Below are 113,361 nucleotides of genomic sequence, written 5' to 3'. Positions count from 1 at the left end.
CTCCGTCGACACGGCCCTGCTCGACTACCTGCACGAGACAGGGCGCCTGTAGTCATGCCCGCACCCCTGGAGCGGCTCTGCGCCGGCGCACTCGGCTGGCTGGGCGGGAATCTGGACCACTTCGACCCGTTCTCGGCGAGCGCCCGGCCGGCGACCCACGGCAGGGCGAAGGCGGCGCTGGAGCTGGCGCTGCTCTGCCACTGCGCGGCGCGCCTGGCCGACCCTCCGGAGGCGCTGGGCGGGGCGGGGGCGCTGGTCCGCAAGCTGTGGCAGGACCCGGATCTCCCGCGGCTGTTCGCCGACGTCCCGGCGTACACGTCCACGTACCGGTTGGTCTACGCCGCACTGGCCCCCGACGCGATCGACGACACCCAGGTCCGGGCGACGCTCGCGCGACTCGACCCCGGCTTCCTCGCGCCGCGGGGGAAGTCCCCGTACCAGCGCATCGAGATCCGCCACTACGCGGACAAGGCCGGGGTCCGCCACAGCATCGAACCGTACGCCGAACTCCTGCCGCACAGCCCGCTCGTCGCGTTCCGCGCGGCCGGGCCGGGGGACGCGAGGGCGCAGGACGGGGCGCCGCTCACCGCCCCGCAGGCGTACGCCGTGACGCACACCGCCTTCTATCTCGGCGACTTCGGCCGGGCCGCCCCCCGGCTGGACCCGGACGCCCTGGCGCACGCCGGGGACCTGGTCGACCGGTTGCTGCGGCACAGCGTCGGGCACGAGCAGTGGGACCTGGCCGCGGAGCTGGTCCTCACCCAGTTCATCCTGGGGAGCGAGCCGCTGGAGACGCCCTCGGGCACCGCGGCCGTGGAGTGCCTGGTGCGGGCCCAGCGGCCCGACGGGGCGATCCCGGGCCGGTCGGCGGCGCTCACGGCCGATCCGTCGGCCCCGGACGGGGAGTTCTTCGCGAAGGCGTACCACACGACCCTGGTCACGGCCCTCATGGCACTGATCGTCTCGTCGCCGAGGCCGTCATGACACGGCGCCCGGTCCTGATCAACCGTGACTTCACCCGGCTCTGGTTCGGCCAGGCCGTCTCGTCCGTCGGGGACGCCGTCTTCAGCACGACGCTGGTGCTGTGGGTGGCCACCGTGCTGGCGAAGGACGAGTCGTGGGCGCCGCTGGCGGTCAGCGGCATCGTGATCGCGTCGAGCGTCGCCGTGCTGGGCATCGGTCCGCTCGCGGGCGTCTTCGTCGACCGCTGGGACAAGCGCGCCACGATGCTGCGCACCGAGGTGCTCCGCGGCGGTCTGGTGGCCGCGCTGACGGCCGTCACGTTCCTGCCGGCCGGCGCCCTCCCGGCCGGTGCCTGGCTCGCCCTGGTCTACGCGACCGTGCTCCTGCTCCACGCGGCCGGCCAGTTCTTCTCCCCGGCGCGTTTCGCGGTCCTCGCGGACCTGGTGACCGGGGACGCCGACCGCGCCCGGGCGGCCGGCATCGGGCAGGCGACCGCCGAGACGGCCTGGATCATCGGGCCGCCGCTCGCCGCGCCGCTGCTGTTCACCGCCGGGCTGCAGTGGGCCCTGGTCTTCAACGGCCTCTCGTACGCCGTGTCCTACGTCGCGATCCGTTCGATCAGGGTAGGCGCGCCCGGTGCGGGCTCCGCCGGACCTGCGGGCTCCGCCGGACCGGGCGCCGCGCGGCGGTCCGCCGGGCGGCGAGGCAGCGAGCGGCAAGGCGGCGGCGGGCTGCGCGCGGAGTTCGTCGACGGACTGCGCTTCTTCGCGGGCAGCAGGTTCCTGGTGGCGCTGCTCCTGCTCGCCGTCATAGGCCAGTTCGGGGTCGGGACGCTGAGCACCCTCAACGTCTTCTTCGCCACCGACAACCTGCACGCGGACGCCCGCCTCTACGGATACCTGGGCATGGCCATGGGTGCGGGCGGGATCGCGGGGGCGCTGTGCGGGGGCCGGGTGGTGCAGTGGCTCGGGGCGCGCAGGACCACCTGGATCGGTTTGCTGGTCAGCGGTGTGCTGCTGGTCGCCTACTCCCGGCAGACCGGCTTCCTGGGCGGGCTCGCCCTGCTCTTCGTCTTCACCGTTCCGCTCACCATGCTGAACACCGCGATGTCACCGCTGCTGCTCGCGGCGGCGCCCCCGGACTACCGGGGCCGGGTGATGGCCGTGTTCTATCCGGTGACGAAGCTGGCGTCGATGCTCTCCGCGGCCCTGTCAGGCTGGCTCGCCGGATCCGTGCTGCGGGACGTCGGGGGCTCGTTCGGCGGGCTCCGGTTCGGGCCCGTCGACACGATCATCGCCGCGTCGGGGCTGATCGTCCTCCTGGCCGGCTTCTTCGCGATGGCCGCGCTGCCCGGCGTACGGGGCGCCGAGAAGGCCGCCGGGGATTCCGGCGAGGACACGGCCGGGACCGGGACGGCGCCCCCGGTGCCGGCGGGGAGACGGGACATCGAGGTCGTCGCCCACCACGAGGACGAGGAACGCCCCGCCCGCGCCGGCAACCGGCCCGACGACCCCCGGCCCACCGACGGATGAGGGAGCACCGAGTGACCCCGGAACCGCACCGCTACCCGCTCGCGGAGCGGCAGGACCTCGTCGAGGAACTGCACGGTCTGCGCGTCCCCGACCCGTACCGCCCGCTGGAGGACGCCGAGTCCCCCGCCACCCTGCGCTGGGGCGCGGAGCAGGCAACGCTCTACGAGGCGGAACGGGCCTCCTGGGCGGACCTGGAGCGCTGGAAGGCGGAAGTGGCGGCGATCGACGCCGTGGACCGCGCCCGGCCGCCCGAGGTCCGCGGCGGCCGGGTCTTCTGGCTGCGGCGGGACGCCGGTCAGGAGCATGCCGTGCTCATGGTGGCGGAGGCCGGGGCGGACCCGACGGAGCGGGTGCTGCTGGACCCCGCTGGCCTCGACCCGTCCGGACGTACCGTGCTCGATGCCTGGGAGCCCTCCGTGGAGGGCGATCTGCTGGCCTTCCAGGTGTCCCGGAACGGCACGGAAGACTCGCTGCTCCGGGTGCTCGACGTGGCCACCGGAAAGATCGTCGACGGGCCGGTGGACCGGGTGCGGAAGTCGTCGATCGGCTGGCTGCCCGGCGGCGAGGCGTACTACTACGTCAGGAACCTCGACCCTGTGCTGCACCCCGGCGAGGACCGCTACCACCGCCGGGTGTACCTGCACCGGGTCGGCACCGACCCCGGGTCGGACGCTCTGGTCTTCGGCGAGGGACGGGACAGGACGCAGTTCTACAGCGTCTCCGTGACCGCGGACGGCCGCTGGCTCGCCGTCACCGCCACGCTCGGCACCGGCCGCGGCACCGACCTCTACCTGGCCGACCTGTCGGCGGGGCCGCTCGAGCGCCCGGAGCTGCGTCCCGTCCAGGAGGGCAGGGACGCCGCCACCCGCCTGTACGCGGTGCCCGGCACCGGTCCGCGGGACCTGGTGTGGCTGCGCACCGACCGCGGCGCCGCGCGCGGACGCGTCGTCGCGTGCCGGCCCGCCGACCTGCGCCTGGGCCCCGCCGCCTGGCGCGAGGTGGTCCCTGAGCGGCCCGACGCGGTGCTCACCCACCTCGTCGTGCTGTCCGGTCCGGAGCTGAAGCACCCGCTCGGCCTGGCCGCCTGGACCCGCAACACGGTGGCCGAGATGACCGTGCACGACCTGGTCGAGGGCCGGCAGGTCGCCACGGTACCGCTGCCCGGCGCCGGAGCGGTCGGCGACTTCTCGGCCGGACCGCCCGGCGGTCACGAGGCCTACTTCGTCTACACCGACTTCGTCACCCCGCCGCGGGTGCTCCGCTTCGACGCCCGGACGGGCCGTGCGACGCGCTGGGAGCGCGACGCCCCGGATGCCCCGGGCGTCGGCGGCGCGGTCACCCGCCAGGTCGCCTTCCCCTCACGGGACGGCACGACGGTGCGCATGTTCGTGATCTCCCCCACCGGCCGTCCGGACGTGGCGCGCCCGGCGCTGCTCACCGGCTACGGCGGCTTCGGCCGGACGATGTCGCCCCGGTACCGCGCCCAGGTCCTCGCCTGGGTCAGGGCGGGCGGGGTGTTCGCCTGGGCGGGCGTGCGCGGCGGCGGCGAGGAGGGCGAGGCCTGGCACCTGGCGGGCAGCGGGCGGAACAAGCAGAACTCCTTCGACGACTTCGCCGCGGCCGGCGACCGCCTGATCGCGGAGGGCTGGACCGAGCCCGGCCGCCTCGCGATCATGGGCGGTTCCAACGGCGGGCTGCTGGTGGGCGCCGCCCTCACCCAGCAGCCGGGGAAGTACGCCGCCGTGGTGTGCATGGCCCCCCTGCTGGACATGGTCCGCTACGAACGGTCCGGCCTCGGGCCCAGCTGGACACCCGAGTACGGCAGCGCGCAGGACCCCGCGGTGCTGCCGACGCTGTTCGGCTACTCCCCCTATCACCGGGTCGTACCCGGGACGGCCTACCCGGCGGTGCTGCTGGTCGCCGCGGACGGCGACACCCGGACCGATCCGCTGCACGCCCGCAAGATGTGCGCCGCGCTCCAGCACGCCTCGTCCGGCACCGGTCCGGTGCTGCTGCGGCTGGAGCGCGGCGTCGGGCACGGCGACCGGTCCGCGTCCCGCGCGGTCGCCCTGCAGGCCGAGTGCCTCGCCTTCCTCGCGCGGCACGTGGGGCTCCCGGCCCCGGAAGGCCCCGGTCCGGCGACCCCGTGACACGCGGGCTCCGGCCGCCCGACGGGGGCGGCCGGAGCCCGCGGCGGGCACCGCGCTCAGCGGCCGCACGGGTGCGCAGCGGAGGTGGAGGCGGCCGGCGGGACCTCCCACCCGCGGCACGGCTCAGCCCGAGGCCGGCACGGGGGTCGCGAGCCCTGAGCCGCGCACGTACAGCCGTATCAGGTGCGGCAGTTCGTACTGGGCCGCGTGCGCGGTGACCTCGCCGCAGGGCGACGTCACCATGCCGGCGTCGATGAGCGCCTCCACCACCCGTACGGCGTGCCGCTCGTCGCATCCGAGGGCCTCGGCCGCCTCGGTCAGGCCGAAGGGGCCCTCCCCCGTGCCCGCGGCGAGCCGTCCGGTGTCGCGGCCCCACTCCTTCGGCAGCGCCTCCCAGCCGTGGGCGAGCCACCGCCGGACGGACACGTCCCCGGAGGTCAGTTCGTCCAGCGCCCCCGCGGGGTCGGTGAGCCGGTCCGCGAACTCCCGCAGCGGTACGTGGCGGAGCACCGCGAGCCGCATCCCGCTCACCCGGACCGCCAGCGGTGACCCGCCGCAGGCGCGCACGATCCGCAGGGCGGCCTCCCGGTCGGCCCGCACCCGGCCCTGGCCGACGAGTCCCGCGAGCAGTTGCAGCGACTCGGCGGCACCGAGCGGCGGGACGCAGACCCGGTGCACGGGCGCCAGACCGCCCAGCTGTCCGCGCGCGGTGAGCAGCACGCTGCCCCGCCCGCCGCACGGGAGCAGCGGTCGTACGGCGCGTTCGTCGGGCACGTCGTCCAGGATCACCAGGACGCGGTGCCGCGCCAGCCAATCCCGCCACGCCTCGGGCCCGGACAGCCCGACCTGGCCGGTCCGTTCACCGAGCTCCGCGAGCACCGCCGGCAGCGGGCGGGTACGGCCGTCCGCGTCGCGCAGGCGGACCCACAGCCGCCCGTCGGCGAACCGGTCGCCGAGCCGGTGGGCGGCCCGCACCGCCAGCGTGGTCTTCCCGGCTCCGGCGGGGCCCGACAGCAGCACGGTGCGGCCGGCCCCGTCCTCCTCCAAGTGGTCGAGGAGGGAGCGCAGTTCCTCGCCGTGTCCGGTGAAGTCGACGAGGTCGGGCGGCAGAACGGTGGGCGGCCGGACGACCACGGCCGCCGCCCCGGCCCGGTCGTCGCCCGCGAGGACCGTCCGGTACCGGGCCGCCATGGCGGCGCTCGGCTCCAGGCCCAGTTCCCGGGCGAGGAGCTGCCGGTAGTCGTCGTACGCCGCGAGCGCCTCGGCCTGGCGGCCGGACCCGCTCAGCGCGCACATCCAGGCGGACCGGAGCCGCTCCCGCAGCGGATGCCGCTCCACCAGGTCCCGCAGCCCCTCCACCACGGCCGGCGCGCCGCCCAGCTCCAGCTCCGCCTCCGCCCAGCTCTCGTACGCCGTCAGATGGCGCAGCTCCAGCCGCTCGGCCTCCTCGGCGAGCCGGGGCGACTGCCGCAGATCGTCGCCCAGCGGGGGCCCCTGCCACAGATCGAGGGCCTGGCGCAGCAGTCGGGCGGCCGGGCGGGAGCCCTGCCCCTCGGCGGCCCGCACCAGGGAGCGGAACCGCAGGAGGTCGAGCTCGTCCTCCGCCACGCGCAGCACGTATCCGCCACCGGTGTGGGTGAGCCGCGGCCGGTCCCGGTCGTCGTCCCCGAGCAGCCCGCGCAAGGCGCTGACGTACACCTGGAGGTTCTTGCGGGCGGTGCGCGGGGGCTCCTGCGGCCAGACCGCGTCGGTCAACGCGTCGACGGACAGCGGGCTGTTGGCGGAGCCGAGCAGGGCCGCCAGCACGATGCGCTGCTTCAACGGGCCCAGCGGCAGGGCCCGGTCGTCCCGGTGGACGGTGAGCGGGCCGAGGACGGAGAACCTGAGCGTGCCGGATGGCGCTGCGGGCTGCGCGAACGGACGCGGCATCGAGCGAACCTCCGTGGTGTGACGGGAGTTGGTCGGTCCACTCGATGATCTGCGGCCCGTACCCGTCCCACATCGGTGCCGGGCCCGCACAGTCGTGCTACCCGTGACCGTGTCATGGGGGACCGGGCCCCCATGGAACCGGGAGCGTCCCCCATGCAGACGGGGGCGACCCCCATCCCGGCCCCCACCGGGCCCCGCGAGCACGGCCGGCGGACCGGGACCGAGCGGATGTCCACCGGTCACGGCACGCGTCCACGTCGGGGGCTAGACGCGGGCTAGACGTCCGCGTGCTCCGCCGACAGGGCGCACAGGGCCGAGCGGTCCGCGGAGCCGGTCTTGGCCATGAGGCTGGCCATGTGCTTCTCCACCGTCCGGGGCGAGATGCACAGGCTCTGGGCGATCTGCTGGTTGCCGGGCCGCTGTGCGAGCAGCACGAACACCTCGTACTCACGCGGCGTGACGCCCGCGGTGCGCAGGCTCGCGGGGATCCGCTCCCGGCCTCCCCGGCGCTGCGGGACACTGAGCCCGGCCTGCCGCAGGGCGGCCCGGCAGGCTCCGGCCACCGGCGGTACGCCCGCCTCGTGGAAGTACTCCTCGGCGGTCCGCAGCCAGGCGACCGGGTCGCCCCAGGAGTCGGCGAGCGCCGCCTCGGCGGTCAGCCGCAGGGCGAGGTGCCACGCCTGCGGGAACACCGTCGCCGCCCGGCCGGCCCGCTCCACGGCGCGCCGCGCACCGGCGGCGTCTCCGTCCCGGCCGCGGAGCACCGCGTCCGCCATGCCGAGGAACATCCGGTTCCAGGCCAGCTGCCCGCCCGGCGAGGCCAGCGCCTCCTGGTACGCGCGGGGGCCGGCGTCCTCGCCGTCGAGGACCCGTAGCAGGGGGCCGAGCCCGTAGCGGCCGCTGAGGTAGAAGAAGCTCGGGTGTTCCCGCTCCCAGGCCAGCGCCGCGTCGAGCTCGGCCTTCGCCCGTTCCCGGTCCTCGCCCATCAGCGCGCCCACGGCCTGGCACAGTCCGCGTTGCAGGGGTACGAGCATGGACTCCTCGCCGCCCGCCCGGCGGAACCGCACCAGGGCTCGTTCCTGCTCGCGGAACCGCCCCTGGTGGGCGGCGAGCGTGGCATCGACGAGGAGCAGGTAGCGGTGCGTCGACAGGTTCTGGAGGCGGGCGCTGGCCTCCACCGACCGCTCGACGATCCCCCGGGCCCGGTCCCATCGTCCGCCCAGCACGCTCTGCATGGCGAGCAGCCCGTCGACGGACTGGAGCAGGGCCAGCGAACCGAGGTCGTGGGCCGCCGTGCGGGCGGACTCCAGACGGGTCGCCTCACCGGTCCGCATGAACGCGTTGGTGCCGAGCCGCACCAGTGCCTCGGCCCGGTACACCGCGAGCCGGTGCTCCTCGGCGACCGCGAGCATGCGTTCCAGGCAGGCGTCGGCCTCGTCGAACCCGCGCTCCCGGGACAGCGTGGCCAGCAGCTGCCACGCCTGGCAGGCCACCACGGGCCGGCCGCGTTGCTCCGCGGTGAGCGCGGCCCACCGGGCGGAACGTTCCGCCTCTGCGAGCCGCTCGCGGCGGTCCTCGCCGCCCCGGTCCACCGGGCCGTGCCCCTCGCCCCGGCCGTCCCGCTCCGGCAGCAGCGCGAGATGGCCCTCGACCACCGCGAGCGCCGCCTCCTGCTCCGGGCGCGGGGCGGCCCCGAGCAGGGCGCGGGCCGCCCGGATCCGGCGGCACGCCTCCTCCTGCTGCTCCGCCATGGTCGCGACCCACGCGACCTGCGTGTGCGCCTGGGCCCGTTCCTCCGCGGCACGTGACCCGGCGGGTGTCGGCGGAAGGTCGTCGAGCAGCGCGGCCGCCTCGTCGAGCCGCCCCGACTCGGCCTGTGCGATCGCCAGTTGCACCGTGACCTCGTCGCGCTCCTCCTCGGCCGCGAGGCTCCGGGCGCGCTCCAGCAGTACGGCGGCCGAGCCCGACGCACCGGCGTCCAGCATCTGCCGGCCGACCTGGGCGAACTGCCGGGACGCCGCCACCTTGTCGCCCGCCGCCAGCCGTAAGGTGGCGACCAACTGCCGCTGGTCATCGCCCAATTCAGCGGCGGACTCCTCGATGGCCGAGGCCGCGCGCCGGGCCAGCGCGGCCTGCTCGGCGGGCGGCAGCGAGGCCTTGAGCGCGTCCGCCGTCAGGACGTGCCGGAAGGTGTAGTGGTCGTGGGCGGCGCCGTCCGGGGCGATGATCCCCACCTCGGAGGCCGACCGGAGGTGGGCGAACAGCGCCCGGTCGTCGAGTCCGGTCACCGCCCTGAGCGCCCCGACGGAGAACCGGCCGCCGAGCGTCGCCGCGACGAGCAGCAACGCGCGCACCGGTTCGTCGAGCCGGTCCAGCCGGCGCGCCCAGCTGCGGACCGCCCCCGTCGGTACCGTCGTCTCGCCGTGCTCGGCGAGCTGCCACCCGCCGTCGGCCCTGCTCAGCCGTCCCGTTTCCAGCAGGTCGGCGAGGAGCACCTCCACCAGGTACGGGTTCCCGCACGCCCACTGCGCCAGGTGCCGGTGCGCGGCCGGCGGCACCTCACCCGGTCCGACGTCCAGACAGGCGGCCGCCATGTCCCGTACGGCGGCCTCGTCCAGCGGCCCCAGCTCCCTCGGCACCGCGGTGTTGCGCAGCTCGGCGGCGAGCGCGACGTCCAGCGCCGGGCCGGGGTCGGGCCGGAGCGTGCCGACCAGGAGGACCGGCAGCTCCGCCACGTTGTCGACGACGTACTCGACGACCGCGATCGTCTCGGTGTCGGAGTCGTGCAGGTCCTCGAGCAGGATCACGCAGCCCCGCTCGCGGCCGAGCACCGCCAGCAGCCTGAGCAGTGCCTCGGCCAGTTCGACGAGCGAGATCGCGTATCCGGGCGCCACCGTGTCGGCCCGCCACTCCGGCACGAGGCCGGCCAACGCGGGCCGGTAGGGGTGGAGTTCCGGGTCGTCCGGAACACCCGCGGCCCGGAACCGTGAGGACAGCGCCTCGGCCAGGGGCCGGAAGGGCACGACGAGCCCGGTGGACGTGGCGCGGCCGCGCAGCACCGGCATGTCCCGGTCGTAGGCGCGCAGGGCGCACTCGCCGGCCAGCCGGGACTTGCCGATCCCCGCCTCGCCGACGAGGAACACCGCCCGTCCGGCGCCCTTCCTGACGCTCTCCAGGGCCTGGTCCAGCAGCCGGATCTCGGCGTCCCGCCCCACGATGACCGACGACGTCGCTCGCATGGGCGCAGGCTACTTGATCCTTTTCACGCACGGCAGAGGGCCGGGGGAACCCCCGGCCTCCGCCCGATCCGTCAAGCGTCATCCCGGACACATCACCGGGAGACGTACCCCGCCTCCCCTCAGAACAGCGTGAGGGAGCCGGTGGTGAAGGGCATGTCCACGGAGGCCGCGAGGTCGGAGTCCGACGTCCTGAGCAGTCTGCTGCGCAGTCCGAGCGTCCCGCCGGTCCCGAAGGTCACCTCGCCGACCGGGTGGTCGTGGGCCGCGGTCTCCGCGGCGGCGCTGCTGTCGACGTACCTGACCGAGTCGTTGATCTGCATGGTCGTCGTCCGTTCGTCGTATCCGCAGGGGTGGTGTTGTGCTGAGCGGTGCGGTGGCGCGGTGGTGCAGGGGTGCGGTGTGCGGTCGGGGTGCTCCTGCTCCGTGCCGGAGCACCGCGGACGGCGGCTGTACGCGGTGCCTAGCCGGACGTCCGCAGGAGGAGCAGGGACGGTACGCGCTCCGGGAACCCCGCCCGCAGGAGTCCGTGCCCGATCCCCGCCAGCCCGGTCAGCAGGCCGGGATGCGCGACGCCGTCCGGGGCGCCGCTGCGGCCGCCGGTCTCCTCGGCGGACGCGAGCAGTGCTCCGGTCCGGCGGATCCAGTGCGGGCGCAGCTCCGGTGCCGTGCTGTGGCCCAGGAGTTCGCACAGTCCGGCCTCGCCGTGGCACAGGCTGTCGTCGGGAGCCCGACCGTCCCGGCCCAGCTCTTCGACGGTCGTGCGGGACCAGGCCGCGAGGTACGGGTCGTCCAGGGCGCCGGGTGCGTCCACAACCGCGAGCGCGATGCCGGCGCGCCCCCGGCACCAGGCCGAGACCCGGGCCCCGTCGTCGGGCCCGCCGGCCGGTGGGTGCACGGAGGCTCCCCCGTGGCCGGCCGGACCCCGGCCGCCGTCCGGTTCCCCGGCCACGGCGGCCCGCAGTGCGGACAGGCCCGCGAGCCGGTACCGCTCGCTGTCCTCGGCGGCCCCGCCCCCGGCCCCCGCGGTGGCGCCGGCCTCGGCGAACCGCAGCAGGGCCCAGCCGACTCCGGCGGCCCCCGTCGTGAAGCCCCGCCCGCCGGCCGTGGGGTCGGCGGCGAGCAACCGGTCCGCGCAGGCCCGCGCGTCCCGCCAGGTCTCCCGCCCCTCGTCCCCGGCACCGGCACCGGCACCGGACCCGGCCCCGGACCTGGCCCCGGACCCGGCCCGGTGGGCGGCCAGCAGGGCGGCGAGCCCGCCCGCGACGCCCGCCCCCACCCCGTACTCCCCCTCGGTGAGTGCCGCAGCCCCCGCCAGCCGCAGCATGGCGGACGCCCAGGTGCCGACCTCCGGATCGTCCAGCAGCCGTGCCGTCTCGGCGAGCGCGTACGCGATGCCGCCGAGGCCGGAAAACGCCCCCGACCCCACCGCACCGAGGTCCGCGGGCCGGCCGCGCAGCGCGTCGAGCAGCCCGGGCACCGGCGCCAGCGCCGTACGGGCCACCTCCGCGTAGTGTCCGGCCCCGGTGAGCGCCGCCAGTTGGGCCAGGAACAGGGCCGGTCCGGTATACCCGCCGGCCAGGTCGGCCGGCATCGGACCGATCCGCCAGTAGCGGTCGGCCAGGAGCTCCAGGCCGATCCAGTTGCTGCGCGGTCCTTCGCGGTACGCGCGGGAGACCAGCCGGTCCCCGACGGACCGGGCCGCCGACAGCAGCCGCTCCGGCTCCGGGGCGCGCTCCGCGGTACGGGTGCGCCGGTCCCCGGCGGGCCGGTGCACGGGCGCGCTGGAGGCCGTCGCCATCGCGGCCCGCACGATCCACTCCTGGTCCTGGCGGTCGACCGGGTCCAGGGCGGCGAGCCGCGCGGCGACCCGGGCGATCCCGGACTGGTCCGTGCGGCCGGCCAAGGGCCGCTCCGCTGTGCCCCACAGGCGGTCCCGGCCCGGACGGGCGGTGAACAGCGGTACGTCCCCCGCCCAGAGCTGGGCGATCTCCTCGTCGACCAGGGCGGGCGCGGGAACCGCCCCGAGCGCGTCGGTCCGCAGGGTCTCCAGGACCCGCTGCCGCTCGCCCGCGTCCTTCAGCAGATCGGGATGCGTCGACTCGTCGAGCAGTGTGCTGTACACCCAGGTGGGACGTACCAGCACCCGGACTTCGTCCTCGGCGAACGCCTTCAGCAAGGGCGTCTCCCGCAACAGTTCCTCCCTGGCCGCGGCGATGGCCGTGTACCCGGCGCGGAATCCGGCGCAGAGCGCCTCGATGTGGGCGGCCGGCTCCACGGGAGCGCCATCCGCGCGGCGCGGCCGGTTGGCGGACTCACCGAACGTCCCGGCCCGGCGCACCAGGCGCATCCGGTCGGTGCCGGCGTCCGCCCAGTCCGCCCGGACGACAGGCGACACCGCTTCGCGGCCGCCGCCGACCGCGGACACGTCCAGGGCGCTGTGGTCGCCCACCAGCAGTTGGGGCAGCAACCCGACGCGGTACACCGAGCCATGGAGTGCGCGGGCGGCGGGGTCCTCCGTGGCGGTGCCCGGCAGCGGCGGGTGGAACAGGGTCTCCACGTCGACCAGCACCGGGTGGGCGCCGACGGCGATCAGGTTCTCGTGGTGCAGGTCGGTCCCGTCGATCAGGTGCAGCAGCGACAGCAGCGCGCCCTGGCGGCGGTAGAACGCCTCGACCTCGGCGGAGGAGGAGCAGGGCCGCGCGGCGACGAACTCCACCCACCCGTAGTCGCCCCGGTCGAGCAGCCGCAGCGTACGGAGGTCCACGGCGCCGGGCAGCCCGTTGAACCAGGCGACGAGGTCGTTGAAGTGGCCGTGCGCGGCGAGCGGCCGTGGCTTGTACACCAGCCGGGTCCCGTCGGCGAAGCGCAGCAGCATCACGCTCCGCCCGCCCCGGTGCCCGTCGCCGGCGCCCGGCTCGACACCCACGAGCCGCCCCGGGTCCCCGCCGGCCCCCTCCAGGAGACCGGTGGCCAGCCGGTCGTGGTCGTCCGCCAGCCGCTCCAGTGCCTCCGCGACGGCGTCCGCCGCGTCGAGCGCCGCCCGCCCCAGGATGCGGGCCAGCACCGGCCGGCCGGCCAGCAGGGCCGCCAGGCCTGGCCGGGACGCGACGCGCCCCAGGAAGTCCCGGAACCGGGCCCGTGTGTCGTCCCCGTCGAGCCGCCCGGCGCACCGCGCCTCGTACAGCTCCAGGACCAGTGTCCGCGCCGCTGCCCGGGCCAGCCTGCCGCCGAGGTGCCGCTCCAGGTCGTCCCGCACGGCGGCCATGTCCACGAGCCGGCGCGCCCGCCCCGACACGCCCCGCTCCAGCCGCTCCCCCGCGCGGACGGTGAACGGCCGCAGCACCCACGCGAATCCGCTCAGCCCCGGATGGTCCCGTTCGGGTGCCACGGCCTCCTCGGGCGCGACGGACAGCGCCTCTTCGGCGAACGCCGCCCAGTCCGGCCGCCCTTCACCCCCGAAGCCCCCGCAGCCGCCGACGAGCCCGGCCCCCCACCACCGCTCGCCCGCCGACAGCGGGACCCCGGCCCGCCCCCGCCCCGCCACCATCGCAGCTCCTCGCCCCCGGCCCACCGCTCCGTGCACGCCCGATCCTGGTACGGGGGGTGCCTCCCCCGCATGGGGGAGAGTCCCCCATGTTTTCTCGAGCCGGCCCGGAGCCGCCCTCGAGCCACGGCCCGGGAGCCACCCGCCCTCGAGTCCCTCGGCACGGCCCCGGGCACGCGCACTCCGGCGAAACCGCGGAATACCGGCCGTATGCCGCCGCCGAACCGATTCCATACCCGCCCGCCCTAGCGTCCGCCACGACCGTTGTGGCCGCCCGCCACCACCCGTGAGGAGATCCCGTGCTCGAAGGCTTCGGTGAGACGCTCGCGGACCGGGACTACTACCTGCCGCTGCCCAGCGTGGCCGACCCCGGCCCACGCTTCGTCCCCCGCGAGGTGCCGCCGGGCGCGCACGGCACCGCGCAGGGCATCTGGACGCTCTGGGCCGGTCCGCGGACCGGGCTCGCCGAACAGGGCTGGAAGATCCACGTGTCGGCGCGGCTGGACCGGGCGCAGCACGTGCTCGACACGGTCGCCGGGATCTGCTTCTCCGCGGGCGTGCCCTTCAAGCACCTGAGCGCCCGGCTCTTCTTCCTGTTCCTCCATCACAAGCACGCCGGGCGGGCCCAGGCGGGCAAGTTCTGCGCCGTCTACCCGCCGGACACGGCGACCGCCCGCCGGCTGCTGGAACGCCTGCGCGACGCGCTCGACGGGGAGGAGGGGCCGTACGTCCTCACCGACCGGCGCTTTCGCGACTCGCGGACGGTCCACTACCGCTACGGCTCCTTCGGCGCCCGCAGCCGGCTGCGGGCCGACGGCACCCGGGAGGGGCTGGTCCGCGACGGCTCCGGCCGCGAGGTCGTGGACCTGCGGCTGCCCGCCTTCCACCTGCCCGCGGGAATCGCGGACCCCTTCGTCGAGCACGAGGAGCGGCCGCACGCGGGTCCGATCCTGATCCGCGACTACGAGGTGACCCGCGCGGTACGCCTGAGCAACGCCGGCGGCGCCTACCTGGCCCGGGACCGGCGGACCGGCCGCACCGTCTTCCTCAAGGAGGCCCGCGCCCACAACGGCCTGGTCTTCGACGGTACCGACGCGCAGGCGCGGCTGCGGCACGAGTACCGCGTGCTGCGCGAGCTGCACGGGGCCGCCCCCGGGGTGGGCCCGGAGCCGCTGGAGCACTTCACGGAGTGGGAGCACGACTTCCTCGTCACCGAGTACGTCGAGGGGCAGCCGCTGGTGGGCTGGCTGAGCCGGTCCTCCCCGCTGGCCCGCGCCGACCGCACGGCCGGGTCCGTCGCCGCGTACTACGAGGCCTGCCGGCGGCTGCTGGCCGCGCTGGACGCCTCGCTCGAGCAGGTGCACGCCGCCGGCTACCGGTTCGGCGACCTCAGCCTGGGCAATGTGCTGGTCACGCCGTCGGGCGGGGTCCGGCTGGTGGACTTCGAGGCGGCCTCGGCGCTGACCTCGCCGCCCAGTGCGATGGGCACCCCGGGGTTCACGCCACCGCCCGGCCGGACCGGGGCCGACACCGATCCGCTGCTTCAGGACCGGTACGGCATGGCGGCGGTCGCGCTCGCCTTCCTGGCGCCGTTCCACGAGATCGCCGAACACGCGCCCGCCAACCTCGCACTGCTGCGCCGCGACCTGGCCGACGTGGCTCCGCCGCAGGACCTGTGGCAGCGGGCGACCGCCTTCCACCTGGTGGCGGACGGGGCGCGGGACCAGGACGGTCCCGGCCGCCTGCCCTCGCCCGCCGAGCTGGACGCCGATCCCCGCGGCTGCCTGACCCGGCTGGCCGAGGACGTGACCGCGGGGCTGCTGGAGATGGCCGACGCCGACCGGCCGGAGTGGGCCTTCCCGCCCTCGCCCGAGGCGTTCCGGACCAACAACGTGTGCCTGGCCCACGGCACGGCCGGGGTGGTGCACGCCCTGCTCCGCGCCGGGGCCGCGGTGCCGGAGGAGATCCGCGCACGGCTGCGCCGCGACACGCTGGCGCTGCGCGGCGCGCTGCCGCCCGGACTGCTCGTCGGCTCGGCCGGCATCGCCCGGGTGCTGGCCGGCCTCGGCCTGCTGGACGAGGCCGTCGACCTGCTGCGGGACGCCGACGGCCACCCGCTCACCGCCTCCTGCGGCACGCTGGCCGGCGGGCGGGCCGGCGTCGGCCTGGGCTGGCTCGCCCTGTACCGGCTGACCGGGGAGAACGGCCACCTGGAGCGGGCCGCCGCGGCGGCGGAAGGCCTGCTGCGCACCCCCGACCTGCCGGCCACCCTCGGCGAGCACGATGCCCGCGGCCTGCTGTACGGCCGCTCGGGACCCGCCCTCCTCCTCCACCGCCTGGCCCGCGAGACCGGGGAGGCCCGCTGGCTGGAGGCGGGCCGCCTGCTGCTCCACCAGGAGCTGGACCGGACCTTCGCGCTGGACGACGGCGCCCTGTCCATCTCCGACGACGCGCGGCTCACCCGCGCCATGCCGTACCTGGCCACGGGCGCGGCCGGGGTCGCGGCGGTGCTCACCCGCTACGTCGCCACCGCCCCCGACGAGCGCTGCGCCGCGGCGCTGCCCAGGCTGGTCGCCGGCATCCGGGTCTCGTGCGCCACGAAGGAGGCGGGCCTGTACCGGGGGCTGGCCGGACTGACGTGGTTCCTGACCGGGCACGCCGAGCTCACCGGTACGGACGCCGCCCGCCGGGACGCCGTACGCGCCGCGACCGGCCTGCTGAAGTACGCCGTCCCCCACCGGCGCGGGGTCCGCTTCCTCGGAGCGGGATCGCAGCGGTTCACCGCCGACCTGTCCAGTGGCGGGGCCGGTGTCCTGCTGGCCCTGCACCGCCTGCTGGCCGGCCCGCTCCTGCCGGAGCCCCGCCCCGCGCCTGCCCTGATCCCGGCCGCCGCCGGACGGGACCGGGCGGGCGTCCCCTGAACGCCTGGGCACGGCGGCGGGCAGCCCTGTGCCGAGGTTCGCAGTCACCGACCGACACCCCGAGAAGAAACCCGAGAAAACGGAGAGCATCCATGAGCCAGATCCTCGCGCTGCAGACACTGGACACCGAGCCGGAGGCCCATTCCGCGCCCCCGTGCTTCAGCGTCGCCTGGAGCATCAGCGACTTCCCCTGGCCCGACCCGATGTAACGAGCCGGTACCCGGAAGGGCCGGGACGGGTGGTCCCACCACCGGTCCCGGCCCGGTGCGTTCGGATCCCGCGGCCCGGCTCGACGAACGCCGGCCCGACCGTCTGATCACCGTGAACGGGGGCAGACGGAGGGGCGGAGGAAGGTTCGACGATGCCGTGGATCCGTGACCTGTTCGAGCGCGCGAAGGCCGGTGCGACCGCGCTCGGTGAGCGGCGTACGCGGGCTCTGGCCCGCCGCGACGCCGAGGAGGCGCGCGACGCCGCGGAGGCGGCCGAGCGGGAGCGGGCGGTGGGGGCCCGCCCGGCCCGGGCCCGGGACCGCGCGGCGGAACCCGCCGGCGCGGTGCCCTGGGGCATGCGGGTCGCGGCCGAGGTCGCCTGGCGGTTCCTGGTGCTCGCCGCGGCCGTATGGGTCGTGATGCGGGTGATCGGCTCCGTCCGGCTGGTCGCGCTGGCCTTCGTCGCCGCGCTGCTGATCACCGCGCTGCTCCAGCCGACGGTCGCCCGCCTGCACCGCCGGGGACTCCCGAGGGGACTGGCCACCGCCGTGACGGCGCTGTGCGGATTCCTCGCGCTCGGGCTGATCGGCTGGTTCGTCGTATGGCAGGTGCTCGACAACCTGGACAGTCTGTCCGAACGGCTCCAGGAAGGCATCGCGGAACTGAAGCGGTGGCTCCTCGACAGCCCGTTCCACGTGACCGAGCAGCAGATCAACGACGTCACCGAGCGTCTGAGCGACGCGATCGGCAGCAGCGCCAGCGAGATCACCTCGACCGGCCTCCAGGGCGTGAGCGTCCTGGTGGAGGTCATCACCGGCCTGCTCCTGGCGATGTTCGTCACGCTCTGCCTGCTGTACGACGGCAGGCGGGTCTGGGAGTGGACGCTGCGGCTGGTGCCGGCCTCCGTACGGCCCCGGGTCTCCGGAGCGGGCACGCCGGCCTGGCGCACGCTCACGGCCTACATCCGCGGGACGATGGTCGTCGCGCTGATCGACGCGGTGTTCATCGGGCTCGGGATCTACTTCCTCGGGGTTCCGCTCGCCGTCCCCCTCGCCGTGGTGATCTTCCTGGCCTCGTTCGTACCGCTGATCGGCGCGATCGCCTCCGGCGCGCTCGCCGTCATCGTCGCGCTGGTCACCCGGGGCGTCTTCACCGCGCTGATGTGCCTGCTGGTGGTGCTCCTCGTCCAGCAGATCGAGGGGCATGTCCTGCAGCCGTTCATCCTGGGGCGGGCGGTCCGGATCCATCCGCTGGCCGTGGCCCTGTCCGTCGCCACGGGCGGGCTCGTCGCCGGTATCGGCGGAGCGGTCGTCGCCGTCCCGCTGGTGGCCGTCGCGAACACGGTGATCGTGCACCTGCGGGCCCACGCGGGCGAGGACGGGGAGCCGCCCCCGGAACCGGAGGAGCCCGCCGAACCGGCCGAACCGGCCGAACCCGCCGAACCCGCCGAGCCGCCGGAGCGGCCGGACGGCGCGGAGTGAACGGCGGGCCGGCGGGCCGGCAGGCCCGCAGCACCGTGCGTCTTCAGTGGCCGAGTGCCCGCTTGAGTTCCGCCTTGTCCATCGTCGAGCGGCCCTCGATGTTGCGCTGTCTGGCTTCGTTGTAGAGCTGTTCCTTGGTGGGGCCCTGGGCGCCGCTGTGCGAGCGCAGGCCGCCGCGCCTGCCGGAGGACATGTCCTGCAGCGACGACCGGCTGGCGGTCTTCGACTCCCCGGCCCGGGCGCGCTCCTTGTTGACCGTACGGGCGGCGATCTCCTTGGCCCGCTCGGTGGACTCGCCGCGCTGCTCGGCGGACTCCTTGATGTGCTCGTACTGCCGTTCCCGCTTGGGTGACGAACCTCTCGGCATCGGAAACCTCTTTCCTTCCCCCCGGTGACTCCGCTGGTCTTTACCGGCCCGCGCCGCCGGCCGCCGTCGCGGCGAGCGGCGGGGTGTCGAGTCCGGCCCCGCGGCGGAGGCCTTCGAGGAAGGCCTCCACCGCTTCCGTGGCCGTGCGCGAGGGGACCCAGCCCAGTTCGTCGCGGGCCCGGCCGGCGTCGAGGAGCGGCAGGCGCAGGACGGCGTCCAGCAGGCCCGGGTCGGCGGGGGCCACGTGCAGGCGCCAGGCCGCGGCCAGGGCGGCGCGGGCCGCTCCGGCAGGCACCGGGACCGTACGGGCGTCGAGCAGGTGGGCCACGGCCGCGGTGTCCAGCACCGGGTCGGCGACCAGGTTGAACGGCCCGCGGACGGGCCGTACCACCGCGGCCCGGTAGGCCGCGGCGGCGTCATCGGTGTGCAGGGCCTGGAACCGGAGTCCCGCGATGTCCGGCAGCGCGGGGATGAGCCCGGGCCGTACGAGTCGCCGGGGCAGCAGCGGTCCGGCGAAGATCCGGTGCTGCTCGGACGCCGAGGCCGCCTTGAACAGGAAGCCCGGCCGCATCCGCACCACCCGCATGTGCGGGTGGGCCAGCTGGTAGCCGTCGAGATACCGCTCCAGGTAGGCCTTCTCCCGGGTGTAGGCGGCACCGGGCCAGCCGTGCGTGGGCCAGGACTCGTCGACGGGACGGCCGTCGGGCGGGCCCGGCGAGTACGCGCCGACCGAGGAGGCGTGCACCAGGGCGTGGACCCCGGCGGCGGCGCAGGCCTCGAAGACGCGGATGCCGCCGAGCACGTTGGTGCGCCAGGTCTCCACGGGATCGTGCGTGGGCTGGAACTTCCAGGCCAGGTGCACGACCGCGTCCGTACCGGCGAACAGCCCGGTCAGGTCGGCCCCGCCGGGGTCGACGTCGGCGGCCGCCCAGCGCACGCCCGGGACGTCCAGCCCGGGCAGGCGGCGCGCGACGCCGAGGACGTCCGTCACCATGGGGTCCGCCGCCAGGGCACGGACCACGCTCGTCCCCGCGTTGCCGGTGGCGCCGGTCACCACGACCCTCATGACGCCCACCCCGCCCTGTGGAACGGATGGCGCATCCGGTCGTGCCGCGTGGCCTCGGCCTTGGCCTCGTGCAGGGCCGCACGGGTGTCCGGTGCGAAGGTCCGGTCCACGGCCGCCAGCCGCATGTCCTCCAGCTGGCGGATCTGGCGCTCGGCGCGGGCCGCCAGCCGGTCGACGGCCGCGGAGTCGATGCGGTCGTCGGTACGGGCGACGTGCGCCAGGGTCCGCCACAGGGCGAGCTTGCCCTCCACCCCGAGGCGGAGCGCCTCCAGCTCCAGGACGTCGCTGAGCGGGGAGCGGGAGATCAGCCGGCCGTTGGGTTTGGCCCTGCCCACCTTCTCGGCGAGCCGGACCGCCACGTTGCGCGCCCTCTTCACGCGCACGTCGAGGGCGACCATGATCTCCACCAGGCTCTCGCGGTCCTCGGCTATCTCGTCCGCCAGCGCCTCCAGACGTGGCCCGGCCGCCGCACCGTGGTGCACCCGGGCCATCCGGCGGACCAGGGCGATCCCGCCCGCGGAGCCGGCGTAGTGGTCGTTGAGGTAGATGCCGAGCAGTCGTCGCGGCCCGGGAGGCAACGACCGGGAACGGCCGGATTCGGAGGACATGTCACCAGCTCCCATCGGAACAGGGTGTGCGAGGTCGGGGTCACCGGGCCCCGGGCCACGGCAGCAGCCGGGCGCGTCGGTGCTCGGGGGCCGCTCTGCCCACGCGGGGCGCGAGGGCCGGCCCCGTCCTTCCGCGCCTTCCCCGATCGGCGGCGGGGAAACGGCGGGGACAGCGAGGGTGGCCCCGCAGGACGGGCAGGACAAGCAGGACGAGGAGCAGTGCGGACGCACGGGGGGGGCCACACGGCCCGGTCCACGCCGACGGACCCGCTACGTCGCGGCGCCCCCGGCCACGCGGGCGAAGGGGCTGCTGTCGAGGTGGTGCAGGAGGTCGGCGGCATGCCGGTACACGGCGACGGCGCCCGCTTCCTCGAGGTCGCCGCGTGGGATCCCGCCGCTGAGGAGGCCCACCGCCAGGACGCCGGCCCGGGCGGCGGCCTTCATGTCCCACACCGTGTCGCCGACGAAGACGGCGTCGTGCGCGGCCGCACCGGCGAGGCCGAGCGCGTGGGTCACCGGGTCCGGCGCGGGTTTGCCCTCCGGGACGTCCTGGGCACTCACGGTCGCGGTGATGGCGTCGTCGGCCGCGACGGCCCGCCGCAGCGCGTCGAGCTCACTGCTCCCGGCGGAGGTCACGAGGACGACCCTCCAGCCCCGTCGGTCGAGCTCGCGCAGCAGGTCGGCGGCCCGGTCCAGGCAGGGCAGCCGGTCGAAGCAGGTGCCGTACAGCGTGTCGTGCGCCGTGCCGAGGGCCTCGTCCTCGCTGGTGTCGCGGCCGTCACCGAGGAGGTGCCGGAGCAGGCTCTCGCTCGGCAGGCCGAGGGCACGGTGGATGTCGTGCATGGCGACGGTGTGGCCGGCCTGCCGCAGCGCCTCCCACCAGCACACAACGTGCAGGTGGTTGGTGTCGGCGAGGGTCCCGTCGACGTCGAAGAGTGCTGCGCGGTTCATCTGCGCCTCCACCATGGGTCGGGGGCGTCACCCGCCGACGATGCTCCGGACGTTCTCGATGCTGCCGCAGCCGGACGCCAGCCGCTCCTTGCGTTCCCGCAGGAACGCGGCGCCCAGCTCGGCCCGGCGCTCGTCGGGGACGCTCTCCCGGGCGCCGTTGAGGATCGTCCGCTCCTCTTCGTCCACGTGGTGGGTCACCGCCTTGACCAGGTCCTCCAGTCGCTCCTCCCACTCGTCGGAGCCGACGTCGTCCACCTCCAGCAGGGCCAGCAACGCCTCGTTGCCCTCGGCGTGTTCCTTCTCCCCGTGCTCCACTTCCTCGTCGTCGACGCCCTTGAACCGTTTGAGCGCGCCGTAGACCTCGGCCTCCTCGGCCTCGCCGTGCGCGATGAGCAGGGCCGAGAACTCCTCCAGCGCCTTCGCACGGTCGGCCTCGACGCTCCGCATGCGGCGGAACAGCTCCTCCATGGTGCGGTGGTCCTCGAGGATCACCTCGACCACGTCCGCCATACCCCTCGCCTCCTCGATCCGATGCGACACGCGCGCCGGCACCGGCACCGGACGCGTCCGCACAGCGACTGCCCCCACCGGGGCCCTTCATGCGGAGCGGATCTGCACGAGCCCCCGTTAAAGCAGAGGAAGGAGGGTAGACGCCGTCCGCGGCATCGCGTCGGAAAACCTCGTTCCGACGGAATGCGCCGCAGGATAGAGGGACATCATGCTCATCCTCGGAGTCATCTTGTTGATCATCGGCTGGCTGACCGGCCTCAGCATCCTCTGGACCATCGGCATCATCCTGATCGTGGTCGGTGCGATCCTGTGGATCCTCGGGTCGGTCGGGCATGCCGTCGGCGGCCGTCGCCACTACTGGTGAGAAGCCGGGTCCTGGTGCTCCGCGCCGCGGACGAGCATGTCGTCAGCCGGTGCCGGGACTTCGCCCGGCGGGCCCTGACCCATTGGACGTGGCTGCCCGCCTCGGAACCCCCTGCCGAGGCGGCCGCCGAGGACGTCCTGCTGCTGGTGTCCGAGCTGGTGACCAACGCCCGTCTGCACGGCGGCGGCCCGAGTTCCCTCCTGCTCCGGCGCACCGGTGACGGCTTGCGCGTCGAGGTGACCGACCGCAGCCGGACCCTCCCCGTGCTCCAGCCCCGTCCGCATCCCGCCCGGCCCGGCGGGCACGGGCTGCTCATCGTCGACCGGCTGGCGCGGCGCTGGGGTGCGGATCCCCTGATCGGCGGCAAGCGGGTCTGGCTGGAGGTTTCCGCACCCCGGAGCGCCACAGCGGCCCGGGGCGAAGCGACCGCGACACCCACCGCGACCGCACGGCCGACGACAACGCCCGCGGCGGCGTGGGGCGGTCCCGGCTCCACGGCTCTCAGGGCTCCACGGGTACGTGGATGTCCAGCACGCAGATGTCGTCGTCGTGACGCGTCCGAGCCGCGGCGAGCGTGCGGGCGAGGGTCTCGGCATGCCCGTCCCGGACGAGGCCGAGGGCGACGGCCGCGAAACGGGTGAGGCCCTCCTCGATGTCCTCACCGGCGTCCTCGACCAGGCCGTCCGTGTAGAGCAGGAGGTGGTCGCCGGGCATCAGATCGATCACCGCCTCCGCGTACGCCGCGTCGAAGGACGCGCCCAGGAGGCAGCCCTCGGGCTGGGAGAGGAACTGCGCCTCGCCGCCACGGATCAGCAGGGGCGGCAGATGCCCGGCGCGGACCCAGCTCAGGCGCCCGTCGTCGGGCCGGTAGCGTGCCATGACCATGGTCGCGGTGGCGCCGTCGGCGTCCGTGGCGGTGTGGAGCAGCAGGGCGTTGAGACGGTTCAGGACGGCCGGCAGCCGGGAACCCGTCACGGCCATGCCCTTGGCGGTGAACCGGAGCTGCGCCATCGTGCCGACGGCGGGCAGCCCGTGCCCGGCGACGTCTCCGACCACGAAGAGGGCGCAGCCGTCGGGGAGTTGAATGGCGCTGTACCAGTCGCCTCCCACGCTCAACACCGTGTCCGAGGGCAGGTAGGCGATCTCGACCCGCAGCCCGGCCAGTTCCAGGGACTGCTCGGGAATGGGCAGCAGGGTCTCGCGGAGCCGGTCGGCGAGGGCCCGTTCGGCCCGGAGCATGCCGCGCTGGACCAGGTTGGCGCGTTCGCTCTCCTGCAGGGCGATCTCGGCGCCGCGCTGGGCGGTGAGGTCCTGGAAGAAGCCGTGCACCTCGACCGGTGTGCCGTGTGCGTCCGGTTCGGCCTCGGCGACGATCCTCAGGTGGCGTACGCCGTCCGGGGTGGTGATCCGGAACGGCTGGTCGATGGACTCCCCGTCGGCGAGCAGCCGCTGGACCGCCGCGCGGAGCTTCGGCGCGTCGTCGGGCAGCAGCCGGCCATGGCTCGGGAGTTCCTCCAGGCCGACGGGCCCCAGTGCGGGGTCCCGGCCGAAGACGTCATAGACCTGATCCGACCAGGTGGTCCTGCCGGTGCCCAGCTTCCAGCCCGCCCAGCCGAGGTTGCCCAGGCGCTGCAGGTCCGCGAGCCTGCGCGCCTCGCGCTCATCGGTGTCGTGGCGGATCCAGGACACCACCAGCCGGTCCCCGAGCCGTGACGCCCGCACGGAGTAGACGGACTCGCGCGGTACTCCCGCGAGCGTCTCCTCATAGGTGAAGGGATCTCCTTCGTAGAGCCTCCCGGTCGTCAGGGCGTCCAGGTATCCGTGCCACAGGTCGCTGCCGGCCACCGTCGGGTACGTGTCGAGGACCGTACGGCCCACCAGCTCCTCGCCGCGTCGCCCGGCCACGTCGACCGACTCCGCCGCCGCCGCGTCGATCCGGAAGTCCGCCACGGTCCCGTCCGCGGCGCGCAGGGGCGTCAGGAGCACGGCCGGGCACGGCAGGACGTCGAGAACCGGCTGGATCGCCGCAATGGTGGCGTTCTCGTCCACCCTGGCCGGCTCGCCCGGGCCTGCGCCCCGGGTGCCCAACGACCGGCCACAGATCTGGACCGTCCTGCGCAGGACGCTTCGTGTCGCCGCGTCGAAAGGGCCCGGGTGGGTCCGGAGGAACCCGATCACGGTGGTCGCCGGGTGCTCCGAGAGCACCGGAATCCACGCCCGGGACGGCCACTGCCCCGGGCGGGCCGCGAGCAGTGGACGGCGCTCGGCGTCAGGGGCTTCCAGCCACACCGGCCGTTCCTCCGCCAGGGCCTGCAGCGCCGCGCCCTCGTCGGTAGGCGGTACGTGGCTCCACCGCTCGGCCGAGGGCCCGTCGAGGCCGGCGTGCCCGATCAGGTCCAGGTTCCCGGCGGCCCCGCGGCCGTAGATCACGACGGCGCCCACGTGCCCGGTGTCGCTCAACGCGCCCCGCGCGAGTTCCGCCACCTCGTCCGGCGTCCGCGTCCCCGGCATCGCGGAGCCGGCCTCCAGGTGCTCGGCCTCGGCCCGTAGGCCGGCCACCACCTTCGCGAGGGCGAGCACCTCGGGGGAGACTCCGCCGACCGGTCCCACGGCCTGATCCTCCATACGTCGAGCATCCCACCCCCGACGTGTTCGGGCCCGCGCGTCCAGGGCGGCGCGGCTGGGGGCCACGACGACGATTCCGGCGTCAGGGGTCGACGCGGCCGGCAGCGGGAGCAGCGAGCCCTGCGGGGGCCCGGAGGTACCGTCTGCACCGCGGGCGGAGCATGGCCGCGTAGAGGAGACCGAAGGCGGTCCAGGCGAGGTAGATGCCGGGAAGGCCCAGTCCGGCGTGCAGGCCGAGGAACCAGCCCAGGGGGATCAGCAGCAGGTAGTCGCTGACGACCGAGGCGATCATGACGGACCGGGTGTCGCCGGTGGCGCGCAGCACTGCCGCGTACCCCAGGGCGACGGCGAACGGCACAAGGCTCAGCAGCGCGGGGAGGGTCGCTGCCCACGCCTTGTCGGTCACCCCCGGATCCTCGGTGACCAGGGCCATCAGCGGGCGTCCGAAGCCGATCGCCAGGACGGCGGGCACGGCGAGCGTCAGCAGGAGCATGCGCAGTCCCGTGCGGAGCCAGGCCGCGACGTGTTCGCGCCGGCCGGCGCCGAGTTCCTGGCCGGCCAGGATCATGAGGGCGGACGAGACCGAGGCGAGGCAGGTGAAGACCACCAGGACCAGGTTGTCGACGATGCGGTACGCCGCCAGGTCCTGTGTACCCATCCGTGCGGCGAACCCGGCCAGCAGGGCCTCGTTCAGGTAGCCGATCCCCGACATCCCCATCTCCGGCCACCCGATGCGCCACAGCCGCCCGGCGAGGCTGTGCGCGGTGTCCGCGTCCTTCTCGTAGGCGGGGAGACGGTTGCGGCAGTGGAGCAGCAGGTAGCACGTGCCGGCCGCGGTGGCGGCGAGGGATGCCAGCGCGGCGCCGGAGACGCCGAGTTCCGCCCGGAAGATCAGGAGCAGGCCCAGGGGCAGGTTGACCGCGTTGACGAGCAGCGCCGTGTACATCGTCACCCGGGTCGCGCCGATACCGGCACAGGCACCCTGAAGCGTGAAGGAGATCGCGGCGAAGGGCAGCGCGAAGGCCATCACCCGCAAGTACGCCGCGCCCGGGCCGACCAGCGCGTCCGAGGCACCGAGCACCGACAGGACCGGCGCTGCTCCCACGTACAGGAGCGCACCCACGACCAGCGCCGCGCCCACGGCCCCGGCCAGCCCGACGCGTACGGTCAGGCCGACCGCTCCGGGCCGCTGCGCGCCGTGGAACCGGGCGGCCTGGACCTGGACGGCGGTCGCCCAGCCGCGTACGACGATCAGGGCCACGAGGTGGACCGGGGCCGCGACGGCGAAGGCGCTGAGGGCCGTCGTGGAGAGGTGGCCCAGCATGACCGTGTCCACGATGTTGACGGTGATCTGCGTCAGCCCGGCCACCAGCAGCGGACCGGCCAGCGCCCACGCCCGGCGCATCGTGGGGCGGGAGGGTTCGGTCACAGAGCGGCCTGAGCGGCTTCCAGCAGCTCGGTGTCGCGGTCGAGCAGGACGAGGGTGTCCACGCGCGAGTCCTTCCAGGCCAGGATCCGGTCGACGATGGCCGGGAGGGGGCCGCACAGGGCGACTTCGTCGAGGAGCGTATCGGGGACGACGGTGACGGCGTCGGCCTTGCGGCCTTCCGCGAACAGGTCGCGGATGGTGTGCGCGGGACCGTCGTAGCCCATGTGGCAGGCGATGTCGAAGTAGGTGTTGCGGCCTCCGGGGCCCACCGCGCCGATGAGGTGGGCGAACAGCGGCCGCAGCCGGTCGCGGCCTTCCTCCCGGGTGTCGGCCCGGGCGACGTACAGGATGGGGCAGATCCTGACGTCGTCCGCCGTGCGCCCGGAGCGGGCGATCCCCTCGTCCAGGGGGCGCGTCAGGGCGGCCTCGTGTTCGGGGGCGTACAGGCCGGCCAGCCAGCCGTCGGCGATCTCGCCGGCCAGGGACACGTTCTGCGGGCCGATCGCGCCGAGGTAGAGCGGGATGCGCGGCCTGAGCGGCTGCATGTCCGCCTTCACCGGGCGGGCTCGGCCGCTGGATCCGGGCCCGCGGTAGGGCAGTTGGAAGACGGTGCCGTCGTGTTCCACGCGGGCCTCGTGGGCGACGGCCTGCCGGACGATGTCGACGTACTCACGTGTCCGCCGCAGCGGCCTGTCGTAGGGCTGCCCGTGCCAGCCTTCCACGATCCACGGCACCGACAGGCCCAGCCCGAGGTGGAAGCGGCCGGCCGACAGGACGTCCAGGGTCATCGCCGTCATCGCGGTCGCGGCGGGGGTGCGGGCCGGGATCTGCATGACGGCCGTACCGAGCTTGATCCGCTCCGTCCTCGCCGCCAGGTAGCCGAGGACGCTCACGGCGTCGGGGCCGTACTCCTCGACGCTCCACACCGAGTCGACGCCGATGCGCTCGGCCGTCTCGACGATCGGGAGCACGTGCTCGATGGGTTCTCCGCCGTAGCCGAGGGCGAGCCCGAGACGCATGCGGTCACTCCGTTCTGTCGTGCGATGACAAGGACGTGGGGAGGCGGTCGTACCGTCAGGAGAACGGCAGGGGGTGGCGGACCAGACGGTCCTCGGTGAGCGGTCGCGGCACCCAGCCGTGAGCGGCCGGTTCCTCGTAGAGCCGCCGGCCGCCGAGGAAGGGGAAGGCGGCCGGAGCGTTGCCGTACGTGCCCGGCACGAGGACCCGGGCGACGTACAGGCCCGCGTCACGCGCCTCCGGGGTGGTCAGGTCGACGGCGATGGCCCGCAGCCCCTGCTCGGCGAGCCGCCGGAGCAGCGCGGCGGTTCCCTGATCGGAGGCCGTCGTTGCGGGGGCGGCCGTAGGCCGGCCGGGGAACCGCAACCGGTCCAGCCGGGCGTCCTGCGTCTCCGGGTCGAGGTGGACCTGGAGGTGGAGCCGGACGTCGTTGACGTCGCGCCAGTCGGACCGGAAGTCCCGCAGGTACGCGCGGTCGGCGCGGTACGGGCGGTAGGGCCGGTGACCGGTACGGCCGCGGCGGACCGACCGCCAGAACCCGCTGTCGTGTTCCAGGAGTTCCAGGCCCGTCTCGTGCATGCCCAGGGCCTCGGTCAGCGCTTTGGCCGCGGCTTCGTGCGACGATGCGCGGCAGGCGCTCCCGAAAGCGACGAGCTGTCGTGCCGCGTCCTCGACGAACGCGCCGACGACCAGGGCGCCGGCCGTGGAGGGGATGCGCAGCAGGCCGACCTTCAGTCCGGCGGCTGCGGCTTCGGCAAGCGCGCGCGTCAGGGACGGCTCCGCGTCGAGCGCGAGAGCTGCGGCCTGTGCCCCACTGGCCCACCACAAGGTGACGGCGTCCCGTTCGAGGACCTCCCGCAGGGCGGCCTCCCGCGCCCGCTCACCGCTCGTTCCGGCTGCCGTACCGGCCAGCACCGGGTAATGGGTGGGCGGCTCCGCCGCATGGGAATGACGGAAATAGTTGACGTACACGAGGGATGCGGGAACCAGGATGTGCGACCCGTCGACCATGTCGCGGCCCGACGCCCACGCAATCGGCAGATCACGGCCCATGGGCACGAAGGGAAAACCCCGGTGCGCGTATTGCGAGCGGGAGTACAGCGAGAATTCCGCCGGGTCGACGGCCGGATGGCCGGCCCGGGCGAGCTCTCCGTATGAAGCGGTCCTCAGCAATTCAGGGACGGAGTTTGCGCAGTAGCGTTCGACGGCCTCACCGACGGCTGCCCGCCGAGCCTTCTCGTGATCACCGAGCGAGGCTCCGCCCGCGACCGCGTCGACCACGCCACGGGCGAATTCCGGGCGCCTCGACAGGCGGGCGCTGTACGAGACGACGGACGGGACGGTGTCGACGCGCGGCCGGTCCTGAGCGACCCCTTCGACCAAACCTGGTGCCACGGATCCCCTGCCCCTCTGCCAAGGTCGGACGGTACGCGCGTGCGCCCGGTGTTCCGCAGGTCCGGGCTGCGCCGGGGGCGGCGGCGTGCCGCCGCCCCCGGCGCCCGGCGTCAGCTCTCGGCCGACTCCTCGTCGTGGTCCTCACGCCACTCGAACGGGGCGTCGACCGCGGGCGTGTGGGACTTCAGGGCCTGCTGTTCCTCGGGCTCGGACCATCCGGTGTGCGCCATCCTCGGTTCCTCCTTCGATCGGCACAGGACCGGTCTTCCGACGCAATTCCTGTGCAGTTGCGAGTGAGTCGCAATAACCGTAGAGGCGATTCCCCGGGTCTGGCAACGGGGAAAGGGAACAAGGTGCGGGCGCACACCATTTCGAGCCAAGGTCGCCAAGCCATTTCACCACGCCGCGGAATATGCCATCGAACGGAAGAGGAAAAGCCGAGCCGGCCTCCTGGCTCCCCCTACCAAAAAATCGGCACGCAGCAGCGCATCACCTCATGAATTCCTCCCGCCATCGGTCTCGTGGCCGGTGCGAATGCTGACCTGAGGGATGCCCGTGCGCGCGTGCGGTGTCACCTCGGCCTCGATGCGGTAGACCTCGGCCAGCAGGTCGGCGGTCAGCACCTCCCCGGGGGCTCCTTCGGCCACGAGACGGCCGCCGTCCAGCACGCAGATCCGGTCGCAGAACGCCGCGGCCAGGTTGAGGTCGTGGAGCGCGATCACCGCCGTGACGCCCAGCCGGTGGACGAGCCGGAGGACATCCAGCTGATGGCGCAGGTCCAGGTGGTTGGTGGGCTCGTCCAGGACCAGCGTCCCGGCACGCTGGGCCAGGGCCCGCGCGATGAGCACCCGCTGCTTCTCTCCGCCCGAGAGCCGGTCGAAGGGGGCGTGCCTGAGCGCGGTGACGTCGAGTTCGGCCAGCGACTCGGCGATGACGGCGCGGTCGGCCCGGTCGTCGCCGGCGAACGCCTTCTTGTGGGGCGTACGCCCCATCGCGACGACGTCGTAGACGGTGAGCTGGAAGTCGCCGGCCGTCTCCTGCAGTACGGCGGCCAGGCTTCGGGCCAGTGACCGGCCGGGCATCTGCCAGACGTCGCGCCCGTCCAGGAGGATCCGCCCCGATGTGGGACGCAGCGCCCGGTAGAACGTGCGCAACAGGGTCGACTTTCCCGCCCCGTTGGGGCCCACCAGCCCCACGACCTCCCCCGCCGCCGCCCGCAGCGAGACGCGGTCCACCAGCGTTCTTCCGCCCAGGACGACGGAGACGTCGTCGACGTCGAGCGAGCCCGGCTCGCATGAGGCGACCGGTCCACCCGTCACCGCACCGCCCCTCACCGCGCCGCCCGTCACTGCGCCCTCCGCCGCATCAGCCAGAGGAAGAACGGGCCGCCGACGAGAGCGGTGAGGATCCCGACGGGGATCTCCTCGGGACTCATGAGCGTACGGGCGGCCAGGTCCGCGGCCATCAGGAAGGCCGCCCCGAGGAGCGCCGCCGCGGGGAGCGCCCGGCGGTGGTCGGCGCCGACGATGAGCCGTACCACGTGCGGCATGATCAGTCCGACGAACCCGATCTGCCCGCTCACCGCGACGATCGTGCCGATCATCAGGGCGACCACGACGAAGAGCGAGCCGCGGAAGCGGTGCACGTCCAGGCCGAGGGAGGCTGCCGCTTCCTCCCCGGCCAGCAGCAGATTGAGCGGGCGGCATACGCCGAGCAGCACGGCGGTCCCCAGGAGCACCGCGCCCACGGGGATCCACACCGTGGTCCATGTCGTGCCGGCGAGCCCGCCGAGCATCCACCGCAAGGCCGACTGGGTCTTCTGCGGGTCGTTGGAGGTGACGATCAGGAAACTGGCCGCCGCCGACAGCACCTCGGCCATCGCGACCCCGGCGAGGACCAGGCGCACGGTGGTCATCCGTCCGCCCGTCCGGGCCAGGAAGTACACGGCGATCAGTGCGGCCAGGGCGCCGAGGAAGGCGGCCCCGGTGACGGAGAACATGCCGAAGAGCGTGACGTTGAGGACGAGGACCAGCACCGCGCCGACCGAGGCGCCCGAGGACACCCCGAGCAGCATCGGGTCGGCCAGCGGATTGCGGACCAGTGCCTGCAGCGCCATCCCCGCCACCGACAGCCCGGCCCCCACCACCCCGGCCAGGAGCACCCGGGGCAGCCGCACGTCGATGACGACCGTCTCCCGGACCGGCGTCCAGTCGGGCTCGTGGAGGGCCGGGTGGATGCGGTGCAGGAGGATCCCCCAGACCTGGTCGGCGGGAATGCTGATGGAGCCGGCGGTGATCCCTGCCGTCGCCACCAGGAGCACGAGCACGGCCAGGAGTGCGAGCACGAGCACGTACGGGAGGCCGCGCCACCGGGGCCCTGCGCGCCCGGCGGCCAGGCCTCCAGGGGCCCGCGGCGCTATGCCGGGCGCTCCCGGCGCCTGCTCCCGCAGCCCCCTCACCGGAAGCGGTCCGGATGGATCTGCCGCGCCAGCGACTCCACCGCACCGGGCACCCGTACCCCCAGCACCACCGACGACAGGGGCAGCACCGCGAACCGCTGCTCCTTGATCGCCGGTACGTCCTTGAGCGCGGGGTTGGCGAGCAGGAACTTCTTCTTGTCCTCGACCGGCTGGTCGCCGTAGTCGTAGATGACGACGACCTCCGGGGCCCGCTCGGCGACCTGCTCGAACGACACGTCACCGAACGCCTTGGGCACGTCCGCGAAGAGGTTCTCCCCGCCGGCCCTCTTGATGACCTCGTTGCCGATGCCCCGGCCGCCCGCGGTGAAGGCCGTCTTGTCGCCGCTGTCGTAGACGAACACCTTCGTCGCCGGCACTCCGCCCAGTCGGCCCCCGACCGAGTCCAGGGTGCCGTGCAGCTTCTTCACCACCTCCTCGGCGCGGTCCGGGACGCCGAAGATCTTCGCGACCGTGCGTATCTCCTCGTCCATCATCTCCATCGTCACCGGGCCTTCGGGGCACTCCTCGATGTTGAGATGGGTGTGGACTCCGGCCTTGACCAGGGCGGCGCGGCCGCGCCCCTCCTTCTCGTCGAAGGTGGTCGCGAACCCCCCGTAGACCAGGTCGGGTTCGACGGCCAGCAGCGCCTCCGCGGAGGGGTACTCCTTCGAGACGACCTTGATCCGGTCGTAGGCGGCCTGGTACTCGGGGAGCACCCTGTCGTCGAGGTACCCCGTGGCCACCATCGACTTCTCCAGCCCGAGCGCCAGCATCACCTCGGTCGCGTGCTGGTTCAGCGACACCGCGCGCCGCGGCGGCCGCTGGTACGTCGTCTCCACACCGCAGTTGGAGATCGTGACCGGAAACCCCGCGGCTGCGGGTGCCTTTGCGGCCGACGTGTCGACACGGGGTGCTCCCCCACAGCCGGCGGCAAGGAACACTGCCGCGACCACGGACACCAGCGTGTACCGGCGCATCTTCCTCATCAGATGGTTCCTCTCGCCACAGTCGCATGCGGGCATGGGGAGGTCCGCTCGTCAGCGGAGGGGCGGGTTTCAGCCGCTCCGCATCGCTGTGCAACCTCTCAGCAGTTGCGACTTGCCTGCAATAGGGGCGTCGATACCAGAGGGGGCGCACGGTTGCGCGCCCTGCTGTGCAACGGAGCCGACGAGGTGACCGACGCCGGCGACACCGTGGCGCCGTGCTGGGGCGCCTGAGGCACCCGGCGGGCCCGGGGCCCGCACCAGCGCGCCCCGGCCCGCCGGCTGGGCCTTGGCCTGGGCCGGCTGGGCTCAGAAGGACGTCCAGACGAACGACACCTGGTCGCCGGCGTTCAGCTTGAACTGGCAGCCGCCGACCGGGGTGGGCGTGCCGTTGACGGATATGTTCCAGTACGCCGAACCGCCGCCGCTGACGCCCTTGATGGTGTCGACGGAGAAGTCGTCGAAGGAGGCGTACCAGGTGCCGTCCCAGCCGAAGTAGTGGTTCTTCGCCGCGTCGTCCAGGGCGGCGGTCGGGGTCGGAACCCTGCTCGGGTTCGCCCCGCCGTTGGTCCCGTCGCACTTGTGGGTGCCGCCGGTGGCGGTGGTCACGTCGTGGCCCTTGGTCTTGACCTTGCCCTTGAACAGCAGGCCGTCAGGGCCCTGCACGGTGAGGGTGACCTTGACGGCGGCGTTGGTGTTCACGGGCTTGGCGTGGGCGACGGCGGGCGCGACCGTGAAGCCCGTGAGGGCGAGTCCCAGGGCGGCCGTGGTGACGGCGGCGCGACGGGTGGGGCTCAGGAGCATGGGGGGCCTTTCTGACCGGTCGGGTCGGCCGATGAGGCCCCTCGACCGGCGCGGCCCACCCCGGGCAGGCGCTCGAGCGCACTGGCGTGGTGTTCCGGCGGTACCGGGCTTCGCTCTGCAGACCGTGACAGTGGAAGCGGATGCTGCCGCGCGGCGGGCATCCCGACTCGCGGCGCTGGTCGACGCGCCGCACACGGTTGCAGGTCAGCGCCGGATTCCCACCGGCTTCCCCCATCGCACAGCCATGAAGTTGTCACCGGCCGGAGCCGGGCAGTGGAATCGTACGGGCCGCACCCGTACCGGCCAAGTGCCTTCGGGACCGGGCAGGCCGCCGCCCTGGGCGAGCTCCGCAGAGCCGCCGCCACGCCCGCCGAGGAGCTGCTGGACCAGTACGGAGGCGTTCAGCCCTGTGTCGCGGGCCGCAGTGTTGACGGCGGTGACCAGCCCCGTGCCCGCGGCGATGGCGACAACGCCCGGCGTACCGGCGGGAAGGCGGTCGCGTACGGCCGCTGCGAGCGCTCGGGCGTCGTTGGTGTCCTCGTCCGTCGTGGCGGTGACAACCTGGACCCCGTTGGCATGGGCGGCGGTGGCGGCGAGTTCGTTCGCGCGGGCGGTGGTGGCCTGCTGCTCGAGGCGGGCGTTCTCCCGGTCCGCCGTCTTGAGCCGCTCCAGCAGGCCGGCGATCCTATCGGGCAGCTCGGCGCGCGGGGCGCCCAGCTGTTCGGCGATCCGGGCGACGAGGTCGCGTTCGCGGGCCAGGTAGGAGAAGCCCTCGACGCCGACCGCGGCCTCCAGGCGGCGCATGCCGGCGCCGACCGAGCCCTCGGAGGTCAGGGCCACGGTGCCGATCTGGGAGGCGTGCTCGACGTGGGTGCCGCCGCACAGCTCGCGCGACCAGGCCCCGCCGATCTCGACGACGCGGACCTTCTCCCCGTACGTCTCGTCGAACAGGGCGAGCGCCCCGAGTTCCTTGGCCTCGGGCAGCGTCATCCACTGCACTCCGACGGGCAGGTCGCGGCGCAGGGCGCGGTTGGCGGCCTCTTCGACCTCGCTGCGGACGGCCGGGGAGAGGGCTCCGCGCCAGGGGAAGTCCAGGCGGAGGTAGCCGGGCCGGTTGTACGAGCCGGACTGCAGGGCGGTGGGGCCGAGGACCTCGCGCAGGGCCGCGTGCAGGACGTGGGTGCCCGAGTGGGCCTGCCGTGCGCCGAGGCGCCACTCGGCGTCGACGGCGGCGTGCACGGCGTCGTCGGGCGCGAGCTCGCCGGCGGTGATCCGTACCTGGTGGACGACCAGGCCCGGCAGGGGCCGCTGGACGTCGAGGACCTCGGCCTCGACGGAGGCGCCCGACAGGCGGCCCGCGTCGCTGTCCTGGCCGCCGGACTCGGCGTAGAACGGGGAGCGGTCCAGGACGACGGTGACGAGGTCGCCGGCGGCCGCGACCGGGACCGGGCCGGAGGTGCCGAGCAGGGCCAGTACGCGGGACTCGGTGGTCAGGGTCTCCCAGGCCCGCCAGTCGGTCGGTCCGTGCTCGTCCAGGACGGAGCGGAGGGCCGAGGTGTCCAGGGAGCCGCCGGACTTGCGGGCGCGGGCGTCGGCTCGGGCCCGCTCACGCTGGGCGTTCATCAGCGCCGTGAAGCCCTCACGGTCGACCTCCACGCCCTGCTCCGCGGCCATCTCCAGGGTCAGGTCGATCGGGAAGCCGTACGTGTCGTGCAGCATGAACGCCTGGGCGCCCCGCAGCGACCGGCCGCCTTCGGACGTCACCTGCGCGACCGCCGTGTCCAGAACCGTGGTGCCCTGCTTGAGGGTGGCCCGGAAGGCCTCCTCCTCTCCGTACGCCTGGTCGGCGATGCGGGCGAAGGAGTCCGCGAGCTCGGGGTAGCTGGGGGGCATGCAGTCGCGGGCGACCGGCAGCAGCTCGGGCAGGACCGGGTCGTGGACGCCGAGCTGGCGCATGGAGCGGACCGCGCGGCGCAGGATACGGCGCAGGACGTAGCCGCGTCCCTCGTTGCCGGGCGCGGTGCCGTCGCCGAGCAGCATCAGCGCGGTCCTCGTCGACCGCCGGCCCGCCTTCCCGGCCCAGCGCCGGGCCGCGGGCGTCGGTGTCGGAGTGGTGGACGGTGACCCAGATCCTCTCGGGGTCCAGGCCGTAGCCGCCGTCGCTGCGGGACGTGGTCGACAGGTCCCAGGCGTAGGCGATGGCCTCCTCCTTGACGTAGTCGCCGAAGGAGAAGTTGCCGTTCATCTGGAAGAAGGAGCCGTGCCGGGTGGTCTTGCCGACCTCCTCGATGTCCAGGGTGCGGATGCACTTCTGCACGCTGGTCGCCCGCTCCCACCGGGGCTGGGCCTCCCCGGTGAAGCAGGGCTTGAAGGGGACCATGCCGGCGTTGACGAACAGGAGCGTCGGGTCCGGGGTGGGCAGTGGCGCACTGGGCACGACCGTGTGACCGCGCGCGGCGAAGTGGTCGAGGAAAAGCTGCCGGATGTCGGCGGTACGCACAGGCGGTGGGTCCTGCTCCGGGTATGAGTGGTCAGAAGGGGCGAGGGGCGGCTGTGCGGGCCGGGGTACGGGGTGCCGAGGAAGACCGCGTGACCGGGAATTCCGCGGGCGTCACGCGACGCGCACGGGCCCGGCCGTCGGGTGCAGGGCGGCGTACTCCAGCGGCGCCGACGGGTCGATCGACAGATCCAGCTGCGCCGGGGCCGAGCCGGAACGGACCAGCAGGTCACCGACGGCGGCGATCATCGCCCCGTTGTCGGTGCACAGCGTCAGCGGCGGTACTCGCAGCTCGACGCCGGCGGCCGCGCACCGCTCCTCGGCCAGGGCCCGTACGCGGGAGTTCGCCGCCACACCTCCGACCACGACCAGGGTGCGGACCTCGTACTGCCGGCAGGCGGCCAGCGCCTTGCGCGTCAGGACATCCGCGACGGCCTCCTGCAGCGAGGCGGCGCCGTCGGCCACGGGAAGTTCCTCGCCACGCTGGAGGTGCTGCTCGGCCCAGCGGGCAGCGGCCGTCTTCAGCCCGGAGAAGGAGAAGCTGTACGGGTGCTCCTTCGAACCCAGGAGCGGACGCGGGAAAGCAACGGCGCAGGCATTGCCCTCGCGGGCCGCGCGGTCGATGGCCGGCCCGCCCGGGTAGGGCAGGCCGAGGACGCGGGCGACCTTGTCGAAGCACTCACCGGCCGCATCGTCGATGGTGTCGCCGAGGTGCAGGATCGGATCCCGTACGAGGTCGCGTACGAGCAGCAGCGAGGTGTGGCCGCCCGAGACGATGAGCACCATGCACGGGTTGGGCAGCGGCCCGTGTTCCAGAGTGTCCGCGGCCACATGTCCGGCGAGGTGGTGCACGCCGTACAGCGGTACGCCGGCCGTGAACGCGAGGGTCTTCGCACCGGCCAGGCCGACCTGGAGCGCACCGGACAGGCCGGGGCCGGTGGTGACGGCGACGGCGTCGATGTCCCGCAGCCGCAGTCCGGCCTGGCCGAGCGCCTCGTGCACGACGGGGTTGAAGGCCTGCAGGTGCGCCCGGGCCGCGATCTCCGGCACCACGCCGCCGAAACGCGCGTGCTCGTCCATGCTCGACGCCACGACATGGGCCAGCAGTCTGCCGCCGGACACGATACCCGCGCCCGTCTCGTCGCACGACGACTCGATCCCGAGCACCACCGGAGCTGCCACGTCGACCTCTTTCGCACTACTGACGCAATTGCATGCTGTGTGCAATAAGGTACTCCGCCGACGGAGATCGTGTGTGCCGGGCTCTCTCGTCGGAGCACCGTCAGGACCCCCTCGGCCCCTACAACGGCCGCCAACGGCGCTCCCTGCCCGGACGTCAGTGTGTTCGAGCTGGTCGGGGGTGAGAGTGAGGGCCGGCATCCGGAACGCCCGGCTGCGCACGACGTGTTCGTGGCCGCTGGTTGCATGCGGCGGGCTCGGAGGGGCTGCAGGCCAGGGGGCTTTGAGGGCGGCGGAGAACGGGAAAGGCGTAGTAGAGGACGCCCCAGCTGGTGATCTGCGTGAGGCAGAGGGCGGCCATGCCGGCCTCGGTGTTGGGTATGTCGGTCAGCAGCCGCCGGAGGAGGCGGGTGCGCCGATGGTGAGGGTGGCCGGGGCCGCGCAGCAGCCGCCACCGGGCTGTTCCGCGGTCTCCGGCTGGTCGAAGAGGCCCGCTCCGCCGCAGACGCCGGTCTCGGGCAGCGACAGCTCCACGCGTTCGGCGGCCTCCTGGTCGCCGGCGAGGTGCGCGGCGATGGAGCGGACCTGCTCGTAACCTGTCATGGCGAGGAAGGTCGGGGCGCGGCCGTAGGACTTCATGCCGACGAGGTAGACGTCCTGCTCGGGGTGTGAGAGCTCGCCCACGCCGTGCGGGTAGACGGTGCCGCAGGAGTGCTGGTTCGGGTCGATCAGCGGGGCCAGCTCGACGGGGGCCTGGAGGCGCTCGTCGAGGCCGAGGCGCAGCTCGTCCAGGAAAGACAGTTCCGGGCGGAAACCGGTCAGCACGATCACCTCGTCCACCGCGTCGAGGCGCCGGTCGTCCTCGCCGACGAGGACCAGTCGGCCCTCGCCGTCCCGCTCAAAGGCCTCGGTGCGGAAGCCGGTGACCGCGTCGGCGTACCCGGCGTCGACGGCGGCCTTGGCCGCCAGGCCGAGGGCGCCACGGGCGGGGAGCTGGTCGGCCTCTCCGCCGCCGAAGGTGGAGCCGGAGATGCCGCGGCGCAGGATCCACAGGGTCTTGGTGCCGGCGCCGTCGTCGGCCCGGGCAAGGTCGGCGAGGTAGGCGAGGGCGGTGAAGGCAGAGGCGCCGGAGCCGATGACTGCGGTGCGCTTGCCCGTGTAACGGGCGCGTACGGCGGGGTCCTTGAGGTCGGGGACGCGGTAGGTGATCCGGTCGGCGGCGGCCTTCTCGCCGAGGGCTGCGAGGCCGCTGGCTCCTGCCGGGCTGGGGGTGGACCACGTGCCGGAGGCGTCGATCACGGCTCGGGCGAAGACGCGCTCCTCGCGGCCGTCGGTGTGCTCGATGTGGATGACGAAGGGCTGGGCGTCGCGGTCGGCGTCGACGATGCGGTCGCGGCCGGTACGGGAGACGCCGGCGACCCGGGCACCGAAGCGGACGCGGTCGCCGAGGGTGTCCGCAAGCGGCTGGAGGTAGAGCTCGGCCCAGTCTCCGCCGGTGGGGTAGGTGGCCGGGTCGGGCTTGGTCCAGCCGGTGGGGGCGAGGAGCTTCTCGGCGGCCGGGTCGACGACCTCGCCCCAGGTGGAGAAAAGACGTACGTGGGCCCAGTCGCGGGTGGCGGTCCCGGCATGCGCGCCGGCCTCGAGTACGAGGAAATCCAGGCCGCGGTCTTCGAGGTGGGCGGCGGCAGCCAGGCCGGCGGGTCCGGCCCCGATCACGACGACGGGCAAGTCGGTGGTGGCGGGCGCGGTCATGGTCGACTCCTCGCTGCTTCGATGTCTGTCGATGGCTTGCGTGATCAGCATGGCACCTGTTTCGATATGCGTCAACATAGACGCTTGTCGAATTATTGGGGGTTGTCGTGGAGCACGTGGAAGCCGTCGTCATCGGGGGGGCGGGCAGTCGGGGCTCGCCACCGCACGTGCGCCGGCAGGGCAGGGCGTGGAACCCGTGGTGCTGAACGCGTCGGACCCGACAGCGGGGCATCGTGGCGCAGGGCGGCCCGCTCCGCGTCCCGGCCTCACCATCGCGACGGCGCCTCCCTTGCGCATCCCGGGCCGACCTTCGCGGGACCGGCGTGACAGCACAGTCCGTCCTCGAACTCCTTGCGCGGGTGCGGCCGGGACGCGGAGCGGGCCGCCCTGCGCCCGGCCGCCCACCTGGCGACGCGCAGCTGACAACCCCCTCCCACCTTGGTTCGACATGTGTCAACATAGATGCATGTCGAATGCGAAGGTGTTGCCGCTTCTTGAGCCCGAGGCAGTCGCTGCGTGCTGCCCGCCTCTGGACGAGCGCCCGATGTCGGCCGAGGAGGCCGAGGTCGCGGCGAAGATGTTCAAGGCCCTCGGCGACCCTGTGCGCCTGCGTCTGTTCTCCGCGGTCGCCTCGCACGAGGGCGGGGAGGCATGCGTGTGCGACATCTCCGACGTCGGCGTCTCCCAGCCGACCGTGTCCCACCACCTGAAGAAGCTCAAGGAGGCGGGGCTGCTGTCCTCCGAACGGCGTGGGACGTGGGTCTACTACCGGGTCGAGCCGTCGGTCCTCGCCGCGATGGGCGCGCTGCTGGCCGGCGCGGCGAAGGCCGCGTGACCACGGTGCACGTCACCGGGCTTCTGCCCGAGCACGCCGGGCAGGTCCTGGCGATCTACCAGGCCGGGATCGACGAGGGCCACGCCACCTTCGAGACCACGGTGCCCGACTGGGCCGCGTTCGACACCGCGAAGCTGACCGGGCACCGCTTCGTCGCGCTGGACGGCGACACGACGGTGCTGGGCTGGGTGGCGGCGAGCGCGGTCTCGGACCGCTGCGCGTACGCCGGGGTGGTCGAGCATTCCGTTTACGTCCGCCCCGACGCCCGTGGACAAGGTGTCGCGGGCAGGTTGCTGGAGGCGCTGATCGCCTCGACGGAAGCGGCCGGGATCTGGACGATCCAGTCCGGGATCTTCCCCGAGAACACCGCCAGCCTGGCCCTTCACGAGCGGGCCGGGTTCCGCGTGATCGGCACCCGCGAGCGGATCGGCCGCCAGCACGGAACCTGGCGCGACGTCGTACTGCTGGAACGCCGAAGCCCCCTGATCGCCTGAGCCGGTCAGCGTGTCCAGGGCACGAGGCGCGGCACCGCCCGGACGTGGACGACCCTCCCGACGACCTCCGCCGGCGTCTGGGTGACCACGGCAACGGCAGCGACGCGTCCAGGTACCGGTGGCGCTGATGACGACGCGGGTCCGCCATGCGCCGCAGTCCGTTTCGACGCGCAGGCAGGCGCCGTCACGGTGGACTGCAGAGACCCGGGCGGCGCAGGTGGTAGCCGGCGGCGAGCCCTGCTCGGCCGCCGCCGATCACCACCACGTCCGTGCGCTGCGTCATGCCGCGGGCTGCCCCTGGTCGGTCTTGCCGCGCATGAAGATGACGGCGACGAGCGCGAGGCCGACAACCGCTCCGATGAGCTGCATGCCGATGAATCCCGGGACGGAGGCCGGGGCGATGCCTGCGAAGGTGTCGGTGAAGGCACGTCCGATGGTCACGGCCGGGTTCGCGAAGGAGGTGGAGGAGGTGAACCAGTACGCGGCACCGATATACGAGGCGACCGCAACCGGTGCGAACCGTAGCCGGTCGGTCCTGGCCAGACCGAAGATCAACAGGATCAGTCCGGCGGTGGCGACGACCTCGCCCAGCAGCAGGTTGCCGGCGGAGCGGTCATGCTGCGACCACTTCACCAGCGGCTGCCCGAACATCGCGTCCGCCAGGATCGCGCCCGCGATCGCACCGGCGATCTGCGAGGGCACGTACGCGGCGAGTTCGCGGGCGTTCACGCCCGGTCCGCCGCGGCGGGCCGTCCACCACTCGGCGAGGGTGACGGCCGGGTTGAAGTGGGCGCCGGAGACCGGCCCGAGTAGGGCGATCAGGACACCAAGGCCGAAGACGGTGGCGGTGGAGTCGGCCAGCAGCTGCAAGGCGACGTCGTCGGTGAGCTCGGTGGCCTGGATGCCGGCGCCGACCACGATCGCGACCAGAGCGGCGGTGCCGACCAGCTCGGCCGCAGCACGGGCAATCAAAGGGGTGCGGGGCGGCGTGGCGCCTGGGGCGGGCTACGGCTCGTCGGCGGCTATGGCGGCCTCCGCCGCGGTGGCGGCGCCGACGGGCTCGGTGGCGGTCAAGGCAGGTTCTCCTCGGGCAGGTGAGGCACGGCGCGAAGGCTACGGGCAGGACCGCTTGAGGTTCGCTTCAGCGGTGGCACGCGCGGTCTGGGCGAGGTCGGCGAACTGACCGGCGAGGGCTTCGATGACTTCCGGGCGCAGGCGGTAGTAGACGTACCTCCCACACGGCTCCGTCTCGACGACCCCGGCCTCGCGCAGCACCTTCATGTGGTTGGAGAGATTGGTCTGCTTGGCACCCGTTTCCTCCACGAGGTGGGTGGTGCAGAGCGTCTCCCTGGCGAGGAGGGTCACGATCCGGAGCCTGAGCGGGTCGGCCAGAACCCGGATCAGATCAGTGTCGACTGACGTCAGCATGGACTGATACTGTCACATCAGCTGGGGCTGACACCAGTCCGAGCCGACCTTATCGGCTCCTTTGAACAGGAACGCCATGCCCACGCCTTCCTCGCCCCTCCTGCCCGACGACCGCCTCGCGGCAGGGGCCGTCCGCGACTGGCCCGTCCCCGACCCCGAAGGCGCTCCGATCGCCGTCGTCCGCGACATCCGCGACGCCATCGACAGCCGCATCACCGACCTGCTCACCCAGCTCGGCGCTGCCTGAAGACCGCTCGCCCCGCAATTGCCCGATCCCCAAGGAAGAACCATGTCCTCTGCTCTCCCCCAGCCTGGCGGCCGGGCGGTACCCCCAGCCGCCTCCGTCCTGTTCGTCTGCATCCACAACGCGGGCCGCTCCCAGATGGCCGCCGGGTTCCTGCGCCACCTCGCCGGCGACCGCGTCGAGGTCCGCTCCGCCGGTTCGATGCCCGGCGACCAGATCAACCCCTCCGCTGTCGCCGCCATGGCCGAGCTGGGCATCGACATCTCCGACCAGACCCCGAAGGTCCTCACCCCCGAGGCCGCCCAGGCGTCCGACTACATCATCACCATGGGCTGCGGCGACGCCTGCCCGTACTTCCCCGGCAAGACCTACCTCGACTGGCAGCTCGAGGACCCGGCCGGCCAGGGCGTCGAGGCAGTCCGCCCCATCCGCGACGAGATCAAGGGCCTCATCGAGGGCCTGATCGCAGAGATCGACGCCAAGGCCAAGGCGTGACCCAGGTGACCGACACGATCCCCGCCGACGGCATACGCGACGTCGTCGTCATCGGCTCCGGCCCCGCCGGATACACCGCCGCCCTCTGATAGACCGTTGCACTGTGCTCTCGAGCGGCAGATGCCTCCTCCTGTACCGGAGGCCGGTCCCGTCCGTCCCGCGGGCCGTGGTGGTGGGTGCCGGGTCTCGTTCCCACAGGCCCAGCAGTTCCGCCTGGGTGGCGGAGTCGGCGTGAGCCGAGGCCGTGTTCGGGGGTGCAGGCGGCCCCGCCGCCGCGGCAGCGTTGTCCCTCGGTCGGACGCGCCGGACGGGCGGGATGCCCCTGGGCCGTTCACATCACACCCCACCCCCTGTGGCCGGCCGCACAGTTGTGGGTCTGGCGTGGTCGTGGCCGCTTCTGCGATGCTTCCGTCCGACAAGCGACGGCGGAACGAGGAAGCCGGTGAGATTCCGGCACGGTACCGCCACTGTGTAGGGGGAGCGACTCCGCCCATGGCCACCGCCCCATCCGGGGGTGGGAAGGCCGGAGAAGCACTGATCCCGAGTCAGGAGACTCACGCCGTCGCACCTCGAAGTACGGGGCGGATTTCCCCAGGAGAGGCGGTGGCACGCGTGTGCCCGCGTATGTGTGGTGGCAGCTTCGCGCTGCCCTCGGCCCGTCGGAGCCGACCTGTCCGGCCTGACGCACCAGCCCGTTCCCGCAGGTTCTGAAGACCTGCTCCTCCAGCGGGTTCCTTCCCGTACGCCGCATCACGCGCCCCGCCCTGCCGGTGCGCACTGCCTACGCACGCCACCAGGAGTCACCTTGTCCGTACGATCCGTCCTGCCCGGCCGCCCTCAGGCCGCCGCGGCGGCCTTCATCGCCGTCGCCCTCACGCTCACCGCGTGCGGCGGTGACGCCGGCACGCCCGCCGACTCCAAGGCCCAGGCCGCCGGGAAGGGATGCATCAAGGACTTCGACCCGGCCAAGGACTACTTCCCGGTCAAGTCGGCGGTGAAGCACGCCAAGAACTTCACGCTCCGGTACGAGAAGAGCTACCAGGTCCTCACCGTCAACGAGCCCTACCCCAAGGGCAAGCCCGAATCGTACGTGCTGGTCAAGTGCGGTGCACCGAAGCCGCAGCTGACCGGTGAACTGGCCTCCGCGCAAACGGTCACCGTCCCCGTCAAGAGCCTGTACTCCGCCTCCACCACCCACCTGCCCCTGCTGACCGAGACCGGCACCCTGGACGTCCTGACGGGGGTGGCGAGCACCACGAACATCAGCTCGGCCGAGGTGATCGAGAGGGTGAAGGCAGGGAAGGTCACCGAGTACGCCAAGGACCGGACCCTCAACGCGGAGACGGTCATCGGTGCCAAGCCGGACGTGCTGATGACCCAGGGCACCGACGACCCGCAGTATCCGAAGCTCCGTCAGGCCGGGATCGCCGTGGTCGCCAACGCCGAGTGGCTGGAGCCGAGTCCGCTCGGCCGCGCCGAGTGGGTCAAGGCGATGGCCGCGCTCACCGGGGCGGAGAAGCGTGCGGGCGAGGTGTTCGACACCATCGAGGGTGACTACCGGAAGGTCGCCGAGAAGGGCGCGCAGGCGGTCAAGGCGGGCAAGCCCGTCGATGTCCTGCCCGGCACGATGTACCAGGGCACCTGGTACATGCCCGCCGGCGGCAGCTACGCCGCGCAGCTGATCAGGGACGCGGGCGGCACCTACCCCTGGGCCGGCGAGGCGGGCACCGGCAACCTCCAGCTGAACTTCGAGGCCGTGTACGCCAAGGGCGGCGAGGCCCCGGTCTGGATCGCCGACCAGAAGTGGAAGTCCACCGCCGACGCCGTGAAGGCCGACAGCCGGTACGGGCAGCTGAAGGCCCTCTCCGGAGGCGCGGTCTGGACGAACACCAAGGCGCTCGGCCCCGGCGGCGGCAACGACTACTTCGAGCGCGGTGTGCTGCGCCCGGACCTGGTCCTCGCCGACCTCTTCGCGCTGATGCACCCGGACCAGGCGAAGGACCACGCCTTCACCTTCTACACCCAGGTGCCCAAGGCGTGACGACGCACACCACAACCGCGCAAGCCGCCGCCCCGGACGCCCCGCGGGCGGTACGGCCGGGGCGGCGGCGCCTCGCCGTCGTCCTCGCCCTCACGGCCGGCACCGCCGCACTGTTCGTCCTCACCATCGCGACCGGCTCCCACCGGGTGCCGGTCGCCGAGGTGGTGCGGATCCTGTTCGGCGGCACCGCCGACGACCCGAGATGGACCGTGATCGTCGAACAGGTCAGGCTGCCGCGCGCGCTGACCGCCACCGCCGTCGGCGCCGCCCTCGCGGTGGCGGGCGTGCAGATGCAGACCCTGTTCCGCAACGCACTGGCCGATCCGTTCTCCCTCGGGGTGAGCTCGGGCGCCAGCATGGGCGTCGCCGCCGTGGTCGTCGGCACGGGCGGAGTCGCCGGAAGCTTCACCGGAAACCTGGCCGGCCTGGGGCGCCTGGGCGTCGTCCTCGCCGCCTCGCTCGGCGCCGCCGCCGTACTGGCCCTCGTCCTGCTCCTCTCGCGGTGGGTTCAGTCGGCCGTCACCCTGCTCGTCATCGGCGTCATGATCGGCTCGGCGGCCACCGCCGTGGTCGGCGTCATGCTCGTCTACGCCCGGCCCGAACGCGCCCAGCAGTTCGTCATGTGGGGCCTGGGCAGCTTCAGCGCCACGACCTGGCCCGACCTCCACGTCATGCTGCCCGTCATCGGCACGGGCCTGCTGACCGCGCTGCTGACCGCCAAACGCCTCAACGCCCTGCTGCTCGGCGAGGACTACGCCCGCACCATGGGCCTGAACGTGCGCCGCAGCCGCGATCTGGCACTGCTCGGCACCTCGCTGCTGGCGGGCGCGGCAACCGCGTTCTGCGGCCCGGTCGCCTTCCTGGGCCTGGCCGTCCCACATCTGACGCGGGTGGCGCTGGGCACCTCGGACCACCGGGCACTCATCCCCGCGTCCATGCTCGCCGGGGCCTTCCTCGCGCTGGCGTGCGCACTGCTGAGCCAGCCGCCCGGCACGGACTCCGTACTGCCGTTGAACGCCATCACCTCGCTGTTCGGCGCCCCCGTCGTCATCGCATTCCTGATCCGCAGCCGTCGCGGCGTACAAGGAGTCGCCTCGTGACCGACACCATGACCGAGACCGCCACGGACAAGGCCGACGCACGACCCGACCATCCCGGCGGTCTCGCCACCCAGCGGCTCGACGTCGGCTACCGCACCCGGTCGCCGCGCGGGCGCGGCGCGGGCCGGGCCGTGCTGTCGGGGCTGGACCTGCAGGCACGGGCCGGTGAACTGACCGTACTGCTCGGCCCGAACGGCGCGGGCAAGTCCACACTGCTGCGCACCCTGTGCGGGCTCCTCCCGCCGCTCGGCGGCCGGATCCGGATCGGCGGCGCGGACCTGGCGCAGACCTCGCCGACCGCGCTCGCCCGCCGGCTGGCGGTCGTCCTGACCGACAGGGTGGATCCCGGGCTGCTGTCCGTACGCGAACTGGCCGGGCTCGGCCGCCACCCGCACACCGGGTTCACCGGCCGTCTCACGGACGCGGACCACGCGGCCGTCGAGTGGTCGCTGCAGGCGGTGAGCGCGGGCCACCTGGCGGACCGGCCGGCCGCCGAACTCTCCGACGGCGAACGCCAGCGCGTCCTGACCGCGCGCGCCCTCGCCCAGGAGCCCGAGGTCATCCTCCTCGACGAGCCGACCGCCTTCCTCGACGTCCCCTCACGGGTGGCACTCACCGTGCTGCTGCGCGACCTCGCCCGGGACAAGGGACTGACCGTCGTGGTCAGCACCCACGATCTGGAGCTGGCCCTGCGAGTGGCCGATGCCGTCTGGCTCGTCGACCGCGCATCCCGCGTCCACGCCGGAGCCCCCGAGGACCTGATCCGCAGCGGCGCCGTCGCCGCCGCCTTCGACGCCGACCACCTCGCCTTCGACCCGGCCTCCGGCACCTTCGGACTGCGCCGCACCGCACGCGCCCACGTGGCGGTGGACGCGCCACCCGACGTGCTCCCGCTCCTCGAACGCGCCCTGGCCCGGGAAGGACTGGCCGTCGCCGGGCCGGGCAGCCCGGCCGCAGCTCCCCGGGTGAGCTGGGACGGAGCGGACCGGCTCACCCTCACCGGACCCGACGGGCAGATCGTCCACGTCCGCGGCTTCCACGAGCTGACGCGAACGGTACGGACATGGTGAACGCGCTGATCACCCCCGACACCCTGGCGCGGATCTCCGCGATCGGCCCCTACTTCGCGGTGGCCACCGGCCCCCGCCCCGAGGCCGACGGCTTCCGGCCGCTCACCGACCTGTACGCCGACCCTCGTGCGCTGGAGGAAGCCGTACGAACCGTCTCCGGACGGCTGGGCACCGACCAGCCCAGAGTGGCCGCGTCCACCCTGCACCTGGGCACCGCCTCCCGGCTCTGGTCGATCGCCCTGGCCTGCGCCACGCTCACCGGCAGCGTCCCCGACCTGGGGCCCGACCGGCTGTGGTGGCGCCTGCCCGCCTCCGGCCCCCTCGACCTGTGGCTGCCCGCCCTGAGAGAGGTCGACCAGGAACCGCACCCGGCCCTGCTCCACACCGTCGCCGTCCAGAACCTGGCCCCCTGGGCCGACGCCGTACGGCGCGTTTCCGGCGTATCCCCGCACACCCTGCGCGGCAATGCCGCCTCGGCGCTGATCGGAGCCCACCGCGTCCTGATCGCCAGGGCGCCGCGCCCCCTCCTCCCCGTCGTACCTCTCGTCCGCTCGCTGCTGGACCGGCCACCGCTGGCGGGGGCTGGCACGCACCGTGCCACTCCCGCCGGGCCGCTCGCCTTCCGACGACGCAGCTGCTGCCTGTACTACCGGGTGCCGGGCGCGGGCACCTGCGGCGACTGCGTCCTCAACCCCAAGGAGAAGACCTCATGACCACCACCGAGCCGACCGTCGTCGAAACCCCGGGCGGCAGCACCCAGCACGTCTGGCCCCTCCCCGTCGACGAGGCCACCCTCCTCGACCTCGTCACGACCGTCTTCACCGACCACTGGCAGCACATCCACTTCGGGCCCATCATCGAAGGCGCCGCCTGGGAGGTCGGCGCCCCCGGCGCCCCCACCGCCATCACCATGAACGACGGATACGCCACCGTCGACTTCGGCGCCTGGCACTTCCACCTGTGCATCGGCGAGCACACCGCATCCGGCCCCGAACTCGGCCGCATCCGCCGCTGCTCCCGCGCCGAGCTCTACCGCAGTCTCGACGCTGACGGAGCCCCCGTCAGCTGGGGCGCCCGCCTGTTCAACGGCCGCGACGAACAGATGATGACCGTCCTGCTGCCCAACCCCTTCCTCACCGACCGCCAGGAGATCCTCGACGCCCCCGACTTCACCCGGCTCACCGCCTGGGACGCCCTCCGCGACCGCTTCCTCGGCCTGTCGCCCGACCCTCTCGACCGCACGGGCAAAGGCTTCCGGCACAGCGGCTGACGTACCGCTCGGCTTCTCCCTCCCCCTCAATGCGCTGGAGCAGATCTCTGCCGGCAGGTGAGCAGTCGGCCGGCGCCGAGGACCCGTACGCGTGCGGCACCTCAACGGATGAGCATGTGCACGGAGGGCGCCGCACGCGTTCGCGCGGGACGCCGTCCCGCCACGGGGACGAGCCACCTCCGCCCAGCACCGAACCCCTACCCGCCGGAACTCCTCGGCCGGGGCACGCCGCCTGAGGGCTCGGTTCAGCGAAGGCGGCGAAGATACGGGTCGAACGGCCGGATCGGCTCCAGGCGCATGCGGACGTCGACGATGTCCATGCCGTCAGGGCGCGCGATGACGGGGTTGAGGTCGGCTTCGGTGATGTGTGGCAGGTCGTTCGCCATCCGGGACAGCCTCAGCAGGAGTTGGCCGAGGCCATCCAGGTCGACCGGTTCCGCACCACGATGGCCGAAGAGCAGCGGGGCGCAGCGCGGGGCGCTCACCAGGTCGTGGACGTCCTGGTCGGTGAGCGGCGCGAGCCGGGCGGCGTGGTCGGCGAGCACCTCGGTCGCCGTGCCGCCGAGGCCGAACATCACCAGGGGCCCGAAGACCGCGTCCTGCACGACACCGGCGAAGAGTTCGACGCCGCGCCGCGCCATGGGCTGCACCAGGACACCGGCGAGCTTCCCGTGGAAGCGCATGGCCAGGTCCCGGTAGGCGTCCGATACCTGGGCATCGTCCTGGAGGTCGAGCCGGACGGCGTGTTCCTCGCTCTTGTGGACGAGGCCCGGCCAGTACGCCTTGAGCACCGCGCCGCCGTACCCGTCACGGAACCGGAGCGCGGCGGAGACGGCGTCCGACTCGTTGTGCGCCCACTCCCACGGAACCTGTGGGATGCCGTAGCAGTCCAGGAGACCGGCACATGTATCAGGGTCCGCCCAGCCGCCGTCGGGGTGGGCCGAGAGGAATTCGGCGACGACGTCGACTGCGCGCGGGCGATCGATGGCTTGAAGATCGGCCACGGTGCCTGCCGGGCGGGCGAGCCACTCGGTGCGATCGGCCGCGTGCGCCAGTGCCTGCGCCGCGGACTGCGGATCGGCGTAGGCGGGGACGGTGGTGTTGCGGCCCGTGAGGTAGCAAACGGAGGCGGTCCGACCGGGCAGCACCACGGCGACGGGAAAGAGCTGCGCGTCCGCCGTGCGGACGACCGAGCGGGTGAGGTCGTCCCCGGTGGCGGTGGCGACCGCCGTGGGGACCAGGGACACGATCAGGGCGTCCACCTCGCCACTGCCGATCAGCTCGGCCAGGCAGTCGCGCAGGTGCGCCTCGGAGACGGCCGCGGTCGTGTCGACCGGGTTGGCGGCGGCCGCACCCCCTGGGAGGATGCCCAGGAGCCGCCTGGTCAGTTCTGCTGACAGGACCGGTACGAGCAGTCCGGACTCGATCACGGTGTCCGCCGCGAGGACGCCGGTGCCGCCGGCGTTGGAGACGACGGCGACCCTGCGTCCGGCCGGGAGCGGCTGTGCGTGCAGGAACGCGGCCGTTTCGAGGAGTTCGGCGATGCCGCGGGTGGAGGTGACCCCGGCCTGCCTGAAGAGGGCCCGGCGGGTCATGGTGGGGGTCGCCGCGGCGGCGGTGTGTGAGGCGGCTGCCCGTCGGCCGACCTCCGTGCGTCCGGCGTCGACGGTCAGGACGGGGATGCGGCGGGTGACCCGGCGGGCGGTGCGGGAGAATGCGCGGGCGTTGCCGAACGACTCCAGGTGGAGCAGTGCCAGATCGGTCCGGCCGTCGGTCTCCCACCACTGCAGAATGTCGTTGCCGCTGACGTCGTACTTGTCGCCGAGCGACACGAAGGTCGAGACCCCGATGCCCAGGCGGGACAGCCCGGTCAGCAGGGCGATGCCCACGCCCCCGGACTGGACGGCGACTCCGGCGGTGCCGGGGCTGGGGAGGTCGGCCGCGAAGGTGGCGTCCAGCCGTACGCCGTCCTCGGTGTTGGCCAGGCCCAGGCAGTTCGGGCCGACGAGCCGCATCCCGTGGCGGCGGCAGGCCGTGAGCAGGCCGCGCCCGTGCTCGCTCTCCAAGCCGGCCGACAACACCAGCAGTGCGCGCACACCGTGCCTTCCGCACTCCTCGGCGACGTTCGGCACGGCTGCGGCCGGCACGGCGAGGACGGCGAGGTCGGGTGCGTGTGGCACGTCGGACACGGAACGGTACGTGGTCACGCCGAGGACGGCGCTCGCCACCGGGTGCACGGCGTACAGCCGGCCGTCGAAGCCGCTCAGGCGCAGGTTGTTCAGGACGGCGCGTCCGACGGAGCCCGGCCGCCGTCCGGGCCCCACCACCACGACCGACCGGGGCCTGAGCAGCGGCTGGAGGCTGGCGACGTCGGCCGTCCGGCCGCGCGCCTCGACGGCGGACAGATACGTCTCGTCCGCCTCCAGCCGCACCAGGCAGTGCACCTCCGGTCCGTCGAAGCGCCGCGTGACGCTCAGCCCCAGGTCCGCGAAGACCTTGAGCACGTCATGGTTCTCCGAGAGGGCGTCGGCCGCGAACGCCGTGATGCCGTCGTTCCTCGCCGCGGAAGCGGCGTGTTCGAGCAGCACGGTGCCCACGCCCCGGTGGTGCCAGCGGTCCGCGACCGCCAGGGCCAGGTCCGCGTGCTCGGTGCCCGGCAGCCGCTCGTACTCGACGAGCCCGACCGCCTCGCCCCCCGCCTCGGCGAGCAGGGCCCTGCGCCCTGGGGAGGCCGGACGGCAGACCCTCTCGGCGGACTGCTCCGCCGAGTGCCGGTTCGCCGTGAAGAAGCGCAGGCGCAGGTTCTCCGGCGACATCCCGGCGTACAGCGCGTCCACCTCTGCCAGATCATCCGGCCGGACCGGCCTTACGGACACGGTCGCCCCGTCCGCGAGGAGAACGTGCACCTCTCGCGGTGCCGCCACCGTCGGTGCCATGACCGGCCTCCTCTCGTGGGGCTGCGGGCAGGGGCCGCATGCGAACCGCGTCACTCCGGATGTCCGCCCTCCCCTCATCGTGGACTCCCTGAAGCACACCGGCCACGCCGACCCGGGGCCACTCGGACCTCCGCTCTGACCCACAGGGCCCCTGCGCGGGCAGTGCTCGGGTGCTCAGATGGAAGAAGGGTCCGACCCGACCTGCACGCCATCACGGGAGCGGCAGGTTCCCTGACCGAACACGGCGAAGGAGCCGGTCATGCCCGCATCTCGCTACATCGTCAGTGACGTCATGACGCACACCGCGATCGCCATCGGCCGCGAGGCTTCCTACAAGGAGATCGTCGAACTGATGCACGCATGGAAGGTGAGTGCGGTGCCCGTCCTGGAAGGTGAGGGCCGCGTCGTCGGAGTCGTCTCCGAGGCCGACCTGCTGCCGAAGGAGGAGTTCCGACGCGAGGAGCCCCACCTCCCGGACCAGCTGGACGAGGCCTCCAAAGCGGGTGGCGTACTCGCCGAGGACCTGATGTCGAGTCCGGCGGTCACCGTCCACCCGGACGCCACCATTGCCGAGGCGGCCCGCATCATGGCCCGCAGGCACGTCAAGCGCCTGCCGGTGGTGAACGAGGTCGGCATGCTGGAGGGTGTCGTCAGCCGCAGCGACCTGCTGAAAGTCTTCCTGCGCCCCGACGAGGAGCTGGCAGAGGAGATCCGCCAGGCCGTGCTCACCGAACTCGCCCCCGGCCTTCCGCTGGACTTCACCGTGGAGGAGGGTGTCGTCACCCTCCGCGGACCGCTGCACGACCGGGCCCTGCTTCCCCTCCTTGCCCGCGCCATCCGCGCCGTCGAAGGGGTCGTCGACGTCCGGATGGAACTCGACGGGGCGGTGTCGGCCGGCGCGTAGGTCGGCGTGGACAGCGTCCGGCGCGAGAGCAGCCCCGGGCCTGCCTCGGTTCGAGGGTGCGCAGCACGCTTCTCCTGAGACAATGCGGGGGACAGCGTACGTAGCGTGATCCGGATCAGGCGGCGACCATGTCCGACGCACCGAGTGCCTCCCCCGAGGCGCCGATCAAGGTGTTCCTCCTCGACGACCACGAGGTGGTCCGCCGTGGACTGCGGGACCTCCTCGACGCCGAGCCCGACATCACCGTCGTGGGCGAGGCCGGCAGCGCCGAGCAGGCACTGGCCCGGGGGCCGGCGCTCCGTCCCGACGTCGCCGTGCTCGACGTCCGGCTGCCCGACAGCGACGGCATCACCGTCTGCCGGGAGCTGCGCTCGCGCATGCCGGAGCTGGCCTGCCTGATGCTGACCTCGTTCGACGACGAGGACGCCCTGCTGGACGCGATCATGGCGGGGGCGGCCGGATACGTGCTCAAGCAGATCAAGGGATCGGACCTCGTCTCCGCCGTCCGGATGGTGGCCACCGGCCAGTCCATGCTCGACCCGGCCACCACCGCGCGCCTGATGCACTCCCTGCGCGACCCGGAAGCCGCCAAGGACCCCGAGGACGCGCGGCTCGCCACCCTGTCGGAGCGGGAACGGGCAGTCCTGGAACTGATCGGCGACGGCCTCACCAACCGCCAGATCGCCAAGCAGCTCTACCTCTCGGAGAAGACGGTCAAGAACCACATCTCCAGGCTTCTGGGCAAGCTGGGCGTGGAACGCCGGGTACAGGCGGCTGTGATCGCCGCGCAGGTCCACGGCCAGGGACACCCCGGCGGAACCACACCGAAAACCGATCGTCACACTAAGTGACATGCATCCGCCGCGTGCAGTCAGACCGGTCGACCCCGCGGGGATGTCGCGTCCCGTCTCCACTCCCAGGTGCCGGGCTGACGGCGACGCCCCGGCGGGAGACGGAAGGAGATCACGGTGAGGCACAGAGAAGTGGGCGAACTGATGACACGCGAGGTCGTCACGGTTCCCCGGCGCGCGACGTTCAAGGACATCGTGCGGACACTCGGCGAGCACAGGGTGTCCGCGGTGGCGGTGACCGACGACGACGGCCACCCGCTCGGCGTGATCTCCGAGAGCGACCTGCTGCCGAAGACCGCCGACCAAGGCGACTGGTTCAGCTCGCTGCCCCACCCCGAACCCTGGGAGAGCGGCAAGGCCGCCGGCACGAAGGCGGAGGAGCTGATGTCGGCGCCGGCCGTCTGCGCGCGGCCGGACTGGACGGTGGCGGAGGCCGCCCGGCTCATGGAGAGCCAGCAGGTCAAGAGGCTGCTGGTCGTCGACGGTGCCGACGTCCTGGTGGGCATCGTCACCCGTGGCGACCTGCTGCGGATCTTCCTGCGCGAGGACGACGCCATCCGCCACGAGATCACCGCGGATGTCCTCGACAGGACCTTGCACCTGGAGCCCACCGCGGTGTCCGTCGAGGTGGTGGACGGGCAGGTGACCCTGCACGGCGCCGTGCGCTTCCGGAGCCTCGTCCCCGTCGTCGAGCGGCTGTGCCGAACCGTCGACGGCGTCGTCCGGGTCACGGAGCACCTCGCCTGGGAGACGGACGACACCGGCACGGGACGCTGATCCGACCAGGTCGCTCGCCGACTGTCGGCTCAGACCGTACTGCTGCACGCCCTCGCCCGGCATGGCGCCCCGATCTACGGTGAAACGCGAAGGAGCCAGTGGGAAGGAGCTGGACGATGAACGTGTCCGCATCCATGTCCGCGCCCGCGGTGTCCGTCGACGGCACGACGACCATCGGTGAGGCGGCCCGCCAGATGGACGTCCATGGCGTCGGCTGCCTTGTCGTGACGGAGAGCGATGTGCTGCGCGGCATCGTCACCGACCGTGACATCGCAGTCCGTGCCGTGGCAGCAGGGCTCGACCACGACGAGCCGGTGGCGAAGATCATGACCACCCCGACCGTCACCGTCGACGCGGCCGACGACATCCACGCGGCCTATCGAACGTTCCGCAACAGCGGCGTCCGGCGGCTGCCCGTTCTCGACGGACGGCGTGTCGTGGGCATGTTGACGGTGGACGACCTGTTGATGGACGTCTTCCGGAGGGTGGCGGACCTGCTCGGCCCGGTCGCCTGGAGCGTGCTCGAGGAGCCTCCAGGCCCCCGGGACGAAATCGGCCCGCGCGCAGGAAAGGACGGAAAGAGTCCGCCCGCTTCTCGCGGATCCTGATTGTACGGTGCACGGCCGTCAGCCGCTTCTCCGCATCCTCACGGGACTCCTCCCGTCACCTTCATCACACCACGCGCCGCCGGCGGCCGCCAGGGCCGATTGGTCCCTTTCCGGCCCCGCTCAGCCCTCGCGCTCCGCGGGCGAGTGGGCCGCAGGTGGTCCGGCGGGGGGGCGCCTCCGACGTCGGGTGCTGGGCCCCGCCCGCCACCTGCCGCCCGGGCAGCCTCGTACCGCACCCGCGAAGGCGACCGGTGCGTCGATGCGGCACACCATCGCCTCCGTCGCCGACGATGGCGCCGACGGCGACGACGGCGACGACGGCGACGACGGCGACGACGGCGACGACGGCGAGCGACGAGCCTCGGGGGCGGATTGCGTGTCGCTGTCCAGCGCTTGAGGTGGCGCAGACCGGCACGGTGATGCCGTTGGGTCACGGGAGCAGGGATCGATGAAGCGACCAACCAGTACGGCGATCATCGGGATCGGCAACGAGTTCCGGCGGGATGACGGAGTCGGGTGGGCCGTCGTCTCCCTGCTGAGGGAGCGGGCCGCGCAGCGGCCTCTGCCTTCGGACACCCGTCTCGCGCAGTGCGACGGAGACCCCGGTCGGTTGATCACCCTCTGGGAGGACACCGGGCTGACCGTCCTCGTCGACGCCTGCTTTCCCCCCTCCGCGGTGCCCGGGCGGGTGCACCGGTGGTGTGCGGCCCCCGGCGATGTCCTGCGGGCGGCCGCTCCGGGGCGGCACAGCACGCACGGGTTCGGCCCGGCCGAGGCGTTGCGTCTCGCCGAGGCGCTCGGACGCGCTCCCGGTCACCTCATCGTGTACGCGGTCGAAGGAGCCGACCGTTCGCTGGGCACGGGGCTCACTCCTGCGGTGGCGTGCGCCGTTCCGAGTCTGGCCCGGCAGGTCGAAGCGGACGCCGAGCAGTACGGCGAGGCTCGGGCGCGCGGCCTCGGGGCAGGCTGAGCGGCGGGTCGGCTCGGGCTACGGCCCCGAGGGCAGGCCCGCCCGACGGAACACGCCAGACCGCTTCGCGGGTCGACGACCTCGCACCTGACATGCTGTCACGTATTGATCGCGCCTGTACGGCAGGCCGAGTGCAGTGGTCTGCGGCGGACGGTCCGGTCCTCCTCCACGACCGAGGCGTGCGAAAACGGAGGCCACACCATGACCGACGCCGCAGATGCCGGAGCCGTACTCACCCCCCAGCCCGATGCGGTGCTCGACCGCGACGGTCTGGACGCGCTCGTACGTGCCCTGAAACAGCGCGGCCGCACCGTGGTCGGCCCCACCGTGCGCGACGGCGCGATCCTCCTCGCCGAACTGGAATCGGCCGACGAACTGCCCTACGGGTGGGGCGTGGAGCTGGAAGCGGGCCGGTACCGGCTGCATCGGAGGGAGGACGGGGCCGCCTTCGCGCACAGCGCGGGACCGCAGTCGTGGAAGTCGTTCCTGCATCCCGAGCGCGTCCGTCAGTGGACCGCGGACCGCGGTCCCGGCGGCGGGATCACGGTCCACGAGGAGAGACATCAGGCCGTCTCCTACGCGTTCCTCGGAGTGAGGCCCTGTGACCTGCGGGCCATTCAGATCCTGGACCGCGTGATGTCCGGCGGCCGGTACCGCGATCCCGCCTACCTCTCCCGGCGCACCGGGGCCTTCCTGATCGCGGTCGAGTGCACCGAACCGGGTGCCACCTGCTTCTGCGTCTCGATGGGCACGGGTCCGGCCGCGGACACCGGGTACGACCTCGCCCTCACCGAAGTCGTCGACGACGCCGGCCATCGCTTCCTGTGCCGCAGCGGAAGCGCGGAAGGAGCCGCGGTGCTCGCGGAGATCCCGCGCCGGAGCGCCGACGACCCCACCCGTACCGCCGCGGCCGACGCCGTGCGCGCGGCAGCCGACCGTATGGGCCGGTCCATGCCGCCGGTGGACCTGCGCACACTGATGCGCGACAACCTGGAGGCGGAGCGCTGGGACGACGTCACCGCCCGGTGCCTGAGCTGCGGGAACTGCACCATGGTCTGCCCCACCTGCTTCTGCACCACCACAGAGGACATCACCGACCTGACCGGCGACCACGCCGAACGCTGGCGCCGCTGGGACTCCTGCTACGACCTGGACTTCTCCCTTCTCCACGGCGGACCGGTCCGGGCCACCCCGCGCAGCCGCTACCGTCAGTGGCTCACCCACAAGCTGGGCACCTGGCACGACCAGTTCGACAGCTCCGGCTGTGTCGGCTGCGGGCGGTGCATCGTCTGGTGCCCCACCGGCATCGACCTCACCGAGGAGGCCCACGCCCTGCACCAGGAGGCCTCGCAGAGGGAGAGCGCACCGTGACCCCGCAGCCGGACGTGGGAGTGCTCGCCGCCCTGCCCGCGGAGCACCATGGGCGGCTGATGGCCCTCGCCCGCGAGACCGCTTTCCCGGGCGCCACGCGGATCTTCGAGGAGGGTGAGAGGGCGGACCGCTTCTGGATCATCCGCTCGGGCACGGTGGCACTCGACGTCCAGGTACCCGGCCGCGGGCGCTCGGTCGTCGAGACCGTCGGTGCGGGCGCCCTGCTCGGCTGGTCCTGGCTGTTCCCGCCTCAGCAGTGGCACCTGGGGGCCGAGACCCGGGAGCCCGTCCGCGCCTGGCAGTTCGACGCGGGCGCGGTGAGAGACCTGTGCGCCGAGGACCCGGTGCTGGGTCTGGCGCTGGTCACGGTCGTCGCCGAGACCATCGGCGACCGACTCAGGGCCACCCGGACCCGGCTGCTCGACCTGTACGGACCGCAGGGATCCCGGGCGAGCGGGCCGACGCCATGACGCTCGTCCCCCTTCCCTATCGTGTGGTGGACCGCCGGGCAGAGACGCACGACACGGTCACGCTCGTACTGGAGCCGGCCGGAGAGGCTCTGAACCCCTTCGCACCGGGCCAGTTCGCGATGGTCTACGCGTTCGGCGTCGGCGAGGTCCCGGTGTCCGTGTCCCGGCTCCCCGGCGGGCACCGGCTGGCGCACACGGTCCGCGCCGTCGGAGCCGTCTCCCGGGCGCTGTGCGGCCTGTCGGCCGGCGCGGCGGTCGGTGTGCGCGGCCCGTTCGGCACGGACTGGGACGCGGCCGTGGCCCGCGGCCAGGACCTGCTGGTCGTCGGTGGCGGCATCGGACTCGCCCCGCTGCGTCCTCTGATCGACAGCGTCCTGGCCGAGCCGCATGCGTATGGGCGGCTGAATGTCCTCGCCGGAGCCAGGACCCCCGGTGATCTGCTCTACCAGGACGAGTTCCCTGCCTGGAGACGACCGTTCGGCGCCGCCACGGTCGACCGGCCCTCCGGTGACTGGACCGGCCGGGTCGGAGTCGTCACCACGCTGCTCGACGAGGCCTTGTTCACACCGGCGAACACCACCGCCTTCGTCTGCGGCCCCGACGTCATGATCCGCGCGACCGCCCGTGCCCTGATCCGTCGAGGGGTGCGCCCCGACCGCGTCCGGGTCTCCCTCGAACGCAACATGCGCTGCGCCACCGGCCACTGCGGACACTGCCAGCTCGGGCCCCTGCTGCTCTGCCGCGACGGCCCGGTGGTCCGCTACGACCGGGCCGAGCCCCTGCTCACCGTACGGGAACTGTGAGATGAGCACCCCCACCACACCCCAGCCCCACCGCCCCCGGCTCGGCGTGTTCAAGTTCGCCTCGTGCGACGGCTGTCAGCTCACCCTCCTCAACTGCGAGGACGAACTGATCGGCATCGCCGGCGAACTGGAGATCGCCCACTTCCTGGAAGCGTCCAGCGACATCGCGCCCGGCCCGTACGACCTCGCGCTCGTCGAGGGATCGGTCAGCACCCCCGAACACCTCGAACGCGTCCGACGCATCCGTGCGGACTCCCGCCACCTCGTCACCATCGGCGCCTGCGCCACGGCCGGAGGGATTCAGGCGCTGCGCAACTACGCCGACGTCGAGGAGTACCTGGCGACGGTCTACGCCCGCCCCGACTACATCGAGACCCTCGCGACCTCCACCCCGATCTCCGCCCACGTCCCCGTCGACTTCGAGCTGCGCGGCTGCCCCATCGACCGGGGCCAGCTCATCGAGGTCATCACCGCCTTCCTCGCCGGACGCAAGCCCGGCATCCCCGACCACTCCGTCTGCTTCGCCTGCAAGCGGCGCGGCAACGTCTGCGTCACCGTCGCCCACGGCACACCCTGCCTCGGCCCCGTCACCCATGCGGGCTGCGGAGCCCTGTGCCCGACCTACGGACGCGGCTGCTACGGCTGCTTCGGACCCGCAGGGACCACGAACCTGCCCGCGCTCCTTCCGATCCTGCGTCGCGACGGGATGGGCGACGAGGACATCGGCAGGTTCCTGCACACCTTCAACGTCACCGCCTTCACCGCCGTGGCGGGGCAGGAGCCGGGCACGGCAGAAGGGGAAGACCCCACATGAGCGAGCCCGCGACCGGGTCCCGGGTCCTGCGCGTCCCCGCCCTCACCCGTGTCGAGGGCGAGGCCGCGCTGCACCTGAGGATCCACGACGGCACCGTCGCCGAAGCCCGGCTCGACATCTACGAGCCACCGAGGTTCTTCGAAGCCTTCCTCCGGGGCCGCGCCCACACCGAGCCGCCCGACCTCACCTCGCGCATCTGCGGAATCTGCCCGGTCGCCTACCAACTGAGCGCGTGCCGGGCCGTCGAGAACGCGTGCGGCGCCGTCGTCGACGGCCAACTCGCCGCTCTGCGCCGCCTGCTGTACTGCGGTGAGTGGATCGAGAGCCAGACGCTCCACATCCATCTGCTGCACGCACCGGACTTCCTCGGCCACGACGACGTGATCAGCATGTCCCGCTCCCACCTGGCTCATGTCGAGCGCGGACTCCGCCTGAAGCAGACCGGCAACGCCATCGTCGAACTGCTCGGGGGACGCGCGATCCACCCCGTCAACGTCCGTCTCGGCGGTTTCCACCGCACCCCGACCCGCACGGAACTGCGCCCGTTGGCAGAGCGGCTGCGTACCGCCCTCGACGACGCCTGGGACACGGTGCGCTGGGTCGCGGGCTTCGACTTCCCCGACGCCGAGTGCACCGCCGACCTGCTGGCCCTCGCCGAGACCGGCACGTACGCCATCGAGTCCGGTGTCCCCACCGTGCTCCCGTACGGCGACGAGGCACCGCGCAGCTTTCCGCTCCGGGACTTTCGCGATCACGTCACCGAGGAGCAGGGCCCCCATTCCACTGCCCTGCGCTCCCGGCTGGACGGCCGAAGGCATCTCACCGGCTCCCTCGCCCGCTATGCGGTCAATGGCCACCTGCTGTCCCCACTGGCTCTGGCAGCGGCACGGGAGGCCGGACTCGGCGACCCTCCGCTGTGCTCGGCCGCGGCGGGCGCCGGACGGGGCGAGGTCTGCAGGAACCCGTACCGGAGCATCCTCGTCCGGGCCGTGGAGGTCCTGTACGCGGTGGAGGAAGCCCTGCGCATCATCGCGGAGTACGAGCGCCCGGCCCACCCGTACGTGGAGGTACCCGCCCGGGCCGGTGCCGGTCACGGTGCCACGGAGGCGCCACGCGGCCTGCTCTACCACCACTACGCGCTCGACGGCCAGGGCCGCATCACCGACGCCCGCATCGTCCCGCCGACCGCCCAGAACCAGGGCGCCATCGAGGAGGACCTGCGCCGCCTGGTCCAGGGCGGGCTCGACCGCGGCGAGGATTCCGAGGCCGAACTCGCCCGGCTGTGCGAGCGGGCCGTCCGCAACCACGACCCCTGCATCTCGTGCTCAGCCCATTTCCTGGACCTGGACATCGAGCGGGCTTCGCCCGGTGAGCAAGGGCGGCGACGGACCGACGGCACCTGACCACCGGAAGCGGGCCGGTCCCACCATGCGACCGACCCGCCTCCGGGCGGGCCGGTCACAGGGTCGGCCGTTCAGGCAGCCGTGGCGAGTTCGCTGCTGATGTGGTGGGCCCAGGTCTGGATCCGCTCCGGATTGCGGAAGTCGCCGCCCTTGCCGTGGCGGACCAGTGCCTTGGCGATGAGGCCCGGAGTGCTCGTGGTGATGCTGCCTCCGAACGTGACGTGTTCACGTGCGCCCAGCCGTTCCATCTGCCGGGCCACGGCCGGGACCGGCGGGATCTCGCGCTGCTCCGCGGAGCTGTCGACCGGGCCGCTGCTGAACAGGAAGACCGGACGGTGCTTGAGGTAGTGCTCGTTGCGTTCCGCGCAGTGCACCGCCTTGGCGCTCCAGCGGCCCGCGTACAGGCTCCCGCCGAGGACGACGGCATCGAAGCCGCGGACGTCGTCCACGTCGTCCGCCGGGAGCACCACGGCGTCGAGGCCGTCCTCGCGGAGGGTCCTGCCGATCTCCGACGCGATTCCGGCGGTCGCGCCGTGCTTGCTCCCATAGGCGACCAGAACCCTCTTCGCCGTCATGACGGCTCTCCCGTCTCCGTGCCCCGAGACCGCGTGATGGGGACACTGCGGCGGCCGGCGGGGGGTTCGGGCGCCATCGGTATCCGGACCGTGAGGATGCCGTCCTCGTACGCGGCCTCGACCCCCTCGGACGGGATCTGACCGGGCAGGCGGACACTGCGGCGGAAGGACCCGTAGCGGAACTCCGAGTGGTCCTTGTCCTCCGTGCTCTCGGTGTGCTCGGCGCTCACGGTGAGCATGTCTCCGTCGACAGTGATCTCGATGTCCTTCTCCGGGTCCATCCCGGGCATCTCGGCGCGGAGCGTGTACGTGCCCTCGTTCCTGCTCACCTCGATGGCGATCGGGTGCGCGTCGAGGGCCGGCCGCCACATCGGGAAGCGCGGGAAGTCGGCTCCGAACCAGTCCGTGAGGTCGGGGAAGAGGCTGCGCCTCCGTTCCATCTGCTGACCTGACATGGGGTGCTCCTGGATCTCCGGCGCCGTGCGAGGGGCGCATTCGTGCGGGTCTGTCGTCTCCACTGTCGTCCTGCCGCCGTCCGGTCCGCTTGGGCCTGTCGGGGCAGTGACGGGGCCGTTCGGCCCAGCGCACCCGGCGGCTCCGGGCGCATGCCGGAGGCATGTCCGAGGTGACCACGACAGACCTGTACGAGATCACGAGGGCGACGGCGTACCTGAACGAGGGCGAAAACGCGGAGGCGGCCTCCGGCCTCTTCGTAAGGGACCTGCCGCCGGGACGGGGCTTCCTCGTCGCCGCCGGCGTGACCTCGGGGAGCTCGCGCGCCGCTCCCGCGCCCGGCTGGACGCCGCGTACGAACGGGTGGCCCACGACGGCCGACCGGTCATGAAGCTGTCGTCGGCGAAGGTCACCGCCCCGGCACCCGAGCAGGTGTACCGGCGACCCGGGCAGGCGGACGTCATCGCCCTCCGTGACGAGAACCCTCCGCCGGGCGCCGGCCCCGGAGGTCTCGGAGCGGCTGTCCCGGCTCACGGGAGACGTGCGCGGACGGTTGCTCGCGGACCTCGTGGAGACGGATGCGGGTGCGGAGGACCGAATCAGGGATGGGACTTCACCCGGCGGCCCGTGAGCCGGACCGGGGTGAGTTTCATCCAGTGGGTACGCTCGCCGCCCGCCCAGGGTGTGAAGCGGGCGGCATCGGCCAGGCGCTCCAGTCCGTCGGGGTCGGTCGCCTCCTCCAGCACCCCCACGGCCAGGACGCTCCACGCCCGTGCCGCCACCTCGTCGATCCGCTCCACCTCGAAGGCGGCCTCGGTACCCGCGGCCCGTGCCAGCACGGTGCCGGCCGCCGTACGGAAGGCGACGTCTCCGGCGACGACCAGGTAGTTCACGGGGTGGACGGCTGGACCTTCGGGGGTGAAGACGGCCACGCGTCCGATACCCCGGACACCCAGCAGCCTCCGGCACTCTTCCTCGTCCAGAGCGACCGGCCGGGTCCCGGGCGCTCCGGGCGTCGCCCCGGGGGGATCGCGATCGGGTCCCGTGCCCGCCAGGGCGTCCACGGTGGTGCCGAGCGCATCGGCGAGACGTACGAGTGTCCCGATCGCCGGGAGGGCGACATGGTCCTCCAGCCAGGCGATGTAGTCCGCGTCGGCACCGCAGCGCTCCGCCAGCTCCTCGCGGCTCATCCCTGCCGCGGTTCGACGGGCCGCGAGCCGGCGCCCGAGATCGGTCCGGCCCTCCGTGTCCCGACCGGCGGACTCGTGGAGGGGAGGACGCCCGGGTCCGGGTCCACTGCTGGTGGTCATGACGTCATCGCTCCTCAAGCGGCTCCGTCGCCGCATCGTCCGCGGTCCGGCGGGAACGTGCCCTCCGTCCCTTCCCTGACACCGCCAGCGTGGCCCACCGCCGGCATCCCCGCATGGGCCGGTCGGTCCCCACCCGCCCGTCAGCCGTCCCCGCCGTCGTCTCCTGCCGTGCGCTGCCAGGCGCGGTACGCCGCGACTGCTGTGGGGAGGGTGGGGTAGATGTGTCCCGGACCGACGGCGGCCGTCAGACCGTAGGCGTCGAGGGGTTCGCGGAGGTCCTGCTTCACACGGGCGAGGGCGAACACAAGGCCTCTTCGTACGAGTTCGGACCGCAGGGCCTCGACGGCGTCGAGGGCGGTGATGTCGACCTCCACGTTGGCCTCGGTGTTGAGGACGAACCAGTGGACGGGTTCGTCCTGTGCGTCGACGGCGGCCAGGGCGCGGCGGCGGAAGTCCTCGGCGTTGGCGAAGAACAGCGGGGAGTCGTAGCGGTAGACGAGCAGGCCGGGAATGGTCCGTGCTTCCGGGTAGTCGTCGACGTCGTGCATGCCGGCCAGACCCGCGACCGTACCGAGGACCGCGTCATGCGGTCGGGCGACGCGGGCGAGGAGTTCCAGGACCGAGAGGGCCACCGCGACGAGGACGCCGTACAGGATGCCGAGGGCGAGGACGCCGGCGGTGCACCCGAGGGCGAGCAGCAGCTCGCGGCGCCGGAAGTCCGCGAGGCGGCGGAACTCTCCCGCCTCCACCAGACGCACCGCCGCGTAGACGACGATCGCGCCGAGGGCCGCGGTGGGGGTCAGGGCCAGCAGCGGGCCGAGGAAGAGCAGGACGGCGGCCACGCACCCGGCGCCGACCAGGGAATAGGCCTGCGTGCGCGCTCCGGCCGAGTCGGCGAGGGCGGTGCGGCTGGCGCTGCTGCTGACCGGGAACCCCTGCAGGACTCCGGCGCCGAGGTTGGCCGCGCCGAGGGCCAGCAGCTCACGGTTGGCGTCCAGCGGGTACGGGTCGTCGGCCCGGGCGAACGCGCGGGCGGTCAGCACGACGTCGGTGTAGCCGACGAGGAGGACACCGAGGGCCGGCAGGACCAGGTGGGCCAGGTCGGCCGGACGGGGCGGGTCGAAGCCGGGCAGGCCGGTCGGGACGGCGCCGATGACGTCGATGCCCGGGCCCTCGTCGAGGGCGAGGACCGCCACCACCGCCGTGGACAGCACGAGGACGATGAGGGGCCCGGGGAGGGCCCGCCACAGCAGGGGCAGGGTGAACAGCAGGAGCAGGCATCCGGCGGACAGGGCGGCCGTGGGCCCGTGAACCCCGGGCAGCTGCCGGAGGAACGAGAGCAGCTGGGGGAAGAACCCCGATCCGCCGCCCTCGGTCCCGGTGAGCCGGGGCAGCTGGTCCACGATCATGATGGCGGCGACTCCGGCCAGGTAGCCGACGAGCACGGGCCGGGAGAGGAGGTCGGCGAGGAAACCCAGCCGGACGGCCCAGGCGACCAGGCACAGCAGGCCGACGGCGACGGCAAGGGCGGCGGCGAGCCCCGCGTACCGTGCGGGATCGCCGGCCGCGAGCGGGCCGACGGCCACGGCTGTCATCAGGGCGGTGGTCGACTCCGGGCCGACCGACAGCAGCCGGGAGGAGCCGCTCACGGCGTACAGCACCATGGCCGGCAGGGCCGCCCACAGTCCGACGACCGGGGGCAGGCCGGCCACACCTGCATAGGCCATCACCTGCGGGACGAGGTAGGCGGCGACCGTGATCCCCGCCAGGACGTCACCGCGCAGCCGATCGGGCCGGTAGCCACGGAAGGCGGGCGGGACCGCAGCGCTCCGTCCGTGCTTCGGCATGGCACCTCCGGGCCTCGCTGCGGGCGGTTGCCGCACCATCGTGCCGTGTCCGGTCGCGTGCGGACGTCAAGCACGCGGGCGGATCGGGGAGTACGGTGCGGCCGTCTCAGTACAGCCGGAAGCCGGTGACCAGGCCGGGCGTGATGCGGATGGCTCCCGAGAACGTCCCGTCGCCCCATGACCGGAGGACATGTTCGTAGCGTTCCAGCTCGGCGGGGTCGGTGACGGCCGAGGCGTAGCCGGTGGCCACCACGCTCCAGCCGGCATGCGTCTCGGGATCGATGGTGTCGGCCTCGTACGCGACGACCACGCCCGCGCCTTCCTGTACCCCCATCAGGGCTGTCAGGGTCGCTCCGTCATCGGGCCGGATGATGATGTCGCCGGCGTCGAGAAGGTGATCGACGGGACGTACGGCGGGCAGCGCGTGCCGGGTGAAGACGATGCGCCCCAGCCGCACGCTGCCGAGCAGTTCCCACGCCTCCTCGGCGGCCAGCTCCACCCGCCGCCCCGGCACCTCGGGCGCGGCGTGGGCCCCGGCCCTGCCTGGCGGCTGGCTGCTGTGCATCCTCGGCCCCTCCGGTTCAGCGGGCGCGCCGGCCTCGGACGCCGCGACGGGCATGCCACGGATTCGTGAAGAGGCCGTCCACCCGCCAGCGTCCCGCCTTGGACGGAATGCGAGCATGGGCCGTTCGGGCCCGGGCAGGGACCACAGGGCCCATGCCGTGAACGCTCCGGCACGCCCAGACTGGGGACGGACTCGAATCAGGAGGCCGTCCATGAACATCCAGTCCCCCACCCGGATCGCCGCGGCACTGCCCGCGGACTGCCGGGCCCGCCTGATGGAGATGGCACGCGAGGTGAATTTCGCCGAGGGGACCCGTCTCTTCCGCGAGGGCGGCCACGCCGACCGGTTCTGGATCGTCCGGTCCGGCACCGTCACCCTGGACGTCCACGTGCCCGGCCGACGCGCCGCCGTCGTCGAGAGCCTCGGCGCCGGCGAGCTCGTCGGCTGCTCCTGGCTGTTCAAGCCCTACGCCTGGCGCCTGGGCGCCGAAGCGATGACACCCGTACGCGCGTACGAGTTCGACGCGGCGCGCGTGCGGCAGCTCATGGACGCCGACCCCGCGTTCGGCTCAGCCGTCGGCCACTGGGTCGGGCAGGTCCTCGCCCACCGCCTGCAGGCCACCCGGATCCGGCTGCTGGACCTGTACGCGCCCTACGGCAGCGGCAGCTTCCTGTAGCCGCCCGGCGGACCGGCACGCGGCCTCGCGGGGAGGCGGCGCCGGTCAGAGCGTCGGCGGGGACAGCGGCACCTCCCACTCCAGACGAGTGCCGCGCACCCCATCGCCCCGCGCACCGACCGTCATCCGGCCACCGAGCTTCGCCGCGCGCTCGGCGAGGTTGCGCAGACCGCTGCGCCGGCCGCCCTCGGCCATGCCGACGCCGTCGTCGGTCACCGTGAGAGTCAGCACGCCGTCCGCCGCGACGATGGAGACTTCCGCGTGCGTGGCCCTGGCGTGCCGGGCGACGTTGCTGAGGGCCTCGGCGAGTACGGCGAGGGCGTCGTCGGCCACGCCCGGGGGTACGTCGGTGTCGATCAGTCCTTCCATGCGCAGCGCGGGGGCGAACCCGAGGGCGGCACTCGCCTCGTCCAGGGTCTGGACGGCACGGGAGCGGAGCTTCGAGCCCGTGGCGGGGGCTTCGTGCTCGCGGAGGCCGAAGATGGTGGACCGGATGATCTTGATGGTGGCGTCCAGGTCGTCGACCGCGCGGGCGAGCCGTTCGGACACTTCCGGGTGCTCTGCGAAGCGCTGGGCGCTCTGGAGGGTCATGCCGGTGGCGAAGAGGCGCTGGATGGCGAGGTCGTGCAGGTCGCGGGCGATGCGGTCGTGGTCCTCCAGGATGCTCATCTGCTCGGTGTCGCGGCGTCGGTCGGCCAGTTCCAGGGCGAGGGCGGCCTGGCCGGTGAAGGCGGGGAGCGCGGCGACCTCCGAGGAGGCGAACCCGGGGCGCCCGCGGCGCCGGGCCAGGATCAGGACACCGCTGAGTTTCTCCTTCGTGCCGACGGTGACGGCGACGGCCGGGCCGAAGCCCCGCCACCTTTCCGGCTGCACGGCGACGCGGCCGTCGGTCTCCACGTCCTTGACCGTGATCAGACCGTTCCTGGCCAGTGCCGCTTCAGCCAGGGTGCCCCGGGTGCTGGGCAGGACGATCCCGCGATGGGCTTCGGCTCCGTCCCCCGTGGCCAGGGAGCCGCGCAGCTCCCCCTCGGACCCGAGGACGTAGAACACGCCCATGTCGGCGCCGGTCAGGTCCTTGGCCCGCTCCAGCATGCCTTCGAGGACCTCGTCCTCGGGTGCCCCGGACAGCAGGGCGCTGGTGATCTCGGAATTCGCGGCGAGCCAGCGCTCCCGCAGGCGCACGTCCTCGAAGAGGCGGGCGTTCTCGATGGCGATGCCGGCGGCGACCGCGAGGGTCGACAGGACCGCCTCGTCCTCGGCGTCGAAGTCGATACCGCCGCGCTTCTCGGTGAGGTAGAGGTTGCCGAAGACCTCCTCACGGACCCGGATGGGAACGCCGAGGAAGGAGTGCATCGGCGGGTGGTGGGGCGGGAAGCCGTACGACGCGGGATGTTCCGACAGCTCCGACAGGCGCAGGGTCTCCGGGTGGCGGATCAGCTCGCCGAGGATGCCATGGCCCGAGGGCAGGTCGCCGATCTGCGCGCGGAGCTCGTCACTGATGCCGACGGGCAGGAACTCGGCGAGCTTCTCGTCGTCGCCGATCACGCCGAGTGCGCCGTACTCGGCGTCCACGAGGACGACGGCGGCCTCGACGATGCCGCGCAGCACCTGGGGCAGGTCAAGTTCCCGGCCGACCGACATGACGGCCTCCAGAAGGCCGTTCACGCGGTCCCGGGTGCCCCTGACCTCGTCGATCCGTACCTGGAGCTCGTCGAGCAGCTCGTCCAGCCGCAGCCGCGGCACGCCGCTCGCGGCAGGCTGGCCTCCGGCACTCATGCCCCACCTCCGGCCGACGGCGACGCTGAGAGGACCACGTGTCCACCGTAGCGCCGGCCGGAGGGGGTGTCCCGCTCAGCCGGGAGCTACTGCTCCGTCCTGCCGGTTCTGTCGGCGGGCCGTGCCGCCGCCCTGTCGTGCAGGTGCCGCACGTGGGCGTCCGGGCCCGGGAAGAACACGGACGTACGACCGGTGTCGGACCAGCGGACGTCGTACGGAGGGGTTCCGTCGGCGTGGTGGAGGGCGACGACTTCCCCGTCCCGGCCGGGCTTGCCGACGGTGGGGCCGCCCACGACGATCTGGTCGCCTACCTCGGCGTGGATACCGGGGGCGTGTTCAGGTGCGTACGCGTTCATGATCATGCCTTTCTGCGGAATGCGGCCCGCAGGAGGCGGGCGGCGGCGAACGCTGCGAGGGCAGCTGCTGAAGCGAGCCAGACACCGGTCCAGCCCACTGGCTCGGTGTCCAGGAGTGACCGCAGGGCGGGGACGTGCAGGGCGGCCGTCGCCAGCGCCGCGGATACCGCCACGGAAGCCGGAAGGAAGAGGTTCGCCCTGGTCAGCAGGCGGGCCCGGAGCCCCAGGGCCACGCCCAGCTGGGCTGCGAGGAGGGCCAGGAAGAGCACGCTCTGCCAGGGCAGGTCCATGGCCCGGGCGGCAAGGGCGGCGAGCAGGCTGACCGCCGTGACGGCAGCGGCCAGGACGAGGAGGCGCTGCCACACGCCTGCGGCAAGGATGTGCTGGTCCGGCGGCCGGGGCGGGCGCCGCATGGCCTCGGGTGCGACGGGCTCCGCGCCCATGGCCATGCCGGTCAGGCCGTGGGTGAGCAGGTTGATCCACAGGATCTGCCCCGCGCGCAGCGGCAGGGGCAGGCCGAGCAGCGGGCCGAGCAGCATGACGAGGATCTCGGCGGCTCCGCCGGCCATGGCGTAGACGAGGAAACGCCGGATGTTGTCGTAGACGCGCCGGCCCTCTTCGACGGCGGTGACGACGGTGGAGAGTTCGTCGTCGGTGAGGACGAGGTCGGCGGCCTGACGGGCCACCTCGGTGCCGCGGGCGCCCATGGCGACGCCGATGTCGGCCTGGCGGAGGGCGGGTCCGTCGTTGACGCCGTCGCCGGTCATGGCGGTGACGGCGCCGTGGGCCCGCCAGGCGTGGACGATGTCCAGCTTCTGCTGTGGGTCGGTGCGGGCGAAGACGCGGACGGCGGTCAGGTCGGTGTCCGGCGCGGCGGCCAGCTCGGGGCCGGTGACGACCTCACCGCTCTTCCCGTCCTGGACGAGGCCGGTGCGCGCGGCGATGGCATGTGCCGTCGCGGGGTGGTCGCCCGTGATCAGGACCGAGGTGATGCCCGCGTCCCGGCATGCCGCGAGGGTCGCGGCGGCGGCGGCTTTCGGCGGGTCGCTGATGGCGATCAGGCCGAGCAGGTGCAGTCCCTGCTCGGCCGCGGCGGCCGGCAGGTGCCACTGGATCCGTTCGATGCCTGCCACGGCCAGGACGCGGAAGCCTTCCGCGGCCAGCGAGGCCGCCTGCTCACGGGCCCGGTCCAGCCGTTCGGACGGCTCGGCCAGCACTGTGGGGGTGAGGACGGCCTCGGGGGCTCCCTTGAGACAGACCAGCACGTTCCCGTCGGGAAGGTGGTGCAGGGTGGTCATACGCTTGCGGAGGCTGTCGAACGGGGCTTCCGCGATCCGGGGGCAGGCCCGGTGCAGCTCGGCGGGGCCCGGGCAGCCGGCCTTGGCAGCGGCTGCCAGCAGTGCGGCCTCCATGGGATCGCCCACGGCCGCCCAGGTGTCCGATCCGGCCTGCGGCGGCTTGAGGCTCGCGTCGTTGCACAGGGCCGCCGTGGTGAGCAGCTCCCGGAGCGGGCGGAGTTCTTCGGGCGTCAGCGGGTGCCCCGTCCGGGTCAGCTCGCCGCGCGGCGCGTAGCCGCTGCCGGACACGTCGGCGGCTCCGGAGGGCGTCCAGAGGTGTTGGACGACCATGCGGCCCTCGGTGAGGGTGCCGGTCTTGTCGGTGGCCAGCACGCTCACCGAGCCCAGGGTCTCGACGGCGGGCAGGCGCCGGACGAGAGCGCCACGGGCTGCCATCCGGTGGGCTCCGAGGGCGAGGGCGAGGGTGACCACGGCCGGCAGGGACTCGGGCACCGCGGCCACGGCCAGGCTGATGGCGGTGACGGCCATGATGCTCAGGGGCAGGCCGCGCAGCAGGCCCAGAGCGAAGAACAGCACGCACAGGGCGATGGTGACGACAGCCAGGACGCGGCCGAGGGAGGCGAGCCGCCGCTGGAGCGGGGTCGGCTCGCGGTCGCCGTCGAGCAGGGCGGCGATGCGGCCGAGGGCGCTCGCCGGGCCGGTGGCCGTGGTGGTGGCGGTGGCCCGGCCGCGTACGACGACGGTGCCGGCGGACACCGTCTCGCCTGCGGCCTTTTCGACGGGTTCGGACTCGCCGGTGAGCATGGACTCGTCCAGCAGGAGCGCGGTGGCCTCGGTGAGGTCGGCGTCCGCGGCCACGATGTCGCCTTCGCCCAGCAGCAGGGTGTCCCCGGGCACCACGAGCGCCGCGGCGACCTCGTGTGCGGCTCCGTCGCGCAGCACCCGGGCGTGCGGGGCGGAGAGGGCGGAGAGCGCGGCGACGGCGCGTTCCGCCCGGACCTCCTGGGCGACCCCCACGGTGGTGTTGAAGACGATCACCAGTCCGATGACGACGGCGTCCGGGTGGTCCCCGATCGCGATGGTCAGCAGTGCGGCGCCCAGCAACACCATGATCAGCGGATCGCGCAGCTGTGCCAGCACCCGGCTGTACAGGGGCGTCGGCCGCGGCGGGGAGACTTCGTTGCGGCCGTGGCGGACCAGTCGGCGTTCGGCCTCGGCCTGTGTGAGCCCGGGACGGTCCGGGGCGCGGACGGCCGGTGCGTCGGCCGTGCGGCTGGTCATGTCGGCGTCACCCGTCCGGGACGGTGACGACCGGGCAGTGCGCCCGGTGCAGCAGACCGTGCACGGTGGATCCGATGCGCATGCCGGTGTAGCCGCCCCGGCCGCGACGTCCCACGACGACGGCCAGGGCGTGTTCGGCGGCTCGGGCCAGTTCCTCGACCGGGTGGCCGACCAGCACCTCGTGGGTGAGGTGCACGTCCGGGTATTTCTCCGACAGCCCCGCGGTGGTCTCGGCCAGCAGGGCTCGCTGGGCCTGCAGGGCGGCTTCCCGGCTGTGGAGCGGGAGAACGGGCGGCTGCCACACGGAGACGGCCCGGACGGCCGCGCCGCGCAGATCGGCCTCGTCGAAGGCGAATACGAGCGCCGTGGCCGAGGCCGCGCTGCCGTCGATGCCTGCGACGACGTACGGCGGCTGCTGGGTGGTGTGGTCGGCGTCGCCCACGACGACGACCGGGCACGCGGCCTGCGCGGTCACCGGGACCACGAGCGATCCGGCGCTGAAGACCTCCGCCACCCGGCCCAGGTGCCGGGAGCCGAGCACCACCATGCGGGCGTGCTGTGCCGCGCCTGCGAGGACGGGTGCGGGGAACCCGTCCCGCACGTCACCGGCGACGGCCAGCTCGGGGTGCCGTCCGTGGGCCCAGTCCCGGGCTTGCTCGACACGCTCCGCGCCGGCTCGTCGCAGGGCGGTCTGCCGGGGGGTGTGGTCCACATGGTGGGTGTCGCGCGGGGGTGGCACGGCCAGCACCAGGCGCAGCGGGAGCCGGCGCCGGTGGGCCTCGTCAGCGGCCCAGGCCAGGGGAAGGTGCCACTCCCTGACCGGGTCGATGCCCACGAGGATGTCCTGCGCGGCTGCCCCGTGGCCGGTCATGACCGGCTCCCGGAACCGGTCCCCGTACGGGGGATGAGGAGCACGGGGCAGTGGGCGTGGTGCAGTACCCCATGGGTGGCCCTGCCCAGGTTGCGACCGAGTCCGAGCGGCGTGGGGGCACGGCGGCCGCCCATGACGAGCAGGTCCGCGTGACGGGACGCCTCGACGAGCACGCCGGCCACCGAGACGCTCTTCTCCGCATGGCTTTCGACGGTCAGGCCGGGGAACTCGTCATGGACCGTGTCCGTGACGGCCTGCAGGGCCGAGGCATGCCGGCCGGCGATCTCGTCGACGTCGTCGAGCATGGGTGCCACGTTGCCGACGGACTGGAAGATGTTCCAGACGTGCAGCAGGCGCAGGGACGCCTTCCGCAGCTCGGCCTCCCGGGCGGCGTACTGGGCGCACACGAGGTCGTGCTCGTCGCGGACGGCCGCGAGGACGGTGCCCCGTTCCTCCGTCTCCTCGACGCCGCGGACCACGATGACCGGGGTCCTGGCACCGGCTGCCGTGCCGAGGCCGACGGAGCCGAGCATGAGCGGGTTGAAGCCGCCCAGGCCGCGGTTGCCCACGACGATCGTGCCGTACAGGCCGCCGGCCCGGTGCAGGGTGGTGACGGCGTCCGAACGGCTGAACTCCGTGGTCACGTGCAGACCGGGGTACTCGGCGGCCACGGCCTTCGCCGTGTCGTCCAGGAGTTCCCGGCCCGCGACGCGGACCTTCTCGATGGTCTCCGGCGACACGTAGAGCGCCCTGCCCTCGGTGTCGGCCCCGTGGACGATGTGCAGGGGGCGGCCGCGGCGTACGGCCTCGCCTGCGGCCCACAGAGCGGCGTGGTGCGCCTGCTCCGAGCCGTCCACGCCGACGGTGACCGAGCTGGCGTCCGGGGTACGGATGGTGCTTTCCACGGTTACTCCCAACCGAGAAGCCGATGGGGACACCACCCACGCTGGCATCCGTGATGCCGTGGCAGGAGGGCCGCCCGGGACCACTGCCGGGGCCAAAGGGCCCCATCGGTCCCGGGCGGCACATACGCCCCCGGACCGGCTGGTCCGTCCGGTCCCGGGACGGGACCGTTCGGCCCTCGATTCCCCCTCCGCTCAGGCGGAGGGTGAGGGGCACACAGCCGCTCAGGACATCGGCCGCCCATGACCCGGAACAGCAGGAGGACCTCATGAAACACATCAAGGTGGCGGACCTGATGACCGACAAGGTCGTCTCCGTGACCAAGGACACCGCTTTCAAGGACGTGGCGAAGCTCCTCGCGCAGTACGACATCTCCGGAGTCCCCGTCCTGGACGACGAGGACCGCGTGCTCGGTGTCGTCTCACAGACCGACCTGCTGGCCGGCGCGTCCCCGAACACCCGGCCCGATCCGCACAGCGGTGCGCCGACGGCACCTCCCGCAGCAGGGGATCTCATGTCCACGCCGGCGATCACCGTCCACGCCGAGGAGGCTGCGGCTGACGCGGCCCGCCTGATGACGCGCCGCGGCATCGAACGGCTGCCCGTCGTGGACGTGGAGGACCGCCTCGTCGGCATCGTCACCCGCCGCGACCTGCTGCGCATGTTCCTGCGCCCGGACGCCGAGATACGCCGACGCGTCCACGACGTGCTGGGGGACGTCGCGGGCGTACCGGTCGGCGACGTCGAGACGCATGTCGTGGACGGCATCGTCACCCTGGACGGCACCGTGCAACGCCAGAGCCAGCTGTCCGTACTGCTCGGCCTCATCGAACGCGTCGACGGAGTCGTGGCCGTCGCATCGCGCGTCACGGCCAGGTACGACGACATGACGGCCCACCATGCCGGGCACGCCCGTCACGCGATGCCCTGGTGAGGCCGGCCCACCGCGACCAAGGAGCTCGTCATCATGAAGAACCACGTGACGGCCGGCGTCGACGGCTCCCCCGAGAGCCGGGCGGCGGCCCGGTGGGCCGCCCGGGAAGCCGTCCTGCGGCAGGTTCCGCTGCGGCTCGTCCACGCCGTCGACTGGCCCCTGGACCCCGTAGTCCCCGGCATCGGCAGACAGGACGTGGACCGGTGGGCGGACCAGGCGCTGGCCGAGGCGGCACAGGAGCTGCACCGACGGCACCCGCAGCTCGAGGTCACGACCCGCTGCCCGACGGGCCGCCCGGCAGCCGCGCTGGCCGCCGAGGCCGCGGACGCCTCCTTGCTCGTCCTGGGCTCGCGTGCCCTGGGCGGTGTGGTCGGGTTCCTCATCGGCTCGGTGGCGATGTCCACCGTGATCGCGACCGACACACCGGTCGTCCTCGTCCGCGTCGCCGACGACCCGGACGGCCCGGGGACCGGTGACGGCGCGGAGATCGTCGTCGGCGTCGACATCCACGAGGCCGGCGATCGCGTGCTCGCCTTCGCCTTCGAGGAGGCGGAACGACGCGGATGCCCGTTGCGGGCCGTGCACGGCTGGAAGATGCCGGCCGCGTACACGTACGTCCCCTTCTTCGACCCGGAGAACGAGCGGGACATCGGCAGGAGCGTCGCGCACATGGTCGACGACATGCTGTTGCCCTGGCGTCACAAGTTTCCGGAAGTGGAGGTCACCTCGAACGTGTTCATGGGATCCGCAGGGGAGCGGCTCGTCCACGCCTCCCACGGAGCGGGACTGGTCGTGGTGGGTCGCCGGCTGCGCCGCTCGCCGCTCGGCGTTCACCTGGGCCCGGTCGCCCACGCGGTACTGCACCACGCGGCAGCGCCCGTGGCCGTCGTCGCCCACGGCTGAGTCCGTACCCTCCGCGGACCGTTCACAGAGGAGAGTCATGAAGCACATGCGCACAGTCGACGACGTCATGACCCATGCCGTGGTCTCCGTCAATCGCGGCACCGCGTTCAAGGACATCGTGGAGGCGCTGCGGATGTGGAACCTCAGCGCCCTCCCCGTCCTGTCCGAGGACGGGCACGTGGCCGGCGTCGTCTCCGAGGCCGACCTCCTGCTCGAGGCGCAGGGCACCGACCCGGACCGCGCGACCACCGCGGGGCAGCTGATGACCCGCCCCGCGGTGACGGTCACGAGGAACTCCACCATCCCGGCCGCGGCGCGCCTGATGGCGCGCGGCCACCTCAAGCGCCTGCCCGTGGTCGACGGCGACGGCCGCCTGGTCGGCGTCGTCAGCCGCGGCGACCTGCTGAAGGTGTACCTGCGCCCGGACGCGGACATCGGCTCCGAGGTCCGCGAGCTGATCATGCATCAACTGATCCCGCGCGGCTCCGCCGAAGTGCATGTGCACGTCTCCGGCGGAATCGCCCACCTGCACGGATCGCTGCCGGATCCCGCCTTGGAGGACGTCGTGGTCCGCGCCGCCGGGACCGTACCGGGCGTCGTGGGCGTCGAGGCCGACTTCACCGTCCCGGTATCCGGTTGAGAGGAAGGCCGCCATGAGGCACCGCAGGGTCGCCGACCTGATGACGCCGACCGCCGTCACGGTCCGCCCCGCCACGGCGTTCAAGGAAATCGCCCGGCTCCTGCAGGAGTTCGACATCACGGCCGTGCCCGTCGTGGACGGGACCCGACACCCGGTCGGTGTCGTGTCGGAAGCCGACCTGCTCCGTCGGCGCACGGTCGGCGGTACGCCGACGGCCGAAGACCTCATGACGAGCCCGGCCGTCACGGCCCGCCCGGAGTGGAGTGTGGTCCGTGCGGCCCGGGTGATGCAGCGGCACGGGGTCAAGCGGCTGCCGGTCGTCGACGCCGGCGGCCGGGTGATCGGCGTGATCAGCCGAAGCGACCTGATCCGGCTGTTCCTCCGCCCGGACCGTGCCATCTCCGAGGAGATCGTGGAGGACGTCCTCACCCGCTCCCTCGGGATCGCGCCTTCCTCGATCACCGTCGACGTGGAGGACGGGTCGGTGACGCTCAGCGGCACGGTGCCCCGGCCCGAGCTGCTGCCCGTGGTCGTCCGGCTCTGCCAGAGCGTCGATGGAGTCGTGGACGTCGACAACAGACTGACCTGTGCCCCGGTCGCCGCTGACAGCGTGTGACGGGGGGCCGAACGGCCGGACCGATCGGGCCTGCCGATCCCCCGGCGAACATCGGAGCCTGATGTCAGCGGGATCCGGGAACCGAGGAGGAACACCATGTCGAACCGCATCACAGTGGGGCTGGACGGTTCGGGCGCGGACCTCGTCTGCGCCGACTGGGCGGCCGAGGAGGCCGAACTGCGCGGCGCCGATCTCGATCTGCTCCACGTCGAGGACTGGCCGCAGCACGCGCCGTTCGCCGTGCCCCTTCCGGAATCCCGCCGGCGCTCGACCGAGGATCTCCTGGCCGGCACCCGGGAGCGACTGGCGCGTGAGCACCCCGCGCTGGCCATCAGCAGCCGCCGGATCGACGGGCTCGCGGCAGCCGAAGCCCTCGCGTCGGCCGCGGCGGACGCGGACCTGCTGGTGCTCGGTTCACGCCGGCTCGGCCCGGTCGCCGGGTTCTTCGTCGGATCCACCGGCTCGGACACCATCTCCAGGACCGAGACGCCCGTCGTCCTCGTACGGGCGAACGGAAGCCGGGACGACGCTCCGGCCGGCCGGGCAAGGCCCTACGGACCGGTGGTGCTCGGGGTGGACCTCAGCAGCAATTGCGACCGGTTGTTCGCCTTCTCCTGCGATGAGGCCCATCGGCGTTCCTGCCCGCTCGTCGTCATCCACGGGTGGTCACCACCGCCCATGTTCTCCTACGCTCCCTCCCTCGACCCGGGCGTCGAGGAGGAGATCGCCAACGGATTCGAGGCCACCCTTCGGGAGCTGCTGGAGCCGTGGCGGTCGAAGTACCCCCAGCTCGAAGTCGACTCCCGCGCCGTTGTCGGACAGCCGGCCGTGCAGATCCTGGAGGCGGCATCCGGCGCGGCGCTCGTCGTCGTCGGACGGCGTATCCGCCGCTCGGCACTCGGCGCCCACATCGGCCCCCTCACCCATGCGGTGATGCACCATGCCACCTCCCCGGTCGCCGTCGTGGCGCACGACTGAGGACGCACAGACAGGACCAGTCCCGTGACCGCACCACACCTGGACCCCACTGTTGTCACCCGGATCGTCGGCGACGCCGTCAGCGCTCCCTCCATGCACAACGCCCAGCCGTGGAAGTTCGTGTTCCGCTCAGCGGGCCATGTCATCGAACTGCACGGTGATCCGGATCGCGCCCTGACCCGGACCGATCCGGATCACCGGGCCCTCCACCTCGGCTGCGCCGCGGCACTGTTCAACCTGCGCGTCTCCGCGGCCTGGCACCGGCACCCGGTGCGGGTGCGACTCCTGCCCGACGACTCCGAGCCGTGGCTGCTGGCCACGGCGGCCATCGGCGAACCTGCCGCTGAGGAACACGACCTGGCGGCCCTGCACGACGCCCTCGGGCGCCGCCACACCAGCCGCGACCCGTTCAGCGACGAGCCGGTACCCGAGGCGCTGCTGGACGGCCTGAAGGCCGCGGCCCGCATGGAGGGCTGTCGGCTGGTGGTTCCGGGCGACTGGCACGTCGAGACCGTGCTCGGGCTGGTCCGGGACGCCGAACACCGGGAGGAGACCGATCCGCTGGTCCGGGCCGAGACCGCCGCCTGGACCGCGCCCGTACGCGGCGCGACCGGCCCGCGCGGCGACGGCATCCCGGCCGCCGCGTTCGGCCCGCGCAGTTCCGGCGGGCCCTCCCCCGTGCGCGACTTCGGCCGCTCCCGGAACCTGCCGGACCGCGGCTGGGCCGTCTTCGAGAAGAGGCCGCAGCTGGCCCTGCTCGGCACCGCGGGGGACACGCGGGCCGACTGGCTGCGCGCCGGCCAGGCGCTGGAACGCGTCCTCCTCCAGGCCACCGCCGACGGCCTGTCCACGTCGATGACCTCCCAGCCGCTGGAATGGCGGGAGCTGCGGTGGACGGTCCGCGACCCGGCCGAGGCCATGGGCCACGTACAGATGGTCATCCGCCTCGGCTACGGCCCCCAGGGACCCACGACGCCGCGTCGGCCGGTGACGGAGGTTCTGGAGATCCGGTGACGTCGGCGACTCGCCTCTGCCGGCAGCCCGACCGTGCGATCAGGGCGGGACGGCTCCCCGCTCACGGGCGGGTGCCCGCGTCCTCCATGTCACCGTAGGCGAGACGCTTCAGCTGCGCGCCGAGGTCTTCCATGGCACGGGCCGCGGCGAGTTCGTCACCGATCTCCGGTACGTCCACGTCCGTGGGGTTGCAGCGCGCGGTGCCGTGCCCGGTGAGCCTCGTGGTGCCGGTGTCCAGCTCGACGCGGGCCTTGGTGGTGTGCTCTTCCTCGAACAGGTAGATGCGGGTCTTCCACTCGGTGGTGTGCGTCATGGTGTTCCTCCGGTGGGTTCATGAGTGCCGGCGGCGGACCCAGCGGCGGATCTCGTCCGTCCCCCAGACCAGCGGCGGGAAGGCCGCGATGAGGAGGACGACGTCCAGCGGCAGGGCCGCGGTGCCGAACAGCTGCTGGAGCGGGGGCGCGTAGACGAGCGCCGCGGTGAAGGCGAGTTCGAAGGCGATGCCGGCGAGCAGCAGGGGGTTGGTGAACAGGCCGATGTCCCGCAAGGCCGCGTGGTCGGTGCGTGCGGCGATGGCGGTGCCGACCTGGCAGGTGACGATGCCGGCGAAGGTGGCGGTGGTCGCGGTGAGGTAGGCGTGGTGGAGCGGGGTGCCCGGGCCGGTCGGGTCGCCGGGGTGCCAGCCTGCACGCCACAGGACGGAGAAGAACGCGGCCATGACGAGGACGGCGGAGACGGTGCCCAGCCAGCCCCAGCTGCGGACCAGCATGTCCTTGTTGATCACGCCTTGGGTGCTGGGGCGGGGCGGCCGGTTCATGACGCCCGGTTCGGCGCGTTCGCGGCCGAGTGCGAGCGCGGGGAGGGTCTCGGTGCCGAGGTCGATGGCGAGGATCTGGAGCACGGTCAGCGGCAGGGGGACCGCCCCGCCGGAGAGGGCGAACACGAGGAAGGGCACGACTTCGGGGGTGAGGTGGGCGAAGATGTAGACGATGAACTTGCGGACGTTGTCGTAGACCCGGCGGCCGGATTCGATCGCCGTGACGATGGTGGCGAAATTGTCGTCCGTCAGGATCATGGTCGACGCCTCGCGGGCCACGTCCGTGCCCGAGCGCCCCATGGCCACGCCGATGTGGGCGCGGTGCAGGGCGGGGGCGTCGTTCACCCCGTCGCCGGTCATGGCGACGATCTGGCCGTGGCTCCGCAGGGCGTCGGCCACCTTCAGCTTGGTCTCGGGCGAGGAGCGCGCGAAGACGGTCTCGGTACCGTCCTGCCGGAGGATGTGGTCGAGGTGGTGGTCGTCGACCGCCTCGGACTGCGCGATCACCCGCAGTCCCGGCTCTCCGATGCCCACGGCGCGGGCGATCGCGGCGGCCGTGGCGCCGCTGTCGCCGGTGACGATGTGCACGGTGAGGCCCGCCTCGTGGCAGCGCCGGACCGCGGCCGCCACTTCCGGGCGCGGCGGATCGTAGAGGCCGACCAGCCCGAGCAGACGCAGGTCCCGCTCGGCCTGCTGCCGCCGCGCCGGAACGGCGGCACCGGCCGGCAGGTCCCGGACGGCGACGGCGAGCACCCGCATGCCGTCCGCGGCCAGGGCGTCGGCGGCGTCCTGTGCCTGCCGGGCCGGCTCTCCGCCCGCGAGCAGTGACAGGACGGCTTCCGGGGCGCCCTTGACGATGACGCGGAGGCGGCCTCCGTCCGGCGCCTGGACCACCGACATCAGGCGCAGGCGCGGGTCGAAGCGGAAGCAGGCGCGGCGTCCGGCGTCCCGGTCGGCCAGGTCCGGCGGAACGGCGTGCTGTGCGGCCCCCTCCACCAGCGCGATCTCGGTCGGGTCTCCGTGCAGCAGACCGTCGGTCTCCCGCGTGACGGTGGTGCACAGGGCCGCCGCCCCGATGAGCTCGGCACTCCAGGGCCCGGGCTCCGTGAGGTGCCCGGGCGTCCAGGACGTGTGGAGGCGCATCTCGTTCCGCGTGAGGGTGCCGGTCTTGTCGGTGCAGATGACGTTGGTGGAACCCAACGTCTCCACGGCGCTCAGCCGCTTGATCACCGCACCCTGCCGGGCCAGGACCCGGACGCCGACGGCGAGGGCCAGGGTGATGGTGGGCAGCAGCCCTTCCGGCACGTTGGCCACGAGCAGGCCGATCGCGAACATCAGCGAGTCGGTCACCGGCAGCCCCACCGCCACGCCGGTCACGAGGAACACCGCGCTCATGGCGACGGCGACCGCGGCGATGAGCCAGGCGACCTTCTTGACCTGCTTCTCCAGCGGGCTCGGCTCGCGGCGGGTGCGCTGGCTGAGGGCGGCGATCCGGCCGAGCTCGGTGTGGTCACCGGTGGCGAAGACGATCGCCTGCGCCCCTCCCTCCGTGACGCTGGTGCCGCTGAAGACGAGGTTCGGCTCCTGCAGCAGCGGCACCGCCTGCAGACCCGGCCCGGCCACACGCTCGACGGGGGTGGACTCGCCGGTCAGCATGGACAGGTCGGCTTCTATGCCGCCCTCGGTCAGGCGGGCGTCCGCGGGTATCCGGTCGCCCTCCGCCAGGACGATGAGGTCACCGGGCACCAGATCACGGGCGGGAACGTGCTGTGGCCGGCCGTCGCGGATCACCTGGGCCTGCGCCGGCAGGTACTGCGCCAGGGTCTCCACGGCCTTCTCGGCCTGCTGCTCCTGGACGAGGGCGAAGCCCGCGTTGACGAGGACGACCGCGATGATCGCCCAGCCGAGCACGTCGATGGCGGCGATGAAGGCGAGCACGGCGGCTGCCCACAGCAGCAGGGCCAGGGGGTGGACCAGCTGCCGCAGGAGTTCGCGCAGGACGCTCGGCTGCGCGGTGCGACGGACCTCGTTCGCGCCGTAGACCGCCAGTCGGCGGGCGGCCTCCCGGCTCGACAGGCCCAGCGGCCCCGTGTGCAGTTCGCGGCGGAGCAGGGGAAGGGGCTCAAGGGGATCCGGGGTGTCGTCCCGCCCGAGTGTCGGGCCGGCCACCCGGTCAGTCATCGTCCGCTCCCTGATCGGGGCGCAGGCGGCCGGTCCAGACGGGTTCGACCTCCTCCCACTCGGCTTCCCACGCCCGGGCACTGCGGGCGTCGACGGTCCTCAGACCGATACGGACGAGCAAACCCGACACCAGCAGGGTTACGGTGAGCGCCACCGCGCCCAGACCGAATGCCTCCAGCGCGATCTCGGCCGTGCCGCGGGGCGCCGAGGCGACGCTGCCGTGGTCGTCGACCCACACGCGCACGCTGTCCCCCTTGCGTGCGTTCGCCGGTACGGGGACGGTGCCGGTGTGCGCGCGGCCCGTCGGATACTGCCAGTCGGCGGGGGCGACGGTGATGGTCCGCTGCCCCGGTCGGTCGCCGGCCCGGTAGGTGGTCTCGCCGACCGTGACGGCCGCCACGGAGTGCCGATGGCGCGCGACCACCTCGGCGGCGCGCCCGGCCTCGGTCCAGGCGGTCCGTCCCACGACGACACCGCAGATCACGGCGATCACGCAGGCCACGGCGAAGGTGGCGTGCAGACGGCCGCGGGTGCGGTCGGCCTTTCGCCGCAGCGGGTTGCCACCCCGTTCCGGTGTCCGGTCGTGCATGGCGCACCTCCGCCCTGCGTTGCCGGCGAGCCGGGCCGTCGCGCTCAGGCGGCGGTGAGCTCGGCGCTGATGTGGTGGGCCCACTCCTGGATGCGCTCGGGGTCGCGGTAGTCCCCGCCCTTGCCCTGTCGGAGCATCGACCGGGCGAGGAGGCCGGGGGTGCGGGCCGTGATGCTGCCGCCGAAGGTCTTGTGCTCGCGTGCGCCGATGAGCTGCATCTGCCGGGCGACAGCGGGAACCGGTGGGATGTCGCGCTGCCCGGCGGAGCGGTCGAGGGGGCCGCTGCTGAACAGCCACACCGGGCGGTGCCGGAGGGATTCGGCGTTGCGTTCGGCGCAGCGCTTGGCCTGGCCGCTCCAGTGGCCCGCGTAGAGGGCGCCGCCGAGGACGACGGCGTCATAGCCGCGGACGTCGCGGACGCCGTCGGCGGGCAGCACGACGGCCTCGAGGCCGTCCTCGGAGAGGGTCCTGCCGATCTGCTCGGCGATGCCTGCTGTGGCGCCGTGCCTGGTCCCGTAGGCGACCAGGACTCGCTTGGTGGTCATGGCCGTGCCTCCTTCTCTCCCCTGTGCGGCCTGAAGCCACTGTCACGCGGCCGGCGGCGGCTCCGCTTGGGTCGGACGGTTCCCGGCAGGGACCATTCGGCCCTCTCCGTGCCTGCGCTCCTCGGCCGCTGCCACGTGCTGCTTGACGGCGGCGAAGCTGTCCGGGGCCACGGAGACCGAGTCGATCCCGACGTGGACGAGGAAGGCGGCGAAGGCGGGGTCGTCGCTGGGACGCTGACCGCACAGGCCCACGGGACGCCCTGCGGCCCGAGCCCGTGGGACGAGCATCCGGATGAGGCCGGTGACGGCCGGGTCGTTCTCGTCGAACACGTCGGCGAGTGCCTCGGAGTCGCGGTCGACGCCGAGGGTGAGCTGGGTGAGGTCGTTGCTGCCGATGGAGAAGCCGTCGAAGCGTGCCGCGAAATCCTGGGCGAGCAGGATGTTGGCGGGGATCTCCGCCATCACGTACACCTTGAGCCCGTTCTCGCCTCGGCGGAGTCCTTCGCCTGCCATCACGTCGAGCACCTGGTCGGCTTCCCGGAGTGTGCGGCAGAAGGGGATCATGATGATGACGTTGGTCAGGCCCATCTCGTCGCGCACCCGGCGCAGGGCCCGGCATTCGAGGGCGAAGCCGTCGCGGTAGCCGTCGCTGTAGTAGCGGCTGGCACCGCGCCAACCGATCATCGGGTTGGCCTCCACCGGCTCGAAGGGCCGGCCGCCGAGCAACTTGGCGTACTCGTTGGTCTTGAAGTCGCTGGTGCGGACGACGACCGGGTCGGGCCAGCGGGAGGCGGCGATCCGGGCGATGCCGTACGCCAGGCGGTCGGTGAAGTAGGCGGTGCGGTCGAGGCAGCTCTCGGTGAGCTGGTCGACGGCGCAGCGGTCGGCGGCGTCCAGGCGGTCGGGGTGCAGGAGAGCCATGGGGTGGACTTTGACCTGGTGGGCGACGATGAACTCCAGGCGGGCGAGTCCCACGCCGTCGGCCGGCAGCCGCCACCAGCGGAACGCAGCAGACGGGTCGGCGAGGTTGAGCATCACCCGGGTCCGCGTGGCGGGCAGCGTGGCCAGGTCGGTCTCGGTCTCCTCGTACGGCAGCAGGCCCGCGTACACCTTGCCGCGGCTGCCTTCCGTGCACGAGACGGTGGCGTGGTCGCCGTCGCGCAGGACTTCGGTGGCGTTCCCGGTGCCGACAACGGCCGGCACGCCCAGCTCCCGGCTGACGATCGCCGCGTGGGAGGTGCGGCCGCCGTGATCGGTGACGATCGCCGCGGCCCGCTTCATGATCGGTTCCCAGTCGGGGTCGGTGATCGAGGTGACGAGTACGGCACCCGCGGGGAAGCGGTCCAGGTCGACGGGCGTGTCCAGCCGTCGCACCGGTCCGGCGCCGATGGCCTCGCCGACGGCGATGCCTTCCGCGAGGACCTCGCCGGGGGTGCCGGTGAGGCGGCAGCGGCGCAGTGTCGTGGCACGTCGGCGGGACTGGACGGTCTCGGGCCGGGCCTGGACGACCGCCAGGTCGCCGGTGATCCCGTCCTTGGCCCACTCCAGATCCATCGGGCAGCCGTAGTGCTCCTCGACGGCGACGGCCCACTCGGCGAGCTGCCGTACCTCGGCGTCGGTCAGTACGCGGCGGGCCTGCTCCTCGGCGGTGGTGTCGACGGTGTCCGTGAGTCCGTGCGCGGCGTAGACGGCCTTGCGGCGCTTGGCGCCGACGCGCACGTCGATGACGGGGTTCAGGACCGGGTCCTTGAGTGAGGGCTTGAAGACGGTGTACTCGTCGGGGTCGGTCTGCCCGCTGACCACGGTCTCACCGAGCCCCCAGGCCGCGCTGACCACGACGACCCCGGGGAAGCCGCTCTCGGGGTCCAGGGTGAAGATCACCCCGGCGCCGGCCAGGTCGGAACGGACCATCACCTGGACACCGACGGAGAGCGCGACCCGCAGGTGGTCGAAACCCATCCGCTCGCGGTAGTCGATGGCCCGGTCGGTGTAGAGGGAGGCGAAACAGTGACGTACGGCATCCAGCAGCTGTTCGGTTCCGCACACGTTCAGGTAGGTCTCCTGCTGGCCCGCGAAGCTGGCCTCGGGCAGGTCCTCGGCCGTGGCGCTGCTGCGCACGGCGACCTCGGGCTCGGGCCGGCCCACCGCGCGGCCCAGCTCCTCGTACGCGGAGGTGATGTCGTCCCGGAGCGCCTCGGGCAGGGATTCGGCCGTGATCAACGACCGGATCGCCCGCCCGACGTCCTCCAGCGCGACGCCGTCGTGGAAGCGGTCGAGCTGTTCCTCGATGCGGGTGCGCAGCCCGTGCCGATCAAGTAGCTCTCCGTAGGCTTCGGCGGTGGTGGCGAAGCCCGGCGGTACGGCCACGCCGGACGAGGCCAGCTGAACGATCAGCTCACCCAGTGAGGCGTTCTTCCCGCCCACGCGGCTGACGTCGTTGCGGCAGAGCTGGGTGAACGGAATGACGCGTCGTGTGCTGTTCATGACGTCCTCCGGGCCTGCGGGGCGGTGCGGGTGCTCAGTACGGCAGGGGGCGGCCGGACGGTGTGCGCAGGTCCAGCGGAGCGGGCTGGCGGGGCTGCCTCGGCCGGGTCTGGATCCGTGTGCGCTGCATCGTGGTCACCCTCTTCGGGAAGCGGCGCCGTGAGGGGCGTCCGGGTTCCACGATCACGCCGCGCCCCACCCCGCACGCAGTGCCGAGCGGGCCAGGGTGCCGGGCCGCCTGGGCCGCCCGTGCACGGGGCCGATCGGCCCACGAGCGGGTACCAATGGGGGCGAACGCGCCACTGACGCGGACGTCCTCTCCGCCCATCAGGTCGCGAGCGACCATCGCGGACGCTCCGTCGCACGCACCGGGCAGGAACCGACGTGCACGACCTCGGTGGGTGGGCGTGCCGAAACACGGCAGCGCACCGCAGGCCGCCGCTGCACGCCCACGGCAGGGCGGAATCTACTCGACGGCCACGTCGGGGCGGACGATGGTCACCGGGCACGGAGCGTGCAGGGCCACCTGCTGGCTCACCGAACCGAGCAGGGCACGACGGAAGCCGCCGCGCCCGCGGCTGCCCACGACCAGCATGTCGGCTCCCTTGGCCGCGTCCACCAGGACCTCGGCCGGGTGGCCGTGCACCAGACGCTCGTGCACCAGGGCGGCGCCGTCCTCGCTGAGTACGGTGCGGACCTCCTCCACCAGGAGCCTCTCTGCCTCTTCCTCGTCGAACGTGGCGTCCACCGCCGGGGCCGACCACGATGCTTCGCCGGGGACCTCCCAGGCCGTGACCGCCTCCGCCTTCCCGCCGACCAGGGCTGCGTACCGTACCGCCCAGCGCAGTGCGGCCTGGGAGGAGCGCGATCCGTCCAGGCCCACCACGATCCGCGGAGCCTCATGCTGCGTGTCCACGCCCTTCACCCCTTCCGGGTCTCTACGTCCAGCGTGTGCGAGTCACGCGCGCACCGCCACGCGAGCAGACCGGGAGTACGGCGTCTCCCCAGGTGAGGCCGTGTGCAGGCCCGTCACCCCCCGGGCAGGCGGAACCACCGTTCCTGGCCGGCGGCCACCTGCTCGTGCCGGCCACCCGGAAGGACCAGGGGCACCGGGCCGAGGAGCGACGACGGGACGCGGACACCCAGTCGGCCCGGCCGGAACCGGATACGCACGTCACGGTGGCCGAGGTAGCAGACCGACAAAGCGGAGCCGGGGATCTCGGAGAGCGGCACCGGGTCGATGTGCAGGCCGTCGGTGGCGGGGTGGAGTCCGACGATGCCGCGTTCGACGAGGTCGAGGGTGCCGGCCATGGCGCCGAGGTGGATTCCTTCGCCGGTGGTGCCGCCCTGGACGTCCGTGATGTCGCTGAGCAGGGCTTCCTGGCAGTACCGCCAGGCGTCCGGGCCCTGCTGACGGGCGAGGACCCAGCCGTGGACGAGGCTGCTGAGCGTGGAGCCGTGGCAGGTCCGGCGGAGGTAGTACGCGACCGTCCTCGCCCAGAGCTCGTCGTCGAGGACGTAGCCGAGACGGACGAACAGCCGGGCGAGCTCCGCGGGGCGGTAGAGGTAGCCGAGCATGAGGGTGTCGGCCTGTTTGGACGCCCGGTAGCGGTTGGGGGTGTCGCCTTCGGCCTCCAGGATGCGGTCGAGGCGGCGGATGTCGTGGTAGCGGGCGCGGTACGCGTCCCAGTCGAGTTCGGCGAGGTCGCCGTAGCCGTGGAACTGGCTGATCACATCACGGTGGAACGGGACGTACATGCGGTGCGAGATCTCCTCCCACACGGCGAGATCGTCCGCGCCGAGGCCGAGGTGTGCGTGGAGCTCGGCGCGTCGGGCGGCCGGGAGGTCCTGGTCCAGGTCGAGGGCGCGGGCGAGCACCCAGGCCGCGGTGACGTTGGTGTACGCGTTGTCGTCGATGCCGGGCACGGCGGCGCCCGGGTAGGCGTCGTGGTACTCGTCCGGGCCGACGACGCCGCGGATCCGGTAGCGGCCCAGGTCCCCGTCCCAGTCCGCGGAGTCCGCCCAGAAGCGGGCGATGTGCAGGAGGAGTCCGGCGCCAGGACCGTGCATGAAGCCGGTGTCGCCGGTGGCGAGGCCGTACTGCCAGACGTTCCAGGCGATGGCCGAGTTCACGTGGTGCTGGAGGCGGGAGTGGTCGGGCAGCCAGCGGCCGGAGCGGGGGTTGAGGTGCACCCGCTGCGTCTCCTCCACGCCGGAACTGCCGCTCTGCCAGGGGAACATCGCCCCTCTGACACCTCCCCGGCGTGCCGCCTCCAGGGCTGCGGGCAGCCGCCGGTGCCGGTACATCAGCAGTGCGCGGGCGGTCTCGGGGAAGTGGAGGGCGAGGTAGGGCAGGACGAACAGTTCGTCCCAGAAGACGTGGCCCCGGTACGCCTCGCCGTGGAGGCCCCGGGCGGGGACGCCGGCGTCGAGCTCGGCGGTGTGCGGCGAGAGGGTCTGCAGGACGTGGAAGGCGTGCAGGCGCAGGATCCTGCCGGTCTCCCCTGCCGTCCTCAACCCCCCTTCATTCCAGATGTGTTGCCAGGACGCCCGGTGGGACTCAAGCAGGGTCGGGAAATCCGGAGCACGGCCGGCGTACTCGATGCTGCGTCGCACGGGATCGGCGAAAGGACGGTCGAGAGAACTGAACAGGGCAGCGGTCTTCACGACCACGACCGGCCGCCCACGCCGGATCGGCATGACGGACGTTTGTGTCGTGGTGCCGGCCGTACACGCCGTGTCGACACTCGTCAGCGGCCGCGAGGACGTCCGGACCGCAAGCCCGATCCGTACCCGGGAGGCCGATGTCGTACAGGCCAGCCAGGCGATGCCCTCCGCTTCCACCCCTGCCCGGTGCGCGACGAGATGGCCTCCGGCCAGGGCGTGGTAGCGATCCACGCCGGCGTTGGTGACCTCGCCGTCGAGCACGGACTCGACCTCGATCCGCCCCCTCCAGCCGTACGCGGTGAAGACGGTGCGCTGCGCGGCGAGGTACGGGTCGCCCATGTGGACGAGGCGAATATGGGTCACACCGAGTCGGCGGCCTTCGGCATCGTGGAAGAGCATGCGACGGGTGAGCGTTCCGGTGCTCAGGTCCAGCGAGACGCGGCAGTGGCGCAGCGTCGGGTGGTCAGGGGTGAGCCAGTCGCCGGGCGGCGCGCTGTCGGGCAGGCAGCGGTAGCGCAGGGCGGTCCAGTCCGGCAGGCGGACCATGTCCTCGTTGGAGACCGTGCGCCCGGCGACGGTGGACGTCAGCCGGTTGTAGCAGCCGGCCAGGTAGGTGGCCGGGTAGTGGACGGCGCCGGCGGTGCTCTCGGGGGCCGCGCCCCGGGTGGCGAAGCGGCCGTTGCCGAGGGTGCACAGGGACTCGACCAGCCTCTCGGTCTTGGGGTCGTAGCGGGGGTACTCCCAGTGCCGGAACGTGTTCACGGCCGGCGTCCCGTCCCGACGCCGACGAGCGCGGCCATCAGCCGTGCACCACGCGACGGCCCGTGATCCGGACAGGGGTGATCTTCATCCAGTGCGTGCGGATACCACCGGCCCAGGGCTGGGACCGGGCCATGACGGCCAGGTGCTGCCGCTCGTCATCCGTGGCGGCCTCGAGTTCGCCGACGGCCAGCACGCTCCACCCGTCCGCATCGACGTCGTCGATGTGGTCGATCTCGAAGGCGACCTCGGTTCCCACGGCTCGGGCGACGACGGCCTGCGCCGACGTACGGAAGGCGATGGCGGTGCCCGCGACCATGTAGTTGACCGGGACGATGGCCGGGCCTTCGGGGGTGAAGACGGCGATGCGGCCGACCCCGTGGGTGCCGAGCAGCCTCCGGCATTCGCTCTCGTCCAACGGCACGAGTACGGCGTCGCGCCGTGCGGTGGACCGGCCTGGTACACGGTCGGCTCCGGCACCGGTGAGGTCGTCGACGGTGATCCCGAGGGCGTCGGCGACTCGGACGAGGGTGCCGGTGGAGGGAGAGGCAGCGTGGTCCTCCAGGTAGGCGATGTAGTTGCCGTCTGCTCCGCATCGCCGGCCCAGCTCCTCGCGGCTGAGGCCGAGGGCCTCGCGGCGGGCCGCCAGACGACGGCCCAGATCGGTGCGTCCGGTCGTCCCGCCGGGGGGGATGGACGGCGTTCGCGGGATGCTCATCATGACGATCACTGCTCCTGGGGCGGTACGGCGACCGTGTCGTGCTGCGGCCCGCCGAGCACCACCTTGAGGGCGCCGGTGTCGCCGGCGCGGGAGAAGACGTCGTACGCCTCTTCCATCTGGTCCAGCTCGAAGCGGTGGGTGACCAGCGCGGCGCCGGGCAGTCGGCCCGCGGCCATCATCCGCAGCAGCATGGGGGTGGAGTAGGTGTCGACGAGACCGGTGGTGAGGGTGACGTCCTTGATCCACAGGTCTTCGAGGTGGAGGGTGGCGGGCTTGCCGTGCACGCCGATGTTGGCGACCCGGCCGCCGGGGCGGACCATGCGGGTGCACATCTCGAAGGCCTCGGGAACGCCGACGGCCTCGATGACCACATCGGCGCCGAGGCCGTCGGTCAGGTCCTCCACCAGCCGTTCCGGCTCCTCCTGCGCGCTCGCGGTGGCGTCCGCGCCGAGGTCCCGCGCGGCCGCCAGGCGGGAGGCGGCGAGATCGACGGCGACGGTCCGGAACGGGCTGTAGAGCCGTGCGGTGGCGATGGCGGCCAGCCCGATGGGGCCCGCGCCGACCACGACGACCGTGTCGCCGGGGCGCACGCTGCCGTTGAGGACGCCCACTTCGTACGAGGTGGGGAAGATGTCGGCGAGCAGGACCGCCTCGTGGCTCGGCAGGGCGCTGGGCAGCGGGTGGACGGAGAGGTCGGCGAACGGGACGCGCACGTACTCGGCCTGGGTGCCGTCGATGAGGTGTCCCAGGACCCAGCCGCCTCCTCCGCGGCACTGGCCGTAGCGGGCTTCGCGGCAGAAGCGGCAGCGTCCGCAGGCCGAGATGCAGGAGATCAGGACGCGGTCGCCCGGTCGGACGGTGCGCACGTCGCCGCCGGTCTCGACGACCGTGCCGACGGCCTCGTGGCCCAGGATCCGGCCGGGCTCCACTTCGGGGACGTCGCCCTCGATGATGTGCAGGTCGGTGCCGCAGATGGTGGCGGCGTCGACCCGGACGATCGCGTCGGCGGCGTCCTTGACCGAGGGGTCCGGGGCGTCCTGCCAGGAGGTCTGTCCGGGCCCGTGGAAGACGAGTGCCCTCATGGCGCGGCCTTCTCTCTGTGTGCGGTGCGGAAGGGGGTCACCGCCAGGCTGTGCCCGTATCCCCTCGCCCCGCTTGGGCCGGTCGGCCCCTTGCCCGGGACCGGTCGGGCCCCTCCCGAGGAGACCGGCCGGTGCGACGGTGGAATCCGGCACCCGTCCCGAAGGGAGGGCCGCTGCCATGTCCCAGCCGGCCCCGCACTCATCTGTCCGCCCGGCCCTGCTGAGCTTCCTCGGCGGTGTACGGACGGTCACCGGGAGCAAGTTCCTCGTCGAGAGCGACCGCGCCCGGATCCTCGTCGACTGCGGCCTCTTCCAGGGTGTCGCGGACCTGCGGCGCCGCAACTGGGACAAGCTGCCCTGCGACGCTCGCGACATCCACGCCGTCGTCGTCACCCACGCCCACCTCGACCACTGCGGCTACCTGCCGCGCCTGGTCCGGCACGGCTTCCGCGGCCCCGTCCTGACCAGCGCCGCCACCGCCCGTCTCGCCGAGATCGTGCTGCGCGACAGCGCGAAGCTCCAGATGGAGGCCGCCGAGCACGCCAACCGGCACGGCTGGTCCAAACACCGGCCCGCGAGGCCGCTCTACGACGATGACGACGTCGACCACACCGTGAAGTTCTTCGACCCGGTCCCCGTCGGCAGCGAGGTCGAGATCATCGCCGGTACGAAGCTCACCCTCCACCACGGTGGCCACATCCTCGGCTCCGCATGGACGCACCTGACCCTGGAGGACGGACACACCCTCGCCGTCAGCGGCGACCTCGGCCGCCCCGGCCACCCGCTCCTCCTGCCGCCCGAACCCTTCACCGGAGCCGACGTCCTGCTCATGGAGTCGACGTATGGCAACCGCCGCCACGACCACGAGACCGCGCAGCGCGAGTTCGCCTCGGTGATCACCCGCGCCCTGTCCCGCGGCGGAACGGTCGTCATCCCGGCCTTCGCCATCGACCGCACCGAAGTCGTCCTGCACGAACTCGCCGCCCTCCGCCGGGACGGCACCCTGCCCCGCCACGTGCCCGTCTACGTCGACAGCCCCATGGCCCTGGCCGCCCTCGACGTCTACCGCGACGCCGTACGGACCCACTCCCCCGAGCTACGGCCCGAGATCCTCGCCGCCGGCGAGGCCGCCATCAGCCCGGAACCGTTCCTGGCCGCCCGTACCGTCCAGGAGTCGATCGACATCAACAGCACCATTGGCCCGGCGGTCATCGTCTCCGCCGCCGGCATGGCCACCGGCGGCCGCGTCCTGCACCACCTCCACCGGATCCTGCCCGACCCCCGCAACGCGGTCGTCATCGTCGGCTTCGCCGCCGAGGGCACCCGCGCCCGGGACCTGGTGGACGGCGCCCGCACGCTGAAGATGTTCGGCGAGTACGTGCCCGTACGCGCCGAGGTCGCCGACGTCCCGCACTTCTCCGCGCACGCCGACGCCGGCCAGGTCATCGACTGGCTGCGCGCCGCCCCCGCCCCGCACACCACCTACCTCGTCCACGGCGAGGAGACCGCCTCCGAGACCCTGCGGGACCGGATCGACCGCGACCTGGGCTGGACGGCCGTCGTACCCAGGCCCGGCGAGGCCGTCCTGGTCCGCTGAGGTGGGCCGGACGGCCCCGCGGTGTGCACCGCGCGGCCCTCCCGGCCCGGACGACGCCCGGCGCAGGGTGAGGGGGAAGGGTTGGAGGCAGACCATGAGCACCATGCACGGCATCCTCGAGGAGATGGCTCCGGAAGCCCGCGAGGCCCTGCTCGCCCACTCCCACCAGGTCACGTTCCCGGCCGGTACCCGCATCTTCAAGGAGCGCCAGCGGGCCGAGAAGTTCTGGATCATCGAGTGCGGCAGCGTGGACCTGGACACCCACGTCCCGGGCCACAAGGACGCCGTCGTCGACACCCTCGGCAACGGCGAACTGCTCGGCTGGTCCTGGATGTTCCGCCCGTACACGTGGCACCTCGGAGCCACCGCCTCCCGCGAGGTGCGCGCCCTGGAGTTCGACGCCGCCGCCGTACGGGAGCTGTGCCGGGAGGACTCGGCCGTCGGCCGGTCCGTCTCCACCGCCGTGGCCTCGGTCATCGCCGACCGGCTCGACTCCGCCCGCACCCGGCTCCTCGACCTGTTCGCCCCCCAGGGCAGCGGAACCCCGCTCGCCTACGCACGCTGAGGACCCCGCCATGACCTCCACCCCGTACACCGTCGCCGACGTCATGACCACCAGGGTCATCGCCGTCACCCCCACCACCGGCTTCAAGGACATCGCCGCCGCCATGGAGCGGTGGAAGGTCACCGCCCTCCCCGTCCTCGAAGGCGAAGGCCGCGTCGTCGGCGTCGTCTCCGAAGCCGACCTCCTCCCGAAGGAGGAGTTCCACGAGCACCGCCCCGGCCTGATCGAGCAGATGCGCCACCTCGGCGACACCGCCAAGGCCGGCTCCACCCGCGCCGGGGACCTCATGACCACCCCCGCGGTCACCATCCGCCCCGACGCCACCCTCCCCCAGGCCGCCCGCCTCATGGCCGACCGCCACATCAAGCGCCTCCCGGTCGTCGACGCCGACGGCACCCTCAAGGGCATCGTCAGCCGCGCCGACCTCCTGAAGGTCTTCCTCCGCACCGACCAGGACCTGACCGCGGAAATCCGCCAGAACGTGGTCAAGCGCCTGTTCCCGCTCTCCCACGAAGCCGTCAAGGTCACGGTGTCCCACGGCATCGCCACCCTGACCGGCCAGGTCAGGGACGGCAACCTGATCCCCCTGGCCGAACGCCTCACCCACGCCGTCGAAGGCGTCGTCGACGTTCACTGCCGACTCCGGGCACCCACCGCCGCATGAACTTCGGCCGAGCTGCGGAGGCGGGTTTCACGCCCGGGCCAGTGGCGACCTGTCCAGTATGACGATGCCGGCCACGGCCGTTGCGGCACCCAGTGCCTGTACCGCCAGTGCCCAGGTGGACGTCGCGAGTTGCTCCCCGAAGACGGCTACTCCGATCAGTACCGCGCCCATGGGTTCAAGGCAGTCGATGAGCGGCAGGCTGATGGCGAGCGAGCCCGCCTGGTAGGAGCTCTGCGACAGGATCAGTGCGATCACACCGACGAGGACGACCATGTACGGCTCCCAGTGGCCGAGCGCATCGAGTCCTTCGGTCCGGACTCGTCCCGCCGCGCTCTTGGTCAGGCCGTCGAGCAGGGCGAACGTGAGGGCGGCGCCGATCGCGAAGAGGGCCGTTCGTGTCGTCGCCCGGCTTCTGCGGCCGGTCTCCGCCAGGAGCACCACCGTGCAGCCGATGGCCAGGAGGACAGGCAGCCACTGCCGAACGGCGGGAATGGCCGTACCCTCGGGAGACGGCGGCAGGCCTACCAGGAACATCGCGACACCACCGGCTGTGCAAGCGATCCCTGCCATGTCCTGCCGGGTCAGCCCCATCCTGCCGCGCCAGGCGAGCAGTGGGAGCGCGAAGACGAGATCGGTGGCGGCCAACGGCTGGACCAGGACCAGAGCGCCGAAGGTCAGGGCCAGGCCGAGCAGGGCGTAGGAGAGGACGACCAGGCCCATGCCCACCAGCCACATCGGCTGACGGGCAAGCTCGAGGACCAATCGGAGCCGCAGCGACTCCTGCGCGGGTGCCCGCCTCGCCGCTGTCTGCTGCACCACCGACCCGACCCCGAAGCTCATGGCGGACAACAGAGCGGCCACCACCGCCACCGCGGTATGCATGGGCGAATACCACCGCACGGGCCGGCCCGGTTCGTGCGCGACACGCGGGAACGGTTGCCCGCCCCGACCTGGGGCGCAGCGCACCCCGGTGCCGTCGGGCAGGCCGGGGTCGGGTCCTTCGGACCAGGTCGGGCCCTATCGGCCCTGTGAGCCGAGCAGGCACCGCAGCAAGCTGGAACGTGGACCCGCTCTCCGCACGCGCGGGACCGCAAGGAGGCTCGTCATGACGGCTCTGGTGATGGTCGGGGTGGACGGCTCGCAGGAGAGCCGCGCAGCGGTGACGTGGGCCGCACGGGAAGCAGCGTTGCGTGATGTGCCGCTGGACCTGCTCCATGTGGAGGAATGGACGGAAGCCCCTGGTGACCGCTTCTCACCGCAGCCGGACACCCGATCCGCAGCACTCCTGCACGACGCCGCCGAGCTGGCGCGCAAGAACCAGCCGTCCGTGGAAGTGGGCACACGCAGCGTCCGGGGCCGCGCCCGCGACGTACTGGCCCGGGCGGCGGACGAGGCGGAGCTGACGGTGCTCGGCTCCCGCGGTCTCGGCGGCGTCAGCGGATTCCTCGTGGGCTCGGTGTCCCTGGCAGTCGTCGGTACGGCCCGCCACCCGGTCGTCCTCGTACGGGCGCCTGCGGAGGGCAACGCCGACGCCGCTCCCGGCCGGATCGTCGCAGGCGTCGACCTCGCCCACCCCAGCGACGCGCTCCTCGGTTTCGCCTTCACCGAAGCCGCCCGCAGGGGCGGTGCCTTGCACGTACTGCACTGCTGGAGCCTGCCCCCCGTGTACGTCTACGCCGGTGTCATGGACCCGCACATCGGCGACGAGCTCGGACAGCGTGCGGCACACATGCTGACGGAACTGCTGGACCCCTGGCAGAAGACCTACTCAGGAGTCAGCGTCACGCACGAGACGGTCACCGGGTCCCCCGGGCTCCGTCTGGTGGGGGCCGCGAGAGGATCGGCCCTGGTGGTCGTCGGCCGGCGCACCCGAAAGGTGCCGCTCGGCCCGCACATCGGCCACGTCGCACACGCGGTGATCCACCACAGCACCGCCCCGGTCGCGCTGGTGCCCCTGGGCTGACCGGGACGCGGCCAGCACCTCCGTCTGACAGCGGTCAGCATGCTCACGAGGTCGCGCAAACCGTCTCCACGAAGTGCCCGACCTGCTCCTCGGACAGGTGGCGGGCCAGATCCGCCTCGCTGATCATGCCGACGAGGCGGTGGTCGGCGATCACCGGCAGGCGCCGGATGCGGTGCTGCTCCATGGTGCGCAGAACCTGCTCGCCGTCAGCATCGGCGTCGACTGTGACCGGCTTGCCCTGAGCCAGCTGGCCCGCCGTCATGCGGTGCGGGTCCTTGCCCTTGGCCAGGCACTTCACCACGATGTCCCGGTCGGTGACGATGCCGTGCAGCCGGTTGTCCGGACCGCAGATGGGAAGAGCTCCGACATCGAGCTCCCCCATGCGCCGCGCCGCGTCCATGAGGGTTTCGTTCTCCTGCACGCAGGTGGCACCCGCGTGCATGATGTCCCGGGCGGTGGTCATGGCAATGCTCTCCTTTCGCCCCTCCCCCTCGTTTCGTGCCCGCTGCCACTGTGAGCCCTCGGGCCGGTCTCCGGCGATAGGTCCTTCGGTTTGCGATGGGGCCCACTCGGCCCTTACGCGCTGCTTCTCGCCCTCACCGGTCAGCCGGGCCCGCTCGGCCTCCGCCTCGGCGGCGGCGATCGCGGCCAGCCGCTCGCCCTCGGCCTGCTTGACGCGGGCGACCCGATGGGCCTCGGCCTGCTGTTCCGCCTCGTAGCGGCGGGCGTCGGCCGGCTTGCGGATCTCGGTGTCGAGCTGGCGGCCGGTCAGGGCTGCCTGGCGCTCGGCGACCTTCTCCTGTTCGGTGAGGATCTGCTGCTGCCGGTCGGCCTCGGCCGGCGGCCCGGCCGCGTTCGCCTGCGCGGCGGCCGCATCCGTCTCCGCTTTGATCTCGGCCTGGCGCAGGTAGAGCGTGCGCTGCGCGACGGCGATCTCCTCTTCCGCCTTCAGCCGGGCCTGATATGGCCACAGTGCCAGGCGGGGACTCGGCGTACTCATGAAGTCCACCGAGACGACGGAGATGCCCGCGGCCAGGCCGTCGAGGATCGCCGCTCCCCCGTCCGCGTCGATCTGCTCGGTCGTGGGCGGGTCCGAAGGAGGTGGGACCGGCCGCACGGCGCCTCCCGCGCGGCGACGGGAATCAGTCCTCCGGGCGGCTGCTGATCGTGAAGGCCACCAGAACGCCCGCGAGCAGCGCCCACGGCAGGCTCGCCGGCCCGGCCGACCGCCAGGCGATCAGGGCCAACACGACGCCGGTCCCGGCGCCTGCCGCGAGTGCCCGCCGGTCTCGCAGGAAGTCCCACTGCCGGCGTCCGGCGCCGGGCTTCCTGAGCTCCGCGACTGCCGTCCTGATCACCAGGGCGGCGATGACGATCGCTGTCCCGAGCAGTGCTGCGCCCACTGGCCCTGCCTCGATCTCAGCCGTCGGTGCCCGGCGTGGGCACCGCGGTGCGCTGGTAGATGTCGGGGATGCCGTCGGCGTCGGCGTCGGTGGTTTCTTCCTCGTAGAGGCGACGGTACGTCCGGTTGCGTCGGCGCAGCAGGACCGCGGCGAGCAGGGCCGCGGTCAGGGAGCCGATCAGCACGGCTGCCTTGACGTGTTCGCCGGTTTCCAGCCCGGGGAAGGCGAGTTCGCCTATGAGAAGGGCGACGGTGAAGCCGATGCCGGCGAGTACCGAGAGACCGAGGACGTCGGCCCAGGCGAGGTCGGGGTTGAGGCGGGCGCGGGTGTAGCGGGCGGCGAGGTAGGTGCCGAGGAAGATGCCGAGGGTCTTGCCGAGGACGAGGCCGACGACGACGCCGAGGGGTTCGGGCGTGGTGAACACCTTGCCGAGGGCGTCGCCTGAGATGGAGACGCCGGCGGCGAAGAGGGCGAAGAGGGGGACGGCGACGCCGGCGGAGAAGGGGTGGAGGAGGTGGGAGGTGCGGGCGCCGGGTGAGGCGCCCTCGCCCTTGTCGGTGGTGGTGCGCAGGATGAGGCCCATGGCGACGCCGGCGACGGTGGCGTGGACGCCGCTGTTGTACATCAGCGCCCAGATGGCGATGCCGAGGGCGGCGTACCACCACCAGCCGCGCACCCGGAAACGCTGGAGCAGGAAGAAGAGGGCGAGGCCGGCAAAGGCTCCGCCCAGGGCCCAGAAGTTCAGGCCGCTGGTGAAGAAGACGGCGATGATGAGGATGGCGCCGAGGTCGTCGACGACGGCGAGGGTGAGCAGGAAGGCGCGCAGCGCCGCGGGCAGGTGGGTGGAGATCACCGCGAGGGCGGCGAGTGCGAAGGCGATGTCGGTGGCCATGGGCACGGCCCAGCCGTCCAGGCTGCCGCCGTCGGCAGCTGCGGTGAGGACGTACAGTGCGGCGGGGACGGCCATGCCACAGAGGGCCGCGACGACGGGCAGGGCGGCCGTGGCGGGGGTGCGGAGTTCACCGACGACGAGTTCCCGTTTGAGTTCGATGCCCGCGACGAGGAAGAACACGGCGAGCAGGCCGTCGGCGGTCCAGTGGCCGACCGAAAGGTCCAGGCCGAGCGCGGGTATGCCGAAGTGGAAGTCGCGTATCCGCTCGTACACGTCGCTGATCGGGCTGTTCGCCCAGACGAGGGCGATGACGGCGGCGGCCAGAAGGACGAGGCCGCCGATGGTCTCCGTACGCAGGGCTTCGGCGATGGCGCGGCGCTCGGGCCAGGGAAGCAGGCCGAGGAAGGGAGAGCGCTGCGGGGGCGGGGCAGCGGTCATGAGGATACCTCCGGGGCGTCGGCAGCAGCGCGGGCACACGGCCCCGAAACGCCGACCAGACTTCCCGGCACACCCCGCGCCTGCTCACCGGTACGATGAGCGCTTTAACGCGTTCTTTACACCCTATCGGGAGGGCGGGGCGGTCGCCAGGTGAGCCTTCACGTGCTGGAACAGGGGGCGCCGGGCCGCCGGGGGGACGGTCGGACGGCGGTCTTCACCGGCTCCTGGTCTTCGTCCTCGTCGGCTTCGGTGTCCTGGCCGGCGTCGCACCGGCGGAGGAGCCGAGCATGCCCGACTCGCCGCCGGTTCCGCGGACTCGGACCGGGGGAAGGCGCCTTGGTCGTACTGATGACCCACGGCACACGAATGGCCGCTTCGTCGCATATCCCCAGGTTCGGCGACCCGATCGTCATCCGGATCCGAGGTTCTGCTGAGCGAACACCGCGTCGACGCAACCAGACGGTGCGGCGCAGAGACACTCAGTGCCGCCGGGCTCGGGACGCACCGCCGAAGCAGCGATTCCGGATCTTCGGCAGAGGATCGACAGCCGTCGGTCCTTGACGCGATCTTGATCCTCCGGCCCAATGACGTTGTCGCAACACAGAAGAGGGGCCGGCAGGTGGCTGGACGTATCGCGCGGGTGTGGCAGGCGGTCTTCACCGCTCACCCGGCCCGTACCGTGGTGTCGGCGTTCACGCTGGTCATCGCCCTCGGCACGGCCGCGCTGATGCTGCCCGCGGCTTCGGCCGACGGCTCGGTCACCAGCCCTCTCACCGCTCTGTTCACGGCAACCTCGGCCGTGTGCGTCACCGGGCTGGTGGTCGTGGACACCGCCGAGCACTGGTCCACGGTCGGGGAACTGCTGATCCTCGCACTGATCCAGGTCGGCGGATTCGGGATCATGACCATGGCCTCGCTGCTCGCCCTGCTGGTCTCCGGCAGGCTCAGGCTCCGGATGCAGCTGACCGCTGCCGCCGAGACCAAGAGCCTGGGCCTGGGCGACGTACGGCGCGTCGTGCTCGGCGTCGCCGGGTGCACGTTCATCGTCGAGCTGGGGGTGGGGGCGTTCCTGGCGCTCCGGCTGCGGTTCGGCTACGACCTCGGCTTCGGCGAGGCCGCGTACTCGGGCCTCTTCCACTCGGTCTCGGCATTCAACAACGCCGGGTTCGGCCTGCACGGCGACAGCATCACCCGCTACGCCCAGGACACCTGGGTCACGATGCCCATCGCCCTTGCCGTGATCCTGGGCGGCCTCGGCTTTCCCGTACTGCTGGAACTCCTGCGCCACCGCAACCGGCGCCGGACGACCGGTCTGCGCAACTGGTCGCTGCACACCCGGCTGACCCTGGTCACCTCCGCCGCCCTGCTGGTGGTCGGGACCATGCTGACCTGCCTGCTCGAGTGGACCAACCCCGGCACGCTCGGCCCGTTCGACTGGGGCCAGAAGCTCACGAACGGCTTCTTCTACTCGGCGATGAGCCGCACGGCCGGCTTCAACTCCATCGACATGGGGGCGCTGCACGCCTCCACGCTCCTGTTCACCTGCACCCTGATGTTCATCGGCGGCGGCAGCGCGGGCACCGCCGGCGGGATCAAGGTCACCACCTTCTCCGTCCTGGCCGCCGCCATGGCGGCCGAGGTCCGCGGCGAGCCGAACTCCACCGTCATGGGCCGCCGCCTCGCCCCGCACGCCCTGCGGCAAGCCCTGACCGTGGCACTGCTGGGCATCGGGCTGGTCATGGCCGCCACACTCGCACTCCTGACCGTGACCAGAGCCCCCGCCGAGGCGGTGCTCTTCGAGGCCGTCTCCGCCTTCGGCACGGTCGGCCTGTCCACGGGCATCACCGCCGACATCCCGGTCTCCGGCCAGCTGATCCTGATCCTGCTCATGTTCATCGGCCGGCTCGGCCCGATCACCCTGGTCTCCTCGCTCGCCCTGCGCGAGCGGGTACGCCGTTACCAGCTACCCGAGGAGCGACCCGTCATTGGGTAACTACCTGCACAACCTGCGCCGACGCCGCCACAAGCACCCGAGGCACATCACCGGCCACGCGGCCGTCGACCAGCGGGTCGCCGTCATCGGCCTGGGCCGGTTCGGCAGTTCCCTGGCGAACGAACTGACCCGCCGCAGCTGGGACGTCCTGGGCATCGACACCGACGCCACGCTCGTCCAGAAGCACAGCGACATCCTGACCCACTCGGCCGCCGCCGACTGCACGGACCCCGTCGTCATGCGCCAGCTCGGCGTCGGCGACTTCCCCAGCGTCGTCGTCGGCATCGGCACGGACATCGAGGCCAGCATCCTGATCGCCTCCAACCTGCTGGACGAGAACGTGCCCAACATCTGGGCCAAGGCCATCAGCCGCCAGCACGGCCAGATCCTCGAACGCCTCGGGGTCCACCACGTCGTTCTGCCCGAGCACGAGATGGGCGAACGGGTCGCCCACCTCGTCACCGGACGGATGCTCGACTTCATCGAGTTCGACGACGACTACGCGCTCGTCAAGACGATCACCCCGACGACGATCACCGGCATCCCGCTCGGCGAGAGCGGCGTGCGCACCCGCTACGGCATCACGGTCGTCGGCATCAAACGGCCGGGACAGGACTTCACCCACGCCACCGCCGAGACCGTCGTCGAGCAGGGCGACGTCATCATCGTCACCGGCAAGACCCAGGCCGTCGAATCCTTCTCCGAGCTCAGCTGACGCGCCCGGTCCGCCACGTCGCCACGCCGAGCACCAGGGCGCCCGCCACCGCCAGTGCACCGCCCGCCGCCGTGCACGCCAGCGTCGTGTCCGGCGAGGCCCCGGCCAGCCGGGGTACGGCGTTGACAGGCGCGGTCGCGTAGATGAGCAGAAAGGCCGCGCCCCGCGCCCGAACCGGTGCGAGGCGGGCGCGCAGGCGGCGCGGAACCCGGTCGGCGACCATGGCCAGACCGGCGGGGAGCAGGGTCACGGAGAACAGGATCAGGGCGGTCCAATGCCACTTCAAGGGTGCGTTCCTTCTGCAGGTGTGTGATGCGTGGGTGGGTGTTCAGCCGCGGCGAGGGCCCGAGGCGATCATGGCGAGACCCGTGGCCAGGAACGACAGCCCGATGACCAAGAGGGGGAAGCCGGGTCCGGGCAGAACGTAGAAGGCCGCGCCGGCCAAGCTGACCGGCAGCCCGAGGACGGTCAGAGACTTCCCGATCCGTCGATCGGACGGCATGTTCAGGCGTCGTCGCATGGCAGTGTTCCTCCGGGTGTCGGGCCGTTCGAGGGCACAAAGGACCCCGAGCAGACGCCGACCAGACTTCCCGGCACACCCCGCGTCAGCTCTTGACGCGTCCGCCGAACGCTACAGGCCCGGACAGGTCCGGGGCCAGGGGGACCGTCGGCAGCGGGAGGCTCGGAATGCTGCCGCCAAGGCCTCGTCAAAGTGCCGTAAGGAGCGTGTAAAGTCCGCCGTGGCGTGCCGGGAAGTCTGGTCGGCGATCAGGGGACAACTCTCTTCGCAGATCGGGACTTCCTGCCATGGTGCTCGTCGCCGTCTTCGGTGTCGCACTGCTCGTCGCCGTGCTGCTGTCCGGGCTCGCCGCCCGGACGGTGCTCTCCACCTCGTTGCTGTTCCTGCTCGGCGGAGCGCTCGTCAGCGACGGCTTCCTCGGATTCGTCCACATCACCGCCGACAGCGGGATCGTCGCCGTGACCGCCGATCTGGCCCTGTTCGCGGTCCTGTTCACCGACGGCATGCACGTCTCGTTCCCCAAGCTCCGGGAGAACTGGAAGAACCCGGCCCGCGCGCTGGGACTGGGGATGCCGCTCGCCATGGTCGGCATGGCGGTGATCACGCACTACCTGGTGGGCCTGGACTGGACGACGTCCTTCCTTGTCGGTGCCGTGCTGGCACCGACCGACCCCGTGTTCGCGTCCGCCATCGTCGGGCGCAAAGAGGTCCCGGCGAAGCTGCGGCAGCTGCTGAACGTGGAGAGCGGGATCAACGACGGCCTCGCCCTGCCCGTGGTGCTGGTCCTCATCGCAGCCGCCGGACCCACGTCCTCTCACGCGGAAGCCTCCCTCGGCATGATCAGTCTGGAGCTGGCGCTGGGCCTGGCCTTCGGAATCCTGCTGCCGCTGGCGGTCACCGCCCTGGTCCGGTTCCGGCTGCTGGGCGCGGAGCCGAAGCTCCAGCCGCTGCTGCCGCTGGCCACCGGGATCATCCTGTACGGGCTGTGCCACCTGACCCACGCCAACCCCTACCTCGCCGCGTTCTCCGCCGGTGCGGTCTTCACCGCCGCCTCACCGGAGGCGAAGGCCGCCTTCGAGCCGCTGGGCGAGGCACTCGCGGAGCTGGCCAAGTTCGCCGCGCTGCTGGTCTTCGGCGCACTGCTCACCCCGCAGTTGTTCGGTGACCTGTCGCTCGGCGGGTATGTGGCGGTACTCCTGGCGGTCGTCCTCATCCGCCCCGCATCACTGCTGCTGTCGCTGATCGGCACCGGATTCGAGCGCCGCCAGAAACTGGTGGCGGCCTGGTTCGGACCCAAGGGCTTCGCCTCGGTGGTCTACGGACTGCTGGTCCTCCAGGCCGGCATCCCCCAGGGAGAGCAGGCGTACACGCTGATCGCCGTGTGCATCGCCTTCTCGATCATCGCTCACAGCAGCACCGACGTGCCCATCGCCCGCCTCTTCCACGTCGACGAGGACACCGCGCCCGCGACGAAGCGGCCGGAACCGGTGGGGCAGGCGCTGTGAGGGGATTCGGCCGTGGGCGCGAGGTGAGCGCCGGGGCAGCGCGCGGGGCTCGTGGCCGCGAGATGCGGCCCGCCCAGCGGGAACGGGTGCAGGTCCTCGCCGCCGCCATGGGACGGCCGATGGAGCCGCTGGTCTGGCGGTCCGGGAGCACAGCGCGGATCACCGCGGCGCTGTGGTGTGTGATGTTCGTCGTGTCGACCGTCCCGCCTGCGGGCGGGAGCCTGTCCGACCCGAGCGCCGGCGGGCTCGTCGTCGCGGTCTGGACCTCGCTGTTGGCGGGCTGGGCCGCCTGCCGGCTGGCCCTGTGGCGGGTCACAGCCGACGGGGACGGCGTCCGATTCAACCGCATGTGGTCCACGTCCTTCACACCCTGGCGGGCCATCAGCCACGTCGAAGCCCGCCGAGACGGCCTCCTGGAGATGGTCGGGCCTGCGGGCGAACCCATGGGCGGGCTGTTCCGCCCACCCTGGCTGAGCAGGTTGCTCGGCCGCCCTGACGACGTCGGCGAAGCCGCCGATACCCTCACCGCCTTGGCCCTCCACCCCCGGCTGCGCCCGTCGGACCGGGCCCGACGCGCGCTGACGGACGCACCCTATGCCCGGTGGGCAGTTCCGCTGGGGATTCTGCTCTGCATCGCCCGCGATCTCGTCCACCACTGACTGGGGCCCACGGTTGGCGTTCAGCACCTGCACCGATGCAGCCCGGTCACGAGCGGCCCGGACTGGCGCGGGAGACACCGCTTCGACGCCCGGCGAGTGGAGCGGGCACCTGCCGACACGCCGGTCCACGGGAGCCCTCTCGGCTGTTCTCGACGCGAGCAGCGTCAGCTTCCCCGTTCTCCGGGCACCGCTGGTGCGGGACGGGCCGCGTCCTGTGGACGCCAGAGGAGTTCGGCCAGGCCGCGGCGGGTAGCGGCCAGCACGACGCGGTCCTCGGGCCGCAGTACGTACCCGGGGTGCAGGTTCCACACCAGGCCGGGGTTCCGGCCCGGTGTGGTGGTGTCGGGAGTCGAGGCCAGGTCGGGGCGGCGGTCGTCCGGGGCGGCCGTGTCCAGGGCGAGCACTCGCCAGGCGCCGGGACGGAAGGACTCCGTGATGGTCTTGCCCTCCAGCTGCGGATGGCCGGCGACCTCGATGGCGGCGAAGAGCAGGACCCGCCGTTCCACCGGTATCGCGCCGAGGATCCGGCGGCCCATCATGGCTCCGGCGAAGGCGGGAGCGGCGAGGTGGGTGACGCTGCGGCTGCGGGTGAGGGCCTCCGGGTGGGCAGCCCGGAGGGTGCGGTGGACCGCGGTGGCGAAGTCGTCGTCGTACAGACGCAGGACCGCCCTCAGGTCCGCCTTGAGCGAGCGGGCGTACAGGGCGGCTTCGAGGTTCGTGGTGTCCGAGCTGGTCAGCGCGAGCAGGGTGTCCGCGCGGTGGATCCTGGCCGTCTCCAGGACGCCTTCCTCGGTGACGTCACCCAGCACGACCGGGACCCGCAGACTGCGGGCGAGGGCCAGCCCCCGGGCCTCGGGGTCGGACTCCACGCACACGACCGGGATCTCCAGCTCCCACAGCCTGGCCAGGACCCGGGTGCCGATCTTGCCCAGCCCGAGCAGGACGACGTGACCCGAGAGGGTGCGGGGCGGGCGGCGCAGGACCGTGGCCGTGCGGAACGCGCCCAGACCCTCCAGGGCCGCAGCCACCAGCACGGGGAGGATCAGCATGCCGACCACCCCGGCGAGGATCTGGAGCAGCTGGCGGCCGGCAGGTTCCTCGACGGCCGGATCGTTGATCCCGAAGATGTCGAGGAGGGTCATGTAGGCCGCATGGAGGGGGTGGTCCCCCGTCGTGACCCAGCCGACCAGCGCCAGCGCACCGACCACGGCCACCAGTCCGAACAGCGCCCAGCGCAGGCGCCGGGAGAACAGCGAGCCCATGGGCAGCGCCGCCGCGAGCCCGGTACCGGGCTGCTGCTGCGGGCCGGCGTGGGAGACCGCCTCCAGGGCGACGATGCCCCGGCCCGTCGCCGCCGCGACCGCCCGGTCGTCCGGCAGCAGCTGCGGACCCCGCTCCCCGCTGCGCTCGGCGCCCTCCGCGCCGGCCGGGTCGGCCGTCGTCGCGGACAGCAGTGCCAGGGTGCACAGCCCGGGATCGGCCACCTCCCCCCTGCCGGGCGGAGTACGCTCCACGGCACGCAGCAGCAGCCCGTCCGCCTGGACGACCTTGCCCGTGCCCGCGACCGCGGTGGCCGCCAGCGCCGGCGCGGCCGTGTCGGCATCCGAGAGCACGGTGGTCGAGGAGTCCAGCTCCCGCAGGTCGATGCCGGGGTCGGCGACGATCGCCGCCTGGTCCAACAGCTCCTCCAGGTGCTGGCCCAGCTTTCGGTTGTAGAGCCGGATCACCAGCCGCAGCCTCGGGTTCAGCCTCCGGGCCACCAGTGCCGCACGCAGGTTGGTCTCGTCGTCCTCGTAGACCAGCGCCAGCGCCGAAGCGCCGGTCACCCCGGCGGCGGCCAGCACCTCCTCGGTGGGCTCGGCCGCCTCCACCCACCGCACCTCCCGTACCGTCTGCCCCTCGGCGGAACCCGGCCGACGAGGCCTCGCGGAAGGCACTCGGGCCAACAGGCCTGCACCGAGCACGGACCCGCCTCCGAGTCGACGGTCCGCCCCGGTCCGGCCGGCCGGGCGCGCGGGCACCACGAGGGTCACCCGCTCCCGGTAGACATCCCGCAGCTCTGCCGTCAGGCGATGGGCCAGCCCGTCGTCCCCGCAGACGACCATCCGGCCGCCCACGTCTGCGTGTTGGCGTGGTGAAGACGTCGATGACACGACCCAAGGATGCACCCGAAACCCCCGATGTCCCCGAGGGCCACTTCCCGGTCGGGCCCGGGGCGGCAGGACCATCCGCCCCGCCGCCCTCACCCCTCCCCCCGCCGCCGGAGCCCCCCGACTCCCCCGGCAGCGCGTGATCCACTACGGCACCCCGGCCCGCAGGCGCGGCGGCACGGGGTGTGGTTCACACCCTGATCCTGCAGGTGCCGGCCTGGTATCCGCACTGCTGGTGGCAGGCAGTCTTTACGCCCCTCTGATGCCGGTGTCGGCGGCGTCCTTGCAGCATGTCACCCTTGTGCGGCGTCAAGGACGTGTCAGGGACGCGTCGGGATCGGGGAGGAATCATGGCGGACCGCACCGTGGCGGAGGAGTATCTGGCGGGGTACGCGCAGTTGTTGCTGGATGCCTGCAGAACCGGCCGCCGCCTCAGCCGGGCCGAACTGGATGTCCGCCGGGCCGAGGGAGAGCGAGCGGCCGAAGCGAACCTGGGCCTCCGCGTCCTCGTACGCGCGCACCTGGCCGAGGCACGGAGCGTCCAGGAAGCCCTGACCACGCCGCAGGCCGTGAACCTGCTCACCGCCGTCGAGCAGGCCGTGGACGCCTTCGCCGCGGGCTTCGAACGGGCCCCTCAGCTGGCCGTACGCCAAGAGGAGGCGGCCCGGAGGGAGTTCATCGACGACCTCCTCTACGGGGGCAGCGATCTCGGCCGTCTCGCCGAGCGCGCCGAGCGCTTCGGCATGCGCCTGTCCCGGGCCCACGCCGTGGCCGTCGCCATCGGCCCCGAGCCGTACGGGGACGGCTATCCGGTCGCCCGGGGCATTGAAGCGGCCGTCCACTCCCGCTTCGGGAACCGGCACACACTGCTGGCCACCAAGGACGGCCGCCTGATCTGCGTCGCCCCGGGCGATCAGCCCGATGTCCTGGCGTTCTTCGCCAAGCAGGCGTACGCGGCGACCGACGGCGGCCGGGTGGCCGTGGGCCGCACCCATCCCGGACCGGGGGGTGTCGTCCACTCCTACGAAGAGGCCCTCAACGCCCTGGACCTCGCCGACCGGATGAACCTGGAAGGGCCCGTCCTGCACGCCGCCGATCTCCTCGTCTACCCGGTTCTCGCACGGGACCGGCAGGCGATGGCCGACCTCGTGGAAACCACGCTCGGCCCTCTCCGGGAAGCCCGCGGCGGAGCCCAGCCATTGGTCGACACGCTCTCCGCCTACTTCGACAGCGGCTGCGTCGCCGTCGAGGCCGCCCGCCGCCTCTCGCTCAGCGTGCGCGCGCTGACGTACCGGCTGGAGCGCATCCGCTCGCTCACACAGACCGACCCGGGCGACCCCCGGCACCGCTACACCCTCCAGACCGCAGTCATCGGGGCGCGGCTGCTCGGCTGGCCGGACACCTCATCCTGACAAGGGGAGCGCAACCTGTGGTGTCCACCCACGAGGCGACGGCCTCGGGGTGTTCTTCGATCATCGGGTGACCTGCCGATCATCGAGGCAGTCCTGGCCGTCCGGTCAAACGTGCAGGTCGCCTGGCCGGTAGCCGATGGCCCCAGCAGTTGTCGCGAGCACCGCGACGGCGGTCATCACGAGGGCGGCCGTCCCATGGGCCGGAGCGAGGAAGGCCCTCGGCGGCCGGCCACCGTCGAGCGGCGCGGCCGGCACGGAGTTGAACAGCGCCGTAAAAGAGGTTGATCACCTCGAGCCGGACCGGGCCTCCGCTCCCCGATCCGTGCCCCGCCGTACTCTCGACCAGCCACACGGCCAGGTCCTGCTCGGCCCGTCACCGGCCCGGCAGGTGGTTCGGCCGGCCATGACGGCTTCTCTGTTGTGCCGCTGCCGGACGGCGGCGCAGTGCCCGAAAAATACCCCCAGGGGTATCGTGCTAGGCTCGAAACATACCCCCCGGGGTAAAACGTCCCATCGGAAGGGAACAACGTGTTCTTCATCGACACGATCAGCACCGAGGGCCTCGGAAACCGCAGCTACCTGGCCGGTGGCGCGGAAACCGCAGTGGTGGTCGACCCGCCCCGCGACATCGACCGGGTCTTGGCGGCGGCAACAGCACGAGGTGTGCGCGTCTCGCACGTCGTGGAGACCCACCTTCACAACGACTACGTCACCGGCGGCCTGGACCTGACCCGCATCACCGGCGCCGCCTACCTCGTACCCGCCGCCGCCCGCGTCTCCTTCGCCCGCACCCCGGTCGCCGACGGTGACACGGTGAGGGTGGACGACGGCATCACTCTGCGGGCGATGGCCACACCGGGACACACCCCGCACCACACGTCCTACGTCCTGGAGGACCGAGGGTCGGTGGCCGCGGTGTTCACCGGCGGGTCACTGCTGCTCGGCTCGGTCGGCCGCCCCGACCTGGTCGAGCCGAGGCTGACCGAACAGCTGGCCCGGGCCCAGCACGCCTCCGCCCGCAGGCTGGCCGCCGAGCTCCCCGACGAGACGCCCGTGCTGCCCACCCACGGGTTCGGAAGCTTCTGCTCCTCTTCCCAGTCCGAGGGCGACGCCACCACCATCGGCAAGGAGAAGGCGGGCAACGACGCCCTGGTGAAGGACGTGGACTCCTTCGTCGCCGCCCTCCTGGCCGGTTTGGAGGACGTGCCGGCCTACTACGCCCACATGGGTCCGGCCAACGCCGAAGGCCCCGCGCCGATCGACCTGACCGCACCCCCGCGGGCCGACGCCGCCTCCATCGCGCAGCGGCTGGCCGCCGGTGAGTGGGTGGTGGACCTGCGCAACCGGGTGGCCTTCGCCGAGGGCCACGTCGCCGGCTCGTTCAACTTCGAGGCCGGAGGGAGGATCGCCACCTACCTCGCCTGGATGATCCCCTGGGGCAAGCCCGTCACCCTCCTCGCCGAATCCCCCGACCAGCTCGCCGCCGCCCAGCGCGAACTGGCCCGCGTCGGCATCGACCGCCCGGCAGCCGCCGCCACCGGCACCGTCCGCGACTGGATACCCGCCGGCGACGACCCGCAGTCCTTCCCCCGCGCCACCTTCGCCGACCTCGCCGCCCAGCACCCCGGTCCGGACGTGGTCCTCGACGTACGCAGGGACTCCGAACGCGCCACGGGCTGGATCGAAGGATCCGTACACATCCCCGTCCACCACCTGCACCGCCGCCTGGCCGACGTACCGCCCGGGCAGGTCTGGGTGCACTGCGCCGGCGGCATGCGGGCGGCTGTCGCCGCCTCCCTGCTGGACGCCGCAGGCCGCGACGTCGTCGCCGTCGACGACTCCTTCGACGCGGCGACCGACGCCGGACTGCCCCTCACCACCGGCACCGGCACCGGCGGCTGAACCGCTGACTGCCTCCCGCCACCAGAGAATGGGAAGAAAGACGGATGTTCCTTTTCCGCCGCGGCACCGAGCGCGGCACCAGCCGCGTCACCCCCGACCAGGCCCACCAACGCACCACCCGCGGCCACGCCGTCCTCCTCGACGTCCGCGAGCAGGCCGAGTGGAACGCCGGCCACGCCCCCGGCGCCATCCACGCCCCGCTCTCCGGACTGGCCACCGGCACCGCCCTGCCGTCTGCGGCCGTCGGCCGACCGCTGGTGGTGATCTGCCGTTCCGGGCACCGCTCCCAGCAGGCCGCCGGACTCCTGGCCGGACGCGGAGCCGAGGCCGTCGAGGTCACGGGCGGCATGCGGGCTTGGGCGTCGGCCGGGCTGCCGGTCGTCGACGCACGCGGAAGCAGTGGCCGGATAGCGTGAGCACGCTCATACTCGCCCTTGTCGCCGGTGCCGTCGTCGGCCTGGCCCTCGGGGCACTCGGGGGCGGCGGAGGCGTCCTGGCCGTCCCGGCCCTGATCTACCTCCTGGGTTTCACCCCGGCCGCCGCCACCACGGCCTCGCTGATCATCGTCACCGTCACCTCCGCGACCGCCCTCTACACCCACGCCACCTCGGGAAACGTCCGCTGGAAGACCGGGATGCCGTTCGCGGCAGCCGGCATCCTGCCCGCGACAGCAGCAGGCACACTGACCCCGCGCCTGCCCGCCGCGGTACTCACCGCCGCATTCGCCGTGATCGCCGCCCTCGCGGCCCTCAGGATGCTCATGCCCTCCGACCCCGACCGACCGTCCGCCCCCGTCAGGCCCACGCATGCCGCAGGTGTCGGCGCCGGCCTCGGCGCGGTCACCGGGTTCCTCGGCGTCGGCGGCGGCTTTCTCGCCGTCCCCGCCCTCGTCTCCGTCCTCGGGCTGCGCATGCGCGCCGCGGTCGGCACCAGCCTGCTGGTCATCACCGTCAACTCCCTGGCCGCGCTCGCCGCCCGCGCCGGCACGCACACACCCCTGCACTGGGCGGTCATCGCCCCCTTCGCCGGCGCCGCGACCCTCGGAGCCTGGGACGGCAAACGCCTCGCCTCCAAGATCTCCGGACCCACCCTCCGGAGGATCTTCGCGATCACGCTCCTGGCCGTCGCCGCCCTCATGCTCACCGACGCCCTCCGATGACGCGCCCACCCGCAACAGGCACCCACGACGACGCCCCACAGCCGGTCCATGACGAGGTGTCCGCAACCGGGCACCCGCGAAAAGGAAGCACGGAACCCCCCTCATGACCACCCCCCGCGCCCCCCACGCCCCCCACGCCCTCGACACCGCTCAGGCCCGCACCCGCCTGCACGAACTGATCGTCCTGGACGTCCGCACCCCCGGCGAATACGCCACCGGCCACCTCCCCGGCGCCCTCAACATCCCCCTCGACCACCTCGAAGAGGCCCTCCCCGACATACGCCACGCGGCGCGGCGCGGCGACCTCCTCGTCGTCTGCGCCTCAGGGGCTCGCTCCGAGAACGCCCGCCGCACCCTCTCCGCCCACGGGATTCCCACCGCCACCCTCACCGGGGGCACCACGGCCTGGACAACGGCCGGCCACGCCCTCCACCACCCCCACGGCACCCGCCGCATCGCCTGGCCCATGGAACGCCAGGTCCGCCTCACCGCGGGCGCCGTCGTCCTGACCGGCCTCGCGCTGGGCCGACTTCGGCCCGCTTTCCGCCTCGCCTCAGCGGGTATCGCCGGCGGCCTGGTCTACTCCGCCCTCACCGACACCTGCGGCATGGCCGCCCTGCTCGCCCGCCTCCCCCACAACCGCCCCCGCCGGAGCGAACTCGACGCCACCCGCGCCGCCCTCCGGACAGTCTGACCCTCACCCCGGGCCATACCCCCTGGGGTACCATGGAGGAAATTGCGCAAGGCCGGGAGGAATTCAGTGAAAGTCGACGACGACGCGGTGAGCTCAGTCCTCAACCGACTGCGCCGCGCCCAGGGACAGCTCGCCGGCGTTATCGCCATGATCGAAGCCGGCCGCGACTGCAAGGACGTCGTCACCCAGCTCGCTGCCGTCTCCAAAGCCCTGGACCGAGCCGGATTCAAGATCGTCGCCAGCGGCATGCGCCAGTGCATGACCGAAACCGATCCGACCCAGGCCCCCATGACCGAGGCGGAACTCGAAAAGCTCTTCCTCGCCCTCGCCTGACACACCGCCCCGGATGCCGGGCCCGACCGCGTGCGGGCCGTCCGCCCGGCATCCTCATGCGACGGGCCCGTGGGCTGTGATCCGGCATGCACGTGACGTCAGGCTGGTCGAGCATGGAACTCAGGCAGACGTGTCGCCGTCCACGGAGGTGAGCGCGATGACCGCTGCGCCCCCGGACCCCTCAGCCGCCGGTCCGGCCGTTGTCACCTTGACGATGAATCCCGCAATCGATCTCTGCTGGGAGGTCGATCACCTGGAGGACACCGGCAAGAACCGGGCGCGCGTCAGGTCGGTGGCCGTGGGGGGCGGAGGAATCAATGTCGCACGTCACGTCGTACGGTTCGCAGGACGGGCCACCGCCGTCCACACCGCCGGAGGCGAGGTCGGCCTGCGCCTCAACCGGCTGCTGGACCAAGAGGGCATCGACCACGTCGCCGTCGGCATCGACGACGAAACCCGCGAAGCACTCGTCCTCTTCGAAACCGGATCACGTCGCAGCTACCACATCGTGCCACCCGGCCCGCGGCTGCAGGACCGCGAGGGAGAACGGTGCCTGGAGGTACTGGAACGGCTTGTCGGCGGTTGCCCGTACGTCGTGGCCAGCGGCAGCCTTCCCGGCGGATTGCGCGAGGACTATTTCGCGGCCGTTGCCCGCCGTGTCAAGGAAGCCGGATCCCGGCTGATCCTGGACACCTCCGGGCCGGCCCTTCGGGCAGCGCTCGCCGAGGGCGTGTTCCTGTTCCGGTGCAACCGGACAGAGGCCGAGAGCCTGACGGGCCGACCCGTCAGCGGTTTCGACGACGCCCGGGTCCTCAACGAACGGCTGGTCACCACGGGGGCCGCCGAGATCGCCGTCACCACGCTCGGAGAGCTGGGCGCGCTGTGCTCGACGCGCGAAGGCCACACCGAGCTCTACGTGCCGCCGCTGCCCGGCGAGGCCTTGAGCGATGCGGGGGCGGGAGACAGCATGGTCGCCGCCCTCACCACACAGCTGGCCGCCGGAGAGGATCCCGTCAGCGCCTGCGCCCTGGGCGTGGCCACAGCCGCCGCAGCGATGCTCACCCCAGGCACCGAACCCTTCGACGTGGACGTGGCACGGTCGCTCCGCTCGCAGGTGCGGACAGCCACCCGCGCCTGAGAGGTGCCCCGCCGCATCCCCGGCGACACGTACTCCGCCTTCCGCCGACTGGAGGACGTGGGGGCGGCGCCTGTGCCCAAGTCACAGCATCCCGGACTATCCGAAGGGAACGACGGCGACCGGTGCGGCGCAATGGTGGATCACGGCATGTGCGACGTGGCCGATGTGGGACCCGAGCGGCGCCGGGGGGCGGCGGCGCCCGACAACCACGAGGTCCGCACCCTTCGACGCCTCCACGAGCTGCACTCCGGCGGCTCCGACGACGGCTCCTTCGATGACCTGGACGTCCGGGTAGCTCCTGCGCCAGGGCCGGACCAGTTCCGCAAGAGCGGACGCGACCTGGCTGCCGGCCATCTCGCCGATGCCCGGATCGGCCACGATCGCGTACACGGACGGATCCGGCAGGGTCCAGCCGTGCACGACGCGAACCGTCGCGCCCCGGCGTGCCGCCTCCCCGAACGCGAAGTCGAGCACGGGCGCGTTCGGATGCCGGAGGTCAGCGCCGACGAGGACCTCGCCGACGCCCGGCCCGGGTGCCGCTCCCGCGGCGGGGGCGTCCGCCGTGTCGGCGGCCGGCCAGGAACCCCATGAAGCCGCCGAGCCCGCGGGAGCCCAGCACCATGAGGTCCGACTCGTCCGCGACCGCGCTCAGCAGAGGGCCGGCACGTCCCCGCGCCTCTTCGGTCGTCACCTCCAGCCCCGGGTGGTCGCTGCGGAACTGCTCTGCCATGTCGCGGAGCAGTCCCGCGGACCGCTCCGCATCGTAGGCGGCGATCGGATAGGGGATCGAGGGTGTGACGGGCGGCTCCTCCACGTGGACCAGGTGCAACGGGACCTCGCGCAGTACGGCCTCGCGCGCCGCCCAGGCGGCCGCTGCGAAACCCTCCCGGGATCCGTCCAGACCCGCGGTGACCTGAGCCGTCATGGCCCACCTCCTCGGTGCGTCGGCGCGGCACGACCGGATACGTCCGACCGCGCGCGGCCTCCAGCTTCGCGCTCCGGCCGCTGTGGCGTGAGGGGCCAACAGGGCCACACCGCCACCCGAAGGACCCATGCCCAACGCCGACGGATCTGCCACAGTGGCAGCAGCCTGCGGGAACCGGAGGTACCACCATGACCGACACGGCATCGGAAGAGACCGGTACGCGGCCGGCCGGGGACGCCCACCGGCTCGATGTCGACCACGTCGAAGGTGACGTCTACATGATCGACGTGCGCGGGCACCGCCTCCGCGTCGACCAGCCCACGGACGCGGGCGGGACGGACACCGCGCCCACTCCGACCGAGTTGTTCGCAGCGTCCCTGGCCACCTGCGTCGCCTTCTACGCGGGGCGCTACCTGCGCCGCCACGGCCTGTCGTGCGAGGGCCTGGGCGTGCGCGCGGAATTCGTCATGGCCAGCGACCGCCCGGCCCGGGTGGCCGCAGTGCGCATCATGATCGTTCCGCCTCCACAGCTGCCCGCGGGGCGGCGCGCGGGCCTTCTCGCCGTCGCCTCGCACTGCACCGTCCACAACACGCTCCAACGGATGCCGGACATCGGCATCGAGCTCGCGCCGTAGCCGCCCCCGCTACAAGGCGGGCGGGCAGGGAAGCACCTGCGCAAGTGGCCCGAGGCACGGCACCGATCGGGCGCCGTCAGCCGAACAGTTCCCTTACACGGATGGTGTGGATCCGGCGCGACCGTGTCTCGTTCCGCTCCGCGCGGGGCCGGGCCCGCTTGGGCAGGCGCCCGCTCGGGCGGTGCCCCGGCTGCCGGGAAGCGACCCACAGGGTTGGGGCCACGGGCGCGACGATGGACGTACCGTCGTGTTCTGGTGCAAAGGTGGTCATGGGACTCCTCCGGATGCCCTCTGAGCGTCGCTTCGCCGGCATGCGTTCGGAAGGGCCGACAGGGCCCGGTCTGGGGGCCGTCCGGCCCTCTGCGACCCCGCATCGGCATGCGGATCGGCGGCCAGCGGACGTCATGGACGATGCGCAGCCCCGCGTTTCGCCACGGCCGCCGCCGCTCCGAGCATCTGCGCTGTCAGCGCCCGGCCGGTGAGCGCGAGCTGCTCGCCGAAGACTGCGATACCGATCGCGACGCCGCCGATGGGCTCCAAGGTGTCGGCGATCGGCAGGCTGACGGCCGGAGAGCCGTGCCTCGTCCGGCGCCGGCCTCCTCACGGGCCCTTTGTCCCGCTGGAGGTACCCGAACGGCCCTTCTCCGCGGGCACGGCCCGGTATCCATCCTGATCGAAGACAGGGAAAGCGACACCGAACGAGGGGAGCCACGATGAAAGCCCATGAAGGTGACGTGCTGCGGTTCACCAGCAGGGTCGTGGGCACGCCCGAGCATCACGCCACCGTCGTGAAAGTACTCGGCCACGACGGTGAGCCGCCCTACCGGGTCCGCTATGAAGACGGCCACGAGACGGAGATCTTTCCCAGCTCGGGATGCGTGATCGAGACCCGTCAGGCACCCGAATCCCCGGCCTGGCAGCCGCATCGGGAACGGCGGTGAGCGGCGGTTCTGCGCCGGAGTAAGGATGGAGATACGGCGGGCAGGGCGTCGGCCCGCCGTACGCCGTGCTGTCGGGATGAGGAGGCCGCATCATGTTCTTCGTGGATCGGCGAGACGCCGGCAGGCAGCTGGCCGGGCGGTTGAGGCAGCTCAAGGGTTCCGACGTCGTGGTGCTGGGGCTGCCGCGCGGAGGGGTTCCGGTCGCCGAGGAGGTCGCCCGCTTGCTGGGCGCCCCGCTGGACGTCTGCCTGGTACGGAAGCTGGGCGTGCCGTTCCAGCCGGAGGTGGCCATGGGAGCGATCGGGGAGGGAGGCGTCCGCCTGTTCAACGACGAGGTGGTCCACGCCGCAGGCGTCACCTCGGACGAGCTGGCCGCGGTGGAGGCGCGTGAAAGGAAGGTGCTGGAGAGCCGCGCCCGCCGCTACAGGGGCGGGCGGGAACCGGTCCGGCTCGACGGCCGGACGGCGCTGGTGGTCGACGACGGCGTGGCGACGGGGGCGACGGCGCGGGCGGCCTGCCGGATCGCCCGCGCCCGGGGCGCCGTGCGGGTGGTCCTGGCGGTGCCCGTGGCACCACGGGACTGTGCCGCGCGGCTGGGTCCGGACGCCGACGACCTGGTGTGCCTGCACACTCCGTACGACTTCTACGCAGTCGGGCAGTTCTACGCCGACTTCGCCCAGGTGGACGACAACGAGGTGGTCGCATGCCTGGAGGAGGCCACCAGCCGCCCGGTCAGCGCCCGCCGGACGCCGCCGGGCCCGGCACGGCCGCAGGACCGGGAAGCGGATGTGCGGGCGGGCCCACTGATGCTGCGGGGCCGATTGACGGTGCCCGAGAGCGCGATCGGGGCCGTGCTGTTCGCCCACGGCAGCGGCAGCAGCCGGCACAGTCCGCGCAACCAGTACGTCGCGGCGGGCCTGAACCGGGCGGGGCTGGGCACCCTGCTGTTCGACCTGCTCACCGAGGAGGAGGAGACCGACCGGGCCAATGTCTTCGACACGGGTCTGCTCGCCCGGCGGCTCACGGACGCCACCGCCTGGCTGCGCGAACAGCCCGAAGCGCAGGGGCTGGCCCTCGGATACTTCGGCGCCAGCACGGGCGCAGCCGCCGCGCTGTGGGCGGCCGCCGAGCCGGACGCGCGAATCGCGGCGGTCGTCTCCCGCGGCGGGAGGCCCGATCTGGCCGGGCCTCGGCTTCCCGCGGTCACGGCGCCCACGCTGCTGATCGTCGGCGGTGAGGACCGGCTGGTACTCGACCTCAACCGCCAGGCACAGGCCCGGCTGCTGGACTGCGAGAACGAACTCGCGGTCGTCCCCGGAGCCACGCACCTCTTCGAGGAGCCCGGAACCCTGGACGAGGTCACCGATCTCGCCCGCCGCTGGTTCGCCGACCACATGGCAGCCGCCGCTCGCCCAACGGCCCGATTCTGACCAAGCACGCCCGTTCCGGGCCGCTTCGCA

General features: G+C 72.9%; 101 protein-coding genes, 6 pseudogenes and 2 riboswitches (1 of these 109 only partly in view). Of the genes and pseudogenes, 54 read left to right on the top strand and 53 right to left on the bottom strand.

Translation table 11 applies throughout. From position 1 onward, the window contains the following. The 4 genes in view from ACIPXB_RS02060 to ACIPXB_RS02045 are tightly spaced (at most 11 nt apart) and all read left to right on the top strand, a layout consistent with a single transcriptional unit that may run on beyond the window. Nucleotides 1-52, top strand: the 3' portion of a protein-coding gene (locus tag ACIPXB_RS02060; RefSeq protein ID WP_401444394.1) for a radical SAM protein. 1,172 nt of this gene lie to the left of the window's left edge; the window shows 52 of its 1,224 coding nt (coding positions 1,173-1,224); the start codon falls outside the window, past its left edge; the stop codon is at nt 50-52. 2 nt (nt 53-54) lie between these two features. Continuing rightward, nucleotides 55-984: a DUF6895 family protein gene (locus tag ACIPXB_RS02055; protein ID WP_401443301.1), complete on the top strand. Its 930-nt coding sequence runs from the start codon at nt 55-57 to the stop codon at nt 982-984. Beyond that, nucleotides 981-2,495, top strand: coding sequence for an MFS transporter (locus ACIPXB_RS02050; RefSeq protein ID WP_401443298.1), 1,515 nt, complete (start codon nt 981-983; stop codon nt 2,493-2,495). The genes ACIPXB_RS02055 and ACIPXB_RS02050 overlap by 4 nt, the downstream gene beginning before the upstream one ends. Nucleotides 2,496-2,506: 11 nt before the next feature. Beyond that, entirely contained in the window at nt 2,507-4,645 is a 2,139-nt protein-coding gene (locus ACIPXB_RS02045; protein WP_401443296.1) for a prolyl oligopeptidase family protein, read from the top strand. Nucleotides 4,646-4,768: 123 nt separating this feature from the next. Here ACIPXB_RS02045 and ACIPXB_RS02040 read toward each other — a convergent pair whose 3' ends face one another. The 4 genes from ACIPXB_RS02040 to ACIPXB_RS02025 form a co-directional block, all read right to left on the bottom strand. Further along, nucleotides 4,769-6,574 carry a BTAD domain-containing putative transcriptional regulator gene (locus ACIPXB_RS02040; RefSeq protein ID WP_401443294.1) on the bottom strand — a complete coding sequence of 602 codons (1,806 nt, stop codon included), beginning with the start codon at nt 6,572-6,574 and terminating at the stop codon, nt 4,769-4,771. A gap of 275 nt (nt 6,575-6,849) precedes the next feature. Beyond that, nucleotides 6,850-9,813 carry a helix-turn-helix transcriptional regulator gene (locus ACIPXB_RS02035; RefSeq protein WP_401443292.1) on the bottom strand — a complete coding sequence of 988 codons (2,964 nt, stop codon included), beginning with the start codon at nt 9,811-9,813 and terminating at the stop codon, nt 6,850-6,852. A 119-nt stretch (nt 9,814-9,932) separates the two neighbouring features. Beyond that, a complete protein-coding gene (locus ACIPXB_RS02030; RefSeq protein ID WP_401443290.1) occupies nt 9,933-10,133 on the bottom strand; it encodes a hypothetical protein in 201 nt (66 codons plus the stop codon). A 140-nt stretch (nt 10,134-10,273) separates the two neighbouring features. Next, nucleotides 10,274-13,360, bottom strand: coding sequence for a type 2 lanthipeptide synthetase LanM family protein (locus ACIPXB_RS02025; RefSeq protein ID WP_401443287.1), 3,087 nt, complete (start codon nt 13,358-13,360; stop codon nt 10,274-10,276). A 296-nt stretch (nt 13,361-13,656) separates the two neighbouring features. Between ACIPXB_RS02025 and lanKC the strand changes: the two genes are divergently transcribed. Continuing rightward, on the top strand, nt 13,657-16,278 hold the full coding sequence (lanKC, locus tag ACIPXB_RS02020; RefSeq protein WP_401443284.1) for a class III lanthionine synthetase LanKC: 2,622 nt from the start codon (nt 13,657-13,659) through the stop codon (nt 16,276-16,278). 361 nt (nt 16,279-16,639) lie between these two features. After that, on the top strand, nt 16,640-17,968 hold the full coding sequence (locus ACIPXB_RS02015; protein ID WP_401443282.1) for an AI-2E family transporter: 1,329 nt from the start codon (nt 16,640-16,642) through the stop codon (nt 17,966-17,968). Nucleotides 17,969-18,011: 43 nt separating this feature from the next. On the opposite strand, the gene ACIPXB_RS02010 is transcribed toward ACIPXB_RS02015, so the two are convergent. The 5 genes from ACIPXB_RS02010 to ACIPXB_RS01990 form a co-directional block, all read right to left on the bottom strand. Beyond that, nucleotides 18,012-18,335 carry a plasmid stabilization protein gene (locus ACIPXB_RS02010; RefSeq protein WP_401443279.1) on the bottom strand — a complete coding sequence of 108 codons (324 nt, stop codon included), beginning with the start codon at nt 18,333-18,335 and terminating at the stop codon, nt 18,012-18,014. Nucleotides 18,336-18,375: 40 nt separating this feature from the next. After that, nucleotides 18,376-19,401 carry an NAD-dependent epimerase/dehydratase family protein gene (locus ACIPXB_RS02005; protein WP_401443277.1) on the bottom strand — a complete coding sequence of 342 codons (1,026 nt, stop codon included), beginning with the start codon at nt 19,399-19,401 and terminating at the stop codon, nt 18,376-18,378. After that, a complete protein-coding gene (locus ACIPXB_RS02000) occupies nt 19,398-20,009 on the bottom strand; it encodes a hypothetical protein (protein WP_401443275.1) in 612 nt (203 codons plus the stop codon). The genes ACIPXB_RS02005 and ACIPXB_RS02000 overlap by 4 nt, the downstream gene beginning before the upstream one ends. A 270-nt stretch (nt 20,010-20,279) precedes the next feature. Then, nucleotides 20,280-20,960, bottom strand: coding sequence for an HAD family hydrolase (locus tag ACIPXB_RS01995; protein WP_401443273.1), 681 nt, complete (start codon nt 20,958-20,960; stop codon nt 20,280-20,282). A gap of 27 nt (nt 20,961-20,987) precedes the next feature. Continuing rightward, a complete protein-coding gene (locus tag ACIPXB_RS01990; RefSeq protein WP_401443271.1) occupies nt 20,988-21,470 on the bottom strand; it encodes a hemerythrin domain-containing protein in 483 nt (160 codons plus the stop codon). A 208-nt stretch (nt 21,471-21,678) separates the two neighbouring features. On the opposite strand from ACIPXB_RS01990, the gene ACIPXB_RS01985 reads away from it, so the two are divergent. Continuing rightward, the gene (locus ACIPXB_RS01985) at nt 21,679-21,834 is read left to right on the top strand and encodes a DUF6131 family protein (RefSeq protein WP_401443269.1); all 156 of its coding nucleotides are present in this window, start codon (nt 21,679-21,681) and stop codon (nt 21,832-21,834) included. Beyond that, a pseudogene (locus ACIPXB_RS01980) lies at nt 21,780-22,160 on the top strand (ATP-binding protein); the annotation flags it as partial. The gene ACIPXB_RS01985 and the pseudogene ACIPXB_RS01980, both read left to right, overlap by 55 nt. Before the next feature lie 175 nt (nt 22,161-22,335). Here the strand turns inward: ACIPXB_RS01980 and ACIPXB_RS01975 are convergent. From ACIPXB_RS01975 to ACIPXB_RS01925, 11 genes and pseudogenes are all read right to left on the bottom strand, one after another. Beyond that, entirely contained in the window at nt 22,336-24,459 is a 2,124-nt protein-coding gene (locus ACIPXB_RS01975; RefSeq protein ID WP_401443267.1) for a SpoIIE family protein phosphatase, read from the bottom strand. An 82-nt stretch (nt 24,460-24,541) separates the two neighbouring features. Beyond that, nucleotides 24,542-25,888: an MATE family efflux transporter gene (locus ACIPXB_RS01970; RefSeq protein ID WP_401443265.1), complete on the bottom strand. Its 1,347-nt coding sequence runs from the start codon at nt 25,886-25,888 to the stop codon at nt 24,542-24,544. Beyond that, nucleotides 25,885-26,907, bottom strand: a complete 1,023-nt coding sequence (locus ACIPXB_RS01965; protein ID WP_401443263.1) for an LLM class F420-dependent oxidoreductase — start codon at nt 26,905-26,907, stop codon at nt 25,885-25,887. The genes ACIPXB_RS01970 and ACIPXB_RS01965 overlap by 4 nt, the downstream gene beginning before the upstream one ends. Nucleotides 26,908-26,962: 55 nt before the next feature. Then, nucleotides 26,963-28,186: a YcaO-like family protein gene (locus ACIPXB_RS01960; RefSeq protein WP_401444392.1), complete on the bottom strand. Its 1,224-nt coding sequence runs from the start codon at nt 28,184-28,186 to the stop codon at nt 26,963-26,965. Nucleotides 28,187-28,794: 608 nt separating this feature from the next. Further along, on the bottom strand, nt 28,795-29,619 hold the full coding sequence (locus tag ACIPXB_RS01955; protein ID WP_401443261.1) for an ABC transporter ATP-binding protein: 825 nt from the start codon (nt 29,617-29,619) through the stop codon (nt 28,795-28,797). A gap of 26 nt (nt 29,620-29,645) precedes the next feature. Beyond that, on the bottom strand, nt 29,646-30,695 hold the full coding sequence (locus ACIPXB_RS01950; protein WP_401444390.1) for a FecCD family ABC transporter permease: 1,050 nt from the start codon (nt 30,693-30,695) through the stop codon (nt 29,646-29,648). Nucleotides 30,696-30,754: 59 nt separating this feature from the next. Beyond that, nucleotides 30,755-31,744 carry an ABC transporter substrate-binding protein gene (locus tag ACIPXB_RS01945; RefSeq protein ID WP_401443258.1) on the bottom strand — a complete coding sequence of 330 codons (990 nt, stop codon included), beginning with the start codon at nt 31,742-31,744 and terminating at the stop codon, nt 30,755-30,757. Nucleotides 31,745-32,050: 306 nt separating this feature from the next. Beyond that, nucleotides 32,051-32,545, bottom strand: coding sequence for a DUF4430 domain-containing protein (locus ACIPXB_RS01940; protein WP_401443255.1), 495 nt, complete (start codon nt 32,543-32,545; stop codon nt 32,051-32,053). Between the two features lie 134 nt (nt 32,546-32,679). Next, a riboswitch (cobalamin riboswitch) is annotated at nt 32,680-32,825 on the bottom strand. Nucleotides 32,826-32,869: 44 nt separating this feature from the next. Then, a pseudogene (locus ACIPXB_RS01935) lies at nt 32,870-35,045 on the bottom strand (alanine--tRNA ligase); the annotation flags it as partial. Between the two features lie 111 nt (nt 35,046-35,156). Next, nucleotides 35,157-36,212: a tRNA (adenosine(37)-N6)-threonylcarbamoyltransferase complex transferase subunit TsaD gene (gene tsaD, locus ACIPXB_RS01930; RefSeq protein ID WP_401444388.1), complete on the bottom strand. Its 1,056-nt coding sequence runs from the start codon at nt 36,210-36,212 to the stop codon at nt 35,157-35,159. A gap of 396 nt (nt 36,213-36,608) precedes the next feature. Beyond that, entirely contained in the window at nt 36,609-37,973 is a 1,365-nt protein-coding gene (locus ACIPXB_RS01925) for an NAD(P)-binding domain-containing protein (protein WP_401444386.1), read from the bottom strand. A gap of 466 nt (nt 37,974-38,439) precedes the next feature. Here ACIPXB_RS01925 and ACIPXB_RS01920 point away from each other — a divergent pair, with 466 nt between their 5' ends. Both ACIPXB_RS01920 and ACIPXB_RS01915 read left to right on the top strand, forming a co-directional pair. After that, nucleotides 38,440-38,808 (top strand): ArsR/SmtB family transcription factor, encoded by a 369-nt coding sequence (locus ACIPXB_RS01920; protein ID WP_401443252.1) that lies wholly within the window; start codon nt 38,440-38,442, stop codon nt 38,806-38,808. Further along, nucleotides 38,805-39,302, top strand: coding sequence for a GNAT family N-acetyltransferase (locus ACIPXB_RS01915; protein ID WP_401443249.1), 498 nt, complete (start codon nt 38,805-38,807; stop codon nt 39,300-39,302). Before ACIPXB_RS01920 ends, ACIPXB_RS01915 begins: the two co-directional genes overlap by 4 nt. Nucleotides 39,303-39,404: 102 nt before the next feature. Here ACIPXB_RS01915 and ACIPXB_RS01910 read toward each other — a convergent pair. From ACIPXB_RS01910 to ACIPXB_RS01900, 3 genes and pseudogenes are all read right to left on the bottom strand, one after another. Then, nucleotides 39,405-39,585: pseudogene (locus tag ACIPXB_RS01910) on the bottom strand (FAD-binding protein); the annotation flags it as partial. Then, a pseudogene (locus ACIPXB_RS01905) lies at nt 39,582-40,376 on the bottom strand (aquaporin). The pseudogenes ACIPXB_RS01910 and ACIPXB_RS01905, both read right to left, overlap by 4 nt. A 39-nt stretch (nt 40,377-40,415) precedes the next feature. Then, entirely contained in the window at nt 40,416-40,730 is a 315-nt protein-coding gene (locus ACIPXB_RS01900) for an ArsR/SmtB family transcription factor (RefSeq protein WP_401443246.1), read from the bottom strand. A 76-nt stretch (nt 40,731-40,806) separates the two neighbouring features. On the opposite strand from ACIPXB_RS01900, the gene ACIPXB_RS01895 reads away from it, so the two are divergent. From ACIPXB_RS01895 to ACIPXB_RS01865, 7 genes are all read left to right on the top strand, one after another. After that, nucleotides 40,807-40,977 carry a hypothetical protein gene (locus ACIPXB_RS01895; RefSeq protein WP_401443243.1) on the top strand — a complete coding sequence of 57 codons (171 nt, stop codon included), beginning with the start codon at nt 40,807-40,809 and terminating at the stop codon, nt 40,975-40,977. 42 nt (nt 40,978-41,019) lie between these two features. Then, the gene (locus tag ACIPXB_RS01890; RefSeq protein WP_401443240.1) at nt 41,020-41,469 is read left to right on the top strand and encodes an arsenate reductase ArsC; all 450 of its coding nucleotides are present in this window, start codon (nt 41,020-41,022) and stop codon (nt 41,467-41,469) included. A 382-nt stretch (nt 41,470-41,851) separates the two neighbouring features. Further along, nucleotides 41,852-42,046, top strand: a riboswitch (cobalamin riboswitch). A 228-nt stretch (nt 42,047-42,274) separates the two neighbouring features. Next, nucleotides 42,275-43,510 (top strand): ABC transporter substrate-binding protein, encoded by a 1,236-nt coding sequence (locus ACIPXB_RS01885; protein WP_401443237.1) that lies wholly within the window; start codon nt 42,275-42,277, stop codon nt 43,508-43,510. Beyond that, nucleotides 43,507-44,610, top strand: a complete 1,104-nt coding sequence (locus ACIPXB_RS01880) for a FecCD family ABC transporter permease (protein WP_401443234.1) — start codon at nt 43,507-43,509, stop codon at nt 44,608-44,610. Before ACIPXB_RS01885 ends, ACIPXB_RS01880 begins: the two co-directional genes overlap by 4 nt. Then, complete coding sequence (locus tag ACIPXB_RS01875; RefSeq protein ID WP_401443231.1) at nt 44,607-45,680, top strand: ABC transporter ATP-binding protein; 1,074 nt, start codon at nt 44,607-44,609, stop codon at nt 45,678-45,680. Before ACIPXB_RS01880 ends, ACIPXB_RS01875 begins: the two co-directional genes overlap by 4 nt. Then, nucleotides 45,674-46,393: a (2Fe-2S)-binding protein gene (locus ACIPXB_RS01870; protein ID WP_401443228.1), complete on the top strand. Its 720-nt coding sequence runs from the start codon at nt 45,674-45,676 to the stop codon at nt 46,391-46,393. The genes ACIPXB_RS01875 and ACIPXB_RS01870 overlap by 7 nt, the downstream gene beginning before the upstream one ends. Beyond that, on the top strand, nt 46,390-46,950 hold the full coding sequence (locus tag ACIPXB_RS01865; RefSeq protein WP_401443225.1) for a hypothetical protein: 561 nt from the start codon (nt 46,390-46,392) through the stop codon (nt 46,948-46,950). Before ACIPXB_RS01870 ends, ACIPXB_RS01865 begins: the two co-directional genes overlap by 4 nt. Before the next feature lie 245 nt (nt 46,951-47,195). Here ACIPXB_RS01865 and ACIPXB_RS01860 read toward each other — a convergent pair whose 3' ends face one another. After that, on the bottom strand, nt 47,196-49,886 hold the full coding sequence (locus ACIPXB_RS01860; RefSeq protein WP_401443222.1) for a GNAT family N-acetyltransferase: 2,691 nt from the start codon (nt 49,884-49,886) through the stop codon (nt 47,196-47,198). A gap of 259 nt (nt 49,887-50,145) precedes the next feature. Between ACIPXB_RS01860 and ACIPXB_RS01855 the strand changes: the two genes are divergently transcribed. The 11 genes from ACIPXB_RS01855 (at nt 50,146) to ACIPXB_RS01805 (ending at nt 58,857) form a co-directional block, all read left to right on the top strand. Continuing rightward, nucleotides 50,146-50,790 carry a CBS domain-containing protein gene (locus ACIPXB_RS01855; RefSeq protein ID WP_401443219.1) on the top strand — a complete coding sequence of 215 codons (645 nt, stop codon included), beginning with the start codon at nt 50,146-50,148 and terminating at the stop codon, nt 50,788-50,790. Nucleotides 50,791-50,918: 128 nt separating this feature from the next. After that, a complete protein-coding gene (locus tag ACIPXB_RS01850) occupies nt 50,919-51,641 on the top strand; it encodes a response regulator (protein ID WP_401443216.1) in 723 nt (240 codons plus the stop codon). Between the two features lie 117 nt (nt 51,642-51,758). Further along, the gene (locus ACIPXB_RS01845) at nt 51,759-52,418 is read left to right on the top strand and encodes a CBS domain-containing protein (protein WP_401443213.1); all 660 of its coding nucleotides are present in this window, start codon (nt 51,759-51,761) and stop codon (nt 52,416-52,418) included. A gap of 134 nt (nt 52,419-52,552) precedes the next feature. Further along, nucleotides 52,553-53,026, top strand: a complete 474-nt coding sequence (locus ACIPXB_RS01840) for a CBS domain-containing protein (protein ID WP_401443210.1) — start codon at nt 52,553-52,555, stop codon at nt 53,024-53,026. 259 nt (nt 53,027-53,285) lie between these two features. Further along, nucleotides 53,286-53,423, top strand: coding sequence for a hypothetical protein (locus tag ACIPXB_RS01835; RefSeq protein WP_401443207.1), 138 nt, complete (start codon nt 53,286-53,288; stop codon nt 53,421-53,423). A gap of 51 nt (nt 53,424-53,474) precedes the next feature. After that, nucleotides 53,475-53,996, top strand: a complete 522-nt coding sequence (locus ACIPXB_RS01830) for a hydrogenase maturation protease (protein ID WP_401443204.1) — start codon at nt 53,475-53,477, stop codon at nt 53,994-53,996. A 201-nt stretch (nt 53,997-54,197) separates the two neighbouring features. After that, nucleotides 54,198-55,367, top strand: coding sequence for a 4Fe-4S dicluster domain-containing protein (locus tag ACIPXB_RS01825; protein WP_401443201.1), 1,170 nt, complete (start codon nt 54,198-54,200; stop codon nt 55,365-55,367). 59 nt (nt 55,368-55,426) lie between these two features. Then, a complete protein-coding gene (locus ACIPXB_RS01820; protein WP_401444384.1) occupies nt 55,427-55,837 on the top strand; it encodes a cyclic nucleotide-binding domain-containing protein in 411 nt (136 codons plus the stop codon). After that, nucleotides 55,834-56,640, top strand: a complete 807-nt coding sequence (locus ACIPXB_RS01815; protein WP_401443198.1) for an FAD/NAD(P)-binding protein — start codon at nt 55,834-55,836, stop codon at nt 56,638-56,640. The genes ACIPXB_RS01820 and ACIPXB_RS01815 overlap by 4 nt, the downstream gene beginning before the upstream one ends. A gap of 1 nt (nt 56,641) precedes the next feature. After that, nucleotides 56,642-57,454: an oxidoreductase gene (locus tag ACIPXB_RS01810; RefSeq protein WP_401443195.1), complete on the top strand. Its 813-nt coding sequence runs from the start codon at nt 56,642-56,644 to the stop codon at nt 57,452-57,454. Next, complete coding sequence (locus ACIPXB_RS01805) at nt 57,451-58,857, top strand: Ni/Fe hydrogenase subunit alpha (RefSeq protein WP_401443192.1); 1,407 nt, start codon at nt 57,451-57,453, stop codon at nt 58,855-58,857. The genes ACIPXB_RS01810 and ACIPXB_RS01805 overlap by 4 nt, the downstream gene beginning before the upstream one ends. A 71-nt stretch (nt 58,858-58,928) precedes the next feature. On the opposite strand, the gene ACIPXB_RS01800 is transcribed toward ACIPXB_RS01805, so the two are convergent. Together ACIPXB_RS01800 and ACIPXB_RS01795 are read right to left on the bottom strand one after the other, a co-directional pair. Then, nucleotides 58,929-59,432 carry a flavodoxin domain-containing protein gene (locus ACIPXB_RS01800; protein ID WP_401443189.1) on the bottom strand — a complete coding sequence of 168 codons (504 nt, stop codon included), beginning with the start codon at nt 59,430-59,432 and terminating at the stop codon, nt 58,929-58,931. Further along, the gene (locus ACIPXB_RS01795) at nt 59,429-59,887 is read right to left on the bottom strand and encodes an Hsp20/alpha crystallin family protein (protein WP_401443186.1); all 459 of its coding nucleotides are present in this window, start codon (nt 59,885-59,887) and stop codon (nt 59,429-59,431) included. The genes ACIPXB_RS01800 and ACIPXB_RS01795 overlap by 4 nt, the downstream gene beginning before the upstream one ends. Nucleotides 59,888-60,048: 161 nt before the next feature. Here ACIPXB_RS01795 and ACIPXB_RS01790 point away from each other — a divergent pair. Continuing rightward, a pseudogene (locus ACIPXB_RS01790) lies at nt 60,049-60,192 on the top strand (nicotinate phosphoribosyltransferase); the annotation flags it as partial. Nucleotides 60,193-60,484: 292 nt separating this feature from the next. On the opposite strand, the gene ACIPXB_RS01785 reads toward ACIPXB_RS01790, so the two are convergent. From ACIPXB_RS01785 to ACIPXB_RS01775, 3 genes are all read right to left on the bottom strand, one after another. After that, nucleotides 60,485-61,195 carry a helix-turn-helix domain-containing protein gene (locus tag ACIPXB_RS01785; protein ID WP_401443183.1) on the bottom strand — a complete coding sequence of 237 codons (711 nt, stop codon included), beginning with the start codon at nt 61,193-61,195 and terminating at the stop codon, nt 60,485-60,487. Nucleotides 61,196-61,335: 140 nt separating this feature from the next. After that, nucleotides 61,336-63,042: a SulP family inorganic anion transporter gene (locus ACIPXB_RS01780; protein ID WP_401443180.1), complete on the bottom strand. Its 1,707-nt coding sequence runs from the start codon at nt 63,040-63,042 to the stop codon at nt 61,336-61,338. Nucleotides 63,043-63,148: 106 nt separating this feature from the next. After that, on the bottom strand, nt 63,149-63,607 hold the full coding sequence (locus tag ACIPXB_RS01775) for a pyridoxamine 5'-phosphate oxidase family protein (RefSeq protein ID WP_401443177.1): 459 nt from the start codon (nt 63,605-63,607) through the stop codon (nt 63,149-63,151). Nucleotides 63,608-63,818: 211 nt separating this feature from the next. Between ACIPXB_RS01775 and ACIPXB_RS01770 the strand changes: the two genes are divergently transcribed. Continuing rightward, nucleotides 63,819-64,283, top strand: a complete 465-nt coding sequence (locus ACIPXB_RS01770; protein WP_401443174.1) for a Crp/Fnr family transcriptional regulator — start codon at nt 63,819-63,821, stop codon at nt 64,281-64,283. Nucleotides 64,284-64,328: 45 nt separating this feature from the next. On the opposite strand, the gene ACIPXB_RS01765 is transcribed toward ACIPXB_RS01770, so the two are convergent. The 5 genes from ACIPXB_RS01765 to ACIPXB_RS01745 all read right to left on the bottom strand — a co-directional run bounded on the left by ACIPXB_RS01765 (nt 64,329) and on the right by ACIPXB_RS01745 (nt 70,770). Then, on the bottom strand, nt 64,329-66,059 hold the full coding sequence (locus tag ACIPXB_RS01765) for a GAF domain-containing sensor histidine kinase (RefSeq protein WP_401443171.1): 1,731 nt from the start codon (nt 66,057-66,059) through the stop codon (nt 64,329-64,331). 86 nt (nt 66,060-66,145) lie between these two features. Then, entirely contained in the window at nt 66,146-66,415 is a 270-nt protein-coding gene (locus ACIPXB_RS01760; RefSeq protein ID WP_401443168.1) for a DUF1918 domain-containing protein, read from the bottom strand. A 2-nt stretch (nt 66,416-66,417) separates the two neighbouring features. Further along, nucleotides 66,418-68,994 carry a cation-translocating P-type ATPase gene (locus ACIPXB_RS01755; protein ID WP_401443166.1) on the bottom strand — a complete coding sequence of 859 codons (2,577 nt, stop codon included), beginning with the start codon at nt 68,992-68,994 and terminating at the stop codon, nt 66,418-66,420. A 7-nt stretch (nt 68,995-69,001) separates the two neighbouring features. After that, nucleotides 69,002-69,865, bottom strand: coding sequence for a universal stress protein (locus ACIPXB_RS01750; protein WP_401443163.1), 864 nt, complete (start codon nt 69,863-69,865; stop codon nt 69,002-69,004). Then, nucleotides 69,862-70,770, bottom strand: coding sequence for a universal stress protein (locus ACIPXB_RS01745; protein ID WP_401443160.1), 909 nt, complete (start codon nt 70,768-70,770; stop codon nt 69,862-69,864). The genes ACIPXB_RS01750 and ACIPXB_RS01745 overlap by 4 nt, the downstream gene beginning before the upstream one ends. 266 nt (nt 70,771-71,036) lie before the next feature. Between ACIPXB_RS01745 and ACIPXB_RS01740 the strand changes: the two genes are divergently transcribed. From ACIPXB_RS01740 to ACIPXB_RS01715, 6 genes are all read left to right on the top strand, one after another. Further along, nucleotides 71,037-71,702, top strand: coding sequence for a CBS domain-containing protein (locus ACIPXB_RS01740; protein WP_401443157.1), 666 nt, complete (start codon nt 71,037-71,039; stop codon nt 71,700-71,702). A gap of 33 nt (nt 71,703-71,735) precedes the next feature. After that, complete coding sequence (locus ACIPXB_RS01735; protein ID WP_401443154.1) at nt 71,736-72,605, top strand: universal stress protein; 870 nt, start codon at nt 71,736-71,738, stop codon at nt 72,603-72,605. A 46-nt stretch (nt 72,606-72,651) separates the two neighbouring features. After that, nucleotides 72,652-73,245, top strand: a complete 594-nt coding sequence (locus ACIPXB_RS01730; protein ID WP_401443151.1) for a CBS domain-containing protein — start codon at nt 72,652-72,654, stop codon at nt 73,243-73,245. A gap of 13 nt (nt 73,246-73,258) precedes the next feature. After that, on the top strand, nt 73,259-73,861 hold the full coding sequence (locus ACIPXB_RS01725; protein WP_401443149.1) for a CBS domain-containing protein: 603 nt from the start codon (nt 73,259-73,261) through the stop codon (nt 73,859-73,861). A gap of 96 nt (nt 73,862-73,957) precedes the next feature. Then, a complete protein-coding gene (locus ACIPXB_RS01720; protein WP_401443147.1) occupies nt 73,958-74,839 on the top strand; it encodes a universal stress protein in 882 nt (293 codons plus the stop codon). Between the two features lie 24 nt (nt 74,840-74,863). Continuing rightward, complete coding sequence (locus ACIPXB_RS01715) at nt 74,864-75,853, top strand: Acg family FMN-binding oxidoreductase (protein ID WP_401443144.1); 990 nt, start codon at nt 74,864-74,866, stop codon at nt 75,851-75,853. Nucleotides 75,854-75,914: 61 nt separating this feature from the next. Here the strand turns inward: ACIPXB_RS01715 and ACIPXB_RS01710 are convergent, their stop codons facing one another. The 9 genes from ACIPXB_RS01710 to ACIPXB_RS01670 form a co-directional block, all read right to left on the bottom strand. Then, on the bottom strand, nt 75,915-76,166 hold the full coding sequence (locus ACIPXB_RS01710) for a DUF1876 domain-containing protein (RefSeq protein ID WP_401443142.1): 252 nt from the start codon (nt 76,164-76,166) through the stop codon (nt 75,915-75,917). Between the two features lie 18 nt (nt 76,167-76,184). Beyond that, complete coding sequence (locus ACIPXB_RS01705; RefSeq protein WP_401443139.1) at nt 76,185-78,851, bottom strand: cation-translocating P-type ATPase; 2,667 nt, start codon at nt 78,849-78,851, stop codon at nt 76,185-76,187. After that, complete coding sequence (locus tag ACIPXB_RS01700; RefSeq protein ID WP_401443137.1) at nt 78,844-79,440, bottom strand: hypothetical protein; 597 nt, start codon at nt 79,438-79,440, stop codon at nt 78,844-78,846. Before ACIPXB_RS01700 ends, ACIPXB_RS01705 begins: the two co-directional genes overlap by 8 nt. Nucleotides 79,441-79,484: 44 nt before the next feature. Continuing rightward, nucleotides 79,485-79,985, bottom strand: coding sequence for a flavodoxin domain-containing protein (locus ACIPXB_RS01695; protein ID WP_401443135.1), 501 nt, complete (start codon nt 79,983-79,985; stop codon nt 79,485-79,487). Nucleotides 79,986-80,027: 42 nt separating this feature from the next. After that, nucleotides 80,028-82,469, bottom strand: a complete 2,442-nt coding sequence (gene ppsA, locus ACIPXB_RS01690) for a phosphoenolpyruvate synthase (protein ID WP_401443133.1) — start codon at nt 82,467-82,469, stop codon at nt 80,028-80,030. A gap of 466 nt (nt 82,470-82,935) precedes the next feature. After that, nucleotides 82,936-83,385, bottom strand: a complete 450-nt coding sequence (locus tag ACIPXB_RS01685; RefSeq protein ID WP_401443130.1) for a universal stress protein — start codon at nt 83,383-83,385, stop codon at nt 82,936-82,938. Nucleotides 83,386-83,498: 113 nt separating this feature from the next. Then, nucleotides 83,499-85,898 (bottom strand): glycoside hydrolase family 65 protein, encoded by a 2,400-nt coding sequence (locus tag ACIPXB_RS01680; RefSeq protein ID WP_401443128.1) that lies wholly within the window; start codon nt 85,896-85,898, stop codon nt 83,499-83,501. A 37-nt stretch (nt 85,899-85,935) separates the two neighbouring features. Beyond that, nucleotides 85,936-86,613, bottom strand: coding sequence for a helix-turn-helix domain-containing protein (locus tag ACIPXB_RS01675; protein WP_401443126.1), 678 nt, complete (start codon nt 86,611-86,613; stop codon nt 85,936-85,938). Between the two features lie 8 nt (nt 86,614-86,621). Then, nucleotides 86,622-87,698, bottom strand: coding sequence for an alcohol dehydrogenase catalytic domain-containing protein (locus tag ACIPXB_RS01670; protein WP_401443124.1), 1,077 nt, complete (start codon nt 87,696-87,698; stop codon nt 86,622-86,624). A gap of 178 nt (nt 87,699-87,876) precedes the next feature. Between ACIPXB_RS01670 and ACIPXB_RS01665 the strand changes: the two genes are divergently transcribed. The 3 genes from ACIPXB_RS01665 (at nt 87,877) to ACIPXB_RS01655 (ending at nt 90,524) form a co-directional block, all read left to right on the top strand. Then, nucleotides 87,877-89,295: an MBL fold metallo-hydrolase RNA specificity domain-containing protein gene (locus ACIPXB_RS01665; RefSeq protein ID WP_401443122.1), complete on the top strand. Its 1,419-nt coding sequence runs from the start codon at nt 87,877-87,879 to the stop codon at nt 89,293-89,295. A 94-nt stretch (nt 89,296-89,389) separates the two neighbouring features. After that, nucleotides 89,390-89,860, top strand: a complete 471-nt coding sequence (locus ACIPXB_RS01660; RefSeq protein WP_401443120.1) for a cyclic nucleotide-binding domain-containing protein — start codon at nt 89,390-89,392, stop codon at nt 89,858-89,860. A 10-nt stretch (nt 89,861-89,870) separates the two neighbouring features. After that, nucleotides 89,871-90,524, top strand: coding sequence for a CBS domain-containing protein (locus ACIPXB_RS01655; RefSeq protein ID WP_401443117.1), 654 nt, complete (start codon nt 89,871-89,873; stop codon nt 90,522-90,524). A 27-nt stretch (nt 90,525-90,551) separates the two neighbouring features. Here ACIPXB_RS01655 and ACIPXB_RS01650 read toward each other — a convergent pair whose 3' ends face one another. Further along, nucleotides 90,552-91,406, bottom strand: coding sequence for a DMT family transporter (locus ACIPXB_RS01650; protein WP_401443114.1), 855 nt, complete (start codon nt 91,404-91,406; stop codon nt 90,552-90,554). Between the two features lie 223 nt (nt 91,407-91,629). Between ACIPXB_RS01650 and ACIPXB_RS01645 the strand changes: the two genes are divergently transcribed. Continuing rightward, nucleotides 91,630-92,487: a universal stress protein gene (locus ACIPXB_RS01645; protein WP_401443112.1), complete on the top strand. Its 858-nt coding sequence runs from the start codon at nt 91,630-91,632 to the stop codon at nt 92,485-92,487. A 43-nt stretch (nt 92,488-92,530) separates the two neighbouring features. Here ACIPXB_RS01645 and ACIPXB_RS01640 read toward each other — a convergent pair whose 3' ends face one another. From ACIPXB_RS01640 to nhaA, 4 genes and pseudogenes are all read right to left on the bottom strand, one after another. Beyond that, entirely contained in the window at nt 92,531-92,929 is a 399-nt protein-coding gene (locus tag ACIPXB_RS01640; protein ID WP_401444382.1) for a CBS domain-containing protein, read from the bottom strand. A gap of 128 nt (nt 92,930-93,057) precedes the next feature. Next, nucleotides 93,058-93,448 (bottom strand): annotated as a pseudogene (locus ACIPXB_RS01635) (flotillin family protein); the annotation flags it as partial. Nucleotides 93,449-93,629: 181 nt separating this feature from the next. Then, nucleotides 93,630-93,890, bottom strand: a complete 261-nt coding sequence (locus ACIPXB_RS01630) for a hypothetical protein (RefSeq protein ID WP_401443110.1) — start codon at nt 93,888-93,890, stop codon at nt 93,630-93,632. A 16-nt stretch (nt 93,891-93,906) separates the two neighbouring features. Beyond that, a complete protein-coding gene (gene nhaA / locus ACIPXB_RS01625) occupies nt 93,907-95,220 on the bottom strand; it encodes a Na+/H+ antiporter NhaA (protein ID WP_401443107.1) in 1,314 nt (437 codons plus the stop codon). 619 nt (nt 95,221-95,839) lie between these two features. Here nhaA and ACIPXB_RS01620 point away from each other — a divergent pair. Next, entirely contained in the window at nt 95,840-97,213 is a 1,374-nt protein-coding gene (locus ACIPXB_RS01620) for a TrkH family potassium uptake protein (RefSeq protein WP_401443105.1), read from the top strand. Beyond that, nucleotides 97,206-97,928, top strand: coding sequence for a potassium channel family protein (locus ACIPXB_RS01615; protein ID WP_401443103.1), 723 nt, complete (start codon nt 97,206-97,208; stop codon nt 97,926-97,928). Before ACIPXB_RS01620 ends, ACIPXB_RS01615 begins: the two co-directional genes overlap by 8 nt. Here the strand turns inward: ACIPXB_RS01615 and ACIPXB_RS01610 are convergent. Continuing rightward, entirely contained in the window at nt 97,921-98,214 is a 294-nt protein-coding gene (locus ACIPXB_RS01610; protein WP_401443101.1) for a hypothetical protein, read from the bottom strand. The two genes, ACIPXB_RS01615 and ACIPXB_RS01610, sit on opposite strands and share 8 nt — an antisense overlap. A gap of 42 nt (nt 98,215-98,256) precedes the next feature. Continuing rightward, nucleotides 98,257-98,448 carry a hypothetical protein gene (locus ACIPXB_RS01605; protein WP_401443099.1) on the bottom strand — a complete coding sequence of 64 codons (192 nt, stop codon included), beginning with the start codon at nt 98,446-98,448 and terminating at the stop codon, nt 98,257-98,259. 287 nt (nt 98,449-98,735) lie between these two features. Here ACIPXB_RS01605 and ACIPXB_RS01600 point away from each other — a divergent pair, with 287 nt between their 5' ends. After that, nucleotides 98,736-99,953, top strand: coding sequence for a cation:proton antiporter (locus ACIPXB_RS01600; RefSeq protein ID WP_401443097.1), 1,218 nt, complete (start codon nt 98,736-98,738; stop codon nt 99,951-99,953). A gap of 23 nt (nt 99,954-99,976) precedes the next feature. After that, entirely contained in the window at nt 99,977-100,612 is a 636-nt protein-coding gene (locus ACIPXB_RS01595; RefSeq protein ID WP_401443094.1) for a hypothetical protein, read from the top strand. Nucleotides 100,613-100,776: 164 nt separating this feature from the next. Here the strand turns inward: ACIPXB_RS01595 and ACIPXB_RS01590 are convergent, their stop codons facing one another. After that, complete coding sequence (locus ACIPXB_RS01590; RefSeq protein WP_401444379.1) at nt 100,777-102,717, bottom strand: NAD-binding protein; 1,941 nt, start codon at nt 102,715-102,717, stop codon at nt 100,777-100,779. A 395-nt stretch (nt 102,718-103,112) separates the two neighbouring features. On the opposite strand from ACIPXB_RS01590, the gene ACIPXB_RS01585 reads away from it, so the two are divergent. From ACIPXB_RS01585 to ACIPXB_RS01555, 7 genes are all read left to right on the top strand, one after another. Then, nucleotides 103,113-104,174 (top strand): PucR family transcriptional regulator, encoded by a 1,062-nt coding sequence (locus ACIPXB_RS01585; RefSeq protein WP_401443092.1) that lies wholly within the window; start codon nt 103,113-103,115, stop codon nt 104,172-104,174. Nucleotides 104,175-104,702: 528 nt separating this feature from the next. Then, nucleotides 104,703-106,076, top strand: a complete 1,374-nt coding sequence (locus tag ACIPXB_RS01580; RefSeq protein ID WP_401443090.1) for a rhodanese-like domain-containing protein — start codon at nt 104,703-104,705, stop codon at nt 106,074-106,076. 44 nt (nt 106,077-106,120) lie between these two features. Next, entirely contained in the window at nt 106,121-106,492 is a 372-nt protein-coding gene (locus ACIPXB_RS01575; RefSeq protein ID WP_401443087.1) for a rhodanese-like domain-containing protein, read from the top strand. Continuing rightward, nucleotides 106,489-107,235, top strand: coding sequence for a sulfite exporter TauE/SafE family protein (locus ACIPXB_RS01570; protein ID WP_401443085.1), 747 nt, complete (start codon nt 106,489-106,491; stop codon nt 107,233-107,235). The genes ACIPXB_RS01575 and ACIPXB_RS01570 overlap by 4 nt, the downstream gene beginning before the upstream one ends. 103 nt (nt 107,236-107,338) lie before the next feature. Next, the gene (locus ACIPXB_RS01565; RefSeq protein WP_401443082.1) at nt 107,339-107,929 is read left to right on the top strand and encodes a rhodanese-like domain-containing protein; all 591 of its coding nucleotides are present in this window, start codon (nt 107,339-107,341) and stop codon (nt 107,927-107,929) included. 66 nt (nt 107,930-107,995) lie between these two features. Further along, a complete protein-coding gene (locus tag ACIPXB_RS01560) occupies nt 107,996-108,262 on the top strand; it encodes a metal-sensitive transcriptional regulator (RefSeq protein ID WP_401443079.1) in 267 nt (88 codons plus the stop codon). A 157-nt stretch (nt 108,263-108,419) separates the two neighbouring features. Next, nucleotides 108,420-109,400, top strand: a complete 981-nt coding sequence (locus ACIPXB_RS01555; RefSeq protein ID WP_401443076.1) for a 1-phosphofructokinase family hexose kinase — start codon at nt 108,420-108,422, stop codon at nt 109,398-109,400. Between the two features lie 96 nt (nt 109,401-109,496). Here the strand turns inward: ACIPXB_RS01555 and ACIPXB_RS01550 are convergent, their stop codons facing one another. Then, the gene (locus ACIPXB_RS01550; protein WP_401443074.1) at nt 109,497-109,874 is read right to left on the bottom strand and encodes a universal stress protein; all 378 of its coding nucleotides are present in this window, start codon (nt 109,872-109,874) and stop codon (nt 109,497-109,499) included. 22 nt (nt 109,875-109,896) lie between these two features. Then, complete coding sequence (locus tag ACIPXB_RS01545; protein ID WP_401443072.1) at nt 109,897-110,325, bottom strand: universal stress protein; 429 nt, start codon at nt 110,323-110,325, stop codon at nt 109,897-109,899. A 188-nt stretch (nt 110,326-110,513) separates the two neighbouring features. Here ACIPXB_RS01545 and ACIPXB_RS01540 point away from each other — a divergent pair, with 188 nt between their 5' ends. The 3 genes from ACIPXB_RS01540 to ACIPXB_RS01530 all read left to right on the top strand — a co-directional run bounded on the left by ACIPXB_RS01540 (nt 110,514) and on the right by ACIPXB_RS01530 (nt 113,331). Further along, nucleotides 110,514-110,960: an OsmC family protein gene (locus ACIPXB_RS01540; RefSeq protein WP_401443070.1), complete on the top strand. Its 447-nt coding sequence runs from the start codon at nt 110,514-110,516 to the stop codon at nt 110,958-110,960. Nucleotides 110,961-111,673: 713 nt separating this feature from the next. Then, on the top strand, nt 111,674-111,901 hold the full coding sequence (locus tag ACIPXB_RS01535) for a DUF1918 domain-containing protein (RefSeq protein WP_401443067.1): 228 nt from the start codon (nt 111,674-111,676) through the stop codon (nt 111,899-111,901). Between the two features lie 92 nt (nt 111,902-111,993). Beyond that, nucleotides 111,994-113,331, top strand: coding sequence for a phosphoribosyltransferase family protein (locus tag ACIPXB_RS01530; protein ID WP_401443066.1), 1,338 nt, complete (start codon nt 111,994-111,996; stop codon nt 113,329-113,331). Nucleotides 113,332-113,361 lie beyond the last annotated feature (30 nt).

Source organism: Streptomyces sp. NPDC090022, assembly GCF_044748145.1.
In the GTDB taxonomy this organism is placed as follows: Bacteria; Actinomycetota; Actinomycetes; order Streptomycetales; family Streptomycetaceae; genus Streptomyces.
Note: the sequence above shows the minus strand (reverse complement) of the source record. Positions and strands in the feature narration are given on the sequence as shown.

Bases quoted from the DNA above. Each gene is read 5' to 3' on its own strand.
- ACIPXB_RS02055 (WP_401443301.1), top strand. From the start codon at position 55: ATGCCCGCACCCCTGGAGCGGCTCTGCGCCGGCGCACTCGGCTGGCTG.
- ACIPXB_RS02050 (WP_401443298.1), top strand. From the start codon at position 981: ATGACACGGCGCCCGGTCCTGATCAACCGTGACTTCACCCGGCTCTGG.
- ACIPXB_RS02040 (WP_401443294.1), bottom strand. From the start codon at position 6,574: ATGCCGCGTCCGTTCGCGCAGCCCGCAGCGCCATCCGGCACGCTCAGG.
- ACIPXB_RS02035 (WP_401443292.1), bottom strand. From the start codon at position 9,813: ATGCGAGCGACGTCGTCGGTCATCGTGGGGCGGGACGCCGAGATCCGG.
- ACIPXB_RS02030 (WP_401443290.1), bottom strand. From the start codon at position 10,133: ATGCAGATCAACGACTCGGTCAGGTACGTCGACAGCAGCGCCGCCGCG.
- ACIPXB_RS02025 (WP_401443287.1), bottom strand. From the start codon at position 13,360: ATGGTGGCGGGGCGGGGGCGGGCCGGGGTCCCGCTGTCGGCGGGCGAG.
- ACIPXB_RS02015 (WP_401443282.1), top strand. From the start codon at position 16,640: ATGCCGTGGATCCGTGACCTGTTCGAGCGCGCGAAGGCCGGTGCGACC.
- ACIPXB_RS02010 (WP_401443279.1), bottom strand. From the start codon at position 18,335: ATGCCGAGAGGTTCGTCACCCAAGCGGGAACGGCAGTACGAGCACATC.
- ACIPXB_RS02005 (WP_401443277.1), bottom strand. From the start codon at position 19,401: ATGAGGGTCGTGGTGACCGGCGCCACCGGCAACGCGGGGACGAGCGTG.
- ACIPXB_RS02000 (WP_401443275.1), bottom strand. From the start codon at position 20,009: ATGTCCTCCGAATCCGGCCGTTCCCGGTCGTTGCCTCCCGGGCCGCGA.
- ACIPXB_RS01995 (WP_401443273.1), bottom strand. From the start codon at position 20,960: ATGAACCGCGCAGCACTCTTCGACGTCGACGGGACCCTCGCCGACACC.
- ACIPXB_RS01990 (WP_401443271.1), bottom strand. From the start codon at position 21,470: ATGGCGGACGTGGTCGAGGTGATCCTCGAGGACCACCGCACCATGGAG.
- ACIPXB_RS01985 (WP_401443269.1), top strand. From the start codon at position 21,679: ATGCTCATCCTCGGAGTCATCTTGTTGATCATCGGCTGGCTGACCGGC.
- ACIPXB_RS01975 (WP_401443267.1), bottom strand. From the start codon at position 24,459: ATGGAGGATCAGGCCGTGGGACCGGTCGGCGGAGTCTCCCCCGAGGTG.
- ACIPXB_RS01965 (WP_401443263.1), bottom strand. From the start codon at position 26,907: ATGCGTCTCGGGCTCGCCCTCGGCTACGGCGGAGAACCCATCGAGCAC.
- ACIPXB_RS01945 (WP_401443258.1), bottom strand. From the start codon at position 31,744: ATGAGGAAGATGCGCCGGTACACGCTGGTGTCCGTGGTCGCGGCAGTG.
- ACIPXB_RS01940 (WP_401443255.1), bottom strand. From the start codon at position 32,545: ATGCTCCTGAGCCCCACCCGTCGCGCCGCCGTCACCACGGCCGCCCTG.
- ACIPXB_RS01925 (WP_401444386.1), bottom strand. From the start codon at position 37,973: ATGACCGCGCCCGCCACCACCGACTTGCCCGTCGTCGTGATCGGGGCC.
- ACIPXB_RS01920 (WP_401443252.1), top strand. From the start codon at position 38,440: ATGTCGAATGCGAAGGTGTTGCCGCTTCTTGAGCCCGAGGCAGTCGCT.
- ACIPXB_RS01900 (WP_401443246.1), bottom strand. From the start codon at position 40,730: ATGCTGACGTCAGTCGACACTGATCTGATCCGGGTTCTGGCCGACCCG.
- ACIPXB_RS01895 (WP_401443243.1), top strand. From the start codon at position 40,807: ATGCCCACGCCTTCCTCGCCCCTCCTGCCCGACGACCGCCTCGCGGCA.
- ACIPXB_RS01890 (WP_401443240.1), top strand. From the start codon at position 41,020: ATGTCCTCTGCTCTCCCCCAGCCTGGCGGCCGGGCGGTACCCCCAGCC.
- ACIPXB_RS01870 (WP_401443228.1), top strand. From the start codon at position 45,674: ATGGTGAACGCGCTGATCACCCCCGACACCCTGGCGCGGATCTCCGCG.
- ACIPXB_RS01865 (WP_401443225.1), top strand. From the start codon at position 46,390: ATGACCACCACCGAGCCGACCGTCGTCGAAACCCCGGGCGGCAGCACC.
- ACIPXB_RS01860 (WP_401443222.1), bottom strand. From the start codon at position 49,886: ATGGCACCGACGGTGGCGGCACCGCGAGAGGTGCACGTTCTCCTCGCG.
- ACIPXB_RS01855 (WP_401443219.1), top strand. From the start codon at position 50,146: ATGCCCGCATCTCGCTACATCGTCAGTGACGTCATGACGCACACCGCG.
- ACIPXB_RS01850 (WP_401443216.1), top strand. From the start codon at position 50,919: ATGTCCGACGCACCGAGTGCCTCCCCCGAGGCGCCGATCAAGGTGTTC.
- ACIPXB_RS01840 (WP_401443210.1), top strand. From the start codon at position 52,553: ATGTCCGCGCCCGCGGTGTCCGTCGACGGCACGACGACCATCGGTGAG.
- ACIPXB_RS01835 (WP_401443207.1), top strand. From the start codon at position 53,286: ATGCGGCACACCATCGCCTCCGTCGCCGACGATGGCGCCGACGGCGAC.
- ACIPXB_RS01830 (WP_401443204.1), top strand. From the start codon at position 53,475: ATGAAGCGACCAACCAGTACGGCGATCATCGGGATCGGCAACGAGTTC.
- ACIPXB_RS01825 (WP_401443201.1), top strand. From the start codon at position 54,198: ATGACCGACGCCGCAGATGCCGGAGCCGTACTCACCCCCCAGCCCGAT.
- ACIPXB_RS01820 (WP_401444384.1), top strand. From the start codon at position 55,427: ATGGCCCTCGCCCGCGAGACCGCTTTCCCGGGCGCCACGCGGATCTTC.
- ACIPXB_RS01815 (WP_401443198.1), top strand. From the start codon at position 55,834: ATGACGCTCGTCCCCCTTCCCTATCGTGTGGTGGACCGCCGGGCAGAG.
- ACIPXB_RS01810 (WP_401443195.1), top strand. From the start codon at position 56,642: ATGAGCACCCCCACCACACCCCAGCCCCACCGCCCCCGGCTCGGCGTG.
- ACIPXB_RS01805 (WP_401443192.1), top strand. From the start codon at position 57,451: ATGAGCGAGCCCGCGACCGGGTCCCGGGTCCTGCGCGTCCCCGCCCTC.
- ACIPXB_RS01800 (WP_401443189.1), bottom strand. From the start codon at position 59,432: ATGACGGCGAAGAGGGTTCTGGTCGCCTATGGGAGCAAGCACGGCGCG.
- ACIPXB_RS01795 (WP_401443186.1), bottom strand. From the start codon at position 59,887: ATGTCAGGTCAGCAGATGGAACGGAGGCGCAGCCTCTTCCCCGACCTC.
- ACIPXB_RS01785 (WP_401443183.1), bottom strand. From the start codon at position 61,195: ATGACCACCAGCAGTGGACCCGGACCCGGGCGTCCTCCCCTCCACGAG.
- ACIPXB_RS01780 (WP_401443180.1), bottom strand. From the start codon at position 63,042: ATGCCGAAGCACGGACGGAGCGCTGCGGTCCCGCCCGCCTTCCGTGGC.
- ACIPXB_RS01775 (WP_401443177.1), bottom strand. From the start codon at position 63,607: ATGCACAGCAGCCAGCCGCCAGGCAGGGCCGGGGCCCACGCCGCGCCC.
- ACIPXB_RS01770 (WP_401443174.1), top strand. From the start codon at position 63,819: ATGAACATCCAGTCCCCCACCCGGATCGCCGCGGCACTGCCCGCGGAC.
- ACIPXB_RS01765 (WP_401443171.1), bottom strand. From the start codon at position 66,059: ATGAGTGCCGGAGGCCAGCCTGCCGCGAGCGGCGTGCCGCGGCTGCGG.
- ACIPXB_RS01760 (WP_401443168.1), bottom strand. From the start codon at position 66,415: ATGAACGCGTACGCACCTGAACACGCCCCCGGTATCCACGCCGAGGTA.
- ACIPXB_RS01755 (WP_401443166.1), bottom strand. From the start codon at position 68,994: ATGACCAGCCGCACGGCCGACGCACCGGCCGTCCGCGCCCCGGACCGT.
- ACIPXB_RS01750 (WP_401443163.1), bottom strand. From the start codon at position 69,865: ATGACCGGCCACGGGGCAGCCGCGCAGGACATCCTCGTGGGCATCGAC.
- ACIPXB_RS01740 (WP_401443157.1), top strand. From the start codon at position 71,037: ATGAAACACATCAAGGTGGCGGACCTGATGACCGACAAGGTCGTCTCC.
- ACIPXB_RS01735 (WP_401443154.1), top strand. From the start codon at position 71,736: ATGAAGAACCACGTGACGGCCGGCGTCGACGGCTCCCCCGAGAGCCGG.
- ACIPXB_RS01730 (WP_401443151.1), top strand. From the start codon at position 72,652: ATGCGCACAGTCGACGACGTCATGACCCATGCCGTGGTCTCCGTCAAT.
- ACIPXB_RS01725 (WP_401443149.1), top strand. From the start codon at position 73,259: ATGAGGCACCGCAGGGTCGCCGACCTGATGACGCCGACCGCCGTCACG.
- ACIPXB_RS01720 (WP_401443147.1), top strand. From the start codon at position 73,958: ATGTCGAACCGCATCACAGTGGGGCTGGACGGTTCGGGCGCGGACCTC.
- ACIPXB_RS01710 (WP_401443142.1), bottom strand. From the start codon at position 76,166: ATGACGCACACCACCGAGTGGAAGACCCGCATCTACCTGTTCGAGGAA.
- ACIPXB_RS01705 (WP_401443139.1), bottom strand. From the start codon at position 78,851: ATGACTGACCGGGTGGCCGGCCCGACACTCGGGCGGGACGACACCCCG.
- ACIPXB_RS01700 (WP_401443137.1), bottom strand. From the start codon at position 79,440: ATGCACGACCGGACACCGGAACGGGGTGGCAACCCGCTGCGGCGAAAG.
- ACIPXB_RS01695 (WP_401443135.1), bottom strand. From the start codon at position 79,985: ATGACCACCAAGCGAGTCCTGGTCGCCTACGGGACCAGGCACGGCGCC.
- ppsA (WP_401443133.1), bottom strand. From the start codon at position 82,469: ATGAACAGCACACGACGCGTCATTCCGTTCACCCAGCTCTGCCGCAAC.
- ACIPXB_RS01675 (WP_401443126.1), bottom strand. From the start codon at position 86,613: ATGAGCATCCCGCGAACGCCGTCCATCCCCCCCGGCGGGACGACCGGA.
- ACIPXB_RS01670 (WP_401443124.1), bottom strand. From the start codon at position 87,698: ATGAGGGCACTCGTCTTCCACGGGCCCGGACAGACCTCCTGGCAGGAC.
- ACIPXB_RS01665 (WP_401443122.1), top strand. From the start codon at position 87,877: ATGTCCCAGCCGGCCCCGCACTCATCTGTCCGCCCGGCCCTGCTGAGC.
- ACIPXB_RS01660 (WP_401443120.1), top strand. From the start codon at position 89,390: ATGAGCACCATGCACGGCATCCTCGAGGAGATGGCTCCGGAAGCCCGC.
- ACIPXB_RS01655 (WP_401443117.1), top strand. From the start codon at position 89,871: ATGACCTCCACCCCGTACACCGTCGCCGACGTCATGACCACCAGGGTC.
- ACIPXB_RS01650 (WP_401443114.1), bottom strand. From the start codon at position 91,406: ATGCATACCGCGGTGGCGGTGGTGGCCGCTCTGTTGTCCGCCATGAGC.
- ACIPXB_RS01645 (WP_401443112.1), top strand. From the start codon at position 91,630: ATGACGGCTCTGGTGATGGTCGGGGTGGACGGCTCGCAGGAGAGCCGC.
- ACIPXB_RS01640 (WP_401444382.1), bottom strand. From the start codon at position 92,929: ATGCACGCGGGTGCCACCTGCGTGCAGGAGAACGAAACCCTCATGGAC.
- nhaA (WP_401443107.1), bottom strand. From the start codon at position 95,220: ATGACCGCTGCCCCGCCCCCGCAGCGCTCTCCCTTCCTCGGCCTGCTT.
- ACIPXB_RS01605 (WP_401443099.1), bottom strand. From the start codon at position 98,448: ATGCGACGACGCCTGAACATGCCGTCCGATCGACGGATCGGGAAGTCT.
- ACIPXB_RS01600 (WP_401443097.1), top strand. From the start codon at position 98,736: ATGGTGCTCGTCGCCGTCTTCGGTGTCGCACTGCTCGTCGCCGTGCTG.
- ACIPXB_RS01590 (WP_401444379.1), bottom strand. From the start codon at position 102,717: ATGGTCGTCTGCGGGGACGACGGGCTGGCCCATCGCCTGACGGCAGAG.
- ACIPXB_RS01585 (WP_401443092.1), top strand. From the start codon at position 103,113: ATGGCGGACCGCACCGTGGCGGAGGAGTATCTGGCGGGGTACGCGCAG.
- ACIPXB_RS01575 (WP_401443087.1), top strand. From the start codon at position 106,121: ATGTTCCTTTTCCGCCGCGGCACCGAGCGCGGCACCAGCCGCGTCACC.
- ACIPXB_RS01565 (WP_401443082.1), top strand. From the start codon at position 107,339: ATGACCACCCCCCGCGCCCCCCACGCCCCCCACGCCCTCGACACCGCT.
- ACIPXB_RS01555 (WP_401443076.1), top strand. From the start codon at position 108,420: ATGACCGCTGCGCCCCCGGACCCCTCAGCCGCCGGTCCGGCCGTTGTC.
- ACIPXB_RS01545 (WP_401443072.1), bottom strand. From the start codon at position 110,325: ATGACGGCTCAGGTCACCGCGGGTCTGGACGGATCCCGGGAGGGTTTC.
- ACIPXB_RS01540 (WP_401443070.1), top strand. From the start codon at position 110,514: ATGACCGACACGGCATCGGAAGAGACCGGTACGCGGCCGGCCGGGGAC.
- ACIPXB_RS01535 (WP_401443067.1), top strand. From the start codon at position 111,674: ATGAAAGCCCATGAAGGTGACGTGCTGCGGTTCACCAGCAGGGTCGTG.
- ACIPXB_RS01530 (WP_401443066.1), top strand. From the start codon at position 111,994: ATGTTCTTCGTGGATCGGCGAGACGCCGGCAGGCAGCTGGCCGGGCGG.